Below are 111,024 nucleotides of genomic sequence, written 5' to 3'. Positions count from 1 at the left end.
GGCCGGCTGATCTGTTCCCCGGCCGGTGGCCTGTGCCGGCGGCCGGGGGTACCATGCTTCCCAAGAGTGTTGCCGGTCGATACCCGACCGGGCGCAAACCGGGAGGATCAGATGAGCAAAGACAGCTACGTACCACCACGGGTCTGGACCTGGGACAAGGACAACGGCGGCCAGTTTGCCAGCATCAACCGGCCCATTGCCGGGGCCACCCACGAGCGTGAGCTGCCGCGTGGCAAGCATCCGCTGCAGCTGTATTCGCTGGCCACGCCCAACGGGGTCAAGGTCACCATCATGCTCGAGGAGCTGCTGGAGGCCGGCTTCAGCGAGGCGGAATACGACGCCTGGCTGATCCGCATCAGCGAGGGCGATCAGTTCGGCAGCGGCTTCGTCGAGATCAACCCCAACTCCAAGATCCCGGCGATGCTCGACACCAGCATGGACCCGCCGCTGCGGTTGTTCGAGTCCGGCTCCATCCTGCTGTATCTGGCGGACAGGTTCGGCGCCTTCATTCCGCAGGACATCCGTGGTCGTACCGAGTGCCTCAACTGGCTGTTCTGGCAGATGGGCAGTGCGCCCTTCGTCGGCGGCGGCTTCGGTCACTTCTACGCCTACGCGCCGGAGAAGTACGAGTACCCGATCAACCGCTACACCATGGAAACCAAGCGTCAACTGGACGTGCTCGATCGGCAGCTGGCCAACAACCCCTATATCGCCGGGGACGAGTACAGCATCGCCGACATGGCCATCTGGCCCTGGTATGGCGGCATAGTGACCAACCAGGTGTACGGCGCCGCCGAATTCCTCGATGCCGAGAGCTATACCCACCTCATGCGCTGGGCCGAGAAGATCGCCGTACGGCCCGCAGTACAGCGCGGCCGCAAGGTCAACCGTACCTGGGGCGAGCTGGACGAACAGGTGCCCGAACGGCACTCCGCCGAGGACTTCGACTAGTTTGTTGTAGGAGCACCCGCCCCGGGTGCGAAGGGTGTAGGCTCGGTGGTTGGGGTTTGGCTCCGCTTTCGCACCGTGGGCGGTGCTCCTACATAAACCAGAGCCGGCGCAGGACCCCGGACGGTACCCGCCCCGGGTGCGAAGGGGGCGGGCTCGGTGGTTGGGGTTTGACTCCGCTTCGCACCGTGGGCGGTGCTCCTACAGGAAACCGGGGCTGGCGCAGGACTCGGGAGGGTAGGAGCACCCGCCCCGGGTGCGAAGGGGGCGGCGGGCTCGGTGGTTGTGGTTTGACTCCGCTTTCGCACCGAGGGCGGTGCTCCTACAGGAAACCGGGCTGGCGCAGGACCCCGGACGGTACCCGCCCCGGGTGCGAAGGGTGTAGGCTCGGTGGTTGGGGTTTGGCTCCGCTTTCGCACCGAGGGCGGTGCTCCTACAGGAAACCGGGGCTGGCGCAGGAGGCCGGACGGTAGGAGCACCCGCCCCGGGTGCGAATGCGGGCGTACGCGGGGGCTACCGGGTCTGGAATCGCACCGACTGCATTTCCCGCAGGCGGCTGAGGGTGCGCTGGAAGGGGAAGGTGAGGGCGCCCTGGGTGTACAGCTCGTCCAGGGGCACTTCCGCTTCGATGTACAACGGCACCCCACGGTCGTAGCACTCATCCACCAGACCGATCAGCCGGCGCACGCTGTCATCCTGCTTGGACAGCGGAGGCAGCACCCGGTCGCCGGCCTGCACCTGCTCCACGGCATCCTCCGTACCCCGGGCGATACGCACTTCCCGGGCAGGCGCGCTCAGGCGCGGGACCTTGCCCAGCAGCACTGCCGGAAAGCGATCGCACAGGTCGATGAAGTCCATCGCCGCCAGGGGCCTTTCGCACAGCTCGTCGAAATCGAACCACACAGCTCTGGCGCAGTGGTATCTGGGCCTGACCAGCTGGTGATTCAGCTCGATCGGCTCGTAGTTGCTGTCGATACCCTGGCTGAGCCGGCGGAAGGTCCTTTCCAGCGCCTCCGGGTCCTTTACCCAGTAACGCTGGACCTGCTCGGCCGGGTGCAGGCGGTGGTCCTGGCCCCCGTCCACATTGATAACCTGCATGTGCTTCTTGATGGCATCCAGCGCCGGCAGCAGACGTTCGCGGTTATGGCCGTGCTCGTACAGGCGCTCCGGAGGGATGTTGGAGGTCAGCACCAGCACCAGTCCCTCATCGAACAGGGTGATGAACAGCCGTCCGAGGATGCTGGCATCGCCGATGTCATTGATGAACAGCTCATCGAAGCACAGCACCTTCACCTCGGCGGCCAGTTCCCTGGCGATCACCTTCAACGGATCGACCGTGCCGGTCAGCTCGAACAGGCGCCTGTGCACCCACTGCATGAAGTGATGGAAGTGCTGGCGCCGACTGGGCACCTGCAGGCTGCGGTGGAAGATGTCCATCAGCCAGGTCTTGCCCCGGCCGACCGGGCCCCACAGATAGAGGCCACGGCCCTTCAGCCGCCCCTTGCCGTGGAGTTGCTGCTGCAGCTGGTCCAGGGCCAGCGCAGCCTGTTTCTGGGCCGGGTCTTCGACGAAGCCCTGTTCAATGGCGGCCTGCCAGCTCTGCAGCGGGCCGGGAATCTGGGTAAGTGCATTCATGGGGCGCTATGGTCGCCCAGGGCGGGAATAAAGCCAAGCGGATCCGGATTGCAGGTAACGCAGCCCGGCAGAGCCGACGGCCGCCCGCACCGGGCGGACAGCCGTGGCTGCAGGTTACTCCTCGGGCGCGAGGAAGTTGACCGCCATCATGGCCATCGCACGGGTGCCCACTACCAGTGGACTCTCATCGCCGAAGAACGCCGGATTATGGTTGGGCGCGTGCAATGCAGGTCCCTGGCGGTCCCGGATGAGATTTTGCAGTACCATTCCGTTGAAGGTTGACCAGTCTAACCAATAGAAGTCCCGAGGTTTTGTCGGGGGAGTAACTGAATGTGTGAATTGATGGGCATGAGCGCCAATGTACCCACGGATATCTGTTTCAGCTTTTCCGGGCTGATGCAGCGCGGTGGGCGTACCGGTCCGCATTGCGACGGCTGGGGAGTGGCCTTCTACGAGGGGAGCGGGGTGCGCTGCTTCCATGATCCGGCGCCCTGTCACAGCTCGGCCATTGCCCAGCTGATCGAGAGCTATCCCATCAAATCCGAAAACGTCATCTGCCACATCCGCCAGGCCAATGTCGGACGGGTCACTCTGGCCAACACCCATCCCTTCACCCGGGAGCTGTGGGGCCAGTACTGGACCTTCGCCCACAACGGGCAGATCAATGACTTCGCAGCGGGGGAGGGGCCCTTCCAGCCGGTAGGCAATACCGACAGCGAGGCCATCTTCTGCGATCTGCTCAACCGCCTGCGGGCGCGTTTCACGCAGCGCCCGAGCCAGCAGGAGATTCTCGACTGCCTGACCGGCGCTTGCGCCGATTACGCCCGGCGCGGTGTCTGCAACCTGCTGCTGAGCAACGGCGAATGGTTGTTCAGCCTGTGTACCACCAAGCTGTCCTGGATCACCCGCCGGGCGCCATTCGGCCCGGCGCAGCTGCGCGATGTGGAGATGGTGGTGGACTTCCAGGAACACACCACGCCCAATGACGTGGTGACGGTGATCGCCACCGAGCCGCTGACCAGTAACGAGCAGTGGAATACCTGCGAGTCAGGGGAGTGGCGCCTGTGGCAGGGTGGCGAAACCCTGCAACAGGGCAATGTCCTCAAGGGTTGATCAGTCGGTGCAGGGCCGGTTCTTCAGGCTGGCCTGGGACACGTTGCTGCCCGGCGGCAGACTGCGGGTAACCCAGACATTACCGCCGATGATGGAGCCGGCGCCTATGGTGATGCGCCCGAGAATGGTCGCCCCGGCATAGATCACCACGTCATCCTCGACGATAGGGTGGCGTGGCTGGCCCTTGAGCAGCTTGCCCTCGTCATCCGACTCGAAGCGCTTGGCACCCAGGGTCACCGCCTGATAGATGCGTACCCGCTCGCCGATGATGGCGGTTTCGCCGATCACCACACCGGTGCCGTGATCAATGAAGAAGCTCGATCCGATCCGGGCACCGGGGTGGATGTCGATGCCGGTTTCCGAATGAGCCAGTTCACTGATGATCCGCGCCAGCAGGGTCAGGCCCTCCCGGTACAGCAGGTGCGCGAAGCGATGATGGATGACCGCCAGCACGCCGGGATAGCACAGCAGCACCTCGTCCACCGACTGGGCCGCCGGATCGCCGCGGTAGGCGGCCATCACGTCGGTATCGAGGATACGCCGCAGGTGCGGCAGTTCGGCGGCGAAGCGGCGCACTATGTCCCGTGCCTGCTGCAGCAGATCATCGGGATCCAGCGGATTCTTGCGATGGGTGTGGCGCAGCTCCAGCATGGCCTGTTGCAGCAGCAGGTTGAGCGCCTGATCCAGGGTGTGCCCCACATAGAAGTCTTCGTTGGCCTTGCGCAGATCCGCCGGCCCCAGCCGCATGGGGAACAGGGCTCCGGCCAGGGATTCGACTATGCTCTTCATCGCCGTACGCGACGGCAGCTCACGGTCGCCCGGCTCGTGGGTTCGTCCCTGGGCGCTGCGCCATTCGGAACGGGCTTCGCGCAGCTGCTCGACGATGGTATCGAGCTGCCAGTTGTGGTCGTAGGTCATTTTCTCTCGTTTCTTCGTCGAAAACGTCCCATGGTAGTCACTCCGCAGCGCGGCGCAAAGGGGCGGCGGGTATCTGTTTCGCCCACGCGGGGTTGCGTCAGCGCGGGTCGATCTGGTTTTCCGGCCGGTTCAGCTCGTCGATCAGTTCGCGCAGCCGGCCCTGGGCCCGGGCGTTGAGGGCGAAGGTCAGATGCGCCAGGTGCTGCAGCTCCGGATCTTCCAGAGCCGGCTCGGCAAAGGGCTTCTGGGTAAAGCCGCCACTGGAGCAGATATCCGTGAAGCGGGTATTGAGCATGTCCAGCGCTTCGGGCGTGAGCGGGCGATTCAGGCGGATCAGGTACTGATCGTTGTGCCAGCGCGAGGAGTGGTAATTGCTGTAGAAGTGCCGGATGCGGTCCAACGCCTGCTCCGGCGAGTCCACCTGCTGCAGCAACTTCAGGTCGCTGGCCAGAATGTAGCCCTCGGCCAGCAACTGATGGTGAAAGAAGTCCAGCAGCGCTGACCAGTAGCCGCCGCCGGGGACGTCGAGCAGTATGATCGGCACCATGGGGCTCTTGCCGGTCTGCACCAGAGTCAGCACTTCCAGGGTTTCATCCAGGGTGCCGAAGCCGCCCGGGCAGAGGACGATGGCATCTGCCTCGCGTACCAGAAACAGCTTGCGCAGGAAGAAGAAGCGGAACGGCATGTCATGTGACGTGCCGGCCACCACGCGGTTGGGCTTCTGCTCGAAGGGCAGGGTGATATTGAAGCTCAGGCTGTTGTCCAGCTCGGCGCCCACATGCACGGCCTCCATGATGCCGCCTCCACCGCCGGTGATAGCCATGAAGTCGTCCTCGGCCAGCAGCCGGCCCATGTGCCGGGCTACGTTGTACAGCTCGCTGTCCACGGGCGTGCGCGCCGATCCGAATACGGTGACCTTGCGCCGCCGCTTGAACTGCTCAAGCCGCGCAAACGCCTCCTCCAATTCGCGGATGGTGTGGCGCATGATCTTGGCGTCCCAGCGGTTGCGGTCAGCCTGGGCCATGCGCACTATGCTCAGGAGCATGTCCTGATACAGCTGGCGGTTGTCGCTGCGGCCGTGGGCCAGATTCAGCAGCTCCTCAACCTTGCCCTGCAGGCCGGTACTCCCGGTCTGCCAGTGGCGGCCGAGATAGTCTGCCGCGTGGGTGTCCTCTGACATGCTTGTCCCTTGTGTACTGCTTTCGGATTTCATCTGAACAGGCTACATCGCCTGGCAGTGATCCGCCACGAAGCTCTGGGTCAGTATGGGCTGCTGGGTGTCGGTCAGCACGAAGTGATAGGTGAGGGTGGCGCCCATGTCCAGAAGCCGCCGAAAGCGCTGATCGGCACAGACGCTGGCCTGGAGCTGACTGCGCACCAGCAGGGGCTCGCTCTGCATACGGGTGGCGTAATCGGCATCGACACTCAGATGATTCACCAGCTCCCTGCCCTTGGCGCTGAAGCCTTCATCGGTGATGTGCTCGTTCACCTGGCGGGGCGTGTCCTTGCTGCTTTGCTGAGCCACGGTACGCAGCGTCTCCTCCAGTCGGGTATCACGCAGAGAAACGGAGTGGGCCGGCAGGGCAACGAGAACAGCGAGTACAGCTATCAGATAACGCATGGGGTCTCCCATCGGGGGCGGTTGCAGCTTGTGGATTACCACTGTGACCATGCAGGGGTGCACAGGTTCTGCATGGCAGCAGAGTTTTTTTCAGGCCTCCTGTGCCCGTCCCCGCTGAGCCTGTCTCTGCTGCCGGCGCTGCTGATAGATGGGCGCCAATTGGGCCACCAGCATGCCGCAGAGCATCAGACTGCAGCCGATGAGGCCGCGCAGACTCAGCATCTCGCCGAGAATCAGCCAGCCGGCCAATGCTGCAAACACGGCCTCAAGACTGAGAATGATCGCAGCATGGGAAGCGATGGCGTCCTTCTGGGCCACCACCTGCAGGGTGAACCCTATACCCACTGCGAGAATACCGCCGAAGGCAATCGCCGGGGCTGCCAGCAGTATTGCCGTGAGGTCTGTTTCCTCCAGGGCGGCTGCCAGCATCAGGCTCACCACAGCACATACCGCGAACTGGACGAAGGAGACACGGACCGGATCATAGCGTGATGCCAGCATCCCTACCAGCAACACGTGCACAGCCCAGCAGGCGGCGCTGGCCAGCTGCAGCACGTCACCCAGCGCCACGCGGTAGTCCGCGGTGACGCTCAATAGCAGCATGCCGGCCACTGCCAGCAGCGCGCCGCACCAGGTACCCAGACCGCTGCGCATGCCGATGACCAGACCGAACACCGGCACCAGGATCACATAGAAGCCGGTGATGAATCCCGAGTTGGTGACCGTGGTGAACAGCAGGCCGATCTGCTGCAGGTTGATGCCGATGGTCAGCACCGCGCCGAGCAGCATGCTGCCCAGCAGCATGGGGCGGCTGAAACGGCGGTGCGCCTGCTCGGCGCCGCTCGGGCGGGCCAGCAGTACCAGCGGCAGTATCACCAGACAGCCGAGGGCAAAGCGCAGTCCGGTATAAAGGAAGGGGCCGATATGCTCCATGCCCAGACTCTGGGCCACGAAGGTGGTGCCCCAGATCAGGGCGGTCAGCAGCATCAGGGCATCGGCCCGGAGGGTACGGCGTTTCATCGAGTTCTCAAGTCCGGCGAAAAGCCGGGATTATGCGCCCGGCGTGGCAGGAAAGACAGTGCCGCCAACCGGCCGGGCCCGCGGCTTGGTTGACGGTTGGGGCCACCGGTGTCAGGCTTGTAACCCTGACATGATGGCTCACCTCGATACAGTCTGATAAGCGGGCAGGAAGCAAGGCATGGGGACAACCTACGAGATTCTGATCGCCGATGATCACCCACTTTTCCGTAGCGCGTTGTTTCAGGCACTCAACACCGGTCTGAACGGGGATATTCGTCTCACCGAAGCCGGTTCCATCGCCGAACTCCAGTCACTGCTGGAGCAGCGCAGCGACTGGGATCTGGTGCTGCTGGATCTGAACATGCCCGGTGCCCATGGCTTTTCCGGACTGGTGCTGCTGCGCAGCCAGTTCCCCCAGATCCCGGTAATCGTGGTCTCCGCCCAGGAAGAGGCGGCGGTGGTGCGCCGCGCCCGTGACTTCGGGGCCAGCGGCTTCATCCCCAAATCCTCCAGTCTGGAGATCATACAGAGCTCGGTTCAGGATGTGCTGGACGGCGATACCTGCTGGCCGTCCCAGGTCGATGATCAGGTATCGCCGCTGAGCAGCGAACAGGAAGCCATCAGCAGTCAGCTGGCCAGCCTGACGCCCCAGCAGTTCCGGGTGCTGAGCATGGTCTGCGATGGCCTGCTGAACAAGCAGATCGCCTATGAATTGCAGGTATCCGAAGCGACCGTCAAGGCCCACGTGACTGCCATATTCCGCAAGCTCGGCGTGCGTACCCGTACCCAGGCGGCGCTGGCGCTGCAGCAGATGGAACTGTCGCGCTCATAGCAGCCCATCGCGGGGCGGTAAACACGACGGCAGGGCGGTGCGCTTCGACTTAGGTCTGGGGGGTAACGTATGGGAAAAATGATCGTCGCCTGCCAGACTATGCCGCCGTTACACGAGTTGAGATCCACCCCATGATGCTCTCCGGTGGGCTGGTTGCGTCCACGTTCCTCATTTACATAGCTTGCCTGTTCGCCATCGCCTTCTGGGGGGATCGGCAGACCGGGGAGTTCGGCCCGCGTCTGCGTGTGTGGGTCTACAGCCTGTCGATTGCCGTCTGGTGTACCAGCTGGACCTTTTTCGGCGCCGTCGGCATGGCCGCCGGTCAGATCTGGGACTTTCTGCCGATCTACATCGGGCCCATCATCCTGTGTTTCTTCGGCTGGCGTCTGATCGCCCGCATGCTCGCCATCAGCAAGCAGGAGAACATCACCTCCATTGCCGACTTCATCGCCTCGCGCTACGGCAAGTCGCAGGGTCTGGGCGTGATCATCACGCTGATCTGTCTGATCAGCGTGCTGCCCTACATCGCCCTCCAGCTCAAGAGCATAGTGCTGGGCTTCAACCTGCTCACCGGCACCGGCGTATCGCTCACCGGCGGCGACAGTCGCAGTCCCGAGGAAACCGCGCTGGTGGTGACCCTGCTGCTGGCGCTGTTCACCATCCTGTTCGGTACCCGCAGCCTGGATGTGACCGAGCACCACCGGGGAATGATGCTGGCAATTGCCTTCGAGTCGCTGGTCAAGCTGCTGGCCTTCATTGCGGTCGGTATCTTTGTCACCTTCATGCTGTTCGGCGGGGTCACGGATCTGTTCGACCGGGCACTGAACAGTCCCGAGCTGACGGACTACTGGCAGCGCGAAACGCTGCATCTGAACCTGGTGTTCCAGACCTTCATTGCGATACTGGCGTTTCTCTGTCTGCCTCGGCAGTTCCAGGTTGCGGTGGTGGAGAACATCCGCTCCGGGGACCTGCGCGTGGCGCGCTGGGTATTCCCTGCCTATCTGCTGCTGGCCGGCATCTTCGTGATACCGATCAGCCTGGCCGGGCAGCTGAACTTCGGCACCGGCATCACACCGGATTCCTATGTGATCAACCTGCCGCTGTTCGAAGGCAGACCGATCCTGGCGCTGGCGGCGTTTCTCGGCGGTGCCTCGGCGGCCACCGGCATGGTGATTGTGGCGGCCATTGCCCTGAGTACCATGGTGTCCAACGATGTGGTCATGCCGCTGCTGCTGCGCCATCGCAAGCAGCAGAAGCGCTCCTATGAGGAATTCCGCGGCTGGATGCTCAACCTGCGCCGCAGTGCCATCCTCATCATCCTGCTGCTGGCCTATGTGGTCTACCGGCTGATCGGTTCCGCCGGCAGTCTGGCCAATACCGGGCAGATCGCCTTTGCCGCCATCGCCCAGCTGGCCCCGGCCATGTTCGGTGCGCTGATCTGGAAACATGCCAACCGCACCGGCGTTTATGCCGGTCTGTTCGTCGGCATGAGCCTGTGGTTCCTGCTGCTGGTACTGCCGCTGCTGGGCATTGCCGCGGAGGGCGACTGGCCGGTGCTGAGTCGCCTCTACGAGGATGCCTTCGGCCTGCCGCTGGATGCCATCACCCTGGGCAGCATCATTGCCCTGAGTTGCAACTTCCTGATCTTCGTGGTGGTGTCCATGGTCACCCGTACCCGGGTGGTGGAGCACTGGCAGGCCAGCCGCTTCGTCAGCCTGGATGACGAGATGGACCGTGGCCCCAGCCGGGCCATGCTGCGGGTCACAGTGGAGGACCTGCTGATGCTCGCCGCCCGCTTCATCGGCGAGGAGCGTGCGCGGGCCGGCTTCGAGCGCTTTGCCGAGGCCCAGGAAGTGCCCTTCAACCCCGCCCAGGTGGCCGACAGCAACTGGATCACCCAGACCGAGCGTCTGCTTGCCGGGGTGCTGGGGGCTTCCTCGGCGCGGGTGGTGGTGAAGGCGGCGATCGAAGGCCGGGACATGCACTTCGAGGATGTGGTGCGCATCGTCGACGAGGCCTCCGAGGTGCTGCAGTTCAATCGTGGCCTGCTGCAGGGCGCGATCGAGAATATCACCCAGGGCATCAGCGTGGTGGACAAGGAGCTGCGTCTGGTGGCCTGGAACCAGCGCTATCTGGAAATGTTCCAGTATCCGGAGGGGCTGATCACCATAGGTCGGCCGATTGCCGATCTGATCCTGTGCAATGCCCGGCGCGGCCTCTGTGGTCCGGGCGACCCTTACATGCACATGGAAAAGCGCGTGAACTGGATGCGCCGCGGCACGGCCCACCGCTCCGAGCGTCTGTTTCCCTCCGGGCGGGTGATCGAGATCATCGGCAACCCCATGCCCGGCGGCGGCTTCGTCATGAGCTTCACCGACATCACCGCCTTCCGCAAGGCCGAGCAGGCGCTCAAGGAAGCCAACGAGAGCCTGGAGCAGCGGGTGGCCGAGCGTACCCGGGAACTGTCCGAACTGAACCAGGCGCTGACGGTGGCCAAGGCACAGACCGAGCAGGCCAGTCAGTCCAAGGGGCGCTTCCTGATGGCGGTCAGTCATGACCTGATGCAGCCGATGAACGCTGCGCGGCTGTTCTCCGCCTCGCTCATGCACCAGGCCAACCTGCCGCCGGAGGCCCAGCAGCTGGTGCGCCATCTGGATACCTCCCTGCGCTCGGCCGAGGACCTGATCTCCGACCTGCTGGACCTGTCCCGGCTGGAGTCCGGGCGAATCATCCCCGAGTGGAGCGACTTCGTGCTGACCGAGTTGATCGAGCCCCTGCGCATCGAGTTCGGTGCACTGGCTTCGGAGCAGGGCGTGGACCTGCGGGTGCACAGCAGCCGGTTGCGGGTGCGCAGTGATATCCGTCTGCTGCGCCGGGTATTGCAGAACTTCATGACCAACGCCTTCCGCTATGCAGGCAATTCCCGGGTGGTGCTGGGCATGCGTCGTCTGCCGGATGCGGTGCGCATCGAGGTCTGGGATCAGGGCCCGGGCATCCCGCGGGACAAGCTGCAGACCATCTTCGAGGAATTCCAGCGTCTGGATAACCACCGCACCCAGGCGGAGAAGGGGCTGGGCCTCGGGCTGGCCATCGCCGATGGTCTGTGTCGGGTGCTGGGTCACGAGCTGGCGGTACGTTCCTGGCCGGGCAAGGGCAGCGTGTTCAGCGTCACCGTGCCGGTGGCGCGCTACGACCGCAACCCGCGCAGCGCCCGCACGCCCAGCGTGCCCGTGCTCAGCGGCGCCCAGATACTGTGCATCGACAACGAGGCGACCATCCTTACCGGCATGCAGAGTCTGCTCAGCCGCTGGCAGTGCAATGTCGCCGTGGCCCGCGACGGCGCCGAGGTGCAGGCGGTGCTGGAACGCGGCTTCGTGCCGGAGCTGGTGCTGGCCGACTACCATCTGGATAATGGCGACACCGGCCTGGAGTTGATGGGCTGGCTGCGCGAGCAGATCAATCCGGAGTTGCCCGGTGTGGTCATCAGCGCGGATGGTCGTAACGAGCTGGTCACCCAGATCCGCCTGCACGGGCTGGACTACCTGCCCAAGCCGGTCAAGCCGGCGGCGCTGCGGGCCCTGATCAGTCGCTACGTCAGTCTGTAGAACCCTCTGAGATGTAACGGGAGCAGAATGTCATCTTCTCGGCAGTTCCTGCTGGGCATGCGGGACACCATCCCCATGCTGGTCGGCGCCGTCCCCTTCGGCATTGTCTACGGCACGCTGGCGGTCGCCTCGGGCCTCAGCGTGGCCGCCACCCTGGCCATGTCCCTGCTGGTGTTCGCCGGCTCGGCGCAGTTCGTCGCCGCCAGTCTGGTGGCCAGCGGCACCAGCCTGACGGTGATCCTGCTGACCACCCTGATCGTCAACCTGCGGCACCTGCTGTACAGCGCCAGCCTGCTGCCCTTCGTCCGCCATCTGCCGCAGCGCTGGCGGGCGCCGCTGGCCTTCTGGCTGACCGATGAGAGCTTTGCCGTGGTGCACCGGCACTACCTGCTGGATGACAGTCCGGTGGAGCGCAAGCACTGGTACTTCCTCGGCTCCTGCCTGGCCATGTACAGCCTCTGGTTCGCCTGCACCCTGATCGGCGTGTTGCTGGGTCAGGCGCTGCCCAGCCTGGGCGACTGGGGCCTGGATTTCGCCATGATCGCCACCTTCATCGGCATAGTGGTGCCGCTGCTGCGCAACCGGCCGATGATCGTTGCGGCGCTGGTGGCCAGCGCGGTGGCGGTCGCCGCCCACGGTCTGCCGTACAAGCTTGGACTGATGCTGGCGGCGCTGCTGGGTGTCTGTGCCGGTGTGATCAGCCAGCGCCTGGCCGAGCGCGGCAAGCCGGCGCAGGAGGAGGCGGCATGAGCAGCTTCGAGATCGGGCTTATCCTGGGTATGGCGATCATCACCTTTGCCATCCGCTATACCCTGTTTGCCGTGGGCCACCGGGTGCGCTTCAGCCCGCTGGTGGTGCAGGCGCTGACCTATGTGCCGGTCGCCGTGCTGTCAGCCATCGTCGTGCCGGTGATGCTGATGCCCGAGGGAGAAGGGCTGCAGCTGTCTTTGCACAACCACTATCTGGTCGGCGGAGTAGCCGCCATTCTCATCGCTGCACGCTGGCGCAATCTGCTGGCGACCATTGCCGGCGGCATCCTGTGCTTCTTCCTGTGGCGCTGGTTCTACGGCTGAACCCGCCGGCGGGTGCACATCAGCGCGACGGCGGCCAGTGAGATCAGCACGGTGAACCCCAGCATGCTGTTGACCATGCCCAGCCGGTCGCTGGCAAAACCCAGCCCCAGCACCACGGTGGCCATGGTCAGGTAGGCGGCGAGATAGAACGCCGAGGTCATGCCGCCGCGCTCGGCCGGCGGTGCCGAGCGGGCAATGGTGACGGTGGCGATCACACCTATGGTGCCGGCGCCGGTTGCGGTCATCACCGTGGCCAGGGTGAACAGCCAGACCGAGCCCAGCAGAACGGCGCCGGCCATGGCGGCCAGACCCATGATCAGCAGCAGCGGACCGGCAAGGATCAACCGGGTGAGCGGCTGGCGCTGGGCGGCAAACTGGGTGATGCCCGCCACCAGCTGCCAGCCGGCAGCAAACAGCCCGGCCAGCGCCAGATCACTGACACCCGCCAGTTCCCGCGCCATGCTCGGACCGAGCGAAGAATAGAGGCTGCCGGTGGACCAGGCCAGGCAGATGGCCGAGGCGGCGAAGACGAACACACCCAGCAGCGGACGCGGCACCTTGATCGGTGTCGGCCGCCATTTGCGCAGCCGGAAATCCGGGTGGCGCTGACCAAGCCCCGCCGGCCAGGGCGCTTTCAGCAGCAGTATCAGGCACAGCAGCACCAGAGCGATGACTACCAGAAAGGGCCAGACATGGGCATGGCTGGTCCAGCGCAGGGCCAGCGAGCTGGTGGTCGGCCCCAGGGACGCGCCCAGGGTAAAGGCCAGCGCCGCAAAGGTTGCGCCCCGGGCCCAGTTGCCATCGGTCATCATTTCCACCACGGCTGCGGTGGCGGCTCCGGTCACCAGGCCGGTGCCGATGCCGGTAATCAGTCGCGCCACGCCCAGATGGTTGATGTTGCCGGCGAACATGAACAGCGTCGAGCCCACCAGAATGAACAGCAGCCCGGGAATCACCATCTGCCGGCGCCCGATCTGGTCGGACAGCGAGCCCATGGTCAGCAGTGTCAGCACCACGCCCAGCACGTACACCGAAAACACCGCCGTCAGCGCAGTGGAGGAAAAGCCCCAGGCCTGCTGCCACACGGCATACAGCGGTGTCGGCAGGTGGCTGGCGAAGATGGTGGTGAAGATCGCCAGCAGGCAGGCGCCCATTGCGAGGCGTGGCGACTGCATCATCGGCAGGCAGCAGCCGGCAGAGGCTGCGGGGCAGGGAAGGGGCTGGGCATACCTGTACGGTCTCCTTGTGGCCTGCACCGGGCAGGGCAGGTTGTCCGGCATGGGCGAGGGCCTGCCATTATCGCAGATCCCGCAATAGCATGAACATCACAGCCAGTATCAGGATCGCTTATGCACAGGCGCGGCACTTGTGTATAAACAGCATGTAAAAGTCTTTGGATCACGGCCTGCAATGCGGCTGTTATGATGTGCAGGTTACGGCCCGGACCGGGTCAGCCACGGACAATGAAGGGAGCACATGAGCACACCCCCACCCCCATCGATAGTCCCGGCGCAATCAGCGGCGCGCTGGCTGCTGCTGCTGGTGATCGTCGCCGGCATCTACTTCTTCCATGGTTTCATCGTCCCGGTTCTGGCGGCACTGATCGTCGCCTTCGCCAGCTGGCCGCTGTACCAGCGCCTGCTGCGCCTGTGCGGCGGCAGTCGCTCGCTGGCGGCGGCCATCGCCATTCTGGTCATTCTGCTGGTACTGGTGGTGCCCCTGACCATGGCCCTGTCCTTCGCCCTCAGGGAGGCCCAGAGCTGGGTCGCCTGGTTGCTGGAGGCCAACCGCGATGGCGCGCCGGTACCCACCTGGATCGCCGCCTTGCCCTTTGCCGGCGAATGGCTGGCGATCCAGTGGAATGACTACCTGAACCACCCCCACGCCATCAGCGAGATCATCCAGATGGCCAGTGGTCAGCACCTGGGCAACATCTCCCGGGTGATCATGACCATGAGTGGCAAGGCCTTCTCCCTGGCGCTGGCGCTGCTGTTCATGCTCATTACCCTATTCTTCCTGTACCGCGACGGGCACCACCTGGTTGCCCAGCTGGATCGGGTCGGGGAGGGCGTACTGCCGGCGCGCTGGCAGCGCTTCTCGCGCATGGTGCCGGCCACGGTTACCGCCACCGTCATCGGCATGGGTCTGATCGCCATAGGCGAGGGCATAGTGCTGGGTATCGCCTACTGGATCGCCGGCGTACCCTCCCCGGTGGCCCTGGGGGTAATCACCGGGGTCATGGCGCTGATCCCGGGTGGCGCGCCACTGGCCTTTACCCTGGTGTCGCTCTACCTGGTGGGCAGCGGCAACGTCTTTGCCGGCGTGGCGCTGTTCATCTGGGGGGCGGTGGAACTGTTCATCGTCGACAAGACCATCCGCCCGTCGCTGGTCGGCGGCCCGATCAAGCTGCCCTTCCTGCTGACCTTCTTCGGTCTGATCGGCGGGGTCACCACCATGGGTATCGTGGGGCTGTTTGTCGGCCCGGTGCTGATGTCGCTGCTGCTGGCCATCTGGCGCGAGTGGGTGCACAACGGCGACCCCCAGGTGCTGGTCACCGCCCTGCAGGACAAGAGCTAGTCGGCAGACTCGCTCACCGGTGCCCTGGCCAGCGCACCGGCAAGCCGGCCGATGGCAATGGGACGATCCTGACTCAGCGCCCGATCTCGCAGGGCCAGCAGATCCGCCAGCGGCGGCCGGCCCATCGGCCATTGTTCGACCGAGCTGATCAGCTGCACGTCCCCTTGCTCATCCTGCTCGGCGAGGGCGAAGCGGAAAGGGTGATAACCGGGCATGCCCAGGCGCAGATCCGTCACTACCCACTGGCCATCAATCAGGTCATAGCGCAGCAGATCATTGGTAAACCAGCGCAGCCGCGCATGCTGTGGTGACTGCTCCAGCGCCTGCTGGCCCTCACTGGCCCGGCGGGGAAGCCGCTCCAGCTCCATCGGACGCTGATCAAACCAGCTGACCAGCCCCTCGTAATAATCGTCCCCATCCACCGCCATCACCCGCCAGAGCATCGTATTGAAGGGTGTCGCGGCAACAAAGGTAGACTCGGCCTCGATGCCCCGCGCCGCCAGTGCCTGCTCCAGACGTTGCCCGGCCATCTGCTGACCGATCAGGGTGCTCCCCAGATACAGACTGCTCAGCAGCAGGGCTACGGACTGGGCACGCAACCAGCCGGTCCGATGCAGGCCGAACAGCAGCCCGCCCAGCACCGCCAGCAGCAGCGGAATGGTGTACAGCGGATCGATGATGAATATGCTGGAGATTGCCACCGGCGGCGTGCTCAGCGGCCAGAACAGCTGGGTGCCGTAGGTGGTAAAGGCATCCAGCAGGATATGGGTGGTCAGCACCAGCCAGATACACAGCCACAGGCGCATCGCGCTGTAGCCGGGGTGCGGACGATAGCGGCGCACCAGCCAGGCCAGCAGCACGCTGGCCGCCGCCGTCACCAGCAGGGAATGGCTGAATCCGCGGTGATAGGTCATGTTGGCCACGGCATCGCCGTAGTCGATGACCACATCCAGATCCGGCAGGGTGCCCAGTGCGGCGCCGTACAGCAGCGCCTTGCGCCCCTGCCAGCGGCCCAGCAGCGCCCCCTGAACGGAGGCGCCGAGTACCGCCTGGGTTATGGAATCCATCAGAGGTTGTGGTGCTTGTCTTCGTCGATCGCCCAGTCCAGCAGCTCCAGCAGACCCTTGCGGGCCTTGAGCTTGGTCTTGCGGTGGGCTGTCATGTTCAGCTGGGTCAGCTGGCGGGCTATCGCCATTGCCTCGGCCTCCAGCTCCTCCGCCGGCACCGCACGGTCAAGGAAGCCCGCCTCCACAGCCTGCTCGGGGGAGAACATCTCGGCATTGATCACCGAGCGGTTGAAGGCACTGTTGGTCAGCCTGGCCCGGGCCAGCTCGATGCCGGCATGGTGCATGGTCATGCCGATGGCAACCTCGTTCAGACCGATCTTGAACGGACCCTGCACACCGATGCGGTAATCACAGGACAGCAGCAGGAAGGCGCCCTTGGCGATCGCGTGGCCGGTGCACACGGCAACCACGGGGTAGGGGTGGGCAAGCAGACGACGGGACAGGGAGGAACCGATGCTCACCAGGCCTTTCGCCGCCTCAGGGCTGGCGGTCATGACCTTCAGGTCATAGCCACCGGAAAAGATCCCCGGCTTGCCCGAGATGACCACCACCGCACGATCCTGCTCGGCACGATCCAGCGCCGCATTGAGCGCCTCGAACACTTCCGGCGACAGGGCATTGGCCTTGCCATTGTCCAGACCCAGACGGGCAATACCGTCGGAAAAACTGTAGGAAACCAGTTCACTCATCACAAAACCCTCGTCGTTGGAAGCTACAGGCGCATCCCGGCCCGGTCTGGCAGTGTACCAGCAAATAAATGACTGCCGAGTCTGCAAATAGGGTTTGCCAAACCGCTCTGGTTTGGGTACATTAGCGCGCCTCGGAACTGGCAACGTCCAGTGACGGGAATCCGGAGAGGTGTCCGAGTGGTTGAAGGAGCACGCCTGGAAAGTGTGTATACGTTAATAGCGTATCGAGGGTTCGAATCCCTCCCTCTCCGCCAGACAAACGAAAAAGCCCAGCTCATGCTGGGCTTTTTTGCTTTCCGGTGCAGGGCGGGTGAGAACCCTCGTGGTTCGACCGAATCGAATAATCCCGCCCTCGCCGCGCGGGCAGTTTCACGCTCAAACGACCTGCAAGCTTTTGCAGACTGCCATCCGCAGTTTCGCAGACACAAAAAAGCCCACGCGACGGTGGGCTTTCCAATAAAGGCTGAAGGTCAGGCTTTTCTGCTGGCGGCCTCAAGGATAGCGTACTGGCGCTGTGACGCGACCGCGATCACCTTGCTGTATACGCGCTTCTTGTCTCTCGACTTGGTGTTACGCAGAAAGTCAGAGAGCGGGGACGAGGAAGCCAGTGGTTCTTTGGCTCCAAACAGTTTCATGCTCAACACTCCGTTACGGTAGGCGAAGCTCCAGATCTTCGCGGGTGTAGCGTTCTGGGACGTGATGATCAATGCGATCCACGTTATCCCTGTAGAACTGTAAGCTATTGTCCAGATTCTTTACGATTACGTCTACGACAAGCTGTTGGCCGAATTCGTTTTTCAGACGATTAACCGCATCTCTGGCAGCAAAGTACTGATGTATGAAATGCGCCTTTGGAATACGCCGCCCTTCTGTCGCCTCGCGAGCCTGTACGAACCTCCATGCCAGCAGCGGATCCTGGTACACATAAAGAATGAGGATTTCGCGCCCTCTACCGAGACAGCGCTGGATGTTGCTTAATGCCTTCGCGTAATTGCTGAGCGTTCCGTCCAGGATAAAGCTCTGATTCTGCGTGAGTGCAAAATCAAATACTTTTTCCACTAGTACACTGACCGCACTCTGGAAAATCCACGCATTGGATCCATCATAGCCAGCGAAACGTTCCCTGTATTTATCAGGGTCGATCAGCAAGACCGGGGCACCTCCTCCACGGGCCAGTTCGTCTGCCAATGATTCTGCGACCTCCGTTTTACCTGCTCCGGGAGAGCCGGCCATGAATACGGTGACGGGATTTTCCTCTGGCGGGAATCTTTGCTTATCAGTTTCTGCTTGGGCAAAAAGCTTCTTGTTGCGCTGCGCCCAGTGCAGGGCGGATCTGCAAAGCTCGTCCTCATCTGTCATTGTGCTGTTTCTTGCCTCTTCAACATTGAAAGAACCATAGCTCCCACCTTGCTGTTCGGGGCGCGTTCAAGCGTCTCGCGATCATGGGTCGGCGCTCAGTATTACATCTCTCGCACCGCGTGAATGCGAAGGCAGTCCCACTGCTGGCATTAAGGCAGTAGTCCTTGGCGGGTCACCACTCCCCCGAGCCGGTTAAAATGACATCAGGCTTTATCCCCCAGCCCCATCGCCCTAAAATCCCCTGATCCCACCCATCCCAACCCGGAGCCTCCCCGATGTTCGACATAACCAGTCTCTGGCTCTTCATCGTTGCGGTCTTCCTGTTGTCCATCACCCCCGGCCCCGACCTGGCCTATGTGGTCGGGCAGAGTGTGGCGAACGGGCGGCGTGCCGGAGTGATTTCGGCGGCAGGGGTGGCGCTGGGCAGCTGTACCCACGCCCTGGCCAGTGTCGTCGGGCTTACGGCGCTGATTGCTGCCTCGCCCACGCTGTTCAATGTAGTGAAGCTGGCCGGTGCGCTCTATCTCATCTATCTGGGTAGCAGGTTCATCCTCGGCACCTTCGGCAAGGAGCAAGCCGACGACCCAGAGCAGCCCCGGATCAGGCCCGAAGCGAGCCTGAGGGGTCTGCTGACCAGAGGCTTCATCACCACCCTGACCAATCCCAAGGTGCTGCTGTTCTTCGTTTCCTTCTTTCCACAGTTCGTGGTGCCGGGCGGCGAGCATCAGGTGGAGTCCTTCCTGCTGCTGGGGGTGGCCTATACCCTGGTGGCCTTTCTCACCGATGCGACCTTTGCGCTGCTGGCAGGCAGTGCAATGGGCGTGGTTTCCGGGAACCGCAGGCTGCAGAAGCTGATGGACCGTATCGTGGGTACGGCCTTTATCGGGCTGGGTATACGGCTGTCGCTGACCCAGCGGTGATCACCGCTGGGCCTGAGCGGCTTCAATCCTTGAAATGACCCGCGTAGGCGGTGAGAAAGGCTGCTTCCTGAAACTGCTTCAGCCCGGTGTCGGCAAAATGCACCGGCAGCGGGTTCGCCGCGAGAATGGACTTGATCTGCGTGGCTGACAGCAGCTCCACCTCATAATCCGCGGGGATCAGCTGGATCGTGGCTTCCAGCTTGAAGCTGATCGCGCCACCGGCGAACTTGCCCTTCTGCAGCCGCTCCTTGATCACTACCCTCTGCACCTTGTAATCCCCCAGAAACTGCACCAGCTCCTTCTGGAACGCCAGCAGATCCTCGCGGGTGTGGCCCTTCTTCAGGGTCAGCTTGCGTGTGCGGCTGTCCGGCAGGTTGAACAACCCATCGTCCTTATCAAGCAGGCACACCACTGCATCATTACCGGTCAATTCAATGCCACAGATACGCATGCTCATTCTCCAATCCTGCGCTGTTGATGAAATTGTCTGTGCAACTCGTGAACCCTGGCGGCCAGCTCTTCGTCCGGCCCTGCGACAGGCGTATCCGAGATGACGTCGCCGATAGGCAGCGACCGCACCCGGGGAGCCGGTACGCCCAGCTCGGTCAGCCAACGGCCCAGCTGCGCGCTGGAGCTGGCATAGACGATGCGCCCCAGCCTGACCCAGCCATGAGCGGCCGCACACATGGGGCAATGCTCGCCCGAGGTATATACCGTGGCACCGGCTCGGTCCTCGGGGCTCATGTTCTGCGCCGCCCAGCGGGCAATGGCGAATTCCGGATGCTGAGTATGATCACCACTGGCAACCCGGTTGCGATCCTCGAACAGCACCTCTCCCTGAGCCGACACCAGCACCGAACCGAAGGGCTCATCGCCAGCGGCCAGTGCTTCCGCCGCCAGTTCAATGCACCGCTGCAGGTGCTTGCGATCCTGCTCATTGATCATGGTATTTCTCCATCAGACGTTGCCGGCCCATAAGGCAGACCGGTTTGGGATGAGGCTGCCACGTATTCAAAGCGGCAGCCTGCGGGGAAGGGCGCCCCTGGCAGATCAGGCTACGCCGAGTGCTCGCCAGGCCGCCTCGGCCAGTGTCTCACGGTAAACCCTTGGGCTGCTGGCAACTCTGCCTGAGAGCCAGGCCCTGCAGTAGCTTTCCGCCGGGCCAATGATCAGGGAAGGAACCAGCTCGTAGGGTAGGCTGGTCAGCTTGTCACCTGCACATGCTCGGGCGAACCACTCCTGCAACTGCTGGTTCCGGGCCCGGTTTCTTGCAACCAGTTCTTCCTTATGGGGACCGTTGGCAACCACAAAGCGGGCGTTGAACTGATAGCGTGCCCACTCGGGCTGGTCTGCAACCCAGTCAACGTAGCTCAGAACCAGGGCGCTTACTCCGTCTCGGGGCGTCTGCGCGGTTGCAAGATATTGCTGGCGAAGGGAGGCCTGATCCTCCATGGCGGCGAATAACAGAGCCGCGACCAGGCCCTCCTTGTTGCCAAAATGGTGGTAGATGGCCCCGACACTGGTGTCGCACCCGCTGCGAATCATCTCGATGGTTGTCGCTTCGATACCCTGCGCGTTAAAGCACTCAAGCCCTGCGCGCAGGATGGCTCTCTTGAGTTCCGCCCGCCTGCCGGGATAGCTACGCTCCAGAATATCCATCTACCGCATCCAAGTGATCAGAAGACGCCATGTTACCTCGCCGGACTCCGCGCGTGCAGCATTGACGCTGCCATGTGTACAGAATATAGTTCCGTAACAGAATAATATTCTGTATCTAATCAAGGAGAAGTTATGAACCAGGTACTCAAGATGTTTCAGTCCGCCGGCCCCGAGGCCTTCAGCAAGATGGCATGCCAGATGGCACCGTACTTCAGCACCATCAGCCCGCTCATATCCGAGTTGGACGTCAACAGCTGCATAGTTCAGCTGCCCTTCGCCAAGGATGTCACCAATCATCTGGGTACAGTGCATGCGATTGCCATGTGCAATGCGGCGGAGCTGGCCGCTGGCATGATGACCAACGTGTCTATACCCGTAGGCGCCCGCTGGATACCCAAGGGCATGACAGTAGAGTATCTGGCCAAGGCGAAAACTGATCTGACCGCTGTAGCCAGCGGCGAGGGCGTGGACTGGAGTAGCGAAGGCGACAAGGTGGTGCCGGTTGTCGTTACGGATACCGAGGGCAAGACGGTTTTTACCGCGCAGATCACCATGAATGTGAAGCTGGGTTGAACCTGCTGCTTCGGATTCCCGGGACGTCCTGAATGGAATCCGAAGCCCGCTGAAGCGTTACCCCCTTCGTCGACGGCGACACTTCCGCGATCTCCACGCCGTACCGGCAGCCCCAACGACGTACCCGGGCTCTCAATGATCTGACACAAACGGGCCTCGCTGGCTCAATGTGATTACCCTGTGATCAAGCGCACGACAAATGTCCCGCTAAAGCCATGCTTTACGCTTATGGATCGATATTCAACAGGGCTGATTGGCTCAACCATGTATGGTGGATCGGCTTCTAAGCGTTAAGGTAGGGCATACCGGTGACTCGGATGAACCTGAGTCACCGCAGCGGACGACTGCCCGCATCGACTTATAACAACACACTGGGAAGGCGAACTGTCCATGAGAACCAACCATGCCATAGAAGGGGGAGCCCAGGGCCACTTGACCGGCTTCGGCTCCAAGGCGTACCGCAACTATGTGCTCTTCGCGCTGACATTCATTTACATTCTCAACTTCGTCGATCGTGCCCTGCTGGCGGTCGTCGGTCCCGACCTGGTACCTGATCTGGGGCTGACGGACACCCAGTTCGGCCTTCTCACCGGATTCGGTTTCGCCTTGCTCTACACCACAGTGGGCATCCCGCTGGCGCGTTATGCCGATGTCGCCAACCGCGTCTGGATCATGACCGTCTGCGTGGCCCTGTGGTCCCTGATGACGGCGCTCTGCGGCCTTGCGACGGAAGTCACCATCGGTTCGATCACCATAGGTGCGTTCTGGATTCTGCTGATGTGTCGCGTCGGGGTGGGTATCGGCGAGGCTGGCTGCACGCCGCCGGCCAACTCCCTGATCGCGGACTACTTCATTCCGCGTGAGCGGTCCCAGGCACTGGGTTTCTACGCCATGGGCGTAACCCTCGGCACCATGGTCGCCAACATCGTCGGCGGCTGGGTTACCGACATGTTCGATTGGCGCACCGCCTTCTTCGTTGTCGGCCTGCCGGGACTGCTGGTCGCCCTGGTGTTCAAGCTTACAGTCAAGGAGCCACCGCGGGGTTACACCGATCCGCCGCAAGCCGTGCAGAAGGAGCGCGCCAGCCTTGGGGAAGCCATCCATGAGCTGCTGGGCAAGCCTGCTTTCTGGCTGATGACCGCCGGTGCCACCATCGCCGCATTCTGTGGTTACGGCATTTCCTCGTTCCAGTCGCTGTTTCTGGTGCGTACCTACGAAATTACCGCCGGCCAGGCGGCCATCTGGATCAACACGCCGGTCGCCCTGTCTGCTGCAGTCGGCACCTTCGCCACCGGCTGGCTGGCGACCAGAATCTACAAGAAGCACCCCGGCGCCATCGCCTGGGTACCTGCTGCAGGTCTGCTGCTGTCGGTTCCCTTCTATATCTTCGCCTTTACCACAAACAATCTGCTCTATGCGGCCATTGGCCTGATCATCGGCGGCTTCGTGAAGTATGGCTATCTGGCCGCTCAGTACACCATCGGCCAGGGCGTGGTGAGCATGCGCGTGCGGGCGATGGCCACCGCAGTCATGCTGCTGCTGGTCAACCTGATCGGTTACGGCTTCGGCCCGCTGTTCATCGGCCTGGTGTCCGACATCCTGTTCAATTCCGGTGCCGCCGAGTATGGCGTAGCAGCGGGCGATCTGGCTCGCAGCCAGTGCCATCCCGCCGTGATCGGTCAGCTGAGTGAAGATCTGCGCGAAGTCTGCGGTCAGGTCTACTCACAGAGCCTGCAGACCTCTATGGTCATCATGGCCTGCCTGTACGCGGCCAGCGCCCTGTGCTTCCTGCTGACCTGGACCCGCCTGGGCAAGGACATGGTGGACAGAGAGGGAAAGTAACGGCGAAGGCCTGAGCAACCATAAAGAGGGCGCATTGCGCCCTTTTTTTGCCCAGAGAAAACTGACGCCATGCCGCGAAATGTCAACGGTAAGGGGAGGGCGCGCTCCGGCTTTACCTGCTGCGACATAAAAAGGTATGGTCCGGATATGGCAGGATGCCGTCATTCATGGAGACCAACGGATGGCTCGTCGCAGACGTACCTCAGGTTTTGAGGACTTGGTAACAGTACTGGCCCGGCTGCCCTGGTGGGTTTGTCTGGCGATCGCACTTGTCGCGTGGCTTGTTCTGCATTCTATCGCTACTGCACCTGTCGACACCTCCCAGGTTCTCACAGCCAACGATATGGGTAGCGTTCTCAGAGGTCAGATGATTCGGGCCTTCGCCTTGGTCGGCCAGTACTTTGTCCCCATGACCTGCGTGATAGCTGCGATCGCTTCTGTCGCTTCGCGCAGACACCGCAAGAAACTCATCAATGACGTGCAGGCCGCCACCCAGCCTGGCAAAGCCATCGATGGCCTCGACTGGCGCCAGTTTGAACAGCTGGTCGGCGAAGCCTTCCGCCGCCAGGGTTACAGCATCACCGAAACCGGCGGTAACGGCCCCGATGGCGGCATAGATCTGATCCTGCGCAAGGACGGTGAAAAGTATCTGGTGCAATGCAAGCACTGGCGCTCGCTCAAGGTGGGCGTCGCGGTTATCCGCGAGTTCTTTGGTGCCATGGCAGTGGAGGGGGCGGCAGGCGGTTTTGTCGTCACTTCCGGCCGGTTCACCAAGGAAGCGCAGGACTTTGCATCTGGCCGTAATATCCAGTTGATCGAGGGGCCCATCCTCAAACAGTGGATAGCTCAGCACAAGAGTCAGCCAAGCAAAGCGCCTCCCGCACCGACCACCCTCGTGACCCCAGAGCAACCGCAGGTGCCCAGCTGCCCGCAGTGCAATGCCCCCATGATCAAGCGTACCGCCAAGCGCGGTGCTAATGCTGGCAATGTGTTCTGGGGATGCTCGGAATATCCCAGATGCCGGGGCATAGTGAGTATCTGAAAGGGAGCTGCCGAGGACGCGAGAATACGGTCAGCTCATCGCTGTCTCAACACCCCCGCCGCAATCAAAACCTGCCCCGAAAAATAAATCGTCACAATCACCGGCACTGCATACGCAAAGGGCATCGCAAACTTGTTCACGCCGATCAGGGAGTCGGCAATCACGAACAGCATTGCGCCGAGCCACAGCAGGCCGGGCTTGGCTTCTACGCGGCAGGCCATGATGGCCATGGCGTAGAGGCATAGCAGGTAGATGGCGACGGGGACCTGATAGGTGCCGGCGGCGGGTACCAGCCAGAGGGCGAGCAGCAGGCTGTAGAGGGTGACCGGGAGCATGCGCCAGCGCAGCCAGGGTTTGCCCCTGGCCATCAGGGCGAAGGCGGCGACCAGCGCGAGCTGGTTGATCAGGAAGGAGCACAGCGCCTGGATGAAAAGGCCGTCGCGGTCGCCATAGTCGAGGAAGAAGTCGCCGCCGGCGGCGCCGATAAAGGCCAGGCCCAGCAGTATGCCGGTGACTCCGCGCCAGGCGCGCCAGGCGAGCGCGGCGAATATGAGCATGGGGATGGGTTTGAGCAGCCAGCTCAGCGGGTAGGGCTTGAGGGGCAGCAGGGCGAGGTAGATCAGCCCGAGAACTACGGCCACGGCAAAACTGCGGCGCTCGAAGGCGGTCATGCGGTACTCCTGACATTGTTATTGTTTTGCCAGCATGCTCGCGTTTCGGGCGCGGGGCGTCAAGTCAGGGCGGGGCTTGTTTACCTGAGCACTTCGATGCGTACATTGATCAGGCCGTCCCGGGTGTTGCCAATGCTGGAAAAGGCCGAGCGGGACAGGTCGATGATGCGGCCGCGAACGAAAGGGCCTCGGTCGTTGATGCGCACTACCACGCTCTTGCCGTTCTTCACATTGGTCACCCTGACCTTGGTGCCGAAGGGCAGGGTGCGGTGTGCTGCGGTTTTCAGATTGGCCTTGTACAGCTCGCCGCTGGCGGTCTTGCGGTTCTGGAACTTGTCTGCGTAGTACGAGGCCTGGCCGCTTTCCTTGTGGCCTGCCCATTTGCCGGTGTTGCCGGACAGGGGCGCGCTGCTGCAGCCGGCGAGTATCGCCATGCACAGCAGGAGAAACAGGGTCTTGATGGATACTTGCATGCGTTGCCTTTGCGTTACTGATACTGCATTAACCGGCGTCCATGCCCGGGTGACCCTGACGGCCACCCTGTGAACTTGCCTATTTCGGCACTATGATCGGCGGCTGGCTTTCCAGATCGATATGGGCGTCGATATGGAAGGCGGTGCGCAGGTGGTCCTGGGTCAGTACCTCTGCCGGGGTACCTGCCGCCAGCACACGGCCCTGGTGCAGCAGGCACAGCCGGTCGCAATAACGAGCCGCCAGCGACAGATCGTGAATGGACAGTATCACGCCTCGGTTGTTCCTGGCGTAGCGGCGCAGCAGTGTAAGAATGTATTGCTGATGGTACAGGTCGAGGCTGGCGACGGGCTCGTCGGCGAGCAGCACCGTCGGTTTGCCGGCCAGTACCCGGGCCAGCCAGACGCGGGCCTGCTGGCCGCCGGACAGCTGATCGACCTGGCGCTGCATCCAATCGCTGACCTGGGTGTCGGCGGCGGCCTGGCGTACCGCTTCCTGGTCATTATCGCCCCAGGGCAGACGGCCGAGGGTGATGACGTCCTCCACGGTCAGCGCCCAGGCGCTCTGGCTGCTCTGGGGCAGAAAACCGATCTGGCGTGCCTGTTCCCGCCCGGGCATCTGCCTCAGCAGCCTGTCGTTCAGCAGGATCTCGCCCCGGTAGGGCAGTACCCCGCCGAGGCACTGCAGCAGGGTGGATTTGCCGGCGCCGTTGGCGCCGATCACCCCGAGCATTTCACCGGGGACGAGGTTCAGGTTGATGTCGGCGATGCGTCTGCTGACGCTGAGCTGCCGAATAGTGATCAGATCCACCGCTTGCGCTCCTTCCAGACCAGCCAGATGAACAGCGGTGCGCCGAGCAGGGAGGTGAGCACGCCGAGTTTGAGTTCGCGTCCGGGCGGCAGCAGACGCACCACCATATCCGCCGCGCAGACCAGAATGGCGCCGGCCAGTGTCGCCGGTATCAGCAGACGGTCGGGCCTGTGTTTCACCAGGGGGCGCAGGATATGCGGCACCAGCAGGCCGACAAAGCCGATGCTGCCGGCCACCGCCACGGAGGAGCCGACCAGCATGGAGGCGCCCAGTACCAGCATGATGCTGCCGTAACGGTAGTTGAGGCCCATGCTGCGGGCGACCTCATCACCCAGACTGAGGCCGCTGAGCAGACGCCGCTGGCTGAGGATCAGTCCGCTGCCGATCAGCAGGGCGGGCAGCAGCAGCCAAAGGTGTTCCAGTCCCCGTTCCGATACCGACCCGAGCAGCCAGAACACCAGTTCCTGCATGGCGTAGGGGTTGGGCGCGAAGTTGAGTACCGTGGCCAGGGCGGCGCCGCTGACAGTGGAGATGGCCAGCCCCGCCATGATGACCATATGCGAGCGCGCCGAGCCGGCCAGCATCAGCATGAGCATCAGTGCAACTGCCGCGCCGATCAGCCCGGCCACGCCCGGGGCTGCCGCGCCCAGCTGGGGGAACAGACCGAAGTAGAACACGCTGGCCGCGCCAAGGGCGGCGCCCTGGCTGGCGCCGGTAAGACTGGGCTCGGCCAGCGGGTTGCGCAGCAGCCCCTGCAGCGCAGCGCCGCTCAGACCCAGCGCGGCACCCACGGCAAGGGCGATCAGTGTGCGCGGCAGGCGGATCTCGCCGATGACGATGGCGTCCAGAGTGTCCTGCCCGCCGAGAAAGCCGCACAGCCCGGGCAGTACCTGAACCGAAGTCGAGCCTATGGTCAGCGACAGCACAAAGGTCGCCAGCAGCAGGACCAGCAGGGAGGAGGTGATCAGTCGAGCCATTGGTTGAGCTGCCTTATCAGATCCCAGGTCCAGGGGCCGGGGCATTGCCAGCGCCAGTTGTCGGTGCTGAGCCAGTGGTCTGCCGGGACGGCGCGGCGCAGTACCGGGTGTTCAGCGAAGCGGTTGGCCAGCGCCTGATGTTCTGGCGCGGCAAAGAGTATGGCATCCGGCGGGTCGCTGACGATCTGTTCCAGATCTAGCCGCACCAGTCCCGGCGTCTGCAGGTAATTGCGCCAGCCGGCCTGTTCCAGAATGCGGTGCTCGAAGGTCTCCCGGCCGGTACCTATGGCGTTGGCGTCGAGCAGCAGCAGGCGGGGTGCGCGTTCATCGAGGGTTGTGGGCGGCGGCGCGGTGGCAGCCAGGGCCGGGTCGCGGCCGATCAGGTCGAGCAGGCGGCGTTCATAGGCTTCCACCTGTTCCAGAGTGCTGGGCAGGGGCATGACCTCGACCCGGTAACCCAGGCTGCGCAGGCGTTCGCGCAACAGCAGGGCACTGTACTGTCCGGCCAGTACCAGATCAGGCTGCAACTCAACTACCTGCTCAAGAGTGCCGTCGTGGATTGGCCAGCCGTCCTCGATCCACTGGATCGGATAACGCTTGAGCATGGGCGACAGTGCCGCCACCTGCGCCGGATCGGCATGGTGAGCGAGGATCCAGTCCATGCACAGGTCGAGGGAGATGATGCGGCTGGGAGCTGACCAAACCAAGCCTGACAGGCCCGAAAGTATCACTGCGAGAAGCACGCTAGGTAGGCGAGTTAACATATGGATTAACTTGATCTGATGCTCCGGTCGGGAACCTGTGAAGATTCCATGACTTGAAGTTGTGTGCCGCAGCACTGCCAGAAGTAGGCAGTGCTGCGGTGCGAAGCATCAGAAACGATAACCGACACTGAGCTGATACTCTTCTTCGGGGGCCGGGTAGCGATTGGCAAAACTACCGAAGGCGTCGTATCTCTTGCCCGTCAGGTTATTGATCCGCAGCTTGGCATTGAACTGCCGGTAGTCGTAACTGAGAGCAGCATTGAACAGGGTATAGCTACCGGTCTTGCCGAGGATGTTGGCATCATCTCCCGTGTGATAACGGTTGCCAGTATAAATGGCCTCGACGTAGCTGCGTAGTCCAGGCAGGATTTCATAGCTGACGTGGGCGCTGGCGCTATGGCGAGAGACCCAGGGTACCTCCTTGCCCTTGAAAGCACCGTCGCGATATTCGGAGTCGGTGAAACTGTACTGGCCGCCAATGCTGAGCTCAGGGGTCAGCTGGCGCTCGGCTTCAAGCATCAGGCCCTGGCGTAAGGTCTTGTCCAAGTTGATGTTGGCACCATCAAAGCCCCAGGCGCTGTTCGGGCCTTCCGCCGTCGGATCGTACATCAGTTCGTTTTCCAGCTCGAGTCGGTAGACGCTGAGGCGGTATTGTTGCAGACCATCAACCCACTCCACGCCGGTTTCCCAGGATTCGCCGGTCTGTGGCTTCAGGCGGTTGATGGTGAGAGGGATAAAACCGTTCTCGTCGACATTGGCCCAGCGCAGCACATCTTCGCGGCGCAGGAACAGGCGAGTCTGGTCATTGGCCTGCCAGCTCAGGCCAACGCTGGTGCTGTTTTCACGATCGCGGTAGCTGTTGGCAAGGGCCGTGGTGTCATCGTCGACCTCGCTGGTGCGGAAACCGAGTACCAGATCAACCCCGCTGCCGAGATTCTGGCTGTACTGGGTGTACCAGTCGCGCAGCTTCTGCCTGGCCAGAGTGTCGCCCCAGGGCGCGAGATATTCATAATCACTGGTGATGTGGTCATGACCGAGCAGCCATTCGGCTGAGCCCAGTGGGGAGTCAAAACGGGCGGTCAGGCGCGGGCTGATGGTCTCGATACGGGTACCCTGGGCGAACTCGGAGCCAGGTCCGAAGCTGCCGACGCCATCCTGGTCACTGTGGCTGTAGTCCAGGTGGGTGCTCCAGATGTCGCCCAGACTCTGTTCCAAGGCAATGCGGTGTACCTGGCTCTTGCTGTCGTTCCAGGCCTGGGCACCGACGCTCTGCTTGCGGTCTTCTCGGCGTTGGGCCAGCGGCAGGGCATTAGGGAAGCGGAGTTCATCGTCCACTGTCTGATATTCGTACAACACGTGGCCGGTCTCATGCTGATAACGCAGACGGGCGAACGCGTTGTCATAGTTGGCTTCGTTGTGGTCGCGGTAGTTGTCATTGGTACGACTTTCACCGCTGGCATACAGGGAGAAGCCACCGCCGAGCTGCTGATGAATATGTCCGCGATAGGCTTTCAGATCATGACTGCCGTGGACGGCCTCGATATAGACTTCATTGCTCATTGGCGTGCGGGTGATGATGTTGACCACACCACCCACTGCCTGATCGCCATACAGAACCGTGCCCGCGCCGCGAATGATCTCGATCCGCTCGATATTGGCCAGCGGTACGCTGTTCAGATCGGGGCCGGACAGAGTGGGCTGGTTCAGCCGACGGCCATCCACCAACACCAAGGTGTTGTTCATGGCATTCTCACCGAAACCGCGCAAACTCAGGGAGGCGCGGTTGCCGTCACCCATGGTATCGCGGATCTGTACTCCTGCCTGGCTGCCCAGCAGGTCCAGCAGGTCGGTAGCGGCGCTACGCTCGATCTGCTCGCGATCAATAACCGCTACGCTCGCAGGTGTTGGAGCCTTGAGATTGGTCGCACGGGTGATCACGGTGGGTGGCAGCTGGGCCGCAGAGGTCTGTTCGGGTTGTTCAGCGGCCAACGCCAGGCTCGGGGCCAGCGCTACAGCCAGGGCAATACGGGACAGTTTCATTCTGGATCCTCAAAAGGTCGGGGTGACTTTCGAGGAGGGCAGGTAAGCAAGTGCGACGGGGCGGGTGGTGCGATACGGCCGGCGGCACTTGACGGTGATGCCCTCCGCAACACCAGTCACTTTGCACGCAGGCCGGCCTCCGGACTCCTGGCGCTCATCTGCTCACCTTCCCATGCTCAGGCACAGTGGTTCCGAACAGACGCCGATCGTAATCGGGGCCAGCTACCGTTGCGGGGGCAGTGCCGGGATTGTTCGTCGAACGCACCGGCTTTCCGTTTCACGCCTGAATCAGGCGCACCTGCATGAATAGCGGTGGGCATGGTATGTCTTGGGTTGCCGAAACACAAGTGCAGCACAGCGGCTGCGGCGCGTTGCCGCCTGTCTGTACGGCGGCGAAATTTACCGGTAATGTCAGTTGACTGTGAGTACGCGCAAGCGAGGCGATGAAAATACCGCTTTGCCTCAACAAGAAGATGAAACGGCAGACCCTTGCTGGCCAATTGCCCGGCAGATGAAAAGGAGCATCGAATGAAGACTGTGGCTCAGGTAATCCAGACCAAGCAGATCAAGCAGGTCCATACGGTGGATGCGGAGGACACTGTACTCAATGCACTGCGGCAGATGGCTGAGCACAACATCGGGGCGCTCCCGGTCACCGAGAACGGCAAGGTGATAGGTGTGATCAGCGAGCGTGACTATGCCCGCAAGTGCGTACTCAAGGGCCGCGCCTCGGTCGGTACCCTGGTGCGCGAGATCATGAGCAGTCCGGCCATTTCGGTGAACTCGAAGATGAGCGTGCAGGAATGTCTGTCGCTGATCACCGACCGCCATCTGCGTCACCTCCCGGTGCTGGAAGATGGCCAGCTGGTGGGCCTGGTATCCATCGGTGACCTGGTCAAGGAAACCATTGCCGAGCAGGAGGAGCTGATCCGTCAGCTCGAGCAGTACATCCGCGGCGAAGTCTGACGGATATCGAGGTGCAACCCATCCCCTCGGGTCGCACCTAGCTGCTTGTGATGCTGGTCAGTCGTCCTTGAGGCTGGCCATGTCGATGACAAAGCGGTATCGCACATCCCCCTTGAGCATGCGCTCGTAGGCTTCGTTGATTTCCTGGATCGGGATCATCTCGATATCGGAGACGATGTCGTGCTCGGCGCAGAAGTCGAGCATTTCCTGGGTTTCGGCAATGCCACCGATCAGCGAGCCGGCGAGCTTGCGCCGCTTGAAGATCAGCTGGAACACCTCGGGTGAAGGGTGTGGCTCGGCCGGCGCACCGACCAGGGTCATGGTGCCGTCGCGCTTGAGCAGGGACAGCAGGGCATTGAGGTCGTGCGGGGCGGCCACGGTATTGAGGATGAAATCCAGTGTGCCGGCAGCTGCGGCCATCTGATCCTCATCGCGGGAAACGATCACTTCCTGGGCGCCCAGGCGCAGGGCATCGTCGCGCTTGTCCGGCGAGGTGGTGATGAGCACCACATGCGCGCCCATGGCCCGGGCCAGCTTCACCCCCATGTGGCCGAGTCCGCCGAGGCCGACCACGCCGACCTTCTGGCCGGGGCCGACGCTCCAGTGGCGCAGCGGTGAGTAGGTGGTGATACCGGCGCAGAGCAGCGGCGCCACGGCGGCCAGGTTATCGGTATGGCGGATATGCAGGACGAACTCCTGACGCACTACTATGTTGTCCGAGTAGCCGCCGTAGGTGTTCTCGCTGCCGCCGAAGGCGTGGCCGTTGTAGGTGCCGACAAAGCCGTTGTCGCAGTATTGCTCCAGGCCTTCAGCGCAGGATGAGCACTGCTGGCAGCTGTCCACCATGCAACCGACGCCGACGATGTCGCCGACCTTGAGTCTGTCTACCTGATCGCCTACGGCGCTGACGCGGCCGACGATTTCATGGCCCGGTACCGAGGGGTAGAGGGTGTTGTTCCACTCGTTGCGCACCGTGTGCAGATCGGAGTGACAGACGCCGCAATAGAGAATGTCGATCTGCACATCCCCGGCTCCCGGTGCCCGGCGCTCGAAGTGGAAGGGTTGCAAGGGTTGGTCACCGCTGTGCGCGGCATAGCCCCTGGTCTTGATCATCGGTCTGCTCCTGTAATGAGACGGTTCCTGTCAGAGGCTCCAGCATAGTCCAGCTGAGGGGCCAGGTAAGCCGGAGCGTGATTGAGGTGGGAAATGCCCAAACTTCTCGGGCCATGAGCCGTCAGAATCTGTGAATGGATCGGGTGAGGAATACCATGTCTTTTCTGCGATTGCGTAATGCCGGTGTGTGGGAAGTCATCAAGCGTACGGCCAAGGGGTTCAGTGAGCATGATCTGTCCACCTATGCTGCCGCGCTGGCTTACCGCGCGCTGTTTTCGATATTTCCCTTCATTCTGTTTCTGCTGGCGCTGCTGGGCTTTCTGCACCTGCCGGATTTCTTCGACTGGCTGCGCTCCCAGGCAGACCTCCTGCTGCCACCGGTGGCCATGGAGCAGGTCGGTCCGGTGATCGATCAGCTGCAGGACAGTCAGGGCGGGCTGATGTCCTTCGGTATCCTCCTGGCGCTTTGGACCGCGTCCATTGGTGTTCGCTCCCTGATGAATGCCATGAACCGCGTGTATGCGGTCGAGGAGAGCCGCCCGAGCTGGAAGCTGGTGCTGCTGTCGGTTGCCTATACCGTCGGCCTGGCGGTGATGCTGCTGCTGGCGGCGGGCTTCATGACGCTGGGACCGCAGGTCATGAGCTGGCTGGCCTCGCAGATCGGCATGGAACAGATGCTGGTCACCCTGTGGACCTGGATCCGCTGGCCGCTGGCGATCCTGCTGATGATGCTGGCGGTAGCGCTGATCTACTACGCCACCCCGGATGTCGAGCAGGGCTTTCGCTTCATCACTCCCGGTTCGGTGGTGGCGGTGATCGTCTGGCTGGCGGCCTCGATCGGCTTCGGCATCTACGTGCAGAACTTCGGCAACTACAACGCCACCTACGGCAGCATCGGTGCCATCATCGTACTGCTGCTGTACTTCTACATATCCGCGGCGGTGCTGCTGCTCGGTGCGCAGCTCAACGCTACCATCGAACATGCCTCGGCGGAGGGCAAGGACGTGGGCGAGAAGCAGCTGGAGGACTGAGGTCGCCCGGCAAGGTCAACGGCAGTTGCCGGCCTTGCGGTAGCCCTGGGCGAGCGCGTCGGCTTCACTGTCGAACCACCTGACGTTGCTGTCGCTCATCTGGCTGTAACCGGGGCAGCCCTGGGGTAGGTGATAGACCTTGCTGCGCTGATTGCCCTTGATCCGCCCCGCACCGCTGGTACTCCGGGCAGCCTGGGCCGGCAGGCTGCTCTGCAGCCCGGCACGGCTGTTGCGGTGGTTGAGTGTCCACTGCCGCTCGCCGGTGACGAAGGGGTTGGCGTGGCCCATCAGGCGGCTGATGCGCCGGTCACGCTCCCGCTCCCAGGCGCTGGGTGGAAACTGCCGGTCCCAGGCCATCAGCAGGCGCTGCTGGGCGTTGGACATGCGCAGGTCGTAGTGGTCGTGCATGTAGAACCAGACCCGGGCAATCTTGCCCTTCACCTCGTCGCGGGGCTCCACGGTCCGCTCGCTGAATTCCACCTTGAAGTCGCACTGGCCATGGCGGTAGCCGGTACCCGGCAGCATGCCGAAGCGGAAGTTGCTGCGGTCGGCATTGATCTCGCCCACCGCCGGGGTGAGGTTGTGCAGGTTGGCTTCCATGGCATTGAACACCGGATCGGTATTCTTGCAGTTGCTGCGCCCGCCCTGTTGCCAGCACTGGCGCTGCTGACCGAACAGCGAGGCGGGCACTATGTGTTCCCATTCGATGCGGGCGGCACGATTGGCCTGGGCGCGGGTCTGGTAGCCGCAGCTCTGGTGGTCGACCAGCCCGCCGGAGCGGCCGGCCCATTCCCAGCGGCAGCCGCAGTAGAAGGTGCCCTGATCCGCGCGGTCGTGGTAGACCTGCTGACGGGCGAGGACCTTGGCGGCCTCGAAGCTGGTGGGCGCGGCCAGGGCCGCGGGAAGGGTGAAGACGACGGCAAGTACAGCCAGAACGGTACGACAGGATCTGAACATTGAACAACTTATAGCAATGGCACACCGGGGAATCCGATACTGCGGCGCCGGCCATTGTACGTGAAACCGGCGCGCTTGCCCGCCGTTGCATTCACGCTGTGAATAAGCTGCCTGAGCAGCCCCTGCGTTCTATTGAACAGGCGTTTTGCGTAAGGTATTGCCCACTCATTCAAGCAACAAAGAGGGCCTGTCATGGCTTCGTTCGAAGACATCAAGAAAGTAGGGGTTATCGGTGCCGGCACCATGGGGCGGGGCATTGTCATGAACTTTGCCAATGCCGGTTACCCGGTCGTATGGCTGGACGTGAACGCGGAGATGCTGGAGAAGGGCCTGGTCGAGATCGACAGCGTGTACAAGCGTTCGGTCGCCCAGCAGCGCTTTGATGAGGCCGAAGCCAAGGCCCGCCTCGGCCGCATCAGCACCACCCAGGACTATGCCGACCTGAAGGACGTGGACCTGGTTGTTGAAGCCGTGTACGAGAACATGGATCTGAAGAAGACCATCTTCGCCGAGCTGGACAAGGCGACCAAGCCGTCCGCCATTCTGGCCACCAACACCTCCTACCTGGATATCGACGAGATCGCCTCGGCGACCCAGCGTCCGGCCCAGGTGCTGGGTCTGCACTTCTTCAGCCCGGCCCACATCATGAAGCTGCTGGAAGTGGTGCGTGGCAAGGCCACTGCTCAGGACGTGCTGGACGCCTGTCTGGCGGTCGGCAAGAAGATCGGCAAGGAAGCGGTACTGGCGGGCAACTGCCACGGCTTCATTGGCAACCGCATGCTGTCCATGTACTCGCGCCAGTCCCGCGAAGTCGTACTGGAAGGCGCCACTCCGTGGCAGGTCGACCAGGCGCTGCAGGGCTTCGGCATGGCCATGGGTCCGTACCGTATGTACGACGTGGTGGGTGTGGATCTGGGCTGGCGCTCCCGTCAGCTGGCCGGTCTGGGCCGTGGTGAGCCGATCGTGTGGCTGGACAACCGTCTGTGCGAGATGGGCCGTTTCGGTCAGAAGAGCGGCCACGGTTTCTACCGCTACGAGCCGGGCAGCCGTCAGGCCATCCATGATCCGGAAACCGACATGATGGCCCGTGAAGTGGCCGAGGAAGCCGGTTACACCCAGCGCGAGGTGAGCAACGAGGAAATCGTTCAGCGTTGCATTCTGGCCCTGATCAACGAAGGTGCGCGGATTCTGGATGAGGGCTTTGCCGAAAGCGCCGAGGATATCGATCGCGTATACCGTTTCGGTTACGGCTTCCCGGCCGAGCGCGGTGGTCCGATGGCCTACGCCGACAGCCTGGGTCTGGATGTGGTGCTGGAGCAGATCCGCACGTTCGAAGCCGAGCGTGGCGAGTTCTGGAAGCCGGCTGAAGGGCTGGTGCGTCGGGCTGAAGCGGGTGAGAAGTTCATCGGCTGAGGCGGATCTCCGCCTCGGTGTTGCCGGTATTCGCACCCGGGGCGGGTGCTCCTACAACGGAGTTTGGAGGTAGCTGTGCCCGTAGGAGCACCGCCTTCGGTGCGAACGGCGCGCGCAGCACGCCCAATGCGGATTACCCCCAATCGCACCCGGGGCGGGTGCTCCTACACCGGAGTTTGGAGGTAGCTGTGCCTGTAGGAGCACCGCCTCCGGTGCGAACGGCGTGCACAGCACGCCCAATGCGGATTACCCCCAATCGCACCCGGGGCGGGTGCTCCTACAACGGAGTTTGCAGGTAGCTGTCGCTGTAGGAGCACCGCCTCGGTGCGAACGGCGCGCATGGCACGCCCGTGATCAGTTTCCGCCGATGGGATTGCCCGCGACGGGCTGACCGTTCACGGTCGCTTCCTTGAGTACGATCTGATAGTGCTGCCCATCGGTTTCCACCTGACTCAGACGCACCAGCAGGTAGTTCCAGTCCTTGGCGAACCACAGGGTGGTTTCCCGGCGGGCGTCGGGTTCGCGTACTCGCTGCACTTCCACCGCGTCAAACTGGCCGTTACGCGTGGTGACTCTGTCCTCGCCGGTCACGCGGAACTGGTACTGCTCTATCTCGTCGCCATCCAGCACCAGATAGCTCATCTCGGTCTTGCCGGCCATCAGATCGCGCTGCAGCGCCAGCTGGTAGGTGGTCTTGTCCAGCAGGCCCGGCTGGGTCGGCAGGGTGAACTCTTCCTTCTTGTGCACGCCCCGTACTTCGCCATTGGCCCAGTCAAACTGCTGGGTGGTTTCCCGGCTGCGGCCCAGGCCCTTGCGCTGGTAGCGGTAGGTGAGGGGGACGACCTCTTCGCCTTCGAGGCGCAGGGTGCTTTCCTCGGTCAGTCGGGCGACGAACATGCTGGCGTGAAAGTTCAGCGACCAGGTGCCATCGGTGTTCTGAGCCAGGCTGTGCACGGCTTCACCATTGACCGGGATGTTCTTCATGTCCGCCGCGTAGCTGGCGGTAAAGGGCTGGAAAGGTTGGGCCAGGGCCAGGCTGCTGCCCAGGCTCAGTACCGCAGCCATCAGCCAGCGGCCCGGTCTGCGGCACAGTGAGGAGAGCTTGTCAGTCATTGCGGTTACCTCGCATGTCCATTTCAAATTGGTCCAGCCGCAGGCCGCTGGCCGGCAGGGGCGAGCCGTCCAGCAGGGCCCGGCCATCCTCCAGGCGCAGACGTCCTTCGATGTACAGGCTGGCAGCCAGCGGGTAGAGACGGTGCTCGGTGTTGCGCACGCGCTCGGCCAGACTGTCGGCCGTGTCATCGGGCAGTACCGGTACGTGGGATTGCATGATTGCCGGCCCGCCGTCCAGTTCCTCGGTAACGAAGTGTACGGTGGCGCCGTGTTCGCTGTCACCGGCTTCCAGGGCACGCTGGTGGGTATGCAGCCCGGTGTACTTGGGCAGCAGGGAGGGGTGGATGTTCAGCAGGCGGCCCAGGTAGTGGCTGACGAACCCGGGGGTGAGGATGCGCATGAAACCGGCGAGTATCACCAGCTCCGGCTGGTAGCTGTCGATCAGCGCGGCCAGCGCCTGATCGTAGCTGGCGCGGTCCGGGTAGTCCCTGTGGCTGAGCACGGCATGGGGGATGCCGGCTCGGGCCGCCCGTTCCAGTCCATAGGCATCGGCGCGGTTGGAAATGACCGCGACGATGTCAGCCTGCTCGGGGTGCAGGGTATCGATGAATGCCTGCAGGTTGCTGCCTGATCCGGAGATCAGGATGACGGTGCGGCAACCCACGTATCAGTTGCCGCTGCGCAGTACGACGGCCTCGCCACTGGCGTCGGCCTGTTCGATGGCACCGATGACCCAGGGCGATTCCCCGGCGTCACGCAGCACCTGCAGGGCGCGCTCGGCCTGGTCTGCGGCGACGCAGATGACCATGCCCACGCCGCAGTTGAGCACGCGGTGCATTTCGGTCTCGTCGACGTTGCCCTGCTCCTGCAGCCAGTTGAACACTGCCGGGCGCTGCCAGCTGCTCAGGTCGATGCTGGCACTGGCGCCCTGGGGCAGTACGCGGGGAATGTTCTCCAGCAGGCCGCCACCGGTGATGTGGGCCATGGCCTTGACCGCACCGGTCTCACGGATCAGTTGCAGCAGTGCCTTGACGTAGATGCGGGTGGGGGCCATCAGCAGCTCGGTCAGGGGCTTGCCGTCGAGCTGGATGTTCTGGATGTCGGCACCGGCGACCTCGATGATCTTGCGGATCAGCGAGTAGCCATTGGAGTGCGGGCCGGAGGAGGGCAGGGCGAGCAGCACGTCGCCGGCCTGCACCTTGCTGCCGTCGATGATCTCGCTCTTCTCCACCACACCGACGCAGAAACCGGCCAGGTCGTAGTCATCACCTTCGTACATGCCGGGCATCTCGGCGGTCTCGCCACCGACCAGCGCACAGCCGGCCAGTTCGCAACCGGCACCGATACCGGTGACCACCTGGGCGGCGACGTCCACATTGAGTTTGCCGGTGGCGTAGTAGTCGAGGAAGAACAGCGGCTCGGCGCCACATACCACCAGGTCGTTCACGCACATGGCCACCAGATCGATACCAATCTGGTCATGCTTGCCCAGATCCATCGCCAGGCGCAGCTTGGTGCCCACACCGTCGGTACCCGATACCAGCACCGGCTGCTTGTAGCCGGCGGGAATCTCGCACAGCGCGCCGAAGCCGCCGAGGCCACCCATGACTTCCGGGCGTGCGGTGCGTTTGGCGACGTGCTTGATACGATCTACAAGCGCATTGCCTGCGTCGATATCGACACCGGCGTCCTTGTAACTGATGGAAGGCTTGGAGGGCGTTTGGCTGCTCATGCGTGGGTCTCGAGTCATCAAAGGGAGGAGGCGAACAGACCCGCAAGGGGGTGTCGCGATATAGCGCGCTAGTGTAGCAAATTCCAGCGCTGCCCGACCATGCCCGGACAACTTTGCGCGCTGCGGTTGCCGCCGCAGCGGTGCTTGTTTAATGTATGCGCTTTACGACCGCTGTAGCAGGCCGTTTTCGGCGCGGCAGCATCATCATATGGAATGACCATGGGTTTCAAGCAAGGCATCCGCGCGCTCCTGTCAGGCATGGCTCTTGTGGCCGCGCTCCACGCTCCGGCCGCTGTACTGGATAACCTCTACCAGGTTCAACTCACCCAGCAGGAAGACCAGAGCCGTGATCAGGCCCTGCGTGAGGCCACCGTGGTCATGTTGCAACGCCTGGCCGGCCAGAATGTTGATCTGAAGCACCAGGCTATCGCCAACGCCCTCAAATCTCCCCAGGAATTGATGAGCCGGATCGCCACCGCTGAAGGCGGGCAGCTGCGCATCCAGTTCGAGCCCGATGCCCTGGGTCGTGTACTCAAGCAGTCCGGTCAGCCGCTGCTGGGGCCCAACCGACCGGGCATACTGCTGTGGGCCGTAGAAGCCGGGGAACTGGGCGACAGACTGCTTAGCCCGGTGGCTCCCCGGGCATTGCTGCTGAAGCAGGCAGCACAGCATCGCGGGGTGGCCCTGAGCTTTCCCCTCGCTGATCTGCAGGACCTGAGCCTGGTCAGCGAGCAGGTCATTCGTCAGGCCAGCAGCGAAGAGCTGCTGGAAGCCAGCAAGCGCTATCCCGCTGATGGCACTCTGGCCTTGGTTGCCGGCGGCTCCGACGAGAACACCGAGTTGCAGTGGACCCTGTGGCTCAATGATCAGCACCAGTCCGGGACCATCAGCGGCTCTGCCACCCAGGCGGCCGACGAGCTGATGCAGGCCCTGGCCGCTCAGGTCTTTGCCCAGTACGCCATTCCTGCTGCTGCCACCGGCGAGCATGCCGAGTGGCGTCTGCATGTGCAGGGTGTCGACGGCGTGGGCGCCTACTCCGCTCTGCTGGGCATGCTGCGCCGGCTGGGTACCCAGCAGCAGCCGCGGCTGCTGAGCATCGAAGGGGATGAAGTGGTGCTGCAGGTCAGCTTCCCGGGCAGTGAGGAGCAGCTCGAACGCATGCTGGGGCTGGATATGCGCCTGCAGCGGATCGAGGAGCCGGTGCGTGAGCCGGAGCCCGAGCCGGAGTTCGAGTCGGTTCAAACGGAACAGACCGATCTGCCCCTTGTCGAGCTGGACCCCAACGCCCCCGAGTCGCCGGTAGCTGAGGCGGAGTCAGCCGAGATGGCAGATGAGGAAGACTCGGCCGCGCCGGACGTGGCCGCCACTCAGCAGCCGGTCGAACCGGCTGCCCCGGCGCTGCCCACACTCTATTTCCGTTGGCGCGGTTAAGGCGGCCCATGGGTAATGCGGTTACTGTCGTGACGGGGCGCGTCTGATGTCCGGTCAACCCATGCAGCTGCCCCTGGGCGTCAAGCTCCGGGACGAGGCAACCTTCGACAGCTTCTTCGGTGGCCCCAATGCCGGGGTGCTGGATGTGCTGCAGCGCCTGTCGGACCCGTTGCAGACCCCCGAAGAGCGCTGCGTCTACATCTGGGGTGCACCCGACAGCGGGCGCTCCCATCTGCTGCAGGCGGCCTGCCACCGCATGGCCGAAGCCGGTTCCCTGGCCATGTATCTGCCCCTGGACGAGGTGATCGACCACGGTCCCGGCCTGCTCGAGGGCATGGATGAAGTCGACCTGCTGTGTCTCGATGGCCTGGATGTGCTGGCCGGGCATAGTGACTGGGAAGAGAGTCTGTTCCATCTCTACAACCGCATTCAGCAGCGTCAGGGCCGCCTGCTCATGGCCGCCGGTGCGGCGCCCCGGGTGCTGGGGTTCCAACTGCCGGATCTGGTGTCACGCCTGGGCTGGGGGCTGGTGTTCCAGCTGCAGTCGCTGGACGACGAGGCCAAGCAGCAGATGCTGAAGATGCGTGCCGAGCGCCGCGGGCTGCAGCTGCCCGACGAGGTGGCGCGCTACATCCTCAGTCGCGGTGCCCGGGGCATGGGTGAGCTTTTCGCGGCGCTGGAGCAGCTGGATCAGGCCTCCCTGCAGGCCCAGCACAAGCTGACCATTCCCTTCGTCAAGCGGGTAATGGGCTGGTAGCGCCGGGCCTGTTATTGCGCGGCGCTGCGTAGCTCGTCGTTCATTTGGAATACCAAACTTCACTCCTCGCGCCTTGCTCCGCACAATAACAGACTCCGGCGAGCCGGGCGGCGGTGAGTTCAGCCTGGCTGGTGCTGCGCTGCAACCGCCGTGTTGCGCACCCGCTGTGCCTGATAACTCCAGCGCACATAGCCCAGCGCGGCGACGAAATACAGCACGCTGGTTGCCACCAGTATCCCCCCATACAGCTGCTTGCCCGGTACGAAGCAGGTCTGCACGCCGTAGATGAAATACAGGTTGATGGCAAAGCACAGCCAGGCATGGGCGCGCACATTGCCCAGCGCTATGCCCGGGAGGAAGATCAGCAGCGGCACGATCAGCACGCTGACAATGACCAGCGGGTTGGCGCCGTGCAGGTCGGCGATGAAGGCGTTGTAGATGAACAGGCAGGCCAGCAGCCCGGCATAGCCCAGCGCCGCCAGCAGGCGGCTCAGGCGGATGCGCGGTTGCAGGTAGCTCAGCGGCGGCAGCGGCTTGTCAGCTCTGGACATGGGCAGCTCCTGCCAGCAGCTGCCGGGTAACCGTGCCCACACGCTTGCCCAGCGCCCGGCACAGGGTGCTTTCATGCTGGTCGAGCGGGCGGGAGCCGTCCGCACCGGCATGGTGGCTGGCGCCATACGGCGTACCGCCGCCGCGGGTTTCGGTCAGTGCGCTCTCGCTGTAGGGCAGACCCACCAGCAGCATGCCGTGGTGCAGCAGCGGCAGCTGCATGGACAGCAGGGTGCTTTCCTGCCCGCCGTGCAGGCTGGCAGTGGTGGTGAAGACCGCGGCGGGCTTGCCGGCCAGACTGCCCGACAGCCACAGGCTGCTGGTGCCGTCGATGAAGTACTTGAGCGGCGCGGCCATGTTGCCGAAGCGGGTCGGGCTGCCGAGAATCAGCGCCGAGCAATGCTTCAGATCATCCTCGGTGCAGTACAGGGCGCCGGACTCGGGAATCTCCGGTGCGCTGGCGCGGGTTTCCGGGGACACCTTGGGCACGGTGCGCACCCGCGCTTCGATCCCGGCCTGCTCGACACCTTCGGCGATCAGGCGGGCCATGCGCGCGGTGGCGCCGTTATGGCTGTAGTAGAGAACCAGTACATAGGGTGCAGTCATGCGTAGAGCTCCAGGACTTTCTCCGGTGGGCGGGCAACGATGGCCTTGCCGTCACGGATGACGATGGGGCGCTCGATCAGGCGCGGGTAATCGACCATGGCCTGAACCAGCTCGGCCTCGCTCAGGTCCGGGTTGTCCAGCTTGAGTTCCTTGTAGATATCCTCTCCCCGACGCATCAGGTCCCGGGCGTTCATGCCCAGCTGCTGCAGCAGGGCGCTGAGGGTGGCGCTGTCCGGGGGTGTCTCAATGTACTCGACGATTTCCAGCTCGTCTCCCTGCTGCTCCAGCAGCGCCAGCGCCTGGCGGGACTTTGAACAACGGGGGTTGTGATAGATACAGACCTTGGACATGGCAGCTCTCCAATCAGATCCTGTGGGTGGTTTAAGCCGGGCTTGCCCGCTATTCTAAGCCTAAAGCGCTCTGGAAAAGCCATCCGGCGGTGTTACGGGACAAGTCCTTGCACCGGTTCCGTCCAGCGCAGGTACTTGCAACCATTGTCAGGGAACATGAATGACACGTCGACTCCAGCGGCTGATGCACTTCTGTCGCTACCTGCTGCGCCGCTTTGGCGAGGATAACTGTCCCAAGAATGCCGCTGCCCTGACCTACACCACGCTGTTTGCCGTGGTGCCGGTAATGACTGTGACCTACGCGATGCTGGCGGCGATCCCGGCCTTCAGTCAGGTCGGCAGCCAGATCGAGGGTTTCATCTTCGACAACTTCGTGCCCTCCACCGGGGCGGCGCTGCGCGAATACCTCAGCGAATTCTCCCAGCAGGCCCGGCAGCTCACCGGCATCGGTGTGGCGCTGCTGATGGTCACTGCCTTCCTGATGCTGGTGAATATCGAAAAATCCTTCAATGCCATCTGGCGTATCCGCCAGCCCCGACGCGGGCTGTCGAGCTTTCTGCTGTACTGGGCGGTGCTCAGTCTGGGACCCCTGTTGCTGGGAGCCGGTTTCGTGGTCAGTACCTATCTGGCTTCGCTGTCCTTTCTCACCGGCGACGCCATGCTGGCTTCGGCCTGGAAGGAGCTGCTCGCCTGGCTGCCGCTGATGCTGAGCATTGCCGCTTTTACCCTGATCTTCGCCGCCGTACCCAACACTCGGGTGCGTTTTCGCCATGCATTGGCCGGTGGTGTGCTGGTGGCGTTGCTGTTCGAGGGAGCCAAGGCGTGCTTTGCCCTGTATGTCGCGCTGTTTCCCAGCTTCCAGCTGATCTACGGCGCCTTTGCCACCTTCCCGCTGTTTCTGCTGTGGATCTATGTCAGCTGGTTGATCATCCTGTTCGGTGCCGAACTGGTGTGCAATCTGGGCAGCAGCGCCGCCTGGCAGCGTCCGGCCCAGCCCTGGTTGCTCAGCCTGCTGGCACTGCTGCGAGTGTTCATGCAGGCGCAGAAAAGCGGGCAGGTGGTCGATCTGCCCGGGGTCAACGCCTCGGGTTGGATCATGCCCGAAGACCAGTGGCTGGACCTGACCGAGTGGATGGAGCAGCAGCGACTGATCACCCGTGCCCAGCAGGGCGGCTATGTGCTGAGCCGCGACCCCGGGCAGATGACGCTGGCCGAACTGCTGGGCAGCCTGCCCGAACCCATGCCATCGGTGGCGCAATTGCCGGTTACACTGGGGCAGCATGAAGACTGGTATCCGCCGCTGCGCGAAGCGCTGCAGAGGCTGGAAGACTGTCGCCGGCTGGTGCTGGACGGCAGCCTGCGCAGCTGGCTGGCGGATGACGGCCAGGCGAACGCGGAGGGGGAGGGCGCATGAGAAAGTGGTTGTGGGTAACGCTGGTGATTGCAGCGTTCGGGCTGGCCGGCTGCGGCAGCGAGCAGTGGCGCGATCACCAGGGCGAAGCCGTGGCCAGGACCGAGCTGCAGGGCAACTGGGTGGTGGTCAACTACTGGGCAGAGTGGTGTGCTCCCTGTCTGCACGAGTTGCCTGAGTTCAACCGGCTGGCGGCGGCGCGGCCGGATATCCGCGTATTCGGCGTCAATTACGACGGTGTCAGCGGTGAGGAGCTGCGCGAACTGTCCGACCGCATGGGGATTGCCTTTCCGGTGATGGGGCAGGACTTCGAGAAGAGTCTGGAGCTGGAGCGCCCGCAGGTGCTGCCTACCACCTACATTTTCAATCCCGCCGGTGAGCTGGTGCACAGCCTGCCCGGGCCGCAGACCGAAGCATCCCTGCTGGCACTGCTGGATCAGGACCGGAACTGAGCGGACTCAGTCGCGGACGTACCAATAGCGGTACCAGTATTCCTGCACCTTGTCCGGGTACCTGTGACTGCCCAGGCTGCCGTTGTAGCGGGCCAGGGCGCGCCGCAGATCACCTTTTTCCAGATCCAGGTAGTACTTGAGAATGGTGCAGCCGTAACGCAGGTTGGTGGCCAGGTCTATCAGGTTGTCATCCGGCCGGCCCAGTTCGTTTTTCCAGAAGGGCATGACCTGCATGATGCCCTGGGCGCCAGCCCGGGACAGGGCGAAGCGGTCGAACAGGCTTTCCACATGAATGACCGCCAATACCAGGTCGGGCTTGAGCCCGGCGCGGGTAGCTTCGCGGTGCACCAGACGCAGAAAGCGCAGACGCTCGGCCTCGTCGGGGATATAGCGGCGCATTCGCGTGGACATGTCCAGCAGCCAGACCTGGGCATCGAAGGCGTCACTGAAGCTGTCAGCCTGGGACACCGCCTCCATCAGCAGCGCACGCAGCTCGGGGTCGACCGGCGGGCTCTGGCTCACTGCCCCGACTCCCGGGGCGGTGCAGAGCAGAAGACATAACACTATCCATGTGTTGCGCAGCATGTCAGGGCTGTCCGTTGTGGTCCTGTGCCTGTTGCCGGTCGAGGGCTTCGACGAACTCGAACTGCAGCTCCGGATCGCCGATCGTCAGCAGTATGAGCATGTTCTCCAGCTGGGTGGATTCCTCGCTCAGGCCCAGGGCTTCCAGCTGCCGGACGCGGCTCACCCACTGGTCGACATCCCCTTCCTCCAGGCTGTCGTAGATCAGCGGCACGGCCTGCTGCAGCAGACTGCGCAGCTCGCGGCTGACCAGCAGGTCGGCCTCGGCAACTACATTGCCGTTGGTTCTGGCAACCAGTTCAATGGCGCGAAGCTGGTTCAGGTCCAGATCCACGAACTGCTCCTCCAGCAGGTTCAGGCGTACCGCACCTTCATGGTCGGTCTGCAGCGCAAACTCCTGACCTTCGGCAATCAGGGTCAGCGTCTGGTTGGCCCAGGGCACCGTCTGGTAGCTCTCCCGGCTGCTCAGCTGTCGGCCCTCGGCATCCAGCTCGATGACTTCATGCAGCTTGTGCTCGGTTACCCGGATGATCCGCTGGGGGCGGGACAGTACCCGTGGTTCGCCTGCGTCAATGCTCAGGGTGTGGCTGACCAGATTGTGCTCGACACGGTTGGCAGCCGGGCTGGCCGGCTGCTGGGTGCTGCAACCGCTGAGCAGCAGGCCGGCGCACAGCCAGACTGCCCAGGGTGCCAGTGAATTATGCAGCGCTGTTTTCATGAACGTCCGATACGTTTGAGCAGGAAGTCGAACATCTGGTCCGCGGGCACGCTCTCGGCGTTCTCGGCGCGGCGGTACTTGTATTCCAGTTGACCTTCAGCCAGGCCGCGGTCACTGATGACCACCCGGTGCGGAATGCCGATCAGGTCCATGTCGGCAAATTTCACCCCGGGGCTGGTCTTCTTGTCGCGGTCGTCCAGCAGCACTTCCACGCCCGCCTGCTGCAGCGCGGAGTAGAGCTGTTCGGTGGCTTCGCGCACGGCGTCGGAGCTTTCCATCTTCATCGGCACCAGGGCGACCTGGAAGGGGGCCAGGGCGTCGGGCCAGAGGATGCCGCGGTCGTCATAGTTCTGCTCGATGGCGGCAGCCACCACGCGGGACACGCCGATGCCGTAGCAGCCCATCAGCAGGGTGCTGGTCTTGCCCTGTTCGTTGAGTACGCTGCAGCCCATGGCCTCGCTGTACTTTCGGCCCAGCTGGAAGATATGGCCGACCTCGATACCGCGCTTGATCACCAGCTTGCCGTCGCCATCAGGGCTGATATCCCCTTCGACCACGTTGCGCAGGTCGGCCACCTCGTCGTAACGGGCATCGCGATCCCAGTTGACGCCGGTCAGGTGCTTGCCGTCCTGATTGGCGCCGCAGACGAAGTCGGCCAGATGGGCCGCGCTGTGGTCGGCAATGACCTTGATGTTCATGCCGACCGGACCGATGGAGCCCGGCTTGCAGCCCAGCGCCTGCTGGATCTGCGCTTCGCTGGCGAAGGTCAGCGGAGCATGGACGGCCGGGTGGTTTTCGGCCTTGATCTCGTTCAGCTCATGGTCGCCACGCAGGATCAGCGCAACCAGCGGCTGGGGCTGATCCTTTTCGGCGGCACCGAGCACGATCAGCGACTTGACGGTCCGGGTTGCCGGCAGGTCGAGGAACTGGCACACCGCCTCGATGGTGGTCTGGTCGGGGGTGTCGACCAGCTGCATCTGCTGGCTCGGCGCCGGACGCTCGCCCTGGGGCAGCTGGGCGGTGGCCTTCTCGATGTTGGCCGCGTAACGGCCGGTGTCGGAGAACACGATGTCGTCCTCACCGGACTCGGCCAGCACGTGGAACTCGTGGGAACCTTCACCGCCGATGGAGCCGTTGTCCGCCACCACAGGGCGGAACTCCAGACCCAGACGGGTGAAGATGTTGCTGTAGGCCTGGTACATGCGGTCGTAGGTCTGCTGCAGGGAGGCCTGATCCATGTGGAAGGAGTAGGCGTCCTTCATGATGAATTCCCGGGCGCGCATCAGGCCGAAACGCGGACGGATCTCGTCGCGGAACTTGGTCTGGATCTGATACATGTTCAGCGGCAGCTGCTTGTAGCTGGTGATCTCGTTGCGGGCCAGCTCGGTGATGACTTCCTCGTGGGTCGGGCCGACACAGAACTCGCGGTCGTGGCGGTCCTTCAGGCGCAGCAGTTCGGGGCCATACTGTTCCCAGCGGCCGGATTCCTGCCACAGTTCGGCGGGCTGGATGGCGGGCATCAGCACCTCCAGGGCGCCGGCCTTGTTCATCTCGTCACGCACGATGTCTTCCACCTTGCGCAGCACCCGCAGGCCCATCGGCAGCCAGGTGTAGAGCCCCGAGGCGATCCGTCGGATCATGCCCGCGCGCAGCATCAGCTGGTGGCTGATGACGACGGCGTCGCTGGGAGTTTCCTTGAGGGTGGAGATCAGATATTGGCTGGTGCGCATGGCTGGGTGGTGTCCTGCTGAGAGAAGATCGGGAAATGGCGTCTATTGTACGTTCGCGCCCCATGGACGTATAGCCTGTCAGCGGGCCTCGGCGGCCTGTCGGTGCAGAAACGAAGAACCCGGCCGGAGCCGGGTTCTTCGGGGTTACAGCAGGGTGGTGCTCAGAGCAGGGTCCAGGTGTAGGAGGCGATCAGACGGTTCTCGTCGATATCGCCCCCATCCAGGCCTGCGTCCTGACGGACAGTTGCGTTACGCCAGGTCAGGTCCAGGCCCTGCAGCGCGCCGCGCTGGATGGTGTAGCGCAGGTCGGTGCTGCGTTCCCAGCGGGTGTCGCGATCAATGCCGACAAAGTCGGTGTCGATATTGCTGCCACGCACATAACGGGTCATGAAGCTCAGACCGGGAATACCCATGCCTTCGAAGTTGTAGTCGTAGCGGGCCTGCCAGGAGCGCTCGTCCTTGGCGTTGAAGTCGATGACCTGAACCGAGTTGGCCAGATAGATGGCGTTGTCGGCATATTCATAACCGGAGTCCCCGCCCATGCGCTGGTAGGCTACGGTGAAGTCATGGAAGCCGGCACCCAGGGTGAAGGCCAGCGAGGTGGCCTTGTTGCCGAATTCCTCACCCACCGGGCTGTCGTCGGAGGTATGGTAGTGGGCCAGATCGGTGGTCAGGTTCAGGCCATTGCCCAGCTCGGCGGTATGGGTGATACCGGCGAAGTGGCGCTTCCACAGGTCTTCGGCCTTGGAGGTATACAGCGAGGCGCTGAGGTTGTCGCTGAACTCGTAGGTACCGCCCAGGTAGGTCACCTTGTCATGATCGATATCGCCGCCGGAGAAACCATAGGGATCTTCATACTCGGCGGAGTCGTTCATTTCACCGCGGTCGGTCATACGACCGGCTTCCAGAAACAGACCATCGATCGAGGTGTTGGTGATGCTGTAACCGAAGTAGTGGTTGGGCAGCAGGCGGGAGTCTTCGTAGGCGATGACCGGGTTTTCCGGCAGGTGGTAGCCGTAGCGCAGTACGGTGTCACCACCGAAGTTGGCTTTCACTGCACCGCGAATCTCGGAGTATTCGTTCGGTACGGAACCGTCATTGTCCACCGGCAGCAGTCCGGTGCCGGCGCGGCCGCGGCCGCTGTCCAGTTTGATGCCTGCCAGAGCCAGCACATCGGCGCCCAGGCCTACCGGGCCTTCGGTGTAACCGGACTGGAAGTGCAGTGCGAAACCGGTGGCGGTTTCCTCGCGCTTGCTCTGCCCAACGTTGTCACGGAAATCACGGTTGAAATAGAAGGTGCGGTTGCTCAGGGTGGCGGAGGCCCCCTCAACAAAACCTTCTCCCTGAGCGACGGCCTGAGTGGCGATAAGTCCATTGCCCAGTGCAACTGCCAGAGCGATGGAACTCCATCTGATAGTGGTTCTCATGTTACCTGCTCCTTCCGGTGAATATGCTTTTGTATAAGTACTTCAAGCAGCTTCTTTGTCTGGTGTCGAGGATGAGTAAAGCACCAAACCCTCAAATACGAAAGAAATCTGCCTGCTGTTTTTCAAATAAGCAAGGCGCCCGCCAGTGCGGGCGGATATATTATTATTCGTCAGCCAGCATAACGTGTCGGAAATGTATTTCCTTGATTTACGTCATGATGTGCTTTTGCCAATGCACCCGTCATCCATAGGAATCCGGTATGTTCACTCTGCATCCGCAACTTGCCCAGGACAGTATCGTTATCGGCGAGTTCCAACTAAGCAAACTTCTTCTGGCAAACGATTCTCAATATCCGTGGTTTATTCTTGTTCCGCAGCGTGAGGATGTCAGTGAGATATTCCAGCTCGACCAAGTTGATCGGCAGCAATTGCTGAATGAATCCTGCTGGCTGGGCGAAGCCCTGAAGGATGCCTTCGGCGCCCACAAGATCAATGTCGCTGCGCTTGGCAATATGGTGCCCCAGTTGCATATTCACCATATCGTGCGTTATCGCCATGATCCTGCCTGGCCTGCGCCCGTGTGGGGGAAGCTGCCTGCAGTGCCCTATACCGAGGAACAGGTCGGTGAATGCATCAGACGGTTGCAGACGGTGCTGACTTCCAACATTCGTTATGGGGAGGGTTTTCGATGAGCAGCGATGATCTTGTACAGCGGATGAATGATCTCGAGACCCGGCTGGCCTTTCAGGACGACACCATTCAGGCGTTGAATGACGTGGTGAGCAAGCAGGAGCTGGAACTGGAGCGACTGCAGCGGGCGGTGGAACTGCTGGCTCGGCGCCAGGCCGATCTGGCAGCAGCGCTGCCCGGGGAAGCGGACGAGGATCAGCCGCCACCCCATTACTGAGCGATGGCCGCCGGCGGGTGTGCCCGGCCGGCGGCTGCGCTCCCGATTCTCAATCGAGGGGTTGTACGTCCTCGGCCTGCAGGCCCTTCTCCCGGCGTGCGACGACGAACTCGACGCGCTGGCCTTCTTCCAGTACCCGGTGGCCTTCGCCGCGGATGGCGCGGAAGTGGACGAAGACGTCGTCACCCTGGTCCCGGGAAATGAAGCCGAAGCCCTTGCTGGTGTTGAACCACTTGACGGTGCCGGCTTCCCGCGGGCCGTCTGCTCTGGCGCGGCTGCGGCCGCTGCCCAGCGACAGCATGGTGGTCAGGGTAAGTACGGTCAGCAGGCAGACTCCGGCAATGGCAGCAGCCACGGCCCAGGTCAGCAGCGGGCCGGCCGTGGGGGTGATCAGCAGTACGGTCAGAGGCAGCAGCACGCTGACCAGTAACAGGGCCGAGCCCAGCAGACTCAGGCCGTTGCGTACAGCCGACTGCTTGCGTGGCTGGACATTGAATTGCTGGAGGTTGGCCAGGCCCAGCAGTGTGGCAGCAATGGCGGTCAGATCGATGGCGCCCTGGCGGGAGAAGAACGGCAGGCTGAAATACAGGCCGCACAGCAGCGCTGCCAGACCTGCGATCAGGTGAAGGTAACGGAGATTATTCAAGGTGGTCCATCCTGTTGTAACTGTTCTATGAGTGAAAAACCGGCTGTACAAGCGTCATGGCCGGGTGCGCACTCTAACCTGAAATGTCGACGGTCACAAAGCGGATGGGGAGGGGAGAGAGGAGCAGGCGTTCGCCTGCTCCTACAGAGCTTACTTCTCCAGCAGGCTGCGCAGCATCCACGCGGTCTTTTCATGCTCCTGCATGCGCTGGGTCAGCAGGTCGGCACTGGGCTCATCGCTGGCCTTGTCGCAGGCCGGGAAAGCTTCGCGTGCAGTGCGTGCACAGGTCTCGTGACCCTCGACCAGCAAGCGGATCATGTCGGTTGCGGCCGGCACGCCGTCATCTTCCTTGATCGAGCTCAGTTCAGCGAAGGCCTTGTAGGTGCCCGGCGCCGGGAAGCCCAGGGTACGGATGCGCTCGGCGATCTCGTCCACCGCCAGTGCCAGCTCGTTGTACTGGGTTTCGAACATGGTGTGCAGCGTCTGGAACATCGGCCCCTTCACGTTCCAGTGGAAGTTGTGGGTCTTCAGGTACAGGGTATAGGTGTCTGCCAGCAGATGGGACAGCCCCTTGGCGATCGCTTCACGATCCTTCTGGCTGATACCGATATCAATCTTCATTATGATCTCCAGGCTTGCTACGAAAAGTCTGTTCAGTATATGCCGAAGCAGGCGCCGCTCAAGCTGAGTTTGCCAATTGTCGGTATTGGTTGTGCCTATGGCCTGGCCGTTGCGCCGGCAATGCTCGCCTGAGTCGGGTGGTTTCGGGTATATTATGGCGCTTTTATCTATCCGGGCTGCCGGGCCATCCGGCCGGGGCAGCCACTCTGTCGACAACAGGATTCCACACTCATGATGCGTACCCACTATTGCGGCCAGTTGAACGAAACGCTGGCAGACCAGGAAGTGACACTCTGCGGCTGGGTTCACCGTCGCCGCGACCATGGTGGCGTTATCTTCCTTGATATCCGCGATCGTGAAGGGCTGGCCCAGGTGGTCTTCGACCCGGATCGGGAAGAGACCTTCGCTCTGGCCGACCGCGTGCGCAGCGAGTATGTCGTCAAGGTGCGCGGCAAGGTCCGCCCGCGTCCGGCCGGCGCCGTGAACCCGAACATGGCCTCCGGCGCCATCGAGGTGCTGGGCTACGAGCTGGAAGTGCTCAACCAGGCCGAGACCCCGCCGTTCCCGCTGGACGAATATTCCGATGTGGGCGAAGAAACCCGCCTGCGTTACCGCTTCATCGACCTGCGTCGGCCGGAAATGGCCGCCAAACTGAAACTGCGTTCGCGCATCACCAGCAGCATTCGCCGCTATCTGGACGACAACGGCTTCCTGGATGTGGAAACCCCGATCCTGACCCGTGCTACTCCCGAGGGCGCACGCGACTACCTGGTACCCAGCCGTACCCATCCCGGCAGCTTCTTCGCCCTGCCGCAGTCGCCCCAGCTGTTCAAGCAGCTGCTGATGGTGGCGGGCTTCGACCGCTACTACCAGATCGCCAAGTGCTTCCGCGACGAGGACCTGCGTGCCGACCGTCAGCCGGAATTCACCCAGATCGACATCGAGACCAGCTTCCTCGAAGAGTCGGACATCATGGGCCTGACCGAGGGCATGATCCGCGGCCTGTTCAAGGAAGTGCTGGACGTGGATCTGGCCGACTTCCCGCACATGCCCTATGACGAAGCCATGCGCCGCTACGGTTCGGACAAGCCCGACCTGCGGATTCCGCTGGAGCTGGTGGACGTGGCTGACCAGCTGACCGATGTGGACTTCAAGGTATTCAGTGGCCCGGCCAGCGATCCCAAGGGCCGTGTCGCTGCCCTGCGCGTACCCGGCGGCGCCTCCATGGCACGCAAGCAGATCGATGACTACACCAGGTTCGTCGGCATCTACGGCGCCAAGGGCCTGGCCTACATCAAGGTCAACGAACGGGCCAAGGGCGTCGAAGGTCTGCAGTCGCCGATCGTCAAGTTCATCCCCGAGGACAACCTGAACGTGATCCTGGATCGCGTTGGCGCCGTGGATGGCGACATCGTGTTCTTCGGTGCCGACAAGGCCAGGATCGTTTCCGAGGCGCTGGGTGCCCTGCGCATCAAGCTGGGTCATGACCTGGACCTGCTCACCTGCGAGTGGGCACCGCTGTGGGTGGTCGACTTCCCGATGTTCGAGGAGAACGACGACGGCAGCCTGAGTGCGCTGCACCACCCTTTCACCGCGCCCAAGTGCACCCCCGAGGAGCTGCAGGCCAACCCGCAGGCGGCGCTGTCGCGTGCCTACGACATGGTGCTCAACGGGACCGAGCTGGGCGGCGGTTCCATTCGTATCCACCGCAAGGAAATGCAGCAGGCGGTGTTCGACATCCTCGGTATCAGTGCCGAGGAGCAGCAGGAGAAGTTCGGCTTCCTGCTCGACGCCCTCAAGTACGGCGCGCCGCCGCATGGTGGTCTGGCCTTCGGTCTGGACCGTCTGGTGATGCTGATGACCGGCGCCAGCTCGATCCGCGAAGTGATTGCCTTCCCGAAAACCCAGAGCGCTGCCTGTGTCATGACCCAGGCTCCGGGTGCGGTGGATGCCAAGGCACTGCGCGAGCTGAACATCCGTCTGCGCGAGCAGCCCAAGGTCGAATAAGGCCGCAAGCCCTTCGCCCCGGGCACCGCTCCTCCCTGTAGGAGCACCGTCCCGGTGCGAACGGCGTGCAACGCACGCCCGAAATCCCGCTCCGCCGCGGGGTCACGGCTCCCACAGGGCGCAAGTGCGACACTTCTTTCTTGCAGGACCACCGCCCTGGTGCGAAGGGTGTCTTTTGGGTAGAAGCACCGCCCCGGTGCGAACGGCGTGCAACGCATGCCGGATGTAACAAGTACGGAGGTTTTCATGGCTGGTCATTCCAAATGGGCCAACATCAAACACCGCAAGGCGGCGCAGGACGCCAAGCGGGGCAAGATCTTCACCAAGCTCATCCGAGAGCTGACCGTGGCAGCCAAGCTGGGTGGGCCGGAACCGGCTGACAACCCGCGGCTGCGCTCGGCGGTGGACAAGGCTCTGACCGCCAACATGACCCGTGACACCATCGACCGGGCCATCGCCCGGGGTGCCGGCAGCAACGACGCGGACAACGTCGAGGAGCTGGTGTACGAGGGTTACGGCGCCGGTGGTGTGGCCATCCTGGTCGAGGCCATGACCGACAACCGTAACCGTACCGTCGCCGAGGTCCGTCATGCCTTCAACAAGTGCGGTGGCAACCTGGGTACCGAGGGCTCGGTAGCTTACCTGTTCACCCGCCGAGGCCAGATCAGCTATGCCCCGGGCGTGGATGAGGACGCCCTGATGGAGGCGGCGCTGGAAGCGGGCGCCGAGGACGTGGTGACCAATGACGATGGCTCCATCGACGTGCTTACCGCGTTCGAGGATTTCGGCGCGGTTAAGGATGCGCTGGATGCCGCCGGTTTCACCAGCGAGGCGGCGGAAGTGAGCATGATCCCGTCCACCACCACCGAGCTGGATCTGGATACTGCGCAGAAGGTCATCCGCCTGGTCGACATGCTGGAGGATCTGGACGACGTGCAGAACGTCTACAGCAACGCCGACATTCCGGACGATGTTCTGGCGCAGATGGAGTGAGTGGTATAGTCAGGGCATTCGCTGAAAGGGAGGCGCTGCCTCCCTTTCGTCTATCCGGCACAGGATGGCTGCTTGCATGGCGCTGATTCTCGGTATCGACCCCGGCTCGCGCATCACCGGTTTCGGCATCATCCGTGACGGGCGCAACGGCTGCGAGTACGTCACCTCCGGCTGCATCCGGCTGGGCAGCGGGCCGTTCCCCGAACGTCTGAAACACATCTTCGACGGCTTGAGCGAACTGATCGCGCAGTACCGGCCCGAGGTGCTCAGCATCGAGCAGGTTTTCCTGGCGCGCAATCCGGATTCCGCGCTCAAGCTCGGGCAGGCAAGGGGGGCAGCCATAGTGGCGGCGGTATCCGCCGGGCTGCAGGTGCATGAGTATACGGCGCGGCAGGTCAAGCAGGCGGTGGTCGGAACCGGAGCGGCGGAGAAGATCCAGGTGCAGCACATGGTGACCCAGCTGCTGGGCCTTTCCGGCACCCCCCAGGCGGATGCGGCGGATGCGCTGGCAATCGCCCTGTGCCATGCCCACTCCATAGGGCTCAAGCAGCAGGTCGGAGGCGGCTTGATCGGCCTGCGGGCCGGTCGCATGCGGCGGCGTTGAGGCGCTCGGCAGGCGTGGGCAATATTATGAATCGGGCAGACGCATAAGGGATGCACAATGATTGGTAGGCTTACAGGCATACTGCTGGAGAAGCAACCACCGCAGATTCTGCTGGATGTGGGTGGTGTGGGTTACGAGGTGGAGGCGCCGATGAGCACCTTCTACCGATTGCCGGCGCTGGGCGAAAAGACCACCCTGCATACCCATCTGGTCGTGCGCGAGGATGCGCAGCTGCTGTATGCATTCGCCGACAAGCGTGATCGTCAGCTGTTCCGTGAACTGATCCGGCTCAACGGTGTGGGGCCCAAGCTGGCGCTGGCGCTCATGTCCGGGCTCGAGGTGGACGAGCTGATCGGCGCCGTCCAGGCCCAGGATACCAGCGCCCTGACCCGGGTGCCGGGGGTGGGCAAGAAGACTGCCGAACGTCTGCTGGTCGAGCTCAAGGGCAAGTTCACGGCCTGGGAAAGCCTGCCCGGCACGGCCCCGCTGGCAACCGGTCCCGCTGCGCAGGCAACCTCGGGCACCGCGGATGCGGTCAGTGCCCTCATTGCTCTGGGCTACAAGCCTCAGGAGGCCAGCCGGGCGGTAAATGCGATCAAGGAAGAAGGACTCAGCAGCGAAGAATTGATCCGCCGTGCCTTGAAGGGCATGGCCTGATAGGCTCTGACTTCGGTCACCTGAAACTGTTTACCCGGGACACCCCATGCTGGAAGAAGACCGCTTGATCGCCGCCGGACCACGGCAGCAGGAAGAGATGATTGATCGGGCCATCCGGCCTTATCGCCTGGCCGACTACATAGGTCAGCCGACGGTGCGCGAGCAGATGGAGCTGTTCATGGCCGCTGCCCGCGGACGCGGCGAGGCCCTGGATCATCTGCTCATCTTCGGTCCACCCGGCCTGGGCAAGACCACGCTGGCCAATATCGTCGCCCAGGAAATGGGGGTGAAGATCAAGAGTACCTCGGGCCCGGTGCTGGAGCGCGCCGGGGACCTGGCGGCCATGCTCACCAGTCTCGAAGAGGGCGATGTGCTCTTTGTCGACGAGATTCATCGCCTGTCGCCGGTAGTCGAAGAGATTCTGTACCCGGCGATGGAGGACTACCAGCTCGACATCATGATCGGCGAGGGCCCGGCGGCGCGCTCGATCAAGCTCGACCTGCCCCCCTTTACTCTGATCGGCGCCACTACCCGCGCAGGCATGCTCACCAACCCGCTGCGTGACCGCTTCGGTATTGTCCAGCGTCTGGAGTTCTACAGTAACGAGGATCTGGCCACCATCGTCTCCCGTTCGGCGGGCATCCTGGGGCTGAAGATTCACCCCGAGGGGGCCTTCGAGATCGCTCGTCGCTCACGGGGTACGCCGCGGATCGCCAACCGGCTGCTGCGTCGGGTTCGTGACTATGCCGAAGTGCGCGGCTCCGGCAGCATTACCCGGGAGATCGCCGACCGGGCGCTGGACCTGCTGGATGTGGATGCCCAGGGCTTCGATCACATGGACCGGCGCCTGCTGCTGACCATGATCGACAAGTTCGATGGCGGCCCGGTGGGCATTGACAGCCTGGCCGCGGCGATCAGTGAGGAACGCCATACCATCGAGGATGTGCTGGAGCCCTATCTGATCCAGCAGGGCTTCATCATGCGTACGCCGCGGGGCAGGGTGGTGACCCGCCACGCCTATCTGCACTTCGGTATGGACCTGCCGGCCAGTAAGGGACCGCAGGCGGGGGATCTGTTTGATCAATAAGTGATGCCCCGGTGCCGTCCTGATAAAAAAATACTATCCCGTTTGGAGGTTGCACCCGCTATGCAAGAACACAATCTGGCACTACATTATGTCGGCTGAAATCAGCGGGCGGCCATTCGAGCTCAGAGCCCGTGTCTACTTTGAGGATACCGACGCCGGCGGTATTGTTTACTACGTCAATTACCTGAAATTCATGGAGCGCGCCCGCACCGAGCTCGTGCGTGCCCTTGGTTTTGATCAGAGCGTACTGCAGCGCGAAAACACCATCTTTGTCGTCCACTCCGTCAGCGCCCGATACCATGCTCCGGCGCAGCTGGACGATGAACTTGTGGTGACAGCCGATGTCTTGGAACTCAAGCGTGCCAGCGTCCGCTTCGCTCAGCAGGTAAGACGAGCCGACGGCAGGTTGTTGTGTGAGGGAGAGGTGCTGGTGGCCTGTGTCAGTGCCGATCAGTACAAACCCAGGATGATACCTCTGGCCCTGAACGAGGCTTTCAAGACCGTCCAGGCGAACCAGTCAATGCAGGATCGAGGAGAAGCAGAGAGTGCAAGCTGATCAAATGTCTATGTGGCACCTGATAAGTGGCGCCAGTGTTCTGGTGCAACTGGTCATGCTGGCCCTGGTCCTGGCATCCATTGCCTCCTGGGTTCTGATCTTCCAGCGCAGCGCGGTGACCCGTGCTGCTAAGCACAGCCTGGACGAATTCGAAGACCGTTTCTGGTCCGGGATCGACCTGGCCAAGCTGTACCGTCAGGTAACCGGCAATCCGAACCCCGATTCAGGGCTGGAGCAGGTGTTCCGTGCCGGCTTCAAGGAATTCTCCCGCATGCGTCAGCAGCCGGGTGTCGAGCCCGAGGCGGTGATGGATGCCGTGCAGCGCGCCATGCGCGTGGCCATCTCCCGGGAAGAGGAAAAGCTCGAGCAGCATCTGCCGTTCCTGGCGACCGTCGGTTCCACCAGCCCCTATATCGGTCTGTTCGGTACCGTGTGGGGGATCATGAATTCATTCCGTGGTCTGGCCACCGTGCAGCAGGCAACACTGGCCACGGTAGCCCCGGGTATTGCCGAAGCCCTGATCGCCACGGCCATCGGTCTGTTCGCCGCGATTCCGGCGGTAGTGGCCTATAACCGCTTCTCGGCCCGTGCCGAGATCCTGATCAGCCGCTACTACACCTTCGCCGAAGAGTTCTCCAGCATCCTGCATCGCCGCGTGCATACCAGCGAAGGGGAGTGAGCATGTACACCCAACAGGGGAGACGCCAGAAACGCAAACCTGTCGCCGAGATGAACGTCGTTCCCTATATCGACGTCATGCTGGTGTTGCTGGTGATCTTCATGGTGACCGCCCCGATGCTCAACCAGGGCGTCAAGGTGGACCTGCCGCAGGTGGCCAGCGAGGTATTGCCCTCGGACTCCAATCAGCAGGTGCTGACCCTGTCGGTACTGGCTGATGGCACCTACTACTGGAACCTGGGCGAAACGGTGGATACCGAAAATCGAACAGAAACTGCCATTTCCCTGGAGGAGATGACCGAGGGGGTGGCCAAGATCATGCGTGCCCGCCCCGACACTCTGGTGTATATCCGCGGTGACCGTGAAGTGAACTACGGTGTAGTCGTGGCGGCAATGGCCGCCCTGCAGCAATCCGGCGTGCCCAATGTGGGCCTGATCACCGAGGCTCCGTGAGCGACAGATCTATGGTGGAGTCGAACAAAGAGCGCCTCGGCGCTCCCCTGATCAAGGCGCTGGGCATTCACCTGCTGGTCGCCATGCTGCTGTTCGTCTCCTTCAGCAAGGCGCCCGAATTCGAGCCGGCCAAGCCCATAGTTCAGGCGACGCTGGTACAGCTCAATTCCAAGAGCCCGGCGACCACCCAGACCGAGCAGCGCATTGCCGGTGAGGCCGAACGCACCGCAGCCCAGCGGCATGAAGCCGAGGAGCTGGCCAAGGAGCAGCAGAAGCGCCAGCAGGAACAGGAGGCCGCGCGCGCCGCTGAACAGCAGCGTCAGGCCGAGCAGCGCGAGGCGGCCGCCGCGGCGGAGCGCGCTGCCCAGGAACAGAAGGCCGCCGAGGAACGACGGCAGGCTGAGCAGGTCGAAAGGCAGAAGGCGGAAGAGGCAAGGCGTGCCGAGGCGGCCAGACGACTGGCCGAGGAAGAGGCCAAAAAGAAGGCCGCCGAGGAAGAAGCCCAACGCAAGGCCGCCGAGGAGGCGCGCAAGCGTGAGGAAGAGGCCCGGCGCCGCGCCGCTGAGGAAGCCAAGCGCAAGCAGGAGGCTGAAGCCAAGGCGGAAGCCGAACGCGTCGCCAGACTGCAGCGCGAGCAGGAGGAAGCCCGCGCCCGTGCTCTGGCGGATCTGCTGGCCGAGGAAACCCAGTACCAGCGGGCCCAGGCCGACCAGATCGGTGATCAGGTGGCGGCCAGTTATGATGATGTGATCCGCCGTTACGTCAGCGAGCAGTGGCGCAGGCCGCCGACCGCACGCAACGGCATGGTGGTGGAAGTGCGGATCAGCATGCTGCCCACGGGTGATATCACCGATGTGGTGGTGCTGCGCTCCAGTGGCGATGTGGGATTTGACCAGTCGGCCGTGCAGGCCGTGCGTAATGTCGGTCGTATCCCGGAAATGCAGCAGTTGTCGCGGGAGAATCCCGCCGCATTTGACCGTATGTACAGACAGCGTACCTTGCGCTTCAAACCAGAGGACTTGGACTTTTGATGAATTCATTGAAGTACTGGCTGGCCTGCGCTGCCATGCTGTTGATGGCACAGGTCGCACTGGCTCAGGAAGCCATCGAGATTACCCGGGGCAGCGACCGGGCTACACCGATTGCCGTGGTGCCCTTCGGTTGGCAGGGGGCGTCTCCGCTGGCCGAGGACATGGCGCAGATCACCGCCAACAACCTGCGTAACAGCGGCATGTTCGCCCCCTTCGCCCGCGAGAACATGCTCAGCTATCCCACCCGTGCCGAGGAAATCTTTCCCCGTGACTGGAAGATGCTGGGTGTCGAATATGTGCTGGCAGGCCAGGTAACGGCCACGGGCTCGGGCTATCAGCTGCAATATCATCTGTACAGCGTGCCGCGGGAACAGGTGATACTGTCACGCACAGTAAGTGGTGGTCAGAACCAGCTGCGGGATATCGCGCACAAATTGAGTGACGAGGTATTCGAACATATAACCGGCATCAAGGGTGCGTTCAGCACCAAGTTGTTATATGTGGCGGCGGAGCGTTTCTCCGCCGATAATATCCGCTATACTTTGCAGCATTCGGATTATGACGGTGCTCGAGCGGTTACTCTTCTGCAATCGCGGGAGCCGATATTGTCTCCGTCCTATGCACCGGACGGGCAGCGGATTGCCTATGTATCCTTCGAGTCGCGGCGTCCGGAAATATATGTTCACTATGTTCAGACCGGTCGCCGGGAACGGATAACCAGTTTTGAAGGACTTAATGGTGCGCCGGCCTGGTCGCCTGATGGCAAGCGACTGGCCTTTGTATTGTCCCGTGACGGAAATCCCGAAATCTACGTCATGGATCTGGACAGCAAGCAGATGCGTCGGGTGACCAACCATTACGGGATCGACACCGAGCCCACATGGATGGACAACAATACCCTGATCTTTACATCTGACCGGGGCGGGCGTCCCCAGATTTATAAACAGAACCTGAATAGTGGCTCCACAGAACGTCTGACTTTTGTGGGCAACTATAATGCCAATGCCAAACTCTCAGTGGATGGTCGGACTATGGTCATGGTCCATCGCCAGGATGGCTACAGGAATTTCCACATCGCTACACAGGATCTGGAAAGAGGCAATCTGAAAGTATTAACAGAAACGTCGTTGGATGAGTCTCCTACTGTCGCACCCAACGGCACTATGTTAATTTACGCTACCCGTCAACAGGGGCGGGGTGTACTTATGCTGGTTTCGACCAATGGTCGTGCACGGTCGGAGATTCCGACGAAGTTCACAGACCTGCGCGTACCATCATGGTCCCCATACCTGCCATAGGGTATACCAACACTAAACCACTTGGGGTTTATCAGGAGTCTATGATGGAAGTTATCAAGTTCGGCAAATTGGCAGCTCTGGTTGTCGCTTTCGGCGTTGTGGTTGGTTGTTCCTCCAAGGGTGGTGACGCTGCCGGTACCGGCGCGGTAGACCCGAACGCCGGTTACGGCGCTGGCGCTACCACCGGTGCTGACAGTGGCCTGAGCAGCGAAGAAGCCGCTCTGCGCGCCATCACCACCTTCTACTTCGAGTTCGACAGCTCCGACCTGAAGCCGGAAGCCATGCGCGCTCTGGACGTTCACGCCAAGGACCTGAAAGCTCAGGGCAACCGCGTTGTTCTGGAAGGTCACACCGACGAGCGTGGCACCCGTGAGTACAACATGGCTCTGGGCGAGCGTCGTGCCGCTGCCGTTCAGCGCTACCTGGTTCTGCAGGGCGTGTCCCCGGCCCAGCTCGAGCTGGTCTCCTACGGTGAAGAGAAGCCGGCTGTTGTTGGCTCCACCGAAGAAGCATGGGCTCAGAACCGTCGCGTTGAATTGCGCAAGTAAGCAGTAAGAGGTCACATGAAAGGGTATCAGGGATTCACGCTGGGTTGTCTGCTGTTGCCGGTCGCGGCTCTGGCTCAAGTACCGGTGATGGAAGGGTCGGGTAACACCGGCTACTATCCGCAGCAACAGGCTCCGCGTCTGCCTGATACCCGTTCTGCCTCGGCTGGCCTCTCGGCAGAGGGCCAGCTTCTGCTTCAGCTGGATCAGATGCAGCAGGAAGTATCCATGCTGCGTGGCCTGCTCGAAGAGCAGGAGTATCGCCTCAAGAAGTTGGAACAGGATCAGCTTGATCGCTATCAGGATATTGATCGCCGACTTTCTGCACTTTCCGCGGGATCACCGGCGCCTTCCGGCGACAGTGGTTCTGCATCCCCGGGCCTGGCCCCGGTAACGCCTTCCACCCAGAATCAGACCAGCAACACGCCGCCGGCAGAAGCCGATCCGGAGCGCGAGAAGTTGCTCTACGAAGCCGCGTTCGAGCAGGTGCGGCTGCGTGATTTCGAAAAGGCCGAGATGGCATTCAATGCCTTCCTGCGTCGTTACCCGCAGAGCGATTATGCGGGCAATGCCCAATACTGGCTGGGTGAGGTCTATCTGGCGCAGAACGATCTGGACAACGCCGGCAAGGCCTTCGCCTTGGTAATCAGCCAGTACCCCGGCCACCGCAAGGAGGCCGACGCTCTCTACAAGCTTGCCGATGTTGAACGTCGTCTGGGCAATCGAGACAAGGCTGCACAGCTGTACCAGGAAGTACTCAGCAAGCACGGCAATTCCTCAGCCGCACAGCTCGCCCGGCGGGACCTCAACGCACTCTGAGCAGGCGTCAGCGGGGCGTACCAGTGCAGATGGGTGCCGGCCACCGCGTGAGCGGCCAGCGATTGAAAAAATTGAAAAAACTTCTTGAATTTTCCATCTGAATCAGTAAGATATCGCGCATTCAACGGGTCGTTAGCTCAGTTGGTAGAGCAGTTGGCTTTTAACCAATTGGTCGCAGGTTCGAATCCTGCACGACCCACCATTTTCCCCCACGTTATCCTCTGCTTTACTCCCTTTCGATGATCAGGCAGCTCTCTTCATCAGCTTGAGTTTTTTCTGCTTCATCTGTTCGCCAAGTTCCTCGAGCTGCTCCGCACTCAGCAACTCCTGCGCATCCTTGAACATTTCCTCTTCCTCCTCCTCGATGTGGTGCTCCACCAGCTCCTTGAGCACCTTGATTCTGCCGGCGAATTCCAGGGAACCCGGATCGGTATTCAGAAGATCAGGCAGTACCAGGGAGTCCACAGCGCGGTGTTCTTGCTTGGCCTCGTGGTACATCTGTTGGACGGCTCGCCTCACGGGGCGTTCAGATTATCTGCCGGTCGAGGTGCTGCGTTAAAACTGGTTGAACCACTACCCAAACGGCCCGGTCATTTGTTGTACCACTCACTTGCTGAATGAGCAGGAGCAACTTCATGACCTTAGATACCAAAGAAGTGATTTCCACCCTCAATGATCTGATCGAAACCTGCAAGGATGGTGAAAAGGGCTTTCGTGTCTGCGCCGAGGACATTACCCGTCCCGAGCTGAAAACGCTGTTCAACCAGCGTGCCGGCGAATGCGCCCAGGCCGCTCAGGAACTACAGGCCATTGTCATCCGTCTGGGTGGCAACCCCGAGGACAGCACCAGCATGGCTGGCGACCTGCATCGCCGCTGGGTAGATCTCAAGTCGGCCATCACCGGCAAGGACGATGAGGCCATTCTGAACGAGTGCGAGCGCGGCGAAGATGTCGCCAAGCGCAGCTACCACAAGGCCCTGGAAAAGGCTCTGCCGGAAGACATCCGCCAGGTGGTGCAGCGTCAGTACGACGGCGTACTGCGCAACCATGACCAGGTGAAGATGCTGCGCGACGCCGAACGCGCCCGCAGCTGATGCACTGACCCATGAAGCCGGCGTCAGTTGTCGAGCCCGCTCCCGGTTGTCCGCCGGCTTTACATTACGTCAGTGACGACTCGCCGGGTTATTCCCGGCGGATCCTCAACGACAAACCCGCCTATTTCGACCAGCAGGGCAAACGCATACGCGACCCGGAAACCATCCGGCGCATCAATGCCCTGGCCATTCCCCCGGCTTATCGTGACGTCTGGATCTGCCCCCCGGCAGCACGCTGGCTCTGGCAGCCCTGCGGCAATGCCTGGCCGAGGGCTGCGAGCCCAGCCGGCAGGCAGTGGTGGATACGGTGAAGGATGTGGCAAAGCGCCTGGGCAACACGCCCTCGGTCTGTCGCAAATGCTATATCCATCCCGCGATTCTGGATGCCTTCCTGGAGGCGGGGCTGGATCGGGTGAGATGGAGCACCGGTCGGGCCAGACGCCGCTGGCTCAAGCCCGAAGAGGTGGACCTGTTGAGCTTTCTGCAGCACTACAGCCTGGACGGCAAACTCAGGGAATAAGGCCGGGGTCCAGTTGGCGCTCCTCGATATCCTGGTATTCGCCCGGCGGCGAGACCGCTCTCCAGCTTTCCATGTAGAACACCCCGACGCTGACCATGGCCAGCATGCCTGCGCCTATGATGCAGGCGCCGTAGAAATAGGCCTTGTCCTGCGCCAGGCGCATGAAATGGGGCAGGCCGAAGTACAGCTGCACTATAGAGAAGAAACCCACCAGGCCGAAGACCGGCAGCAGCAGCCAGCGTTCGGGATACAGAGCGGCCAGGCCACCGAGCATGAAGGGCATCGACAGGAAGGTAGCGAAGGCGATGCCATGGGAAGCGGGCGGGCGATGGGGCGTACGGAACAGTACCCAGCGCACTATATAACCCATGATGACGGCGTTGGTGACAAAAGCCAGCCAGACCGCTACGCCCAGTAGTGCACCACTCTGGCTGGTGAGAAAGCGGCGATCCTCGGAGCCGAACAGTTCCCAGCCGACGTTGGTGCCCCCATACCAGGTGCTCAGGGCGGGAATCAGGGATCCGATCAGCAGCAGCGGGAGAAAGGCCCAGGGCCGACGCTCTATATCGTCATGGATATGGGTCCAGGTTCTGCGGGGGGCGTAGAATAGACCTGGTACATGTCTGAACATGGTATATGCCTTTTTCCGGTGACCTTGTACTTCTTGACTGGAGCCCCTGGGGATAGTTCCGGTTGGCTTGCCGGCGGGATCGGTAGAACCTGTGGCTCGTGGTATGATGTCGGTCTGTGTTCCCGGAGGGGTTGTTAGATGTCTCAGATTTCCGAAAGGCTGCTGGTGCAGGCCCATCTGGCGGCCAAAGAGCCGGCTCCGCTGACCGATCAGGAAAAGGCGGATTACAAGGCTCGCATCGCGGCTGCGCTCAAGGCGCACGATGCCGTGCTGGTTGCGCACTATTACACTGATCCGCTGCTGCAGGAGCTGGCAGAGGAAACCGGTGGCTGCGTGTCCGATTCTCTGGAAATGGCCCGGTTCGGCAAGAACCACCCGGCCAGCACCCTGGTTGTGGCCGGCGTGCGCTTCATGGGCGAGACGGCGAAGATCCTCAGCCCCGAAAAGCGCGTGCTGATGCCGACGCTCGACGCCACCTGCTCACTGGATCTGGGTTGCCCGGCCGATGAGTTCTCCGCGTTCTGCGATCAGCACCCGGATCGTACCGTGGTGGTCTACGCCAATACCTCGGCAGCGGTGAAAGCCCGTGCCGACTGGGTGGTGACCTCCAGCTGCGCACTGCCGATCGTCGAGAGCCTGATGGACAAGGGCGAGAAGATCCTCTGGGCACCGGACAAGCACCTGGGTGACTACATCCAGCGCCAGACCGGCGCCGACATGCTGCTGTGGGACGGTGCCTGCATCGTCCACGAGGAATTCAAGGCCAAGGCCCTGCTGGACCTGAAGGCAGTCTATCCGGAGGCCGCGGTACTGGTGCACCCGGAATCGCCGGCGTCGGTGGTGGAACTGGCCGATGTGGTCGGCTCCACCAGCCAGCTGATCAGGGCTACCCAGGAACTGCCCAACCCGACCTTCATCGTGGCCACCGACAAGGGCATCTTCTACAAGATGCAGCAGGCCGCTCCGGATCGTCGACTCATCGATGCACCCACCGCCGGCGACGGCGCCACCTGCCGCAGCTGCGCCAATTGTCCGTGGATGGCGATGAACACCCTGCCGCGTCTGCTGCAGAGCCTGGAGCAGGGCACCAACGAGATCCTGGTGCCCGAGGAGCTGATCCCGGCGGCGGTACGTCCGCTGCAGCGCATGCTGGACTTCACCGCCAACCTCAACCGCTGATGGGTGGCATCTGGCCGGGACCAGGGTCCCGGTCAGACTCGCCATGCAGACTCAGAAACTCTTGATGATTTCCCGGCGACGGGCGACTTCGTCCTTGCGGGCATTGATCCGCGAGGTGACGACGAAGTTGTCGCCTGCGCGCTTGAGCGCCTGATCCAGCTGCTCGTCGGCCTGATCCAGATCCCCGGCAAGCATGAAGTATTCCGCCCGGGCCTGGTGCACGCCGAGAATGTTGCCGGCCAGCCCGCGGGCTTCCGACACCAGATACCAGACGTCCGGGTCGTCACTGCGCAGGCGTGCCAGGCGGTCGGTAACCTGCTCGGCGCCGCGGTAATCCTGCTTGCGCAGCAGCATGTTGGCCTTGGCCTCCAGCAGCGGATAGTTGTCCGGTTGCATTGCCAGCAGCTGATCAAGGCGGGTCAGGGCCTGGTCCAGGCGGTTGCGACTGCCGTCCAGCTCGACCTGGGCCAGCTGCACGGCAATGTTGTCGGGGTGCTCGGCCAGCAGCGTCTGCAGCTCGGTTTCCGCCTCGGCCTGCTGGCCGCTGCGGATCAGGGCCAGGGCCAGACCATAGCGGGCGGCAGAGTGCTCGCCTTCATGCTGGTCCAGCAGGGCACGGAAGCGTTGGGCAGCCAGCCCGGGGCTTTCTTCATAGAACAGCTGCACCCGGGCACGCATCATCTGGTAGTAGAGACTGTCACGGCGGCCATCGCCGCTGAGCTGGCCTGCGCGGTTGCGCGAGTCGGCGATCCGCGACTGGTTGACCGGGTGGGTCAGCAGGAATTCCGGCGGGGTACGGCTGAAGCGGCTGAGTCTGGCCAGACGCTCGAACATGTCCGGCATGGCATTGGGATCATAGCCTGCGCCTTTGAGGTTCAGCAGGCCGATGCGGTCGGCCTCCTGTTCGTTCTGCCTCGAGAACCGGCGCTGTTCCTGAATGGCGGCGGCCTGGGTCGAGGCCAGGGCAGCGAAGCCGGCATCGCCGCCACCACTGGCAGCGAGGATGATGCTGGCCAGCATGGCGGTCATCAGCGGTATGCGGTTCTGCTGCTGGTGCTGCAGACCGCGGGCGAAATGACGCTGGGACAGGTGAGCCAGTTCGTGGGCCATGACCGAAGCGAACTCGGCTTCGCTATGGGCATGCAGGAACAGCCCGCCGTTGACCCCGATGATGCCGCCCGGTGCGGCAAAGGCGTTGAGCTGGGGGCTGTCCAGGGTAACGAAGGTCAGGCGCCGGTCCTCCAGCTGACTGGTTTCGGCCAGCCCCATGACATGGCGTTCGACGTAGTCCTTGAGCAGCGGATCCTCAAGAGTACGTACCGAGCCGCGCAGCATGGACAGCCAGGCCCGGCCGAGCTGGTATTCCTGCTCGCGGGACATGATTGAGGAACTGGTGTCGCCGAGGGAGGGCAGATTGAACTCGTTGGCGGTCAGGGGCATGGCTACCGCTGTCATCAGGGAGAACAGCAGGATTCGGGCGGGGGCTCTGACGGCGTTGATCAATCGCATGGACTCACTCGTGGTTCAGGATGTGCCGCAGCGGGTGGCGCGTCGCAGGGTTATACTCGCGGCTTGATCTGGAGTGTACGCATGTTTGATGAAAAAAGTGAATTGCAGCCTGACCAGTGTCTGGACGCCCGGGGGCTGGCCTGTCCGCTGCCGTTGTTGCGGGCCAAGGTGGCACTCAATGGCATGCAGAGCGGGCAGTTGCTGTATCTGGTGGCTACCGATGCCGGTTCGCAGCGGGACATCGCCCGCTTTGCCGAGCTGGCCGGACACGAGTTGTTACAGGCTGAGGAAAGGGAAGGGGAGTTCCATTACTGGTTGCGCAAGGCCTGAGTGATGGAGGCAGATGGTGCTCGCACCGCTGCAGGGTGCGGGCACCACCCCGTCCGGCATGCTGCCGGGAAGCTGGTTCAGTCCAGCGCCTGGGCGGCGGCCAGCACCTCGGCAACATGGCCGGGGACCTTGACCTTGCGCCATTCGCGGCGCAGTACGCCTTCGCGGTCGATCAGGAAGGTGCTGCGTTCGATACCTTCGTACTGCTTGCCATACAGCTGCTTCTGGCGGATCACATCGAACAGGCGGCACAGGGTTTCATCAGCATCGCTGATCAGCTCGAAGGGGAAGCCCTGCTTGGCGCGGAAGTTCTCATGGGTGCGCAGGCTGTCCCGGGAGATGCCGAACACCAGGGTATCGGCGGCCTGGAACTGCTCGTACATGTCGCGGAAGTCCTGACCCTCGGTAGTGCAGCCGGGGGTATGGTCCTTGGGGTAGAAGTAGAGCACGACCTTCTTGCCGGCCAGTTCCGACAGGGTAACTGTGACGCCGCTGGTGGCGGGTGCAGTGAAGTCCGGCAGTGGGGTGTCCACCTTGATACTCATGAAAACAGCCTCGCTAGGGTTCAGTGAAGGGGACGCCAGGGTTCTATCACGGCGTCCAGGTTGAGTTCGTCGCAGAAGTCCAGAAACTGCTCGCGCAGCCAGCTGAGCTGGGTCTTGACCGGAATGGCGATGGTCAGCGTCAGGTTGAGCATCGGGGTACCGGTGTGCTGAGCCATATAGGTGAAGCTGAGCATTTCCTCGATGTCGATTTCCAGATGCTGGAAGAAGGTGCACAGCTCGGCAATCAGTTCCGGACGCTGAGCGGCAGTGACAAAGACGTTGTAGGGCAGTGCCGAGGGGCGTTCTTCGAGGGCATTGCTGCGGCGCAGGGACAGTGTCCAGTGTTCCCTGCGGGCCATAGGGGGCAACAGGGTCTCGAGGCGGGCCAGGGCGTCCCAGTTGCCGCTGACCTGCAGCAGCAGGGCAGTGCAGGTGCCGTGGCGGGTCATGCGGCTGCTGACGATCAGACAGCGCTGTTCCATGCACAGGCGGGTCAGCGTACTCGCCATGGCAGTGGTCTGCTGGCCCATGGCATTGATCACCAGAAACTGCTCCCGCGGGCTGGGCGCTGTGGACATGGATACTCCTCGAGGTAATGAACTTGGCCAGCGGCCATCAGGCTGCCTATTGTCCCCGTCTGCCGCCGGGCGTTCAACCACCAGTTTTATTGCCGCCCGCCAGCTTTGCTGGGCCGCGTCCCTTGTGCTGATCCCATGGCCTAAGTACCATTGCTGATCATCTCGTATCTTGTTGGAGCCCCTTGCATGATTTCAGGCAGCCTTGTGGCGCTGGTAACCCCCATGGACTCGCGTGGCAACCTGGATTGGCAGGCGCTTGACCGCTTGATCGAATTCCATCTGAACGAGGGCACCGACGGCATTGTTGCGGTCGGTACCACCGGGGAGTCCGCCACCCTGGACATGGAAGAGCACAAGGAAGTCATCCGCCGTGTGGTCGACAAGGTCGCCGGGCGCATTCCGGTGATTGCCGGCACCGGGGCCAACTCCACCAGCGAAGCCGTCGAGCTGACCCAGGACGCGCGCAGCGTCGGCGCCGATGCCTGCCTGCTGGTGACCCCCTATTACAACAAGCCGACCCAGGAAGGCCTGTATCAGCACTTCCGGTTCATCGCCGAGGCGGTGGACATTCCCCAGATTCTCTACAACGTGCCCGGGCGTACCGCCTGCGACATGCTGCCCGACACCGTGGTGCGTCTGGCGGATATCGACAACATCATCGGCATCAAGGAAGCCACCGGCGACCTGCAGCGTGCCCGTGAACTGATCGACCGCGTGGGTGATCGCATGGCAATCTATTCCGGCGACGACCCCACGGCCGTGGAACTCATCCTGATGGGCGGCAAGGGCAATATTTCCGTTACCGCCAACGTGGCACCGCGGCTGATGCACCAGCTGTGCGAGGCGGCGCTGAACGGCGATGCGGAAACCGCCCGCCGTCTGAACGAACAACTGATGCCGCTGCACAAGAAGCTGTTCATCGAATCCAACCCGATTCCGGTGAAATGGGCGCTGCATGAAATGGGGCTGATCGGCGATGGCCTGCGCCTGCCGATGACGCGACTGAGTGACGACTGCCAGCCTGTGGTGCGTGAAGCACTCAAGCAATGCGGTCTGCTGTGAATCCCGGGAACCTGATAATCAAGGAAATGCGAATGAAGCCTGTGCTCAATGCACTGACTCTGATGATGGTTGGCGTAGGACTGAGCGGCTGCGGCTATCTGTTCGGTGAAGATGGTTACTTCCGTGATCGGGGGTCGGACTACCAGACCGCCACCATCGAACCGCGCATGACAGTACCGCCGGAGCTGCAGAGCAAGCCCATCGGCGATCTGCTGCCGGTACCCGGCGAAGTCCGCGCCGGCGGCACAGGCAAGTACAAGGTGCCGCGCCCGCAGGGGCTGGCAACAGGTACCGAGTACAGCGAATACTCGATGCAGCAGAACGGCGGTGAACGCTGGCTGCTGGCCCAGCATGGCACCTCTGCCATGTGGCCGCGGGTGCGTCAGTTCCTCAACGACTACCGTGTGCCGGTCGCCCGGGAGTCCGCTACCCTCGGTGAGCTGGAGACCGGCTGGCTGGGCTTCGACGTGGACGCGGACAACCCGCTGGTACGGCGCCTGGCGCCGGCGGTCGGTCAGAACCGCCGCACGGACGGTCAGGAACTGCGCCTGCGGATCCGTGTTGAACCCGGTGTCCAGTCCGGCACCAGCGAAATCAAGGTGCTGCAGGCACAGCGCAGCCAGGGCAGCACCCAGGACAGCTGGCCCGAGACGTCCAGCAACAGCAACCTCGAGCGGGCCGTTCTGGCCGAGCTGGAAAGCTACCTGAACCAGAGTGGCGGTGCCGACTCGGTGGCCCTGTCCAGTGCCGGTGACGCGCCTGCCGCGCGGCGCAGCTCGCTGGATCAGGACGGTGCTGGCAACCCGGTGCTGAACATGAACACAGACTTCAACCGCGCCTGGGCGGCCGTGGGTCAGGCACTGGCCAGCGCCGACATCCATGTCGATGACCTGGATCGCAGCGCCGGTGTGTATTACGTCAATCCGCAGCAGAGCGCCAGACAGGACAAGCCGGGCTTCTTCGGTCGCCTGTTCGGCCGCGGCAAGGCGGAGGCCGACGCGCAGCAGCGTACCCAGGTACGGCTGACACCGGTAGGCAATCGGGTGCAGGTCACTGTGGAAGACAGCATCACCACCAGCTCTGATTCCAGCGAGGCAAGAGCGCTGCTCAGCCGGATCCTCGAGAATCTCAACTGAGGCGGCATTTGCGCTATTGCTCACTGGGAAGCGGCAGTCGGGGAAATGCCACGCTGATTGAGTACGGCACAACCCGACTGTTGGTGGACTGCGGCTTCAGCCTGCGCGCAACCGAGCAGCGACTGGCGCGGGCAGGGCTCAGCGCGCATCAACTCACGGCCATTCTGGTCACCCACGAACACTCCGATCACATCAGCGGCGTCGAGCGTCTGGCGCAGCGCTACTCCCTGCCAGTCTACATGACCGCAGGTACCCGCCACGGCATGGGGTCGACCGATCTGCCGGTGCGCCTGATCCGCTTCGGCGAGGACATCGACATCGGCGAGATCCGGGTCACCCCGGTGCCGGTACCCCACGATGCCCGGGAGCCCAGCCAGTTCATCTTCGACAGCGGCTATCACCGCCTCGGCGTACTCACCGACACCGGCAGCATCACCCCGCTGATAACAGAAATGTACAGTGAACTGGATGCGCTTTTGCTGGAAGCAAATTATGATCCGCACATGCTCGCCAGCGGACCCTATCCACGCTTTCTTCAGGCCCGAGTGGGCGGCGCGTTGGGCCATCTGAGCAACCAGCAGGCCGCCGGCCTGCTCGCCTCCCTGGATACCCGTCGGCTGCAGCAGATCGTCATTGCCCATATCAGTGAAAAGAACAACCGGCCGGAACTGGCCCGGCAAGCCGTTTCCAGTGCGCTGGATGGCTGGTCGGGACAGTTGCAGCTCGCGGCACAGAACCAGGGCCTGCCCTGGCAAGAGATAACCGAGACCACACAACCAACTATCGCCTGCATCGGGAGCCGATAATGGAAAAACGCACTGAACTCTATCGCGGCAAGGCCAAATCGGTTTACACCACCGATGATCCGGATCGCCTCGTCCTGCTGTTCCGCAACGACACCTCCGCCTTCGACGGCAAGAAGATAGAGCAGCTCGAGCGCAAGGGCATGGTCAACAACCGCTTCAACGCCTTCATCATGCAGAAGCTGCAGGAAGCCGGCATCCCGACCCAGTTCGACAAGCTGCTGTCCGACACCGAGTGTCTGGTCAAGAAGCTGGACATGATCCCGGTCGAGTGCGTGATCCGTAACTATGCTGCCGGCAGCCTGGTCCGCCGGCTGGGTGTGGAAGAGGGTACCAAACTGACCCCGCCGACCTTCGAGCTGTTTCTCAAGGACGACGCCAAGGGTGACCCCTTCATCAACGAATCCCACGTGGTCACCTTCGGCTGGGCCACCGCCGAGCAGCTGCAGCGCATGCGCGAGCTGACCTTCCAGGTCAACGACATCCTCAAGAAACTGTTCGACGACGCCGGCCTGCAGCTGGTCGACTTCAAACTGGAGTTCGGCCTGTTCAAGGGCGAAATCACCCTCGGCGACGAATTCAGCCCCGACGGCAGCCGCCTGTGGGACAAGGAAACCGGCAAGAAGATGGACAAGGACCGCTTCCGCCAGGGTCTGGGCAACGTCATCGAAGCCTACGAAGAAGTCGCCCAGCGCCTGGGCGTCCCCCTGTCTTAACGCTTTATCGGCCGCAGCGAAGCTGCTATCATGCGCGCCGACTTGGAGAGTTGCCGGAGTGGTCGAACGGGACGGATTCGAAATCCGTTGTACCCGCAAGGGTACCCAGGGTTCGAATCCCTGGCTCTCCGCCAGATGAACGAAAACCCAGCCTCGGCTGGGTTTTTTCGTTTCAGGTGAGAGGGCGGAAAGAGCCTCGTTTGTTTACGATTTTCGTAACCATGCGCTCGTGATCCAATGCACCATCCTGCCTGCTCCTCTGCCTACCATGCACAGCCTCAAGCTGTATGCAGTTGCGGTTGCGTTTGTATTGGCATGTATGCCGACGCTGGTTGCTGCCGAGTGCCGCTCCTTTACCAGTAGGAGCACCCTCCGGGTGCGAAAATGTGCTCGCCCCGTTCGCACCGAGGGCGGTGCTCCTACGGGAGCCAGGCCAGTGTAGTGAGTTGCGCCAGGCCATTATCCAGAAGACCATCCGGGTGGGGATGAAGGCGGCGGACGTGAAGCGCAGTTGGGGCGAGCCGACGCGGGTGCGTCGCGCGCATCCTGGTGATGATGAATGGGAGTACTGGAATCCTGCGGGTGACCAGATTGTGAGCATCGGGCCGGATGGCTGTGTGACAGGGTGGCGGACTGCGCGTGACTGAGTCCGGCTGGGTGCCCGTTTTTGGTGCTGTTGCTTGATACCGTATATTCCCTATCTCACTGGAACATGAACGGCTTGGCAGGCCGGGCATCGATTTCTTGCAGCACTGGAGCGTTCTCGTATCCTTGCTCCTTCCCTCTGATCTGGTGAGACTCCTATGTTGAAAAAGATCGTACTGGCCCTGACCGTGGCCCTGGCGACCGCTTCCGTACATGGCAAACACGCCGACAGCAAAACCACCTCTATCTTTTACGGGCGATTCGAACTGAAGGTGCCCACGCATCAACTGGCTGGGGCAAAGATACTGAGTGTGGATGGCCCGGTCATAAAGTTTTCCGATTCGGTCATATTGGCTGGGACGATTGCGACCCACGAAACGCTGGGGCTGCCAGAGGATTTCGAACTGGCGCGCTATCCTCGCTATATATTCGGGCTCGAGACAACTGACTCCCTCTCCGGAGAACTGAAGCAGGTCCTTGAGGGAGCGCTTGGCTCCTTCGGTATTGGGCCGGGTGCGGAGACCGCCGCAATCGAGCACGAACGGGGCGTCGTCTACAGCGCCTGCTTATTCCCCTCATGCCTGATATTCGCTACTCGCGCTGCTGAGCCGGAGCAATTGCTCATGCTGTTTCCGGAGGGCTTCTCTCGCGATGAGATTCTCGGGTTTATGGGGGTGAGCGATGCTGAGTGAGTTGCAGAAAAACGAACTGCACGGTTTGATCGTGCTGTTTATCGGGAATGATGTATCAGTCTCCAGAAGCAGGCCCCATTTCAATAGCGCGACGGTGGAAGTAGTGGAACGCATGATCGAAGCGAACATCGACTGCAACCAGACGATGAAGGAACTGGTATCTGAGCTGATATCAGGGGGCAGGGTGCGCTCAAGAGGTTGGCTCAAGCACGCTCTTGGCGGAGCCAGGGCAATGATAGAGCGAGCAGAGTTGAGGGGGTATGGTTGCCAAGTGAGTGCAAAGGCTAAATGGAAAACGGCGATCATAGCCAGTACTTATTGACGTAAGGCCGCCGCGCCAATTCCACTACCGGAGACGCAATTTCGCTTTTCCGTACAACCTGAAATACATGCGTGCCTTTGCCCGCGCCAGGATGCCGAGATTGTCCAACAGACTGTTGAACAATTGCCCGGACGCCATAATGACCTTCGGTCCGTGTAATAATCACTCAGGGCTGCTACGTGCCCTGTGTGTAGTGCTGTTGGCTGGCCAGAAGGGCGGACCGCAAGGAGTAGGGATATGGACATGAAACAGCGGGCCAGGGAGCTGCTTCGGCGGCTGGAGGCGGCTATTGCGGCCAACCAGCTGGTACTGCCTTCGCTGCCGGAGGTGGTGATCCGGGTGCGGGCGCTGACCGAGTCCGGCAACTGTTCGGTGGAGGAGCTGGAGCGGGAGATTTCGCGGGATCCGGCCATCGCTGCGCGTCTGGTGAAGGTTGCCAACAGTTCGATCATGCGCCGAGGTGTTCCGGTGTCTTCGGTGCGTCAGGCCATCGTGCTGCTGGGTTTCAGATTGGTGCGCTCGATGGTGACGCAGCTGGCGCTGTTGCAGACCATGGGTCGGGCTGGCGGGGACCCCGGGCGCCTGCGCGGTTTTGTCGAGGGCGGCTGCATATCAGTGCCCTGTGCCGCGATCTGGCCGAGTCCTTCCCCTATCTGGATGCGGAGCTGGCCGCCCTCGGCGGGCTGCTGCATGACATCGGCAAACTGCCACTGCGCGAGTTTCTGCGTCAGCAGCCCGAGCTGAGCGGGATAGAGCGGCTCAGATTCGAGCTGATGCTGCATCCTCTGGTCGGGGCCATGCTGCTGCGGCACTGGGATATGCCGGAGGATCTGATACAGATGGCCCGCTGGCACGAGACCGTCCTGCGGGACAACGGCCGCCCGCTGCCTGATTATGTCGACGTGGTAATCGCCGCCAATCTGATGCATTACGGTACGCAGGAGGGGCGTTACGCCCGGTATGCCGGTGTGTCCGTGCCGGCACTGGAGAAATGCCTGGCCGGACGCAATCAGGACGAGCCGAACCTGCAGGGGCGCAAGGAGCTGGTCCAACTGATGACGAGTGAGTAAAGCGCTCGGGTAACCCGGGTATCCGCGGATGCCGCCGGGCTGCCCCGACGCGTATCATGTCTGCCTGGCAAGCCCGGGTTCGACACCCATCGAACCGGAGCGCTGCCTGCGACTCGAATGAGCAGGACGCAACCTCACAACGCCGGAATTCGACTTCAACGGGATGAACCGCATGTTCCTCAAGCCAATATCTGCCCTTCTTGCCCTGTTCTGGATTCTGCTTGTTGTGCCGCTGGTCCAGGCGCAGTCTTCGGTCATTGAGGAAGTAACGCCCGAGCAGGCCCGGGAAGTGCTTGATGCCCTGCAGGACGACGAGAGCCGGGAGGAGGTGCTGCGCGCATTGGAGGAGAGGGCGGCCGAGGAGTCTGCAGAGGAGTCTGAGGTGGCGGTGGAGGAAGAGACGCCGCTGAGTGCAATCGTGCCGCTGGAGGCCGATGGACTTATTGCCCGCACCCTGGATCAGGTAGGGGACTGGGCAGCGGGGCTGCGGGTCCAGCTGATGCGCGTGACCCAGGCGCTGGGCGAGCTGCCGAACTGGTTCCAGACCACCTTTTTCAATGAGCAGGGGCGCCTGTTGCTGCTGCAGGCGCTGGCCGATATGGCGCTGGTGCTGGGTGTGGGGCTGTGTCTGGAGTGGTTGCTGCGTAGGCTGCTGCGCCGTTCCATGCAGAGCCTGCTGCACAATGCCCGGCAGGCGGATGTTCAGGCGCCGCCAGTCGTGGCGCCGACCCAGGTTGCCGATCCGGTGGTGAAGGCAGCACTGGACCCGATGGATGAGAGTACTGCCCTGGTGCAGACCCAGCGCGATGGTCTGGAGCAGGTCGAGGCGGTCCCGATAGAGCCACCGTCGGTCCTGATCAACCCGCAGGAGGCGGTGCCGGAGGACACCCATTCCGGCGTTGCCGCCCCTGTGGAGTCCGAGGTCAAGGCCCTGCGCCGGCTGCCTTTTGCTCTGACAGCCATGGTGCTGGATCTGCTGCCGCTGGGGCTGTTCTTCGGTATCGCGGCGCTGGTGCTGCAACTGCTTCCCGGTCTGGATATCCGTACCCATCTGGTGACCCGCGAGTTCGTCTATGCCTATGTCATCACCCGGGTGGTGATGGCGGTAGTGCGCCTGCTGCTGGCGCCGGGCGATGCCAGTTTGCGTATCGTCCAGTTGAATGATCTGGCCGCACAGCAGGTACACCGCTGGGCCCGTCGCCTGGTGGTGCTGGCGACCTTCGGTGTGGCCTTCGGCAACGCCCTGGCCATCCTGGGTTCGGGTACCGAGGCGCAACTGGTCGTGATCAAGGCGACATCGCTGCTGGTACACCTGAATCTCATCTATCTGGTGTTCCGCTTCCGCCACCCCGTGGCGCAGTGGATTGCCGGTACGCCGGAAAGGGAAGGGGTGGTGCATGCACTGCGCCAGTGGCTGGCCGGCGTCTGGCCCCTGCTGGCGGCGGTGCTGATCATGGGGACCTGGGTGGTCTGGGCCATGGGTATCGAGGATGGCTTCACCCGGCTGCTGGAGTTCATCGGGCTGTCGGCGGCCATTCTGGTGCTGGGACGCCTGGTGGCGGTGCTGGTGCTCGGCATGCTTGGCCGTCTCGCCGGAGTGGATGCGGATTCCCGCCAGCCCCGGAGCCTGCGCGGCCGGCTGCTGGCCCAGTACTACCCGTTGCTGCGCTGGCTGGTGTCGCTGGTGATAACCGCGGTAACCCTGGTGGCGCTGCTCCAGGCCTGGGGGCTGGATGCGCTGGCCTGGTTCGCACCGGGCACCATCGGCCGCATGCTGGCCTCCGCCATGGCGACCATCGCCGTGGCCGTGGTCATCGCACTCATGGTCTGGCAGGCCAGCAACCGCGCGCTGGAAAGGCGCATTGCCCGCTGGCGTTCGGAAGGGGACCTGCTGCGTGCGGCGCGTCTCAATACCCTGCTGCCGATGCTGCGCTCGGCGCTGTTTCTGGTGATTGCCCTGATCGTCGGGCTGACCACCCTCAACCAGATCGGCATCAGTACCGCGCCGCTGATTGCCGGCGCCAGCATCATCGGCGTCGCGGTGGGCTTCGGCTCGCAGAAGCTGGTGCAGGACTTCATCACCGGCATCTTCCTGCTGATGGAGAATGCCATGCAGGTAGGGGATTCGGTGACCGTGGCCGGGGTGTCCGGCACGGTAGAGAACCTGTCGATCCGCACCGTGCGCCTGCGCTCCTCGGACGGGGTGCTGCATATCATTCCCTTCAGTTCCGTGAGCACGGTGAGCAACGCCCACCGCGGCATCGGCAATGCGGCGGTGCGGGTCGGAGTCAGTTACGACACCGACATCGACCTGGCGATCAGCGAGCTCAAGGCCATAGGGGCAGAGCTGCGGCAGGACCCGGTGTTCGGTCCCAATACCCTGGCGGACATGGAGGTGTGGGGTGTGGATGCGGTCGACGGCTCCATGGTCACCCTGGCCGGACAGATGCGCTGCGTGGACAAGGCCAGATCCGGCATGCAGCGGGAAATCAACCGCCGTATCCTGGAGCGTTTCCGCCGGGCAGGCATCACCATCGCCGACCCGCGCGAGCGCCCGCTGATGACCGCAGGGCGGAACGGCGGCGCCGAGCCGGTCTGATCGGGCATGCACCAAAGCGGGCGCCATGGGCGCCCGCCTGCACTGTCCTGGATCAGTGATGCGCACCGTTATCCAGCGCTGCGTTTGGCCCCGGAGTTCAGCTGAACCTCTCTGGATCGGGGCTTCTCCGCCTGTCTTCACTGCCAGCCGAGCTTCTGGCACAGCCCTTGCTCTTTCCCCTGTACAGCAACGCGTAACGAGGGGAGACACATGGCGGCACACAGCGGACCGAAGCAACAACTGGTCATCGTCGGCAATGGCATGGTTGGCCACCACTGTCTGGAGCAACTGGTCGAGCAGGGGGCTCTGGACGCCTTCGAGATCCACGTGTTCGGTGCCGAGCGCCAGCGGGCGTATGACCGGGTCCACCTGTCCGAGTACTTCGGTGGCCGTGATGCCGAATCCCTCGCCCTGGGGCAGGCTGAGCTGTATGCCCGGGAAGGCGTACAGCTGCATCTGGACTGCCCCGTGCTGGAGCTGGATCCACAGGCGCGGGAAGTGGTCACGGCGCAGGGGCGTTTCCGTTATGACCAGCTGGTGCTGGCCACCGGTTCATGGCCCTTCGTGCCGCCGATCAGCGGCGCCACCGGCACTGCACAGCTGGTGTACCGCACCCTGGACGATCTGGATGCCATCCGCGCTGCGGCCACGACGGCCCGTCGCGGTGTGGTGGTAGGCGGTGGTCTGCTCGGTCTGGAGGCGGCCAACGCGCTCAAGTCGCTGGGTCTGGAAGCCCATGTGGTGGAATTCGCGCCCCGGCTGATGCCGGTGCAGCTGGATGCCGAGGGCGGCGCTGCCCTGCGCGCGCGTATCGAAGCGCTGGGAGTCACAGTCCACCTGTCCCGGGCAACCAGCGAGATCGTCAGTGGTGAGGAATACCGCTGGCGCATGAACTTTTCCGACGGCGAGTACCTGGAGACGGATCTGGTGGTGTTCTCCGCCGGTATCCGCCCCCAGGATGCGCTGGCCCGGGCTGCCGGACTGCCCATCGCCGAGCGCGGGGGTGTGGTGGTGGACAACTGGTGCCGCACCGGTGACCCGGCCATTTTCGCCATTGGCGAATGTGCCAGCTGGAACGGACAGATTTTTGGTCTGGTAGCCCCCGGCTACCAGATGGCGCGGCTGGTGGCGGCACAATTGCTAGGCAAGGACGCCCAGCCTTTTACCGGTGCCGACATGTCCACCAAGCTGAAGCTGCTGGGTGTGGATGTAGGCTCGATCGGCGACGCCCACGGCGCAACACCGGGCTCGCGCAGTTACCGCTTCATCGACGAGGCCACCGATACCTACCGGCGCATGGTGGTCTCCGCCGACGGCAAGCACCTGTTGGGCGCTGTGCTGGTCGGTGACAACAGCTACTACGACAGTCTGCTGCAGTATGCCCAGAACGGCATCCGCCTGCCGGCTGACCCGGCCAGCCTGATCCTGCCGCAGTCGGCTGGCGCACCAGCGCTGGGTGTGGATGCCCTGCCGGAATCGGCCACCATCTGCTCCTGCCACAACGTCAGCAAGGGGGCGGTGTGCTGCCAGGTGGATGCCGGCGTAACCGACCTGGGCGAACTCAAGGCGGCGACTAGGGCTGGTACCGGCTGCGGCGGTTGCAGCGCGTTGCTCAAGCAGGTGTTCGAACACGAGCTCAGCGCCCGGGGTGTGGCGGTGGATCACAGTCTGTGCGAGCACTTCTCCCACACCCGTCAGGAGTTGTACGGCATCATCCGCGTGGAGGGTATCAAGCGCTTCGAGGACGTGCTGGCCCGCCATGGCAAGGGCAGCATCGGATGCGATATCTGCAAGCCCGCCATCGGCTCCATCCTCGCTTCCTGCTGGAACGAGCCGGTAATGGACCCGGCGCTGGTGCCCCTGCAGGACACCAATGACACCTTCATGGCGAACATGCAGAAGAACGGCACCTACTCTGTGGTGCCGCGCATTGCCGGCGGCGAGATCACCCCGGACAAGCTCATTGTGCTGGGCGAAGTGGCCCGCAAGTACGACCTCTACACCAAGATCACCGGTGGCCAGCGTATCGACCTGTTCGGCGCCCAGCTGCACCAGCTGCCGGATATCTGGGCCGAGCTGATTGCGGCCGGTTTCGAGACCGGGCACGCCTACGGCAAGTCCCTGCGTACGGTGAAGTCCTGCGTCGGCAGTACCTGGTGCCGCTACGGCGTGCAGGACAGCGTCGGCATGGCGCTGAAACTGGAGAACCGCTACAAGGGCCTGCGCGCACCGCACAAGATCAAGTTCGGCGTCTCCGGCTGCACCCGTGAGTGTGCCGAGGCGCAGAGCAAGGACATCGGCGTCATCGCCACCGAGCGCGGCTGGAACCTCTATGTCGCCGGTAACGGCGGCATGCGTCCGCGCCATGCCGAACTCTTCGCCACGGATCTGGATGAAGAGACGCTGATCCGCACCATCGACCGTTTTCTCATGTTCTACATCCGCACAGCCGACCGGCTGCAGCGCACCTCCACCTGGCGCGAGAGCCTGGACGGCGGCCTGGATTATCTGAAGAAGGTGATCCTCGAGGACAGCCTGGGACTGGGTGCGGAGCTGGAAGAACAGATGCAGCAGGTCATCGATCGCTACGAATGCGAATGGGCCAATGCCCTGAAGGATCCGGAGAAGCTCAAGCGCTTCCGCACCTTCGTCAATGACCAGCGCGCCGATCCCGATATCCGCTTTGTCAGAGAGCGCGGCCAGCCGAGGCCGGCACCCGGCAATCACCTGAAACTCATCCCCATCGAAGAGGAGGCACTCTGATGAGCACAGCACAATCGCTGACTACCCCCGCCTGGAGCCAGGACAGCCAGGGACGCAGCACCCAATGGCAACCGCTGTGCAGTCGCCGGGATCTGGTGGCCCATTCCGGTGTAGTGGCCTGGTTCGCCGGTGCCCAGGTGGCGCTGTTCTACCTGCCCGACATGCCCGAGGGCGAGCAGTTGTACGCCATCCACAACCGGGACCCGCAGTCCGGCGCCAACGTGATAGGGCGCGGCATGATCGGCCACCTGCATGGCTCGCTGGTGGTTGCCTCGCCCCTGTATAAGCAGCACTTCCGTCTGCAGGACGGGCAGTGCCTGGAACAGCCCGAGCTGTCGCTCACCGTCTGGCCGGTCCGCCTGAATGGCGATCAGGTGGAGATTCTCGCCCCTGACAGTGCCAGCGCCAGCAACTGACTTTTCAAGGAATCCTTCCCATGTCCTATCTCGTTCCCAGTGAGTTCGTCACCAAGATGGTGGACGCCGGCGAGTCCAAGCTGTTCATGTCCACCCGCGATACCCTGATCCGCGCCTACATGGCCGGCGCCATTCTGGCCCTGGCGGCGGTGTTCGCCATTACCATCACCATTCAGACCGGCTCGCCGCTGGTCGGCGCGGCCTTCTTCCCGGTGGGTTTCATCATGCTCTATCTGATGGGCTTCGACCTGCTGACCGGGGTGTTCATGCTGACCCCGCTGGCGCTGCTGGATCGACGCCCCGGGGTGACCGTAGCGGGCATCCTGCACAACTGGGGCTGGGTGTTTCTCGGCAACTTTGCCGGTGCGCTGACCGTGGCGGTAATGATGGCCTTCGTCTTCACCTACGGCTTCTCCATCGAGGCCGGTGAGGTGGGCGAGCGCATCTCCCATATCGGTGAGAACCGCACCCTGGGTTATGCCCAGTATGGCGCTGCCGGCTGGGCCACCATCTTTCTGCGCGGCATGCTGTGCAACTGGATGGTGTCGCTGGGCGTGGTCGGCGCCATGATCTCCACCACCGTCGGCGGCAAGGCCATCGCCATGTGGATGCCGATCATGCTGTTCTTCTTCATGGGCTTCGAGCACTCGGTAGTGAACATGTTCCTGTTCCCCTTCGGCATGATCATGGGCGGCGACTTCTCGGTGATGGATTACATGATCTGGAACGAGATTCCCACAGCCCTGGGTAACCTGGTCGGCGGTCTGGCCTTCACCGGTCTGACCCTGTACACCACCCACGTGCGCACCGTGCCCAAGCGTACCCAGCTGCATCAGCCGGCATGAGCAGCATGCAACAACTCTGCCCCCCGCCCGCCAGCGGCGCAGCGGGGCAGGGACTGCGGATCGCCCTCGGTCAGGCAACTGACCGGGGGCGCAAACCATCCAATCAGGATTTTCATGCCGCCAGCCACCCGGGCCAGCCCCAGGGCAGTCTCAAGGGCATGGTGGTGGCGCTGGCCGATGGCATCAGCAACAGTACCGTCAGTCACATAGCCGCGCAGACGGCGGTCACCGGCTTCATTGCCGACTACTACTCCACTCCCGACGCCTGGTCGGTACGCAAGTCGGCACAACGGGTGCTGGCCGCGACCAATGCCTGGCTGTATTCCCAGACCCGCCGCAGCGAATACCGCTACGACAGTGACCGGGGGTATGTGTGTACCTTCAGCGCGCTGATTCTCAAGGCGGCTACCGCCCATCTGCTGCATGTGGGCGACTCGCGCATCTACCGGCTGCGCCAGGGCGTCCTCGAGCAGATGACCCGGGACCACAGGGTCTGGGTGGGCAGCCACGAGCATTTTCTCGAGCGTGCGCTGGGTGTCAGCCAGTATCTGCAGATCGATTACCAGTCCCTGGGCCTGCAACGGGGCGATCTGTTCATCCTGGCCACCGATGGGGTGTACGGGTTCATCCAGCCGGCCAGACTGTGCGAGCTGATCCGGGAACATGGGGATGATCTGGATCGCGCTGCCGGCGCCATCGTCGAGCACGCGCTGGGGCATGGCAGCGACGACAATCTCACCATTCAGCTGGTGCGGGTGGATGATCTGCCCCCCGCCAGCGCGCTGGAATTCAGCAGTCAGGCCAGCGAGCTTGCGCCGGCACCACTGTTGGCCAGCCGCGAACAGTTCGACGGGTTCACGGTGCAGCGTGAGCTGCATGCCAGCAGCCGCAGTCATGTGTATCTCGCCACCGACAATGACACCGGCGAGACCCTGGTGCTGAAGGTGCCCTCACTGGACCTGCGGGATGATCTGGCCTACCTGGAGCGGCTGATGCTGGAGGAGTGGGTAGCCCGTCGCATCAACCATCCGAATGTGCTCAAGGCACCGCCCCAGCACCGCCCACGGCATTATCTCTACACCGTCAGCGAATATGTGCAGGGCCAGACACTGCAGCAGTGGATGCGCGATCATCCGCGCCCGGACCTGCAGACCGTGCGCGATATCATCGGGCAGATTGCCCGTGGCCTGCAGGCCCTGCACCGCCTCGACATGCTGCATCAGGATCTGCGTCCGCAGAACATCCTCATCGATGCGCTGGGCAATGTGACCCTGATCGATTTCGGTTCGGTGGCCGTGGCCGGTCTGGCCGAGCTGAAGCCGGCAACCGGCGTTGACCCCATACTGGGCACCTGCCAGTACACCGCACCGGAGTATTTTGCCGGCCGCTCCGGCACCCAGGCTTCGGACATCTTCTCGCTGGCGGTGATCACCTACCAGATGCTCACCGGCCAGTTGCCTTACGGCACCGAGGTGGCCAAGGCGACCAGCCGGGCGGCGCAACTGAAACTCAGGTACCGTGGGCTCGGACACTACCGGCAGGACCTTCCGCCCTGGCTGGATGAGGTGCTGCGTCGGGCGCTTCAGCCGGACCCGGCCAGGCGCTGCCAGGAGCTGTCGGAATTTACCCATGATCTGAGTCAGCCAGGCCTTGCCCGGGAAGGCATGCACCGACCGGCCCTGCTGGAGCGCAATCCGGTGCTGGTCTGGCAGGGCATTTCCCTGTTGCTTGGCGTTCTGCTGGTGTTGAGCTGGTGGCGCAATCCGGGTTGATCCTCGCCGCTGCAGCTTAATATTTCCGTAGCCAAAGCTTAATCCGATTGTCGTCCGCTCTTAACCTTCGCTGGCCATCCTCTACTGCATCTCAACCAGCAGCCTGTAGAGGGAAGCACGGATGTCGCAAGAAGTTCGCAATCAGATAACCATCGTTGACAACGGTAACGGTGACGAGCCGCAGATCAGTTACACGGATAACAGGCCCTTCGCCAGCGTGCTGGAGGCGCGGCTGGCTCGCCGTTCACTGCTCAAGGGCAGTGCCGGTGCCGCCGCCCTGGGGTTCATGAGCCTGGGCCTGGCGGGTTGCCTGAGCAGCTCTGACAGCAGCGACGATGAGGTCGGCGGGGGCGATGGTGACAATGGTGGCGAGGCCGGTCCGCTGATCGGCTTTACCGCCGTTGCGCCGAGCGAGTCGGACGAGATTGTCGTCCCGCCGGGTTACAGCTATCAGGTCATATTGCCCTGGGGTACGCCCATCACTGGTACCATGCCGGCCTTCGATATCACCAATACCGGTGAAGAGCAGGGCATGCAGATGGGCTCGCACCATGACGGCATGCACTTCTTCCCGATCGAGGGCGAGGAGCCGTTCGAAGGCAGCTCCGACGAGGGGCTGCTGGTGATGAACCACGAGTACGTGGAGCCCCGCTTCATGCATGCCGACCATATCGGTGTGGCACTGGGCAGCGGTGCCATCGTCATGAAGGGCGATGTGCGTGACCGCGATCAGGCGCTCAAGGAGATCAATGCCCATGGCGTGTCCGTGGTGCACGTCAGAAAGCGCGCCGACAACCGCTGGGAGCTGGTGCAGAGCGAATACAACCGCCGCATCACCGGCCTGACACCCATGGAGCTGCATGGCCCGGTGCGCGGCAGCGATCTGGTCAGAACCAAGTACAGCCCGCAAGGCCTGGCCACCCGGGGTACCCTGAACAACTGTGCCATGGGTGTCACACCCTGGAACACCTACATGGCCGCCGAGGAGAACTGGGCCGGTTATTTCGGCAATCGTGACGAGACCATTCCCCGGGAGCACGCCCATTACGGCATCCGCGCCAACGACAGCCGCTACCGCTGGGCATTGGCCGAAGGCGGTGGCGATGAATTCATCCGCTTCGACGCCACCAGCACCGGCGCCGATGCGACCCAGGACTACCGCAACGAACCCAACTGCTTCGGCTGGATGGTCGAGATCGATCCCTTTGACCCGAACAGCGTGCCGAAGAAGCGCACCAGTCTGGGCCGCTTCGGTCATGAGGGCGTGGTATTCGGCCCGGCCATCGAAGGCAAGCCGGTGGTGTGCTACTCCGGGGACGACTCCACCAACCAGTTCATCTACAAGTTCGTCAGCGAGCAGCCCTTCCAGAAGGGCGTGACCGACGGCTCCATTCTCGATACCGGCGTGCTCTACGTGGCCCGCTTCAACGATGACGGCACCGGCGAATGGCTGCCGCTGGTGTACGGTCAGAACGGCCTGGATGCGAGCAACGGCTTCCGTGACCAGGCGGATGTGCTGGTCAACACCCGCCTGGCTGCCGGCCTGGTCGGTGCCACGCCCATGGACCGCCCTGAATGGGGTGCGGTGGACCCGAACAACGGTGATGTCTATTTCACCCTGACCAACAACAGCGGCCGCAGTACCGCCAACGGTGCCAACCCGCGGACGCAGAACCGCCATGGTCACATCATCCGCTGGGCGGAAGCCGATGGCGAGCATGCCTCCACTACATTCGAGTGGGACATCTTCCTGTTTGGTGGAGATGCAGGGCAGAGCGGTCAGCCCAACCTGGCCGGCAAGGACCCCAATGGCGATGCCCTGACCGTGGACAACCTGCTCAGCTCGCCCGACGGTCTGTGGATCGACAAGGACAGCCGCGTGTGGATCCAGACCGATATCGGGGAAGGCAGCCAGAACTCGGGTGTGTACGAGGTATTCGGCAACAATGCCATGCTCTGCGCCGACCCGAAGACCGGCGAGATGCGCCGCTTCCTGACCGGGCCCATCGGCCAGGAGATCACCGGTGTCATCACCACGCCGGACCAGCGCACCATGTTCATCAACGTGCAGCACCCCGGGGCCACTACCACCCCCACCGAGTGGGAGCTGGGTCCGCGTTACGTGCGCAGTACCTGGCCGGACCGTAACCCGGCGCGTCTGCCGCCGCGTTCGGCCACGGTAGTGATCTGGAAGGATGATGGGGGAGTCATAGGTAGCTGATTATCCTCCTTCCTTCAGGGGTGGTTGTCGCTGTGGCGGCAGCCACCCCTTTTTCTTTGACCTGTCTCACCGCCGCAGCGTGCAGGGCTCTGGAGCCGCTTTCGCCAGTGATATCAATGAGATATTCCGCGCTTTCGTTTCACCCAAACAGGTTATTGAGGCCGGTCTCACGCGACCGGTAGCGTGCTATGCCGCTGTTATTTGAGATTGAGGGGTTGCTGGCGTATGGCAAAATCGTGACAATCGAATCACTGAAAATATGTTTCAGGGATATAACAATAAAACTGCAAAGAAAGATCGGTAGCCTCCTGCGACTGATCCTGCAGCCCGAGGGCTGCGCGCTTTGCCTGGAGTATGCATGCCCGTGATAGCCCGTCTCAGCTTGGACTCGGTGGTGAAACTGGCCACCTTTTTGTTGGTTGCTATCACCTCTGTACTGCTGGCCCGCCTGACCTGGACCCTGATAGAACCGACCAGTGTGCTGCCCCCGGCCGCCTCCGTTCCCCTCGCCGAACTCCAGGCCGATTCGGCCACCGGTGCCCGGGGCGGTTTTCGCGAACTTGCCGCCCTGTCCGTATTCGGTACCCCCGCCCGGGAAAACCGGGTCGTCAACGCCCCCGAAACCTCGCTCAGCTGGACACTCAAGGGCGTGTTCACCAACCCCGATCCCAGCCGCAGTGCGGCCATTCTCGCCCCCCAGGGCCAGCCGGAAAAACTGTATCGCGTGGGCGCGTCCCTGCCGGGCAGCGTGACCCTGCAGGAAGTCTTTGCCGATCGCGTCATTCTTGATCGCGGCGGCCGCCTGGAAACCCTGCGCCTCAAACGCCACGATGCCCCGGCCAGTGCCGGGCGGCGCAGCGCTCCGGCCCTGCCGGCTGCCGCGCAGGCCGAGCCCCGAGTTGACCGGGATGCCTGGGTAAACGATCCCCAGCGCTTTCTCGATGTGATCAGTGCCAACCCGGTCATGGAGGACGGCGTCCTCTATGGGCTGGAAGTCTCACCTGCACGCAATGCACGGGAGTTCGAGGCCGCTGGTCTGGTCTCCGGTGACGTGATCACCGAGGTGAACGGCCGGCCGGTAGCGGAAATCAGTGACTACCGTGACCTGCTTGCCGAGCTGGCCGATGCCAGTTCGGTGTCTGTTTCTCTGGAGCGTAACGGAGAACCGATGAACATTACGATCAATATGGATTAAGCCCGAATGCCTATGTTGTTGCCCAAGTGTCGTTACGCCCTGCCGGTGGCCCTGGCCCTGAGCATGCTGAGCGGGAGCCTTGCTGCGCAGAACGCAGCGGTGCAGGCCGAGAATGATGAGCTGGTCCTGAACCTGCGCGATGCCGATATCAATGGTCTGATCGAGATCGTCAGCCAGGAGACCGGCATCAACTTCATCGTTGATCCGCGGGTGCGCGGTCAGGTCAACGTGGTATCCGGCCAGCCGATCAAGCGCGACGAGTTGTACGACCTTTTCCTCGGGGTGCTCAGATCCTACGGCTTTGCCGCGGTGACCGGTGCTGACGGCACTGTGCGTATCGTGCCTGAGGTGCAGGCCAAGGAAAACGAGGTGGGCAGCCTGGAGCAGAACAGCCGGGGCGACGAGTTCATCACCCACGTGATCAGCGTCCGCCATCTGGATGCCAGCCAGCTGGTACGGATCCTGCGACCGCTGGTGCCCAAGGGCGGGCATCTGGCGGCAGCGGCGGAATCCAACTCCCTGGTGATTGCCGATACTGCAGCCAATGTGCGGCGTATCGAGGCGCTGATCAAGCGTATCGACCAGGAGTCCATGGAGGACTTCGAAGTGGTGCCGCTGGAGCATGCGTCGGCCCTGGAGCTGGTGCGCATCATCGAGGGGCTGAACATTGCCAGGCCCGAGGAGAGTGGTGGCACCAAGCGGGTGCGGGTAATAGCCGATGAGCGCACCAATGCACTGATCCTTCTGGGCGACCCCCAGCGCCGTTCTTCCTATCGCGCGATGATCCGCCAGCTGGATGTGGTCGGCGACGAGGGCAATACCCAGGTGCATTATCTGCGCTACGCCAAGGCCGAAGACGTGGCCGAGGTGCTGCGCGGCATTGCCGAAGGTCGGGACGTGGACAATGGCACCAGCTCCAGCAGCGGTGGCAGCAGCACCAGCGGCAGTGGCAGCTCCTACGGTTATGGCAACCGGGATTCCCGGGTGCGCATCCAGGCCCACGAAAGCACCAACTCGGTGGTAGTGCACGGCCCGGCGGAGCTGAGCCGCGAGATGGCGCAGATCATCCGCCAGCTCGATATCCGTCGTGCCCAGGTGCTGGTCGAGGCAGTGATCGCCGAGGTGTCCTATGATCGTGCCAAGGAGCTGGGGGTGCAGTGGGGCTTCGGTAACGAGAACGCCGGCGTCGGCGTGATCAACTTCGCCCGCGGCGGCGGCGGCATAGTCAACCTGGCCGCCGGTATCGACGCCTTCCTCGATGGTGAAGTGACCTCCCCGCCGTCCCTGTCCGATGGCGCCACCCTGGGCGGGGTAGGGACCATCGGCAGCACCCAGATCGGCCTGCTGGTCAATGCCCTTCAGGGCGACAGTTCGAGCAATATCCTGTCCACTCCGAGTCTGCTGACCCTGGATAACGAGGAAGCCGAGATCGTGGTCGGTCAGAACGTGCCCTTCATTGTCGGCCGCTCGGTGGAGAACTCCGGTCAGGCCTTCGATACCATCCAGCGCGAGGATGTGGGTATCAAGCTGCGCATCCGCCCGCAGATCAACGAAGGCAACGCGGTGCGCCTGGAAATTGCCCAGGAGGTATCCCAGATCGCCCCCGGTGCCAGCGCCGCCGCGGACCTGATCACCAACAAGCGCAGCCTCAACACCCACGTGATGGTCGACGACAACCAGTTGATCGTGCTCGGCGGTCTGATCGACGACCAGATGGTCGAGACCCAGGACAAGGTGCCCCTGCTCGGCGACGTGCCCGGCCTGGGTCGGCTGTTCCGCTACGACACGGCCAACGTGCAGAAACGCAATCTGATGATATTCCTGCGTCCGGTCATCGTCCGCGACACCGCCGTGGCTGAAAGTCTGACCCACGCCAAGTACAGTTACATGCGGGACCAGCAGCTGAAGGAGCAGGGCCGCCGCGCCAATCTGTTGCCGCGTCAGGACATGCCGATCCTGCCGGACTGGAACTACCTGCTGACCCTGCCGCCGCCCTTCGAGAATGCCAGCCAGCCCGATGTGGCGGTGAGCACGCCGATTCCCGCGCCGCCGAGGGCACGATGACCACAGTGAACGAGGCAGATATGAGCACAGTACTGCCGGAAACCGGGGCCCAGCCACTGCCGGAGGCAGGTCTGCAGGCCGAGACCGGCTACCGTTTCGCCCGGCGCTTCGGGGTCCTGCCGGACCAGCTGCGCGACGGCCGGCTGGATGTGTTCGTGCGTGCCGACTGTGATCCCCAGGCGCTGCTGGAGCTGCGGCGGCTGGCGGGTCATCCGCTGCATCCGGTGATGCTGGATGATGATGCCTTCGCCGCCCGCCTGCGTGACCGCTACGAGCGGTCAGCCAACGATGCCATGCAGTTCGTCGAAGGGTTGGGCGAGGACGCCGATCTGATGTCGGTGGCCCAGTCCCTGGCCGAGCCGGAAGACCTGCTGGAGTCCCAGGATGAGGCGCCCATCATCCGTCTGATCAACGCCCTGCTGTCCGAGGCGGTCAAGGAGAACGCCTCGGACATCCATATCGAACCCTTCGAGAATCGCCTGTCAATCCGTCTGCGGGTCGATGGTGTGCTGCGCGAGGTGCTGGAACCACCGCGGGCGCTGGCGCCGGTGATAGTGTCGCGGATCAAGGTCATGGCCAAGCTGGACATTGCCGAGAAACGCCTGCCCCAGGACGGCCGCATCGGCCTGCGATTGGTGGGCCGGGCAGTGGACGTACGGGTCTCGACCCTGCCGTCCGGGCATGGTGAGCGGGTGGTGCTGCGTCTGCTGGACAAGCAGGCCGGTCGTCTCGAGTTGCGTCAGCTGGGCATGTGCGACGGACACTACGAGGCCATGGAGCGCATCATCAATCGTCCCCACGGCATCGTGCTGGTCACCGGCCCGACCGGTTCGGGCAAGACCACCACCCTGTACTCGGCGCTGATGCGGCTCAACGACCGCAGCCGCAACATCCTCACGGTCGAAGACCCCATCGAATACTATCTGGACGGGATCGGCCAGACGCAGATCAACACCAAGGTCGACATGACCTTTGCCCGCGGGCTCCGCGCGATCCTGCGTCAGGACCCGGATGTGGTCATGGTCGGGGAGATCCGCGACCTGGAGACGGTACAGATCGCCATTCAGGCCAGTCTCACCGGCCACCTGGTGTTCTCCACCCTGCACACCAATACCGCCATCGGTGCCATTACCCGTCTGCGCGACATGGGAGTAGAGCCCTTCCTGCTGTCCTCGACGCTCAACGGTGTGCTGGCCCAGCGTCTGGTGCGGACCCTGTGCCCGGACTGCCGCCGTCCGCATACCGCCACCGTCCGGGAATGCAAGCTGCTGGAAGTGGACCCGGCACAGGCACCGACCCTGTACAGCCCGGTGGGTTGCCCGGAATGCAATGGCAGCGGTTACCGCGGGCGTACCGGCATCTATGAGCTGATCGAGATCGACGACACCCTGCGCGGTCTGATCCATGACGGTGCCAGTGAGCAGGCGATGGTCCGGCATGCCCGGCTGTCGCAGATCGGCATCCGTCAGGACGGTCTGCGCCGGGTGCTGGCCGGGGACACCACGCTGGAAGAAGTCCTGCGCGTGACCCGGGAGGACTGAGATGCCGGCCTTCGAGTACGTTGCCCTGGACCAGACCGGTCGCACCCGCAAGGGCGTGGAGGAGGGCGATTCCTCCCGTCAGGTCCGCAGCCGCCTGCGGGAGAAGGGCCTGATGCCCATGGCCGTCACCGAGGTGGCGGAAAAACCTTCGCTGCTGCGCATGCCCATGTTCCAGCGGCGCATCAAGCCGCTGGAGCTGTCGCTGGCGACCCGGCAGATGGCCACCCTGGCCAGGGCCGGCATGCCCATCGAGGAAGTCCTGGGTACCGTGGCCCGCCAGAGCGAATCGCCACGGGTCAAGGCGACCCTGGCGGCGGTGCGCACCCGGGTAATGGAAGGCCTGCCCCTGGCTCACGCCATGGGCGAGTTTCCTTCGGTGTTCCCGATGATCTACCGCACCACCATTGCCGCCGGGGAACAGGCCGGGCGCATGGAGCTGGTGCTCGAGCGGCTGGCGGACAACGTCGAAGCGCAGAATGCCATGCGCCAGAAGATCACCCTGGCGATGTTCTACCCGGCCATCCTGACCCTGGTGGCCATGCTGGTGGTGGTGGCCCTGCTGACCTATGTGGTGCCCGAAGTGGTACAGGTATTCGCCGGCATGAATCAGCAGCTGCCCTGGCTGACCAGGGCGCTGATCGCCACCAGCGATACGGTAAGGGAGTGGGGCTGGCTGATGCTGCTGGGTCTGATCGCCCTGATCACCGGCGTGCGGCAGATCCTCAAACGCCCGGCGGCAAGGCTCCGCTGGGATGGCATGCTGCTGAAGCTGCCGTTGATCGGGCGCCTGGTACGGGGCCTGAACACCGCCCGTTTTGCCCGCACCCTTAACATCCTCGCCGGCAGCGGTGTCCCCCTGCTGGATGCGCTGAACATGAGCGCCTCGGTCATCAGCAATACCCCCATGCGCGAGGCCGTGGCCGAGGCTGCCCGCCGAGTGCGCGAAGGGTCCGGCGTCGGTCATGCGCTGGAGCGCAGTGGCTACTTCCCCCCCATGACCCTGAGCCTGATCAAGAGCGGGGAGAGCAGCGGCACCCTGGACAAGATGCTCGAACGGGCCGCGGAAACCCAGGAACGGGAACTGGAGGCACGGATTGCCATGGTCATGGGGGTCTTCGAGCCGCTGCTGATTCTGGCAATGGGGGGCGTGGTACTCATCATCGTACTGGCCATCCTGCTGCCCATCTTTGAACTCAACCAACTGGTCAACTGATATGCAAAGCGTAAAGACAGTCTCCTCAGCCCAACGTGGTTTCACCCTGATCGAGGTCATGGTGGTGGTGGTCATCCTCGGCATCCTCGCCGCCGTGGTGGTGCCCCGGGTCATGGACAGACCCGACCAGGCCCGGACCACCAAGGTGCAGAACGATATCCGCGCCATGGAGAGTGCGCTGAACCTGTATCGACTGGACAACTTCAACTACCCCACCACCGAGCAGGGCCTGCGGGCACTGGTCGAGCGACCCAGCGGCGATGCTGCGCGCAACTGGCGGGCCGGTGGTTATATCGACCGCCTGCAGCGTGACCCCTGGGGCAACGAATACCAGTATCTGCGCCCGGGTCGTGATGGTCGGGACTTCGACCTCTACAGTCTGGGCGCCGACGGCCGTCCGGGCGGCACCGGTGCCAATGCCGATATCGGCAACTGGAACCTGGAAAACGCGGACGACGAAAACAACAGGTGAACACAGTGGCCGCAGCGCAGTTCCGCCATCCCGGTTGCCGGCCGGCCCAGCAGGGTTTCACCCTGATGGAGCTGCTGGTGGTCATGGTGTTGATCGGCGTTGTGGCTGGTCTGGCGTCACTGTCGATCGGCGATGGCGCAGAACGACAGTTGCGCAGCGAAACCGAACGCCTGGCCATGACCCTGCGACTGGCGCGGGACGAGTTGCTGATCACCGGCGAATCGGACCGGGCGCTGGGGCTGCGCCGCGATGGCTACAGTTTCCTCGAGCTCATGGTGCTGGATGACAATACCCGCGAGTGGCATGCACTGGAGGACCCGCAGCTGGGGCCGCGCCGTTTCCCACAGGATCTGATCGAGGTCCAGCTGGAGCTGGATGGCCAGTACACTGCCTTGCCCCAGACCCGTGGCTGGGAACCGCATATCCGTCTGGGCAATACCGGTGAGATGACGCCGGCGGTCATTACCCTGCGGGTGGCGGGGAGCGAATTGCGCCGCGAGATAGAGGTGACCCTGGAGGGGCGCGTGGAGGTGCGGGATGCGACGCCGCAGGGCTGACCGGCAGCGGGGGTTTACCCTGCTCGAAGTGCTGGTGGCGCTGACCGTGCTGGCCGTGGCCCTGGCGGCGCTGGTCAAGACCGGCGCCGACCATGCGCGCAACTCCGCCTATCTGCAGGAGCGTACCCTGGCCCACTGGGCCGGCCAGAACCTGCTGACCGAATTCCAGACCGGCATGCGCGTCGTTGCCGAAGGCGGCCGTACCGGGGACATCAGCATGGGGCCCTACAGGTTCGGCTTCCGCGTTCAGATGAGCGATTACACCGCCACCACGCCTTTTCCTCTGCCAGCGGTCAAACGTGTGGACATCCGCCTGTGGCTGGCCGAAGAGGGCGAGCAGGCGCAGCGGGCCAATGTATCCGGGTTTCTGCTGCCATGATCCGATCCGAGCGGAAGCGGCAGGGCGGGTTCACCCTGCTGGAGATGCTGATTGCCATGGCCGTGTTCGCGGTCATGAGCATGGTGGCCTACCAGGGATTGCGGGCCGTGCTGGATGCCGATCACATCACCCGGGAGCAGGCCCAGCGGCTGGCCGATCTGCAGGTGACCCTGAGTGTGCTCGAGCGGGATCTGGCCCAGGTGGTGGATGTGCGGGTGCGTGACGAGTTCGGTGATCCGCTGCCGCCGCTCAGATTGCGCGCCGGCGGTGAACATCAGTTATTGGAGCTGGTGAGGGCCGGTGCCGGGGGCGATCAGCGCCTGCGACGCACCGCCTGGCAGATTACCGAGCGCGGGCTGGAACGCCGCCTGTGGCCGGGTGTGGATATTGTCGATCCCGAGAGCATGCGGGTTCGCCCCTTTGCCGACCTGGTGGCCGAGGACCAGCGGCTGGGAATGGACAGTGCCTTCCATTTCATTGTGCGGACCCAGGCCGGTCTGGACCGGGTGGATGCCTGGCCGCCGGCGGATGCCGATCCCGAGGCGGGCGGCTTGCCGATGGCAGTCGAGCTGGTGCTGGACATCCCCGGTCTGGGGGAAATCCGGCGGCTGATGGCGGTAGGTTTATGAGGCGGTGCGGACCACAGCGGCAGCGCGGCGTGGCGCTGATCACAGCTCTGCTGGTCATGGCCCTGGCGGTGGTGGCTGCGGTCGCCATGGCGGTGCGCGGGCAGGCGGATATTCGCCGGACCAGCGCAGTATTCGAGCGGGACTTTTCCCGTCAGGTCGCGCGCGGGGCGGAGAACATGGTGCTGCAGATGCTGGAGCGGGCCGATGGGCCGGAGGATCTGGTGTGGGATACCTGCCGCTCGCCGGTGCTGCCCTTCGAGGTTGACGGGGTGCGGCTTGAGGCTTTTCTGGATGACATGCGCTGTCGTTACAACCTCAACGCCCTGGGCGGAGGACAGGAAGCGGAGCTTGCCGATTTTGCCCGGCTGGTCGACCGGGTATCCCAGGAAAGTGGCGTGCGCATGCCCCCGGGCGCCCAGCTGGCGCTGGCGGTGGCGGACTGGATGGATGCGGAAAGCGATGATCCCGTATATCGGCTGGAGAACCCGGCCCGGGTATCGGGTAACCGGCCCATGGTTACCGCTTCGGAAATCAACAGCGTGGCCGGCATGACCGCGGAAGCCTGGCAGGCTCTGGCGCCCTACGTGACAGCCTACCCGGGCAGTGCCAGTCCGATCGATCTGGAGCGCAGCCCCAAGCTGATACAGGAAGTATTCTCCGACCGCCAGCTGGGTGGTGACGCAGCCTGGTACATGCGCCTGCAGGTGGTCGCGCACTTTGCCAATCGACGCTTCTACCAGTGCACATTATTGGACGCACCCAATGGAAAGGTGGTGCTCAGAGAACAGACGGCCTGCGAGCCATGAACAGACGGATCACACCATGCTGATAGTGCTATTACCGGAGCCGCTCCTCGCTGCAGGACTGGAGTCACCCCCGCTGTACTGGTGGCGCCTCGGGCGGGAGGGGGGCCTGCTGGAGTCAGGGCAGGATGACTTGCCGGCCCTGCGCAGACGCTACCCGGCGGAGCGACTGCGGCTGCTGGCCCCGGCCACCGCCACCAGTCTGTATCGGGTTTCCATCCCGGTACGCCGGGCATCGGCAGCCCGTGCGGCGCTGCCCTTTGCGCTGGAGGATCAGCTCGGCCAGGAGCTGGAGGAATTGCATCTGGTAGCCGGTCCCCGCCGGGCCGATGGTCGCTATGTGGCAGCGGTAACCGAGCACCGCTGCATGCAGGAATGGATGCAGCTGGTCGAGGCGGCCGGCTGGCGCGCCGACGCCATGTTGCCCCAGGGCAGTCTGCATCAGGATCAGACGCCGGAGCGGGGGCTGCGCATCCAGCCCTCGCCATGGCCGAACGGGCAATCCACGGTGCTGGTCACCAGCGTCGATCAGGAGCCGGTACTCATCGAACAGGAACTGCTCGGCTTCTGGCTGAAACAGCGCCTGGGTCAGCTGGACGAGGACCAGCGACGGGTGCAGCTGATCGGCCTGACGCCGGAGCAGCTGGGGATTGACGCCGACTGCGAGGTGGACACCGCCGTCCCGGCCAGCCTGGAAGCGGCGCTGCTTGCCAGTCTGCAACCGGCCAGATCGCTCAATCTGCTGACTGGCGGCTACAGCAGCGGCATGGCCGCACCGCCCTGGCGCAAGCTGCGCCCGGCGCTGGTGGCTGCCGGGGTACTGCTCGCAGTATTGATCGCCCAGCAGGGCATACAGACCGTGACGCTGAACAAGGAACGGGACCGGCTGCAGGCACAGATCGACCAGTTGTTCGACGAGACCCTGCCCAGAAGCCGGCGGGTGGACCCGGTCACCCAGTTCCGTCAGGTGTTGGAGGGGGCCAGTGGCCAGGCTGCAGCGGACGGCATGGGCGTGCTGTTGCATGATGCGCTGGCCGCGGTGGCGGCCGAAGGATCGGCGAAGATTCTGCAGTTCCGCGCCACCCCTGCGGAGTTGGAGCTGGAGCTGAGTCTGCCGTCCTTTGCCGAGTTGGAAAAACTGCGCAGCCAGTTGGCGGCCAGCGCCGGGCTGAGCGAATCCCTGCAGGGCGCTGACTCCGATGGGGAAGGGGTAACCGCACGACTGCGCATACAGAGGAATCCGTCATGAATGCCTGGTGGGCGGGACTGGCCCCGCGTGAACGTATCATTCTTGCCTGTGGTGGCGTGGTGTTGCTGCTGGTGGTCCTTTACCTGGCGATCTGGGAGCCACTGGCCCGGCAGCGTGCCGAGGTTCGCGCCGATATCGGTGCCCTGTCCGCGGATCTGGCCTGGATGCAGCAGGTCGCCGGTCAGGTCAAGCGCCGCGGCGCGCAGCAGAGCAGTCAGCCAGCGGCTGCCAGCGGCGGCTCGGTACTGACCCTGGTGGAGGTGTCGGCGCGCAGTGCCGGGCTGCATCAGGCTCTGGAGCGCGTGCAGCCCGAAGGCCAGGGCGCACGGCTGTGGCTTACCGAAACCGGGTTCGACAAACTGATGGCCTGGCTGGGGGATCTGGAGCAGCGCCATGGTCTGCAGGTCAGTCAGCTGGCAGTGGACGCGGGCAATGCCCCCGGTACCGTGACCGCCCGAATCAAGGTGGAGCCGCGCTGATGAGGATTCGCTGGAACCTGAAGAAAACCCTGATCTGTGGTCTGCTGCTGTATCTGCTGACGCTCATCTGGACACTGCCCGCCGCAGTGGTCTGGAAACAGTTGCAGCCCCGTCTGCCAGTGCCGGTGACCATCCATGGCCTGACCGGCACGCTCTGGTCCGGCCAGGCCGGTCAGCTGGTGGTGGATGGCATCAATCAGGGCCGTCTGGACTGGCGCTGGCGTCCCGGAATGCTGCTGAGCGGCGCCATAGGTCTGGAGCTGCAGTGGCAGCCGCGCAACGGCCAGGTGCTGGCGCAGCTGCGCGTCAGCCCCGGTGCTCTGAGCCTGCACAACATCAGCGGTGAACTGGATGCGTCCAGCATGGCGATCATCCACAATGCGCCCTTCGCCCTCGGCGGAAAATGGCTGCTGGATGTGCCTGAGCTGGCGCTGGAGAATCTGGAGCACGTATCCGGTGCCCAAGGCCGGCTGGTCTGGCAGGAGGCGGCCGGTGGCCTGCCCCGGGCCATGCCCTTCGGCCATCTGACGGCCGAGTTGGATCAGGCCGATGGCTGGCTGCTGCTGCGCCTGCAGGATCAGGGGGGACCGCTGGGACTGCGCGGGGACGCGCGCTGGCGCCCAGGACAGCCTATGAAGATCAACGCGCAACTGCAGGCCCGGGCGGATGCCGAACCGGCCCTGGCCAGCGGGCTGGGCCTGCTGGGCCGGGCAGATAATCAGGGCTGGATCCGCTGGCGGGCACAGCTGCAATGACAATTTGGAGATATTCGATGCGTTTGATGGTGATGATGGTCGTGCTTGCTGGCCTGGCCGGTTGCGCCGGCATGGCCTCCCAGCCGGGTAATGACAGCGAGCTGGCGGATGTGCGGGCCAAGATTGCCCTCGGGCGCTGTGACGAGGGGCTGGTAACAGGGTTGCGGAACCAGAACATGCCGGAGCTGGACCAGGAGGCTGCCTATGTCTGCCTGCAGCGGGGCGAGCTGGAGGCGGTCGAGCAGTTGCTCGCTGACTACAGCAAGCGCCACCGCGATCCGCCGCACCCGGATTATTCGGCCTATCTGCTGGCTTTGACCCAGCAGTTGCGCTTCGAGCTGACCGAGGACGATACCGCGCGTCTGCGCGAAGGTCGTGCAGCCCATGCCCGCTACGCCGAATTCGCCCGCACCTATCCTGATTCCGAATACCGCACCGAAGTGGGGCCACGGCTCAATACCCTGCTCGATGAAATGGCCAGTGCCGAATTGCGCCTGGCGCAGGCGGCGGCCAATGCCGGTGACCGCAGCACGGCGCAGGCGCGCATGCAATACATAATGCGTCACTACCCCCTCAGCGGGGCCGCGCGCCAGGCCGGCAACTGGCTGGAAGCGCGTACTGGAGATGAAGACGAGAACGTGCCCCCGGGCACCGCCTGGTAGCATCCACGTGCCCCATCAGGGTGCATGTGGCAAGGGCTTTTTTTGCCCTTTGTGAGATATTTGCCCTTGACATTGTGCACAAGCGGAGCAAGTCGCCGCTCGCCGTTCCGCTGAACCCGCTGCAAACCCGCGTCAAATCAGTGTTTTATCGCAACCTACTGATTTATAAGGACTTTTTGCAAGGTTAAAATTTGATCATTTTAACCTGCGGCCATGAATTATCAGCCCCAGAGGCACTTTTAAGCAGGCTATCCACAATGTTATCCACAGCTTCTGTGGATAGCCTGCAGGTCGATTGACGACTCGCTGGTCACACCCCCTGGGGGATGTCTTCACCGCCCAGCGCGGTGGTCAGAGCGGGCAGCAATTCGGACAGCGTACGGGACATGATGATGAAGCTGGCGTCCAGCTGACCGGCCATATCGTCACCGCCCTGGTCGTCCGCCTCATCGCGCAGCAACTCTTCAAAACGCAGCCGCTTGACGCTCAGCTTGTCATCCAGAGTGAAGGACACCTTGTCCTGCCAGTGCAGGGCCAGTTGACTGACCTGCTTGCCAACGGCCAGATGCTGCTGGATCTCGTCGCTGGACAGATCCTGACGTTTGCAGCGAATCACGCCGCCGTCTTCGCCGGTATCCCGCAGCTCGCACTCATCGGAAATGATCAGCCCTTCAGGCGCCTGGCCGGCCTTGACCCAGTCGGTCATGCAGGCAGCGGGGGCGATCTTGACGTTCATCGGGCGCACCGGCAGGCTGCCAGTGCCTTCACGCAGCAGGCTGAGCAGATCTTCCGCTCGCTTGGCGCTGGAGGTATCCACGGCGATCCAGCCTTCCTGGGGTGCAATCAGCGCCAGGGTGGTCTGGCTGCGGGTGAAGGCACGGGGCAGCAGACTCATGACGATCTCGTCCTTGAGCGTGTCGCGCTCCTTCTTGTACACCTTGCGCGCATCCCGGGCTTCGATTTCCTCGATCTTCTCGGCCAGGGCGTCCTTGACCACGCTGCCCGGCAGAATCCGCTCTTCCTTGCGCATTGCCACCAGCCAGTACCCTTCGGCTACCTGCAGCAGGTTTTCCGAATGACGGCCGAACGGCGTGGTCCAGCCCAGGGTATGGGTTTCCTGGCTGGCACAGGGGCGGGCAGGACGCTGCTCCAGGGCGGTGAGCAGTTCGGCTTCGGTAAAGGGAACGGGCTGGCTGAAACGGTAGAGCAATAGATTACGAAACCACATGAGTGATCCTTGTGATGCGTGGATGGAGATGAAAAAGCGGGCGGGCATTATTGCGCGCAGCGCGGATTTCAGCCAGTCCCCGGCGATGAGTGCATAACATATTGAAAAAGAGTGAGATTTTTTTCACAAAAGGTCTTGCCAGACAACGGAAACCTGCCTAGAATGCGCCCACTTCGAGAGTAAAGGGGTGGTTAGCTCAGCTGGGAGAGCATCTGCCTTACAAGCAGAGGGTCGGCGGTTCGATCCCGTCACCACCCACCACTCGAGGTAACGCGCAGCGGTAGTTCAGTTGGTTAGAATACCGGCCTGTCACGCCGGGGGTCGCGGGTTCGAGTCCCGTCCGCTGCGCCATATCGAAAGCCCTTGAGTTAACGCTCAAGGGCTTTTTTCGTTTCCGGGCGACGTGATCGCAGTCTGTGCGGCTCTGTTGTGCACGTCACTCGGTCTGGCGACACCCCAGCCGACCGGCTGACGATTGGGGGCCAGGTGTCGAGGACGGTATTGCGGAACATCCACACCCGGCTTGCCAGAATCGGAAAAGCCCATTAGAATGCGCGCTCACTTCGAGAGAGGGTGGTTAGCTCAGCTGGGAGAGCATCTGCCTTACAAGCAGAGGGTCGGCGGTTCGATCCCGTCACCACCCACCACTCGAGGTAACGCGCAGCGGTAGTTCAGTTGGTTAGAATACCGGCCTGTCACGCCGGGGGTCGCGGGTTCGAGTCCCGTCCGCTGCGCCATATTAGAAAGCCCTTAGCTTGTTGAAAGCCAAGGGCTTTTTTCGTTTTTCAGGCTTGGTTTCATGATGTTGGCCTGCGAGTGATTTTCACTCTGTGACCAAGACGTGACTGCTCCCCTCTATTGCCTCGCCGGCTGCAACCCCTGGGTCAGCTCTGCCAGTTCGGTTTCATCCAGTGTCTCCACCTCCAGCAGACGCTGGGCGGCTTTTTCCAGAATCGCGCGGTTGTGCTGGAGTATCTCCAGCGCCCGGGCCGACACCTGTTGCAGCAACTCACGCACGGCCGCGTCCATCGCCTCGGCGGTGGCTTCACTGTAGCTGCGCTCGATGTAACTGGGCGTTCTGCCACCGAGGAAGCTGTTCTTCTCGTATTCGTAACTGACCCCGCCCAGACGCGTATCCATGCCGTAACGTGCAACCATGGAACGGGCAATATCGGTGGCCCGCGCCAGGTCGTCCGCCGCGCCCGTGGAAAGATGGTCAAACACCAGTTTCTCGGCGGCACGCCCGGCCAGCAGCACGGCTATCTTGTTGCGCAGCTCCGCTTCGGTCATCAGGAAGCGGTCCTCGGTAGGACGCTGAATGGTGTAGCCCAGCGCACCCACGCCACGCGGAATGATCGAGACCTTGTGCACCTGATCCAGCCCCGGCAACGCCATGCTTACCAGCGCATGTCTCATCTCATGGTAGGCGACGATTTCCCGCTCGCGGGGGTTGATCAGACGATTGCGTTTTTCCAGGCCGGCGACGATGCGTTCGATCGCACTGGTAAAATCTTCCATGCCCACCACCTTGGCACGCCGGCGGGTGGCAAGCAGGGCGGCTTCGTTCACCAGATTGGCCAGGTCGGCGCCGGAAAAGCCGGTGGTCAGCGCGGCAATATCGTCCAGTGCTATGTTGTCGGCCAGTAGCACCTTCTTCATGTGAACCTTGAGAATCTGCACCCGCCCGGCACGGTCAGGCCGGTCCACCAGTACCTGGCGGTCGAAGCGCCCAGCACGCAACAGGGCCGGGTCGAGTATTTCCGGACGGTTGGTCGCCGATAGCAGCACCACGCCCTCACCCGGATCGAATCCATCCAGCTCGGACAGCAACTGGTTCAGGGTCTGCTCGCGCTCTTCGTTGCCGCCCTGCACATTGGCCGCACCGCGGGCCCGGCCCAGCGCATCCAGCTCGTCAATGAAGATGATGGCCGGGGCTGCCTTGCGGGCCTGCTCGAACAGGTCCCTGACCCGCGCCGCGCCTACGCCGACAAACATCTCGACGAACTCCGAGCCGGAAATAGAGAAGAAGGGCACCTGCGCCTCACCTGCGACCGCACGCGCCAGCAGGGTCTTGCCCGTCCCCGGCGGCCCGACCAGCAGAATCCCCTTGGGCATACGCGCACCGAGGCTGCCGTATTCCTTGGGGTTACGCAGGAAATCGATCACTTCCTGAAGTTCGGCCTTGGCTTCATCGACGCCCGCCACATCATCAAATGTCACCTTGATGTCGGTCTCGACATACACTCTGGCTTTGCTCTTGCCGATCGACATCATCCCGCCCATGCCTGACTTCGCACTCATGCGCCGGATCAGGAACAGCCAGATAGCGATAAAGAACAGGGCCGGCAGCACCCAGGACAGCAGCGCGGTAAACCAGGTGTTTTCCACCTTGCCGGCATAGGTTACGCCGGTTTCACTCAGGCGCTCGGCCAGGTCGGGCGCGACCGGCGTGGTGATAAATCCGGTCTTGCCGTCCTGGGCAACCTTGAAGGTACCCCTGATGCTGGTGCTGCCGATCTCGACCTTCTCGATCACATCACGCTCGAGGTAACTCTCAAACTGGCTATAGGGGATCGACTCCACCGTTTGTGTCTGCACCCATATGTCACGCAACAGGACCACGCCCATTACCGCAAACAGGACATACCAAAGGTTGATCTGATTACCACGATTCATGATTGCGCTCCGGGCGATTTGGGAATGCGGAATCCGGGGAATGCCCCCGCGACACTGATATAGATAGGACTGCCATGATTGTGCCAGAGATAGCCGCATAAAAAACGCCCCGCTGCACCTTCCGATGCCAGCGGGGCGTAATTACCCGACAGTAGCGTCCGGACAGCCCTTACGGCTGTTTGGTGGTACGCAGGTAAGGCAGCTTGATGTCGATCTCGCCGAATTTGGCTTTGGCCTCGTCGTCGTTCAGGGACAGGGCAACGATCACATCCTGACCTGCTTCCCAGTTGGCCGGCGTGGCCAGCGGCACCTTGTAGGTAGCCTGCAGCGCGTCCAGCGCACGCAGCACTTCAGCGAAGTTGCGGCCTACCGACATCGGGTAGGTCATGGACAGTTGCAGCTTCTTGTCCGGGCTGAAGATAAATACCACCCGCACGCTGGCAGAGTCCGCTGCGGTGCGGCCGTCCGGCAGGTAGGCATCAGCCGGCAGCATGTCCAGCGCCTTGGCAACACTCATGTCATCGTCGGCGATGATGGGGAAGGTGGCCGGCGCACAGCAATATTTCTCAATGTCGGCTTTCCATTCCACGTGCTCATCGACGCCGTCTACCGACAGGCCGATAACCTTGGTGTTACGCTTTTCCCATTCTGCAGCCAACTGCGCAACCGCACCGAACTCGGTGGTGCACACCGGCGTGAAATCTTTCGGGTGACTGAACAGAATGGTCCAGTTGTCGCCAATGAAGTCATGCAGGGTAAAGTTCCCAAGGTCGGTCTTCAGATCCAGGTTGGGTACTGTGTCATTGATACGAAGTGCCATTTCTCTTTCTCCCATTACTGCGCACATGCGAGTTGAAACGTATATAAGAGTAATCTAAATTAGACAACATTGAACTATGACTTTATCCATATCCAGCGGGGATGCAAGATGATTTTTCGACAACTGTTCGACACCACCTCATCCACCTACACCTATCTGCTCGCCGATGAACAGCATGGCGAGGCACTTTTGATCGATCCGGTTTTCAGTCAGGCGGGACGCGATCTGGCGCTGATCCGCGAGCTGGGACTGAAACTGGCGCTGGTGGTCGATACCCACGCCCACGCCGACCATGTCACGGCGGCCTGGCTGCTGAAGCAGAAAACCGGCTGCCGGATTGCCTCGGCCAAAGCCATCGGCGCCGAGCATGTGGATCTGCCGCTGGAGAATGGCCAGACCTTTGGCGTTGCCGGCATCGTCCTGCGTGCCATTGCCACCCCCGGGCACACCAATGGCTGCATGAGCTACGTGCTGGACGATAAATCCATGGTGTTCACCGGTGATACGCTGCTTATCCGCGGCTGTGGCCGCAGCGACTTTCAGCAGGGCAGCGCCGAGAAGCTGTACCAGTCCCTCACCGGCAAGCTGTTCACGCTGCCGGACGCCTGTCTGGTGTACCCCGGCCATGATTACCACGGCCGCACCGTCAGCAGCATAGGTGAAGAAAAAGCCTTCAACGTGCGGGTTGGCGCCGGGGCCAGCGAAACGGATTTCATCGAGTTCATGCGCGCCATGCGCCTGCCCCATCCGAAGCTGATTGACGAAGCGGTGCCGGCCAATATGCGCAGTGGCTGCCCGGAAGACGGCAAACTGCCTGCCGTGCCCGACTGGGCGGATATCCGCCTGACCTACGGCGGCGTGCCCGAGGTGGATGCCGACTGGCTGCAGAACCACCTGGACCGGGTTACCGTGCTGGATGTGCGCCTGCCCGAAGAAGCGACCGATTGCAGCACCTCCAGCAAGCTGGTGGACATCCATATCCCCCTCGACCAGCTACGCGAACGCACGGCGGATGTGCCCGGCGACAAGCCGGTGGTGACCCTTTGCCGCTCCGGCCGCCGTTCGGCAATGGCGGTGACCATTCTGCAGGAAGCCGGTTTTGAGCGGGTGGCCAGCCTGAGTCATGGCCTCATGGGAATGACCAAGGCTTGAGGGGGCCGATGACAGCTGAGCACCTGTCCCGCTGGCTACCCTGCGCCCGCTGGCTGCGACGTTACAACCGCAGCCTCGCGAGCCAGGATGCACTGGCGGCGGTTATTGTCACCCTGATGCTGATACCCCAGAGCCTGGCCTATGCCATGCTCGCCGGGTTGCCGCCGATCACCGGGCTCTATGCCAGTATGCTGCCGCTGCTGCTGTATACCCTGTTCGGCACCAGTAACACCCTGGCCGTGGGGCCGGTGGCGGTGGTCTCGCTGATGACCGCCGCGGCGCTGCAGCCGCTGTTCCCCGCGGGCAGTGCCGACTATGTCGCCGCCGCCATGCTGCTGGCGCTGATGTCCGGCGCCATCCTGCTGGGCATGGCCGCGCTGAAGCTGGGTTTCATTGCCAATTTTCTCAGTCATCCGGTGATCTCGGGCTTTATCTCAGCCTCGGGGATCCTTATCGCCCTTGGCCAGCTGCGCCATCTGCTGGGGCTCTCCGTGTCCGGCGACAATGCACTGAACATGCTGGTGAACCTGTGGCAGGCCTTGCCTGACACGCATCTGCCGACGCTGCTGATAGGCGCGGGCAGTCTGGCCCTGCTGTATCTGGCGCGTTTCCACTTCAAATCCGCACTGCAGCGTCTGGGCTGCGCCGAGGCCATGGCCGGCCACCTGGCTCGGACCGGCCCGGTGCTCACCCTGCTGCTGGCCATACTGGTGGTCAGCCTGCTTGGCCTGGCGGACGCCGGGGTCAGCGTGGTGGGGACTATCCCCGCTGGTCTGCCCGGCCTGGCGTTGCCTGCCCTGGATGCCGGCCTGGCCGTGCAGCTGCTACCGGCAGCCTTACTGATCAGCCTGGTCGGTTTTGTCGAGTCGGTGTCGGTCGGCCAGACCCTGGCTGCCAGGCGCAGGGAGCGTGTCGAGCCGAATCAGGAGCTGGTCGGGCTGGGCGCGGCCAACGTCGCCGCGGCGGTGAGCGGTGGTTTTCCGGTAACCGGCGGTTTTGCCCGTTCAGTGGTCAATCATGATGCCGGCGCGCGGACACCGATGGCCGGTGCCTTCAGTGCCGTCGGGATTGCCCTGACCGTGCTGTTTTTCACCCCGCTGCTGGATAACCTGCCCCACGCGGTGCTGGCGGCGACCATCATCATGGCGGTGCTCAGCCTGGTCGATCTCGGCGCACTGCGTCGCACCTGGGCTTATTCCCGCCCTGACGCGCTGGCCATGGCCGTGACCATGCTGGGAGTGCTGCTGGCAGGGGTTGAAATCGGTATTCTGCTCGGCGTCGGCCTGTCGTTGCTGCTGTTTCTCAAGCGCACCAGCGAGCCGCACATTGCAGTGGTCGGCCAGCTGCCGGGCACCGAGCACTTTCGCAATGTGCAGCGCCATCAGGTGATTCAGAGCCCCAGCGTGCTGTCCATCCGGGTGGATGAAAGCCTGTACTTTCCCAACGCACGCTATCTGGAAGACCAGGTAGCCAGACAGGTCAGCGAACACCCCGGCGTGCGCCACCTGGTGCTGATGTGCTCGGCCGTCAACCTGATTGATGCCAGTGCGCTGGCCAGCCTGCAGACCATTGGCGAGCGGCTGCGGGAGGCGGGTATCCAGTTGCACCTGTCAGAAGTGAAAGGGCCGGTGATGGATCAGCTGCGCCGCTCGCAGTTCCTCGACAGCTTTGGCGGGCAGGTTTTCCTGAGCCAGTATGAAGCGCTGCGGACGCTGGACCCGCAAACCACCAGGTTGGCAAGGGGCACAGCACCCTCGCACGAGTGCTCGGCTTTGCCTGGCTGGGACTGACGTTGGCCTTGGCCCTGGTCGACACTCCGGACAGTGTAAACAGTGGCTCTGACGGGGTGCGCCAGGAAGCACAGACACAGCGCAGCGCAACCCGCGAAGTGGAGGTGCTGGAGGCAAGCGCTGCACAGCTGGCCTCGGCCTATGATCGCAACACCGTAGCGGCCGACCAGAAATACAAGGGTAAACGCCTCAAGGTCACGGGAGTTGTCGATTCGATCAATACAGACCTTTTCGGCAATCCCTACATCACCATGCGCGGTGGGGTGAATCAGTTCATGGAGCCGCAGTTCAAGCTGAGCAGACAGTACAGCGACTACGCAGCGCGTCTGGCACCAGGGATGCGGGTTACGCTGATCTGTACCGGGCGTGGCGATGTTATCAAAACGCCTATGTCGGACAATTGCGTGCCGGCGGACTGAATGTGGCTGGCCTGCACCTCAGGTTGTCAGGTAGGGCGGCATGGGTTCTTCCCTTTGCCGCCAATCTGAAGCATCATCCTGCCATTAATGAAGAGCCAAAACCGAAGACAGGGACCGTTGGTGCAGCGCTTATCGAGCGGTTTCGTGTTGGTGCAGCAGTAAAAGGACACCCCATGCAAGCCCTCTACGCCCCCGGCCGCCCGTGTTGTCATCCGCGATTGCGAAAGGTGAATCGTAATAGGCTTGCTGATGAACTATAAAAACCTAAACCCCGACAAGGCGTTGATCTGGCGGATCACCCATCGACGCAATATGCCGTGGATTTTGGCCAATGGGCTGCATGCAGTGAATAGCCAGGCTCGATCGTCGGACTGGGTGACGATAGGCAACCAGGAGCTGATCGACCGTCGAGGCTCGCGCGTGGTACCGTTGCCACCAGGTGGGATGCTTAACGATTTTGTCCCTTTCTACTTCACACCTTTTTCACCTATGCTTCTCAATATTCTGACCGGGCGGGGAGGAGTGGCTCAGGTACCCAGTACCGATATCGTTATTCTGGTCTCCAGTCTGCATCGGCTCTCAGAGCTGGGTTTGCCGTTTGTCTTCACGGATCGTCATGCGTACACCCAGACGGCGAATTACTATAATGACCTCGCAGACTTAAGATTCATCGACTGGCCTCTGCTGCAACAGCGCAATTTCAAGCGGGACCCGAACGACCCTGAGAAGGTTGAGCGTTACCAGGCAAAGGCGCTGATCTATCGGCAGGCTCCACTCCAGGCGCTGTTGGGTGTGGTTTGCAACACGTCACAGGTGAAGAGCGAGTTGGAGGAGCAGGTGGCGAGGTCGGGTGTCCAATTGGGTGTCCACTGCAGGCCTCAGTGGTATTTTTGAGGCGCGATTCTGGAGAACAGCATGATTAGTTACACCACCGGTAATCTGCTGGATGCGGACGTTGATGCGCTGGTGAACACAGTCAATACCGTAGGCGTGATGGGCAAGGGTATCGCACTGATGTTCAAGGATCGCTTCCCCGACAACATGGCTGCTTATGCCAAAGCCTGCAAAGCGGATGAGGTACAGGTCGGGCGTATGTTCGTCACCGAAACTGGCGAGCTCATGGGGCCGCGCTGGATCATCAACTTCCCGACCAAGAAGCATTGGCGGGCAAAGTCACAGATGCAGTGGATCATCGATGGTTTGGCAGACCTGCGCCGGTTTATCGAAGAGCATGAGGTTGGCTCCATTGCTATCCCGCCTTTGGGGGCTGGGAATGGTGGCCTGAATTGGCATGAAGTGAAACCGCATATCGAGCAGGCCCTGGGTGACTTGGAGGGTGTGGAAATCATCATTTATGAGCCCACTGCTCGTTACCAGAATGTTGCCAAAGCCAAGGGCGTTGAAAAGCTGACACCTGCCCGTGCCCTGATCGCTGAGCTTGTTCGCCGCTATTGGGTGATGGGTATGGAGTGCAGTCTGTTGGAAATACAGAAGCTTGCGTGGTTCCTGGAGCGAGCTATCGAGGCCGAGGGACTGGAACCGCTGAATCTGCGCTTTGTCGCCAAAAACTATGGCCCTTACGCTGACCGTCTGCGCCATTTGCTGGATGCGCTGGATGGGAGTTACTTGAAAAGCGATAAACGCATCAGTGATTCTGATCCACTGGACCCCATCTGGTTCAACGATTCCAAGCGCGAAATTTTGGAGCTGTACCTTAAGACAGAGGCCAGTGCTTACTTACCGGCCTTGGAGAGGACATCCAAGCTGATTGATGGGTTTGAATCACCATTCGGGCTTGAGCTGCTGTCTACTGTGGACTGGTTGCTGGTGGAAGAGCAGGTAGCACCTGAGCCGCAGGCGTTGCAAGAGGGTGTGAGTCAGTGGCCAGCCGGTGAGAGCTGGGCGCAACGTAAGCTGAAGCTGTTTGATCTGGCTACCCTAGAGCTGGCGCTTAATCGCCTGCAGCAGACACCGTTGCATACCGCTGTCTGAACATGATCCCAGCGGTTGCCACGGCGGCTCATGCTTTGCATCATCCGATAGCGCCAGGAGCCTCAGACCACTACACACCCTGCAAATTCCGCTGGGTCATTACAGGAGCGTGTGCCTGTTGCTGATGAAATCAACAACTCACACCAGACTCAGAAAGAACAGCATGAAGAAGGGCGCCGCCAGGGTCAGGACCAGGCCGCTGATGATGGCGGTGGGCACGTGCTGGTAGTGGCAGGCCTGGCGGACGAAGGGCAGGGTGGTGTCCATGGCGGTGGCGCCGCAGACGCCGATGCTGCTGTTGGCAAAGTTGCGGCCCAACAGGAACACCACTGTCAGTCCGATCAACTCGCGCATCAGGTCGGTGAGCAGGGCGACGCTGCCGTAGGCGTCACCCAGGTGCTGTCCGGCCAGGGCGCCGGAGAGGCTGAACCAGCCGAAGCCGGTGCTCAGCGCCAGCGCCACGGGCAGGCGTTCGCCGGTCATCCAGCTCAGCAGTACGCCGCCGAGCATGGAGGCGAGCATCACCATCAGCGGGATCTTCAGCACCCGCAGGGCCAGCCAGGAGCGGTTGATGGCGACCTGGGCCAGATCAATCCCGATCAGAAACAGCAGCGCATAGAGCCACCAGGCAATGTCGAGCAGCAGGCTGCCGACCGGATGTTCCAGCCATTGCAATCGCCAGGCGAAGGCGCCGAGCAGTACCAGGCCGAAGGCGATCAGGCATTGCTTGAGCGGATGCCAGAGTCCATGCCAGCCGCCCAGGCGCTCTGTTTGCGCGGTTCCGCTTCGGTTCAGCGGCAGCAGGCAGACGAATACCACGGCGCTGAGGGTGAAGGCGTAGATTGCCGACTGCTTGAGCACCTGCATGCCTGACGCCAGCGTACTGAAGGCCGCCCCCGACTCCATGCCGATGATAAACAGGATGACCCAGACCACTGGGGTAATGGCACCCACCAGGGGCGTGACCACGGGCTTGGGCAGTCGTTTGCCGGTCAGGTAGCCGATCAGCAGCGACAGGAGAATGGGCAGTACGGTGGCGAAGATGTTGGATAGATGGGCAGACACGGAGCAGTTCGATCAGAAATGAAGCTGGAAAGCAGCGGGCTGGCATCGCGTTTCGATGCAGCGGGGCACTATAGCGCACAACGGCAGCGGGTGGGTAATGGGCGCAGGGTAGCCGGGGAGTGCTGTCTGGGACGGGAAAAGCAAAAGGGCTCGCATGGCGAGCCCTTTCTGGTTACCGCAGGCGTTGACGGATCAGGTATCCGGCGTGGCCTCGACCAGTTTGCGTGCTTCTTCCAGGTGCTCCTTCAGCTTGGGCAGGGTTTCCCGGGCGAAGGCGGCGATCTCGGCGTCTTCGGAGCGGGAAGCCCGCTCGAACAGTTCGATGGTCTGCTCGTGGGCGTTGACCTGATTGTTGGCGTAGGCGGCGTCGAAGGACTCGCCGTCACGGGCCTGCAGGATCAGGGTCTTGGCCTTGTCCATCAGGGTGGCTTCGTCAGACACTTCCAGCCCCTTGTCCGCTGCCAGCTTGGCCAGCTTCTCGTTGGCGGCGGCGTGGTCCTTGATCATGCGTTCGGCGAAGGCGCGAACCTGATCATTCTGGGACTGTTCCAGCGCCTTCTGGGCTGATTCGATCTCGGCCACGCCCTTGGCGGAGGCTTCGTCGATGAAGTCTTCAGCGTCGATGCTGTCGCGATTGGCGTCGGTGCCTGCCATGCCGCCATCGACCTGATCGCCGTTGCGGATCGCACCAGTGGTATCGGCGCTGCCGCCATCACCGGTGGTAGCCGGCGTGCCGGTCGGGCCCGAGGTCTGGGGGGTACCACTGCCACCCGGATCCTGAGCGAAGGCCGGTTGTGCAACATAGCCCAGGGCAACCGTCATGATGGCGGTAGCGAGCAGTTTCAGATGCGTCGGTTTAGAACTCTGCATGTCTCACCTCTGCTTTCTTATGAACGTACTTGAATAGAGGCGCTGGGTTTTTCAAGGTTCAAACAGAATTGCACCAGCGCGTCAATTCAGATGGCCGATGCGGTCGCCGATGACCATTTCGCTTACCCAGCTGGTCAGGATATCGGTGTAGGCCTGCTGGCAACGCTCGCTAGACAGGCTGTGGTCGGCGCCGTCGATGATGCGGTGCGTCATGGAATGGGAGCGCTGGAAGGCAGCGCGGTAGCTCATGATGGTGGCATGGGGTACATGCTCATCATGCTCGGATTCGACTATCAGCACGTCACCGCTGAAGGCGGCGCAGGCGCTCAGGGCCCGATTGGTCTCAGGTGCCACACGGCTGTTGCGGTACTCCATCAGACGCGCCCGCTCCAGCTGTTGCTTGGGGGTGTCCCACTGTTCGTCCCAGTACAGGGCCGGCACGCGCATGGCCAGCCAGCGCACCGGGCGCAGGGCTGTCAGGATGGCCGCCAGATAACCGCCGTAGCTGGTTCCGATGACCGCGATGCGCTCCGGGTCGGTGGCCGGGTGCTGGATCAGGCGGTTGTAGGCGGCCAGTATGTCCTGCAGGTTCTGCTCCCGCGTGACCGACTGGCGGTACTGCAGGGTTTTCTCATGGCCGCGCATGTCGAAGGTCAGGCACACACAGCCGAGCCCGGCGATGTGCCACCCGCGCTGCATGTCCCGCGCCTGGCTGCCGCCCCAGCCATGCACGAAGAGAATGCCGGGCATGCGCTGCTGAGGGGCCAGCAGGGTGCCGGCCAGGGTCTCGTTGTCGACCTCGAGGTCTATGGGGTGACTGGTGGCTGCCATGGTCTGATGCTGACTCCTTTGGTAATGGGTCCGACCTCGGGGTCGTTACCCTGGTAGAGGATGCGCCCCTGCGGTGGTACAACGGGATTCTTGCCGTAGAGCTCCCAGCTGCTGGCGCAGAGATGCTGCAGGTCGGGGTCGGCGGCAAAGGCCAGCAGGGCCTGGATCTCCGCGCTGCTGGCGCCGCCGATGCGCCAGGACTGTTCCAGCACTCCCATCACCTGCTGTCCCGTGGGTGCCAGCCCAATGGCTACATCACAGTTGCGCCGCGAGGCGATGAAGGGCTTGAAGCTGACCTCGGCCGCCTCCTCGTAGCAGCGGGTCTTGGCGATTGCCAGGCGAATCAGTGGCGATTGGAAATGGTCCCCCAGGCAGCTGTAGCCGCCGCGCACCAGCCACAGGTCCGACCCTCCGTAGACGGTCGCGCCGTCGTTGGCGGTGGTCAGGCGCTGCTGCCCGAAGTAGCTCAGACACCAGGGCCCGACCCGCAGCTGACCGACGCTGTAGGTGCTGACCTGTGTGAGATTCTGCTCGAGTACCACCCCCTGCTCGCGGAGCAGATCATCGGGCAGCTCATCCAGCCAGGCCTGCAGTTGCCGTTCATCGTGCAGTACGCACTGCCCCCGACCGGCCCGACCCTCCACCAGTTTGGCCCGCAGCGGCCCGGCTGGCAGAAGCAGTCGGCCGGCGCGCAGGGCGTCACGCCGGTCGAAGGCACTGTAGCCGGGCAATACTGCCCCCGCGGCACGTGCAATGAACTCGCTGCTCCAGCCCTGCGGAGCGGTGGCGTTGCTGTCCACCAGGGGATGGGAAATCGCCTTGCCAGCGACGAAGGGATGGCTGACCACTGCGCCATACAGATCCAGCTCGGTGGCTATCCCGGGTTGCGGCGCGATCAGGGTGGCGTCCGGGATGAGATAGCAGCTGGTGCTGTTCGGCAGCATGCTGGCCGCGCCGAGAAAGGGCAGGCGCAGCACCTGAGCCAGGGATTGCGCCAGTTGATGCTGCACCACGCGCTCGTGCTCGGCACAGGCCGCCCCCGTGCGCAGCAAGAGTACGCCGCGCACGGGGGCGGCAGGCGGGTCGGCCATGTCGCAGGCGCCGCTTCAGCGGCGACCTGTGGTTGCCGGCGGGCGGGGCAGGGAAGCCAGACGCTGCTGGCGCGCCTCCTGCAGTTTCTGCTTGGCCGGGCAATAGCCACGCACACCGCGGAACACGGTGACGGCGCCTACGGCCAGATGCGCCCAGCCCAGTGGTCCCGGACGGCGC

The 111,024-nt window shown here is 62.9% G+C and carries 112 protein-coding genes, 7 tRNA genes, 3 pseudogenes and 1 riboswitch (2 of these 123 cut by a window edge); of the genes and pseudogenes, 76 read left to right on the top strand and 46 right to left on the bottom strand.

Features of this window, described 5'->3' with window-relative positions:
• Together BM046_RS06695 and yghU are read left to right on the top strand one after the other, a co-directional pair.
• On the top strand, nt 1-10 hold the end of the coding sequence (locus tag BM046_RS06695; protein ID WP_090538245.1) for a sulfate/molybdate ABC transporter ATP-binding protein. Its footprint begins 1,067 nt before the window's first position; only the last 10 of its 1,077 coding nucleotides appear in the window; its start codon lies off the left edge, out of view; the stop codon is at nt 8-10.
• Nucleotides 11-111: 101 nt separating this feature from the next.
• A complete protein-coding gene (gene yghU / locus BM046_RS06690; RefSeq protein ID WP_090538243.1) occupies nt 112-951 on the top strand; it encodes a glutathione-dependent disulfide-bond oxidoreductase in 840 nt (279 codons plus the stop codon).
• A gap of 510 nt (nt 952-1,461) precedes the next feature.
• Here yghU and zapE read toward each other — a convergent pair.
• Nucleotides 1,462-2,583: a cell division protein ZapE gene (gene zapE / locus BM046_RS06685; protein WP_090538241.1), complete on the bottom strand. Its 1,122-nt coding sequence runs from the start codon at nt 2,581-2,583 to the stop codon at nt 1,462-1,464.
• A 330-nt stretch (nt 2,584-2,913) separates the two neighbouring features.
• On the opposite strand from zapE, the gene BM046_RS06680 reads away from it, so the two are divergent.
• Nucleotides 2,914-3,696: a class II glutamine amidotransferase gene (locus BM046_RS06680; RefSeq protein WP_090538239.1), complete on the top strand. Its 783-nt coding sequence runs from the start codon at nt 2,914-2,916 to the stop codon at nt 3,694-3,696.
• On the opposite strand, the gene epsC is transcribed toward BM046_RS06680, so the two are convergent.
• The 4 genes from epsC to BM046_RS06660 form a co-directional block, all read right to left on the bottom strand.
• Nucleotides 3,697-4,614 (bottom strand): serine O-acetyltransferase EpsC, encoded by a 918-nt coding sequence (epsC, locus tag BM046_RS06675; protein ID WP_090538237.1) that lies wholly within the window; start codon nt 4,612-4,614, stop codon nt 3,697-3,699.
• 97 nt (nt 4,615-4,711) lie between these two features.
• Entirely contained in the window at nt 4,712-5,794 is a 1,083-nt protein-coding gene (locus tag BM046_RS06670) for an LOG family protein (protein ID WP_090538235.1), read from the bottom strand.
• A gap of 42 nt (nt 5,795-5,836) precedes the next feature.
• On the bottom strand, nt 5,837-6,235 hold the full coding sequence (locus tag BM046_RS06665) for a PA3611 family quorum-sensing-regulated virulence factor (protein ID WP_090538233.1): 399 nt from the start codon (nt 6,233-6,235) through the stop codon (nt 5,837-5,839).
• Nucleotides 6,236-6,325: 90 nt separating this feature from the next.
• Nucleotides 6,326-7,255 (bottom strand): DMT family transporter, encoded by a 930-nt coding sequence (locus BM046_RS06660; protein WP_090538231.1) that lies wholly within the window; start codon nt 7,253-7,255, stop codon nt 6,326-6,328.
• A gap of 178 nt (nt 7,256-7,433) precedes the next feature.
• Between BM046_RS06660 and BM046_RS06655 the strand changes: the two genes are divergently transcribed.
• The 4 genes from BM046_RS06655 (at nt 7,434) to BM046_RS06640 (ending at nt 12,765) form a co-directional block, all read left to right on the top strand.
• Complete coding sequence (locus BM046_RS06655; RefSeq protein ID WP_090538229.1) at nt 7,434-8,087, top strand: response regulator transcription factor; 654 nt, start codon at nt 7,434-7,436, stop codon at nt 8,085-8,087.
• Nucleotides 8,088-8,218: 131 nt separating this feature from the next.
• Nucleotides 8,219-11,692, top strand: coding sequence for a hybrid sensor histidine kinase/response regulator (locus BM046_RS06650; RefSeq protein WP_090538227.1), 3,474 nt, complete (start codon nt 8,219-8,221; stop codon nt 11,690-11,692).
• Nucleotides 11,693-11,719: 27 nt separating this feature from the next.
• A complete protein-coding gene (locus BM046_RS06645; protein ID WP_090538225.1) occupies nt 11,720-12,442 on the top strand; it encodes an AzlC family ABC transporter permease in 723 nt (240 codons plus the stop codon).
• Nucleotides 12,439-12,765, top strand: a complete 327-nt coding sequence (locus BM046_RS06640; protein WP_090538223.1) for an AzlD domain-containing protein — start codon at nt 12,439-12,441, stop codon at nt 12,763-12,765. Before BM046_RS06645 ends, BM046_RS06640 begins: the two co-directional genes overlap by 4 nt.
• Here the strand turns inward: BM046_RS06640 and BM046_RS06635 are convergent.
• A complete protein-coding gene (locus BM046_RS06635) occupies nt 12,756-13,943 on the bottom strand; it encodes an MFS transporter (RefSeq protein ID WP_177197812.1) in 1,188 nt (395 codons plus the stop codon). The genes BM046_RS06640 and BM046_RS06635 overlap by 10 nt on opposite strands.
• A 298-nt stretch (nt 13,944-14,241) precedes the next feature.
• Between BM046_RS06635 and BM046_RS06630 the strand changes: the two genes are divergently transcribed.
• On the top strand, nt 14,242-15,342 hold the full coding sequence (locus BM046_RS06630; RefSeq protein ID WP_090538219.1) for an AI-2E family transporter: 1,101 nt from the start codon (nt 14,242-14,244) through the stop codon (nt 15,340-15,342).
• On the opposite strand, the gene BM046_RS06625 is transcribed toward BM046_RS06630, so the two are convergent.
• Together BM046_RS06625 and BM046_RS06620 are read right to left on the bottom strand one after the other, a co-directional pair.
• The gene (locus BM046_RS06625; RefSeq protein WP_090538217.1) at nt 15,339-16,409 is read right to left on the bottom strand and encodes a metal-dependent hydrolase; all 1,071 of its coding nucleotides are present in this window, start codon (nt 16,407-16,409) and stop codon (nt 15,339-15,341) included. The genes BM046_RS06630 and BM046_RS06625 overlap by 4 nt on opposite strands.
• Nucleotides 16,409-17,098, bottom strand: a complete 690-nt coding sequence (locus tag BM046_RS06620; protein WP_090538215.1) for a crotonase/enoyl-CoA hydratase family protein — start codon at nt 17,096-17,098, stop codon at nt 16,409-16,411. The genes BM046_RS06625 and BM046_RS06620 overlap by 1 nt, the downstream gene beginning before the upstream one ends.
• A gap of 163 nt (nt 17,099-17,261) precedes the next feature.
• Between BM046_RS06620 and BM046_RS06615 the strand changes: the two genes are divergently transcribed.
• Nucleotides 17,262-17,352 (top strand) — tRNA-Ser (locus BM046_RS06615).
• A 216-nt stretch (nt 17,353-17,568) separates the two neighbouring features.
• On the opposite strand, the gene BM046_RS16225 is transcribed toward BM046_RS06615, so the two are convergent.
• Both BM046_RS16225 and BM046_RS06610 read right to left on the bottom strand, forming a co-directional pair.
• Entirely contained in the window at nt 17,569-17,733 is a 165-nt protein-coding gene (locus BM046_RS16225) for a hypothetical protein (protein ID WP_177197811.1), read from the bottom strand.
• Nucleotides 17,734-17,746: 13 nt separating this feature from the next.
• Entirely contained in the window at nt 17,747-18,457 is a 711-nt protein-coding gene (locus tag BM046_RS06610) for a zeta toxin family protein (protein ID WP_090538213.1), read from the bottom strand.
• Nucleotides 18,458-18,732: 275 nt separating this feature from the next.
• Here BM046_RS06610 and BM046_RS06605 point away from each other — a divergent pair, with 275 nt between their 5' ends.
• Nucleotides 18,733-19,377 carry a LysE family translocator gene (locus BM046_RS06605; RefSeq protein ID WP_090538211.1) on the top strand — a complete coding sequence of 215 codons (645 nt, stop codon included), beginning with the start codon at nt 18,733-18,735 and terminating at the stop codon, nt 19,375-19,377.
• A gap of 22 nt (nt 19,378-19,399) precedes the next feature.
• On the opposite strand, the gene BM046_RS06600 is transcribed toward BM046_RS06605, so the two are convergent.
• From BM046_RS06600 to BM046_RS06590, 3 genes are all read right to left on the bottom strand, one after another.
• A complete protein-coding gene (locus BM046_RS06600) occupies nt 19,400-19,828 on the bottom strand; it encodes a DUF3010 family protein (RefSeq protein WP_090538425.1) in 429 nt (142 codons plus the stop codon).
• A gap of 2 nt (nt 19,829-19,830) precedes the next feature.
• Entirely contained in the window at nt 19,831-20,322 is a 492-nt protein-coding gene (locus BM046_RS06595) for a nucleoside deaminase (RefSeq protein WP_090538209.1), read from the bottom strand.
• 105 nt (nt 20,323-20,427) lie between these two features.
• Nucleotides 20,428-21,036 (bottom strand): TetR/AcrR family transcriptional regulator, encoded by a 609-nt coding sequence (locus tag BM046_RS06590; RefSeq protein WP_235818582.1) that lies wholly within the window; start codon nt 21,034-21,036, stop codon nt 20,428-20,430.
• A gap of 132 nt (nt 21,037-21,168) precedes the next feature.
• Here BM046_RS06590 and BM046_RS06585 point away from each other — a divergent pair, with 132 nt between their 5' ends.
• From BM046_RS06585 to BM046_RS06575, 3 genes are all read left to right on the top strand, one after another.
• Nucleotides 21,169-21,609, top strand: a complete 441-nt coding sequence (locus tag BM046_RS06585) for a hotdog fold domain-containing protein (protein WP_090538207.1) — start codon at nt 21,169-21,171, stop codon at nt 21,607-21,609.
• A 390-nt stretch (nt 21,610-21,999) separates the two neighbouring features.
• Nucleotides 22,000-23,451: a spinster family MFS transporter gene (locus BM046_RS06580; RefSeq protein WP_090538206.1), complete on the top strand. Its 1,452-nt coding sequence runs from the start codon at nt 22,000-22,002 to the stop codon at nt 23,449-23,451.
• Between the two features lie 181 nt (nt 23,452-23,632).
• Complete coding sequence (locus tag BM046_RS06575; RefSeq protein ID WP_090538204.1) at nt 23,633-24,493, top strand: restriction endonuclease; 861 nt, start codon at nt 23,633-23,635, stop codon at nt 24,491-24,493.
• Nucleotides 24,494-24,528: 35 nt separating this feature from the next.
• On the opposite strand, the gene BM046_RS06570 is transcribed toward BM046_RS06575, so the two are convergent.
• From BM046_RS06570 to BM046_RS06545, 6 genes are all read right to left on the bottom strand, one after another.
• A complete protein-coding gene (locus BM046_RS06570; RefSeq protein ID WP_090538202.1) occupies nt 24,529-25,164 on the bottom strand; it encodes a lysoplasmalogenase in 636 nt (211 codons plus the stop codon).
• A gap of 80 nt (nt 25,165-25,244) precedes the next feature.
• Nucleotides 25,245-25,637: a septal ring lytic transglycosylase RlpA family protein gene (locus BM046_RS06565; protein ID WP_090538200.1), complete on the bottom strand. Its 393-nt coding sequence runs from the start codon at nt 25,635-25,637 to the stop codon at nt 25,245-25,247.
• A 79-nt stretch (nt 25,638-25,716) separates the two neighbouring features.
• A complete protein-coding gene (locus BM046_RS06560; protein ID WP_090538198.1) occupies nt 25,717-26,445 on the bottom strand; it encodes an ABC transporter ATP-binding protein in 729 nt (242 codons plus the stop codon).
• Nucleotides 26,436-27,422, bottom strand: coding sequence for a FecCD family ABC transporter permease (locus BM046_RS06555; RefSeq protein ID WP_090538196.1), 987 nt, complete (start codon nt 27,420-27,422; stop codon nt 26,436-26,438). The genes BM046_RS06560 and BM046_RS06555 overlap by 10 nt, the downstream gene beginning before the upstream one ends.
• Nucleotides 27,410-28,129 carry a substrate-binding domain-containing protein gene (locus tag BM046_RS06550; RefSeq protein WP_235818581.1) on the bottom strand — a complete coding sequence of 240 codons (720 nt, stop codon included), beginning with the start codon at nt 28,127-28,129 and terminating at the stop codon, nt 27,410-27,412. Before BM046_RS06550 ends, BM046_RS06555 begins: the two co-directional genes overlap by 13 nt.
• Nucleotides 28,130-28,294: 165 nt before the next feature.
• Nucleotides 28,295-30,226, bottom strand: coding sequence for a TonB-dependent receptor (locus BM046_RS06545; RefSeq protein WP_090538192.1), 1,932 nt, complete (start codon nt 30,224-30,226; stop codon nt 28,295-28,297).
• Between the two features lie 113 nt (nt 30,227-30,339).
• Nucleotides 30,340-30,543: riboswitch (cobalamin riboswitch) on the bottom strand.
• 211 nt (nt 30,544-30,754) lie between these two features.
• Here BM046_RS06545 and BM046_RS06540 point away from each other — a divergent pair.
• The gene (locus BM046_RS06540; protein WP_090538190.1) at nt 30,755-31,192 is read left to right on the top strand and encodes a CBS domain-containing protein; all 438 of its coding nucleotides are present in this window, start codon (nt 30,755-30,757) and stop codon (nt 31,190-31,192) included.
• Nucleotides 31,193-31,249: 57 nt separating this feature from the next.
• On the opposite strand, the gene BM046_RS06535 is transcribed toward BM046_RS06540, so the two are convergent.
• Entirely contained in the window at nt 31,250-32,305 is a 1,056-nt protein-coding gene (locus BM046_RS06535; protein ID WP_090538188.1) for an NAD(P)-dependent alcohol dehydrogenase, read from the bottom strand.
• A 155-nt stretch (nt 32,306-32,460) separates the two neighbouring features.
• Here BM046_RS06535 and BM046_RS06530 point away from each other — a divergent pair, with 155 nt between their 5' ends.
• Complete coding sequence (locus BM046_RS06530; protein WP_090538186.1) at nt 32,461-33,336, top strand: YihY/virulence factor BrkB family protein; 876 nt, start codon at nt 32,461-32,463, stop codon at nt 33,334-33,336.
• 15 nt (nt 33,337-33,351) lie between these two features.
• On the opposite strand, the gene BM046_RS06525 is transcribed toward BM046_RS06530, so the two are convergent.
• Nucleotides 33,352-34,293, bottom strand: coding sequence for an endonuclease (locus BM046_RS06525; protein ID WP_090538184.1), 942 nt, complete (start codon nt 34,291-34,293; stop codon nt 33,352-33,354).
• A gap of 192 nt (nt 34,294-34,485) precedes the next feature.
• Here BM046_RS06525 and BM046_RS06520 point away from each other — a divergent pair, with 192 nt between their 5' ends.
• Nucleotides 34,486-35,706, top strand: a complete 1,221-nt coding sequence (locus BM046_RS06520; RefSeq protein ID WP_090538182.1) for a 3-hydroxyacyl-CoA dehydrogenase — start codon at nt 34,486-34,488, stop codon at nt 35,704-35,706.
• Nucleotides 35,707-36,060: 354 nt separating this feature from the next.
• On the opposite strand, the gene BM046_RS06515 is transcribed toward BM046_RS06520, so the two are convergent.
• Genes BM046_RS06515 through purM form a run of 3 tightly spaced genes read right to left on the bottom strand, consistent with a single transcriptional unit; the run spans nt 36,061 to nt 38,551 of the window.
• Entirely contained in the window at nt 36,061-36,774 is a 714-nt protein-coding gene (locus tag BM046_RS06515; RefSeq protein ID WP_407920438.1) for a DUF3108 domain-containing protein, read from the bottom strand.
• A gap of 37 nt (nt 36,775-36,811) precedes the next feature.
• Nucleotides 36,812-37,483, bottom strand: coding sequence for a phosphoribosylglycinamide formyltransferase (gene purN, locus BM046_RS06510; protein WP_090538178.1), 672 nt, complete (start codon nt 37,481-37,483; stop codon nt 36,812-36,814).
• A 3-nt stretch (nt 37,484-37,486) separates the two neighbouring features.
• A complete protein-coding gene (purM, locus tag BM046_RS06505; RefSeq protein WP_090538176.1) occupies nt 37,487-38,551 on the bottom strand; it encodes a phosphoribosylformylglycinamidine cyclo-ligase in 1,065 nt (354 codons plus the stop codon).
• A gap of 219 nt (nt 38,552-38,770) precedes the next feature.
• On the opposite strand from purM, the gene BM046_RS06500 reads away from it, so the two are divergent.
• Both BM046_RS06500 and hda read left to right on the top strand, forming a co-directional pair.
• Nucleotides 38,771-39,982 carry a DUF2066 domain-containing protein gene (locus BM046_RS06500; RefSeq protein WP_177197810.1) on the top strand — a complete coding sequence of 404 codons (1,212 nt, stop codon included), beginning with the start codon at nt 38,771-38,773 and terminating at the stop codon, nt 39,980-39,982.
• A 46-nt stretch (nt 39,983-40,028) separates the two neighbouring features.
• On the top strand, nt 40,029-40,739 hold the full coding sequence (gene hda, locus BM046_RS06495; RefSeq protein ID WP_090538170.1) for a DnaA regulatory inactivator Hda: 711 nt from the start codon (nt 40,029-40,031) through the stop codon (nt 40,737-40,739).
• A 119-nt stretch (nt 40,740-40,858) separates the two neighbouring features.
• Here hda and BM046_RS06490 read toward each other — a convergent pair whose 3' ends face one another.
• Genes BM046_RS06490 through arsC form a run of 3 tightly spaced genes read right to left on the bottom strand, consistent with a single transcriptional unit; the run spans nt 40,859 to nt 42,244 of the window.
• The gene (locus BM046_RS06490; protein WP_090538168.1) at nt 40,859-41,290 is read right to left on the bottom strand and encodes a DUF2069 domain-containing protein; all 432 of its coding nucleotides are present in this window, start codon (nt 41,288-41,290) and stop codon (nt 40,859-40,861) included.
• Nucleotides 41,277-41,894 (bottom strand): NAD(P)H:quinone oxidoreductase, encoded by a 618-nt coding sequence (gene wrbA / locus BM046_RS06485; protein ID WP_090538165.1) that lies wholly within the window; start codon nt 41,892-41,894, stop codon nt 41,277-41,279. The genes BM046_RS06490 and wrbA overlap by 14 nt, the downstream gene beginning before the upstream one ends.
• Nucleotides 41,891-42,244 carry an arsenate reductase (glutaredoxin) gene (arsC, locus tag BM046_RS06480; protein ID WP_090538163.1) on the bottom strand — a complete coding sequence of 118 codons (354 nt, stop codon included), beginning with the start codon at nt 42,242-42,244 and terminating at the stop codon, nt 41,891-41,893. The genes wrbA and arsC overlap by 4 nt, the downstream gene beginning before the upstream one ends.
• Nucleotides 42,245-42,404: 160 nt before the next feature.
• On the opposite strand from arsC, the gene BM046_RS06475 reads away from it, so the two are divergent.
• Together BM046_RS06475 and BM046_RS06470 are read left to right on the top strand one after the other, a co-directional pair.
• Entirely contained in the window at nt 42,405-43,658 is a 1,254-nt protein-coding gene (locus BM046_RS06475) for a YihY family inner membrane protein (protein WP_090538160.1), read from the top strand.
• Nucleotides 43,655-44,107, top strand: a complete 453-nt coding sequence (locus BM046_RS06470) for a TlpA family protein disulfide reductase (protein WP_090538158.1) — start codon at nt 43,655-43,657, stop codon at nt 44,105-44,107. The genes BM046_RS06475 and BM046_RS06470 overlap by 4 nt, the downstream gene beginning before the upstream one ends.
• Before the next feature lie 6 nt (nt 44,108-44,113).
• Here BM046_RS06470 and BM046_RS06465 read toward each other — a convergent pair whose 3' ends face one another.
• The 4 genes from BM046_RS06465 to BM046_RS06450 all read right to left on the bottom strand — a co-directional run bounded on the left by BM046_RS06465 (nt 44,114) and on the right by BM046_RS06450 (nt 48,564).
• The gene (locus tag BM046_RS06465) at nt 44,114-44,692 is read right to left on the bottom strand and encodes a lytic transglycosylase domain-containing protein (RefSeq protein ID WP_090538156.1); all 579 of its coding nucleotides are present in this window, start codon (nt 44,690-44,692) and stop codon (nt 44,114-44,116) included.
• A gap of 1 nt (nt 44,693) precedes the next feature.
• The gene (locus BM046_RS06460) at nt 44,694-45,407 is read right to left on the bottom strand and encodes a hypothetical protein (protein ID WP_090538154.1); all 714 of its coding nucleotides are present in this window, start codon (nt 45,405-45,407) and stop codon (nt 44,694-44,696) included.
• Nucleotides 45,404-47,137, bottom strand: a complete 1,734-nt coding sequence (locus BM046_RS06455) for a proline--tRNA ligase (RefSeq protein WP_090538152.1) — start codon at nt 47,135-47,137, stop codon at nt 45,404-45,406. Before BM046_RS06455 ends, BM046_RS06460 begins: the two co-directional genes overlap by 4 nt.
• Before the next feature lie 161 nt (nt 47,138-47,298).
• The gene (locus BM046_RS06450; protein ID WP_090538150.1) at nt 47,299-48,564 is read right to left on the bottom strand and encodes an OprD family porin; all 1,266 of its coding nucleotides are present in this window, start codon (nt 48,562-48,564) and stop codon (nt 47,299-47,301) included.
• 260 nt (nt 48,565-48,824) lie between these two features.
• On the opposite strand from BM046_RS06450, the gene BM046_RS06445 reads away from it, so the two are divergent.
• A complete protein-coding gene (locus tag BM046_RS06445) occupies nt 48,825-49,256 on the top strand; it encodes an HIT domain-containing protein (protein ID WP_090538148.1) in 432 nt (143 codons plus the stop codon).
• Nucleotides 49,253-49,471 (top strand): SlyX family protein, encoded by a 219-nt coding sequence (locus tag BM046_RS06440; protein ID WP_090538146.1) that lies wholly within the window; start codon nt 49,253-49,255, stop codon nt 49,469-49,471. The genes BM046_RS06445 and BM046_RS06440 overlap by 4 nt, the downstream gene beginning before the upstream one ends.
• Nucleotides 49,472-49,520: 49 nt before the next feature.
• Here the strand turns inward: BM046_RS06440 and BM046_RS16545 are convergent, their stop codons facing one another.
• Both BM046_RS16545 and BM046_RS06430 read right to left on the bottom strand, forming a co-directional pair.
• Nucleotides 49,521-50,117, bottom strand: a complete 597-nt coding sequence (locus BM046_RS16545) for a cold-shock protein (protein ID WP_090538144.1) — start codon at nt 50,115-50,117, stop codon at nt 49,521-49,523.
• A gap of 150 nt (nt 50,118-50,267) precedes the next feature.
• Nucleotides 50,268-50,738 (bottom strand): Dps family protein, encoded by a 471-nt coding sequence (locus tag BM046_RS06430; protein WP_090538142.1) that lies wholly within the window; start codon nt 50,736-50,738, stop codon nt 50,268-50,270.
• Between the two features lie 231 nt (nt 50,739-50,969).
• On the opposite strand from BM046_RS06430, the gene aspS reads away from it, so the two are divergent.
• The 13 genes from aspS to BM046_RS06365 all read left to right on the top strand — a co-directional run bounded on the left by aspS (nt 50,970) and on the right by BM046_RS06365 (nt 61,668).
• Nucleotides 50,970-52,745, top strand: a complete 1,776-nt coding sequence (gene aspS, locus BM046_RS06425) for an aspartate--tRNA ligase (protein WP_090538139.1) — start codon at nt 50,970-50,972, stop codon at nt 52,743-52,745.
• A 246-nt stretch (nt 52,746-52,991) separates the two neighbouring features.
• The gene (locus BM046_RS06420; protein ID WP_090538137.1) at nt 52,992-53,738 is read left to right on the top strand and encodes a YebC/PmpR family DNA-binding transcriptional regulator; all 747 of its coding nucleotides are present in this window, start codon (nt 52,992-52,994) and stop codon (nt 53,736-53,738) included.
• 76 nt (nt 53,739-53,814) lie between these two features.
• Nucleotides 53,815-54,342, top strand: a complete 528-nt coding sequence (ruvC, locus tag BM046_RS06415; RefSeq protein ID WP_090538135.1) for a crossover junction endodeoxyribonuclease RuvC — start codon at nt 53,815-53,817, stop codon at nt 54,340-54,342.
• Between the two features lie 57 nt (nt 54,343-54,399).
• Complete coding sequence (ruvA, locus tag BM046_RS06410; RefSeq protein ID WP_090538134.1) at nt 54,400-54,999, top strand: Holliday junction branch migration protein RuvA; 600 nt, start codon at nt 54,400-54,402, stop codon at nt 54,997-54,999.
• Nucleotides 55,000-55,045: 46 nt separating this feature from the next.
• Nucleotides 55,046-56,086 (top strand): Holliday junction branch migration DNA helicase RuvB, encoded by a 1,041-nt coding sequence (gene ruvB, locus BM046_RS06405; protein ID WP_090538132.1) that lies wholly within the window; start codon nt 55,046-55,048, stop codon nt 56,084-56,086.
• Nucleotides 56,087-56,174: 88 nt separating this feature from the next.
• The gene (ybgC, locus tag BM046_RS06400; RefSeq protein ID WP_090538131.1) at nt 56,175-56,642 is read left to right on the top strand and encodes a tol-pal system-associated acyl-CoA thioesterase; all 468 of its coding nucleotides are present in this window, start codon (nt 56,175-56,177) and stop codon (nt 56,640-56,642) included.
• 4 nt (nt 56,643-56,646) lie between these two features.
• Nucleotides 56,647-57,321 (top strand): protein TolQ, encoded by a 675-nt coding sequence (gene tolQ, locus BM046_RS06395; protein WP_090538130.1) that lies wholly within the window; start codon nt 56,647-56,649, stop codon nt 57,319-57,321.
• A gap of 2 nt (nt 57,322-57,323) precedes the next feature.
• Complete coding sequence (gene tolR / locus BM046_RS06390) at nt 57,324-57,773, top strand: protein TolR (protein WP_090538128.1); 450 nt, start codon at nt 57,324-57,326, stop codon at nt 57,771-57,773.
• 11 nt (nt 57,774-57,784) lie between these two features.
• Nucleotides 57,785-58,804: a cell envelope integrity protein TolA gene (tolA, locus tag BM046_RS06385; protein WP_090538126.1), complete on the top strand. Its 1,020-nt coding sequence runs from the start codon at nt 57,785-57,787 to the stop codon at nt 58,802-58,804.
• Nucleotides 58,804-60,102: a Tol-Pal system beta propeller repeat protein TolB gene (tolB, locus tag BM046_RS06380; protein WP_090538124.1), complete on the top strand. Its 1,299-nt coding sequence runs from the start codon at nt 58,804-58,806 to the stop codon at nt 60,100-60,102. Before tolA ends, tolB begins: the two co-directional genes overlap by 1 nt.
• Before the next feature lie 44 nt (nt 60,103-60,146).
• On the top strand, nt 60,147-60,650 hold the full coding sequence (gene pal, locus BM046_RS06375) for a peptidoglycan-associated lipoprotein Pal (RefSeq protein WP_090538122.1): 504 nt from the start codon (nt 60,147-60,149) through the stop codon (nt 60,648-60,650).
• A 15-nt stretch (nt 60,651-60,665) separates the two neighbouring features.
• Nucleotides 60,666-61,466 (top strand): tol-pal system protein YbgF, encoded by an 801-nt coding sequence (gene ybgF, locus BM046_RS06370; protein WP_090538120.1) that lies wholly within the window; start codon nt 60,666-60,668, stop codon nt 61,464-61,466.
• A gap of 126 nt (nt 61,467-61,592) precedes the next feature.
• Nucleotides 61,593-61,668: transfer RNA gene (locus BM046_RS06365), tRNA-Lys, on the top strand.
• 41 nt (nt 61,669-61,709) lie between these two features.
• On the opposite strand, the pseudogene BM046_RS06360 reads toward BM046_RS06365, so the two are convergent.
• A pseudogene (locus BM046_RS06360) lies at nt 61,710-61,967 on the bottom strand (hemerythrin domain-containing protein); the annotation flags it as partial.
• 134 nt (nt 61,968-62,101) lie between these two features.
• On the opposite strand from BM046_RS06360, the gene BM046_RS06355 reads away from it, so the two are divergent.
• From BM046_RS06355 to BM046_RS16595, 3 genes and pseudogenes are all read left to right on the top strand, one after another.
• Nucleotides 62,102-62,560 carry a ferritin-like domain-containing protein gene (locus BM046_RS06355; protein ID WP_090538118.1) on the top strand — a complete coding sequence of 153 codons (459 nt, stop codon included), beginning with the start codon at nt 62,102-62,104 and terminating at the stop codon, nt 62,558-62,560.
• Between the two features lie 11 nt (nt 62,561-62,571).
• Nucleotides 62,572-62,781 (top strand): annotated as a pseudogene (locus BM046_RS16600) (hypothetical protein); the annotation flags it as partial.
• A gap of 86 nt (nt 62,782-62,867) precedes the next feature.
• The gene (locus tag BM046_RS16595) at nt 62,868-63,080 is read left to right on the top strand and encodes a hypothetical protein (RefSeq protein ID WP_407920435.1); all 213 of its coding nucleotides are present in this window, start codon (nt 62,868-62,870) and stop codon (nt 63,078-63,080) included.
• On the opposite strand, the gene BM046_RS06345 is transcribed toward BM046_RS16595, so the two are convergent.
• Nucleotides 63,070-63,711, bottom strand: a complete 642-nt coding sequence (locus BM046_RS06345) for a Yip1 family protein (RefSeq protein WP_177197809.1) — start codon at nt 63,709-63,711, stop codon at nt 63,070-63,072. The genes BM046_RS16595 and BM046_RS06345 overlap by 11 nt on opposite strands.
• Before the next feature lie 138 nt (nt 63,712-63,849).
• Between BM046_RS06345 and nadA the strand changes: the two genes are divergently transcribed.
• Nucleotides 63,850-64,890 carry a quinolinate synthase NadA gene (gene nadA, locus BM046_RS06340; protein ID WP_090538113.1) on the top strand — a complete coding sequence of 347 codons (1,041 nt, stop codon included), beginning with the start codon at nt 63,850-63,852 and terminating at the stop codon, nt 64,888-64,890.
• A gap of 51 nt (nt 64,891-64,941) precedes the next feature.
• Here nadA and BM046_RS06335 read toward each other — a convergent pair whose 3' ends face one another.
• Complete coding sequence (locus tag BM046_RS06335) at nt 64,942-66,345, bottom strand: M48 family metalloprotease (protein ID WP_090538424.1); 1,404 nt, start codon at nt 66,343-66,345, stop codon at nt 64,942-64,944.
• 135 nt (nt 66,346-66,480) lie between these two features.
• Between BM046_RS06335 and BM046_RS06330 the strand changes: the two genes are divergently transcribed.
• Nucleotides 66,481-66,729: a sulfurtransferase TusA family protein gene (locus BM046_RS06330; protein WP_090538111.1), complete on the top strand. Its 249-nt coding sequence runs from the start codon at nt 66,481-66,483 to the stop codon at nt 66,727-66,729.
• Between the two features lie 77 nt (nt 66,730-66,806).
• Here the strand turns inward: BM046_RS06330 and BM046_RS06325 are convergent, their stop codons facing one another.
• Together BM046_RS06325 and BM046_RS06320 are read right to left on the bottom strand one after the other, a co-directional pair.
• On the bottom strand, nt 66,807-67,274 hold the full coding sequence (locus tag BM046_RS06325; RefSeq protein ID WP_090538109.1) for a peroxiredoxin: 468 nt from the start codon (nt 67,272-67,274) through the stop codon (nt 66,807-66,809).
• A gap of 20 nt (nt 67,275-67,294) precedes the next feature.
• Nucleotides 67,295-67,852: a glycine cleavage system transcriptional repressor gene (locus BM046_RS06320; RefSeq protein ID WP_090538108.1), complete on the bottom strand. Its 558-nt coding sequence runs from the start codon at nt 67,850-67,852 to the stop codon at nt 67,295-67,297.
• A 186-nt stretch (nt 67,853-68,038) separates the two neighbouring features.
• Between BM046_RS06320 and dapA the strand changes: the two genes are divergently transcribed.
• From dapA to bamD, 27 genes and pseudogenes are all read left to right on the top strand, one after another.
• Nucleotides 68,039-68,914: a 4-hydroxy-tetrahydrodipicolinate synthase gene (gene dapA, locus BM046_RS06315; protein WP_090538106.1), complete on the top strand. Its 876-nt coding sequence runs from the start codon at nt 68,039-68,041 to the stop codon at nt 68,912-68,914.
• A gap of 32 nt (nt 68,915-68,946) precedes the next feature.
• Nucleotides 68,947-70,050, top strand: coding sequence for an outer membrane protein assembly factor BamC (gene bamC, locus BM046_RS06310; protein WP_177197808.1), 1,104 nt, complete (start codon nt 68,947-68,949; stop codon nt 70,048-70,050).
• 8 nt (nt 70,051-70,058) lie between these two features.
• Complete coding sequence (locus tag BM046_RS06305; protein WP_090538102.1) at nt 70,059-70,856, top strand: MBL fold metallo-hydrolase; 798 nt, start codon at nt 70,059-70,061, stop codon at nt 70,854-70,856.
• Entirely contained in the window at nt 70,856-71,569 is a 714-nt protein-coding gene (gene purC / locus BM046_RS06300) for a phosphoribosylaminoimidazolesuccinocarboxamide synthase (protein WP_090538100.1), read from the top strand. The genes BM046_RS06305 and purC overlap by 1 nt, the downstream gene beginning before the upstream one ends.
• Nucleotides 71,570-71,613: 44 nt before the next feature.
• Nucleotides 71,614-71,703, top strand: a tRNA-Ser gene (locus tag BM046_RS06295).
• Between the two features lie 669 nt (nt 71,704-72,372).
• Nucleotides 72,373-72,906, top strand: a complete 534-nt coding sequence (locus BM046_RS06290; RefSeq protein ID WP_090538098.1) for a hypothetical protein — start codon at nt 72,373-72,375, stop codon at nt 72,904-72,906.
• Nucleotides 72,896-73,228 carry a hypothetical protein gene (locus tag BM046_RS06285; RefSeq protein WP_090538096.1) on the top strand — a complete coding sequence of 111 codons (333 nt, stop codon included), beginning with the start codon at nt 72,896-72,898 and terminating at the stop codon, nt 73,226-73,228. Before BM046_RS06290 ends, BM046_RS06285 begins: the two co-directional genes overlap by 11 nt.
• A gap of 237 nt (nt 73,229-73,465) precedes the next feature.
• Nucleotides 73,466-74,298: pseudogene (locus BM046_RS16590) on the top strand (HDOD domain-containing protein).
• Between the two features lie 172 nt (nt 74,299-74,470).
• Nucleotides 74,471-76,897 carry a mechanosensitive ion channel domain-containing protein gene (locus BM046_RS06275; protein ID WP_090538423.1) on the top strand — a complete coding sequence of 809 codons (2,427 nt, stop codon included), beginning with the start codon at nt 74,471-74,473 and terminating at the stop codon, nt 76,895-76,897.
• Between the two features lie 210 nt (nt 76,898-77,107).
• On the top strand, nt 77,108-79,660 hold the full coding sequence (gene nirB / locus BM046_RS06270) for a nitrite reductase large subunit NirB (RefSeq protein ID WP_090538092.1): 2,553 nt from the start codon (nt 77,108-77,110) through the stop codon (nt 79,658-79,660).
• Complete coding sequence (gene nirD / locus BM046_RS06265) at nt 79,660-80,076, top strand: nitrite reductase small subunit NirD (RefSeq protein ID WP_090538090.1); 417 nt, start codon at nt 79,660-79,662, stop codon at nt 80,074-80,076. Before nirB ends, nirD begins: the two co-directional genes overlap by 1 nt.
• Before the next feature lie 20 nt (nt 80,077-80,096).
• Entirely contained in the window at nt 80,097-80,921 is an 825-nt protein-coding gene (locus BM046_RS06260; protein ID WP_090538088.1) for a formate/nitrite transporter family protein, read from the top strand.
• Nucleotides 80,922-80,926: 5 nt separating this feature from the next.
• On the top strand, nt 80,927-82,693 hold the full coding sequence (locus BM046_RS06255) for a bifunctional protein-serine/threonine kinase/phosphatase (RefSeq protein WP_090538422.1): 1,767 nt from the start codon (nt 80,927-80,929) through the stop codon (nt 82,691-82,693).
• Nucleotides 82,694-82,814: 121 nt separating this feature from the next.
• A complete protein-coding gene (locus tag BM046_RS06250; RefSeq protein ID WP_090538087.1) occupies nt 82,815-84,914 on the top strand; it encodes a PhoX family protein in 2,100 nt (699 codons plus the stop codon).
• 358 nt (nt 84,915-85,272) lie between these two features.
• The gene (gspC, locus tag BM046_RS06240; protein WP_090538083.1) at nt 85,273-86,109 is read left to right on the top strand and encodes a type II secretion system protein GspC; all 837 of its coding nucleotides are present in this window, start codon (nt 85,273-85,275) and stop codon (nt 86,107-86,109) included.
• 6 nt (nt 86,110-86,115) lie between these two features.
• Nucleotides 86,116-88,173 (top strand): type II secretion system secretin GspD, encoded by a 2,058-nt coding sequence (gene gspD, locus BM046_RS06235; protein ID WP_218150005.1) that lies wholly within the window; start codon nt 86,116-86,118, stop codon nt 88,171-88,173.
• 20 nt (nt 88,174-88,193) lie between these two features.
• Complete coding sequence (gspE, locus tag BM046_RS06230) at nt 88,194-89,714, top strand: type II secretion system ATPase GspE (RefSeq protein WP_177197807.1); 1,521 nt, start codon at nt 88,194-88,196, stop codon at nt 89,712-89,714.
• A 1-nt stretch (nt 89,715) separates the two neighbouring features.
• Entirely contained in the window at nt 89,716-90,927 is a 1,212-nt protein-coding gene (gspF, locus tag BM046_RS06225; protein WP_090538079.1) for a type II secretion system inner membrane protein GspF, read from the top strand.
• 1 nt (nt 90,928) lies between these two features.
• Nucleotides 90,929-91,399 (top strand): type II secretion system major pseudopilin GspG, encoded by a 471-nt coding sequence (gene gspG / locus BM046_RS06220; RefSeq protein ID WP_090538077.1) that lies wholly within the window; start codon nt 90,929-90,931, stop codon nt 91,397-91,399.
• Between the two features lie 5 nt (nt 91,400-91,404).
• Nucleotides 91,405-91,956 carry a type II secretion system minor pseudopilin GspH gene (gene gspH, locus BM046_RS06215; RefSeq protein ID WP_143084161.1) on the top strand — a complete coding sequence of 184 codons (552 nt, stop codon included), beginning with the start codon at nt 91,405-91,407 and terminating at the stop codon, nt 91,954-91,956.
• Nucleotides 91,937-92,335, top strand: coding sequence for a type II secretion system minor pseudopilin GspI (gene gspI, locus BM046_RS06210; protein ID WP_090538073.1), 399 nt, complete (start codon nt 91,937-91,939; stop codon nt 92,333-92,335). Before gspH ends, gspI begins: the two co-directional genes overlap by 20 nt.
• Entirely contained in the window at nt 92,332-92,964 is a 633-nt protein-coding gene (gene gspJ / locus BM046_RS06205) for a type II secretion system minor pseudopilin GspJ (protein ID WP_090538071.1), read from the top strand. The genes gspI and gspJ overlap by 4 nt, the downstream gene beginning before the upstream one ends.
• Before the next feature lie 29 nt (nt 92,965-92,993).
• Entirely contained in the window at nt 92,994-93,770 is a 777-nt protein-coding gene (locus BM046_RS06200; protein WP_177197806.1) for a type II secretion system protein GspK, read from the top strand.
• Nucleotides 93,771-93,786: 16 nt separating this feature from the next.
• Entirely contained in the window at nt 93,787-95,016 is a 1,230-nt protein-coding gene (gene gspL / locus BM046_RS06195) for a type II secretion system protein GspL (RefSeq protein ID WP_177197805.1), read from the top strand.
• On the top strand, nt 95,013-95,495 hold the full coding sequence (gene gspM / locus BM046_RS06190; RefSeq protein WP_090538064.1) for a type II secretion system protein GspM: 483 nt from the start codon (nt 95,013-95,015) through the stop codon (nt 95,493-95,495). The genes gspL and gspM overlap by 4 nt, the downstream gene beginning before the upstream one ends.
• Nucleotides 95,495-96,250, top strand: a complete 756-nt coding sequence (locus tag BM046_RS06185; protein WP_090538062.1) for a type II secretion system protein N — start codon at nt 95,495-95,497, stop codon at nt 96,248-96,250. The genes gspM and BM046_RS06185 overlap by 1 nt, the downstream gene beginning before the upstream one ends.
• A 17-nt stretch (nt 96,251-96,267) precedes the next feature.
• Nucleotides 96,268-96,912 (top strand): outer membrane protein assembly factor BamD, encoded by a 645-nt coding sequence (gene bamD / locus BM046_RS06180; protein ID WP_177197804.1) that lies wholly within the window; start codon nt 96,268-96,270, stop codon nt 96,910-96,912.
• A gap of 310 nt (nt 96,913-97,222) precedes the next feature.
• On the opposite strand, the gene rdgC is transcribed toward bamD, so the two are convergent.
• Nucleotides 97,223-98,140 (bottom strand): recombination-associated protein RdgC, encoded by a 918-nt coding sequence (gene rdgC, locus BM046_RS06175; RefSeq protein WP_090538058.1) that lies wholly within the window; start codon nt 98,138-98,140, stop codon nt 97,223-97,225.
• Nucleotides 98,141-98,325: 185 nt separating this feature from the next.
• Here rdgC and BM046_RS06170 point away from each other — a divergent pair.
• From BM046_RS06170 to BM046_RS06155, 4 genes are all read left to right on the top strand, one after another.
• Nucleotides 98,326-98,401 (top strand) — tRNA-Val (locus tag BM046_RS06170).
• Between the two features lie 13 nt (nt 98,402-98,414).
• A tRNA-Asp gene (locus BM046_RS06165) sits at nt 98,415-98,491 on the top strand.
• Between the two features lie 220 nt (nt 98,492-98,711).
• Nucleotides 98,712-98,787, top strand: a tRNA-Val gene (locus tag BM046_RS06160).
• A gap of 13 nt (nt 98,788-98,800) precedes the next feature.
• Nucleotides 98,801-98,877: transfer RNA gene (locus BM046_RS06155), tRNA-Asp, on the top strand.
• Between the two features lie 118 nt (nt 98,878-98,995).
• Here the strand turns inward: BM046_RS06155 and ftsH are convergent.
• Both ftsH and BM046_RS06145 read right to left on the bottom strand, forming a co-directional pair.
• Nucleotides 98,996-100,816, bottom strand: coding sequence for an ATP-dependent zinc metalloprotease FtsH (gene ftsH / locus BM046_RS06150; RefSeq protein WP_090538056.1), 1,821 nt, complete (start codon nt 100,814-100,816; stop codon nt 98,996-98,998).
• A 169-nt stretch (nt 100,817-100,985) separates the two neighbouring features.
• Complete coding sequence (locus BM046_RS06145; protein WP_090538054.1) at nt 100,986-101,636, bottom strand: peroxiredoxin; 651 nt, start codon at nt 101,634-101,636, stop codon at nt 100,986-100,988.
• A 108-nt stretch (nt 101,637-101,744) separates the two neighbouring features.
• Here BM046_RS06145 and BM046_RS06140 point away from each other — a divergent pair, with 108 nt between their 5' ends.
• From BM046_RS06140 to darG, 5 genes are all read left to right on the top strand, one after another.
• Nucleotides 101,745-102,788 (top strand): MBL fold metallo-hydrolase, encoded by a 1,044-nt coding sequence (locus BM046_RS06140; protein WP_090538052.1) that lies wholly within the window; start codon nt 101,745-101,747, stop codon nt 102,786-102,788.
• An 8-nt stretch (nt 102,789-102,796) separates the two neighbouring features.
• Complete coding sequence (locus tag BM046_RS06135) at nt 102,797-104,578, top strand: SulP family inorganic anion transporter (RefSeq protein WP_090538049.1); 1,782 nt, start codon at nt 102,797-102,799, stop codon at nt 104,576-104,578.
• 8 nt (nt 104,579-104,586) lie between these two features.
• Nucleotides 104,587-104,997: an OB-fold protein gene (locus BM046_RS06130; RefSeq protein ID WP_177197803.1), complete on the top strand. Its 411-nt coding sequence runs from the start codon at nt 104,587-104,589 to the stop codon at nt 104,995-104,997.
• A gap of 249 nt (nt 104,998-105,246) precedes the next feature.
• Nucleotides 105,247-105,891, top strand: coding sequence for a type II toxin-antitoxin system toxin DNA ADP-ribosyl transferase DarT (darT, locus tag BM046_RS06125; protein ID WP_218150004.1), 645 nt, complete (start codon nt 105,247-105,249; stop codon nt 105,889-105,891).
• Between the two features lie 21 nt (nt 105,892-105,912).
• Entirely contained in the window at nt 105,913-106,989 is a 1,077-nt protein-coding gene (gene darG / locus BM046_RS06120; protein ID WP_090538043.1) for a type II toxin-antitoxin system antitoxin DNA ADP-ribosyl glycohydrolase DarG, read from the top strand.
• A gap of 138 nt (nt 106,990-107,127) precedes the next feature.
• Here darG and BM046_RS06115 read toward each other — a convergent pair whose 3' ends face one another.
• From BM046_RS06115 to BM046_RS06095, 5 genes are all read right to left on the bottom strand, one after another.
• Entirely contained in the window at nt 107,128-108,054 is a 927-nt protein-coding gene (locus BM046_RS06115) for a LysO family transporter (protein ID WP_090538041.1), read from the bottom strand.
• A gap of 192 nt (nt 108,055-108,246) precedes the next feature.
• Entirely contained in the window at nt 108,247-108,924 is a 678-nt protein-coding gene (locus tag BM046_RS06110; protein ID WP_235818579.1) for a DUF4142 domain-containing protein, read from the bottom strand.
• Nucleotides 108,925-109,005: 81 nt separating this feature from the next.
• Nucleotides 109,006-109,755 carry an alpha/beta hydrolase family protein gene (locus tag BM046_RS06105; RefSeq protein ID WP_090538038.1) on the bottom strand — a complete coding sequence of 250 codons (750 nt, stop codon included), beginning with the start codon at nt 109,753-109,755 and terminating at the stop codon, nt 109,006-109,008.
• Nucleotides 109,731-110,846, bottom strand: a complete 1,116-nt coding sequence (locus BM046_RS06100; protein WP_090538036.1) for a DUF3182 family protein — start codon at nt 110,844-110,846, stop codon at nt 109,731-109,733. The genes BM046_RS06105 and BM046_RS06100 overlap by 25 nt, the downstream gene beginning before the upstream one ends.
• Nucleotides 110,847-110,861: 15 nt before the next feature.
• A protein-coding gene (locus BM046_RS06095; RefSeq protein WP_090538034.1) for a YgaP-like transmembrane domain crosses the window boundary here: on the bottom strand, nt 110,862-111,024 show its 3' portion. It continues 107 nt past the right edge of the window; 163 of the gene's 270 nt are visible here — the last part of the coding sequence; the start codon falls outside the window, past its right edge; the stop codon is at nt 110,862-110,864.

Origin of the sequence: Halopseudomonas formosensis (assembly GCF_900115905.1) — a bacterium.
GTDB classification, from domain to species: Bacteria; Pseudomonadota; Gammaproteobacteria; order Pseudomonadales; family Pseudomonadaceae; genus Halopseudomonas; species Halopseudomonas formosensis.
This window is presented reverse-complemented; position numbering and strand designations above follow the sequence as displayed.

Coding starts and splice junctions, on each gene's coding strand:
- yghU (WP_090538243.1), top strand. CDS start 112: ATGAGCAAAGACAGCTACGTACCACCACGGGTCTGGACCTGGGACAAG.
- zapE (WP_090538241.1), bottom strand. CDS start 2,583: ATGAATGCACTTACCCAGATTCCCGGCCCGCTGCAGAGCTGGCAGGCC.
- BM046_RS06680 (WP_090538239.1), top strand. CDS start 2,914: ATGTGTGAATTGATGGGCATGAGCGCCAATGTACCCACGGATATCTGT.
- epsC (WP_090538237.1), bottom strand. CDS start 4,614: ATGACCTACGACCACAACTGGCAGCTCGATACCATCGTCGAGCAGCTG.
- BM046_RS06670 (WP_090538235.1), bottom strand. CDS start 5,794: ATGTCAGAGGACACCCACGCGGCAGACTATCTCGGCCGCCACTGGCAG.
- BM046_RS06665 (WP_090538233.1), bottom strand. CDS start 6,235: ATGCGTTATCTGATAGCTGTACTCGCTGTTCTCGTTGCCCTGCCGGCC.
- BM046_RS06660 (WP_090538231.1), bottom strand. CDS start 7,255: ATGAAACGCCGTACCCTCCGGGCCGATGCCCTGATGCTGCTGACCGCC.
- BM046_RS06655 (WP_090538229.1), top strand. CDS start 7,434: ATGGGGACAACCTACGAGATTCTGATCGCCGATGATCACCCACTTTTC.
- BM046_RS06650 (WP_090538227.1), top strand. CDS start 8,219: ATGATGCTCTCCGGTGGGCTGGTTGCGTCCACGTTCCTCATTTACATA.
- BM046_RS06645 (WP_090538225.1), top strand. CDS start 11,720: ATGTCATCTTCTCGGCAGTTCCTGCTGGGCATGCGGGACACCATCCCC.
- BM046_RS06640 (WP_090538223.1), top strand. CDS start 12,439: ATGAGCAGCTTCGAGATCGGGCTTATCCTGGGTATGGCGATCATCACC.
- BM046_RS06635 (WP_177197812.1), bottom strand. CDS start 13,943: ATGATGCAGTCGCCACGCCTCGCAATGGGCGCCTGCCTGCTGGCGATC.
- BM046_RS06630 (WP_090538219.1), top strand. CDS start 14,242: ATGAGCACACCCCCACCCCCATCGATAGTCCCGGCGCAATCAGCGGCG.
- BM046_RS06625 (WP_090538217.1), bottom strand. CDS start 16,409: ATGGATTCCATAACCCAGGCGGTACTCGGCGCCTCCGTTCAGGGGGCG.
- BM046_RS06620 (WP_090538215.1), bottom strand. CDS start 17,098: ATGAGTGAACTGGTTTCCTACAGTTTTTCCGACGGTATTGCCCGTCTG.
- BM046_RS16225 (WP_177197811.1), bottom strand. CDS start 17,733: ATGAAACTGTTTGGAGCCAAAGAACCACTGGCTTCCTCGTCCCCGCTC.
- BM046_RS06610 (WP_090538213.1), bottom strand. CDS start 18,457: ATGACAGATGAGGACGAGCTTTGCAGATCCGCCCTGCACTGGGCGCAG.
- BM046_RS06605 (WP_090538211.1), top strand. CDS start 18,733: ATGTTCGACATAACCAGTCTCTGGCTCTTCATCGTTGCGGTCTTCCTG.
- BM046_RS06600 (WP_090538425.1), bottom strand. CDS start 19,828: ATGCGTATCTGTGGCATTGAATTGACCGGTAATGATGCAGTGGTGTGC.
- BM046_RS06595 (WP_090538209.1), bottom strand. CDS start 20,322: ATGATCAATGAGCAGGATCGCAAGCACCTGCAGCGGTGCATTGAACTG.
- BM046_RS06590 (WP_235818582.1), bottom strand. CDS start 21,036: ATGGATATTCTGGAGCGTAGCTATCCCGGCAGGCGGGCGGAACTCAAG.
- BM046_RS06585 (WP_090538207.1), top strand. CDS start 21,169: ATGAACCAGGTACTCAAGATGTTTCAGTCCGCCGGCCCCGAGGCCTTC.
- BM046_RS06580 (WP_090538206.1), top strand. CDS start 22,000: ATGAGAACCAACCATGCCATAGAAGGGGGAGCCCAGGGCCACTTGACC.
- BM046_RS06575 (WP_090538204.1), top strand. CDS start 23,633: ATGGCTCGTCGCAGACGTACCTCAGGTTTTGAGGACTTGGTAACAGTA.
- BM046_RS06570 (WP_090538202.1), bottom strand. CDS start 25,164: ATGACCGCCTTCGAGCGCCGCAGTTTTGCCGTGGCCGTAGTTCTCGGG.
- BM046_RS06565 (WP_090538200.1), bottom strand. CDS start 25,637: ATGCAAGTATCCATCAAGACCCTGTTTCTCCTGCTGTGCATGGCGATA.
- BM046_RS06555 (WP_090538196.1), bottom strand. CDS start 27,422: ATGGCTCGACTGATCACCTCCTCCCTGCTGGTCCTGCTGCTGGCGACC.
- BM046_RS06545 (WP_090538192.1), bottom strand. CDS start 30,226: ATGAAACTGTCCCGTATTGCCCTGGCTGTAGCGCTGGCCCCGAGCCTG.
- BM046_RS06540 (WP_090538190.1), top strand. CDS start 30,755: ATGAAGACTGTGGCTCAGGTAATCCAGACCAAGCAGATCAAGCAGGTC.
- BM046_RS06535 (WP_090538188.1), bottom strand. CDS start 32,305: ATGATCAAGACCAGGGGCTATGCCGCGCACAGCGGTGACCAACCCTTG.
- BM046_RS06530 (WP_090538186.1), top strand. CDS start 32,461: ATGTCTTTTCTGCGATTGCGTAATGCCGGTGTGTGGGAAGTCATCAAG.
- BM046_RS06525 (WP_090538184.1), bottom strand. CDS start 34,293: ATGTTCAGATCCTGTCGTACCGTTCTGGCTGTACTTGCCGTCGTCTTC.
- BM046_RS06520 (WP_090538182.1), top strand. CDS start 34,486: ATGGCTTCGTTCGAAGACATCAAGAAAGTAGGGGTTATCGGTGCCGGC.
- purM (WP_090538176.1), bottom strand. CDS start 38,551: ATGAGCAGCCAAACGCCCTCCAAGCCTTCCATCAGTTACAAGGACGCC.
- BM046_RS06500 (WP_177197810.1), top strand. CDS start 38,771: ATGGGTTTCAAGCAAGGCATCCGCGCGCTCCTGTCAGGCATGGCTCTT.
- hda (WP_090538170.1), top strand. CDS start 40,029: ATGTCCGGTCAACCCATGCAGCTGCCCCTGGGCGTCAAGCTCCGGGAC.
- BM046_RS06490 (WP_090538168.1), bottom strand. CDS start 41,290: ATGTCCAGAGCTGACAAGCCGCTGCCGCCGCTGAGCTACCTGCAACCG.
- wrbA (WP_090538165.1), bottom strand. CDS start 41,894: ATGACTGCACCCTATGTACTGGTTCTCTACTACAGCCATAACGGCGCC.
- arsC (WP_090538163.1), bottom strand. CDS start 42,244: ATGTCCAAGGTCTGTATCTATCACAACCCCCGTTGTTCAAAGTCCCGC.
- BM046_RS06475 (WP_090538160.1), top strand. CDS start 42,405: ATGACACGTCGACTCCAGCGGCTGATGCACTTCTGTCGCTACCTGCTG.
- BM046_RS06470 (WP_090538158.1), top strand. CDS start 43,655: ATGAGAAAGTGGTTGTGGGTAACGCTGGTGATTGCAGCGTTCGGGCTG.
- BM046_RS06465 (WP_090538156.1), bottom strand. CDS start 44,692: ATGCTGCGCAACACATGGATAGTGTTATGTCTTCTGCTCTGCACCGCC.
- BM046_RS06460 (WP_090538154.1), bottom strand. CDS start 45,407: ATGAAAACAGCGCTGCATAATTCACTGGCACCCTGGGCAGTCTGGCTG.
- BM046_RS06455 (WP_090538152.1), bottom strand. CDS start 47,137: ATGCGCACCAGCCAATATCTGATCTCCACCCTCAAGGAAACTCCCAGC.
- BM046_RS06450 (WP_090538150.1), bottom strand. CDS start 48,564: ATGAGAACCACTATCAGATGGAGTTCCATCGCTCTGGCAGTTGCACTG.
- BM046_RS06445 (WP_090538148.1), top strand. CDS start 48,825: ATGTTCACTCTGCATCCGCAACTTGCCCAGGACAGTATCGTTATCGGC.
- BM046_RS06440 (WP_090538146.1), top strand. CDS start 49,253: ATGAGCAGCGATGATCTTGTACAGCGGATGAATGATCTCGAGACCCGG.
- BM046_RS06430 (WP_090538142.1), bottom strand. CDS start 50,738: ATGAAGATTGATATCGGTATCAGCCAGAAGGATCGTGAAGCGATCGCC.
- aspS (WP_090538139.1), top strand. CDS start 50,970: ATGATGCGTACCCACTATTGCGGCCAGTTGAACGAAACGCTGGCAGAC.
- BM046_RS06420 (WP_090538137.1), top strand. CDS start 52,992: ATGGCTGGTCATTCCAAATGGGCCAACATCAAACACCGCAAGGCGGCG.
- ruvC (WP_090538135.1), top strand. CDS start 53,815: ATGGCGCTGATTCTCGGTATCGACCCCGGCTCGCGCATCACCGGTTTC.
- ruvA (WP_090538134.1), top strand. CDS start 54,400: ATGATTGGTAGGCTTACAGGCATACTGCTGGAGAAGCAACCACCGCAG.
- ruvB (WP_090538132.1), top strand. CDS start 55,046: ATGCTGGAAGAAGACCGCTTGATCGCCGCCGGACCACGGCAGCAGGAA.
- ybgC (WP_090538131.1), top strand. CDS start 56,175: ATGTCGGCTGAAATCAGCGGGCGGCCATTCGAGCTCAGAGCCCGTGTC.
- tolQ (WP_090538130.1), top strand. CDS start 56,647: ATGTCTATGTGGCACCTGATAAGTGGCGCCAGTGTTCTGGTGCAACTG.
- tolR (WP_090538128.1), top strand. CDS start 57,324: ATGTACACCCAACAGGGGAGACGCCAGAAACGCAAACCTGTCGCCGAG.
- tolA (WP_090538126.1), top strand. CDS start 57,785: ATGGTGGAGTCGAACAAAGAGCGCCTCGGCGCTCCCCTGATCAAGGCG.
- tolB (WP_090538124.1), top strand. CDS start 58,804: ATGAATTCATTGAAGTACTGGCTGGCCTGCGCTGCCATGCTGTTGATG.
- pal (WP_090538122.1), top strand. CDS start 60,147: ATGGAAGTTATCAAGTTCGGCAAATTGGCAGCTCTGGTTGTCGCTTTC.
- ybgF (WP_090538120.1), top strand. CDS start 60,666: ATGAAAGGGTATCAGGGATTCACGCTGGGTTGTCTGCTGTTGCCGGTC.
- BM046_RS06355 (WP_090538118.1), top strand. CDS start 62,102: ATGACCTTAGATACCAAAGAAGTGATTTCCACCCTCAATGATCTGATC.
- BM046_RS06345 (WP_177197809.1), bottom strand. CDS start 63,711: ATGTTCAGACATGTACCAGGTCTATTCTACGCCCCCCGCAGAACCTGG.
- nadA (WP_090538113.1), top strand. CDS start 63,850: ATGTCTCAGATTTCCGAAAGGCTGCTGGTGCAGGCCCATCTGGCGGCC.
- BM046_RS06335 (WP_090538424.1), bottom strand. CDS start 66,345: ATGACAGCGGTAGCCATGCCCCTGACCGCCAACGAGTTCAATCTGCCC.
- BM046_RS06330 (WP_090538111.1), top strand. CDS start 66,481: ATGTTTGATGAAAAAAGTGAATTGCAGCCTGACCAGTGTCTGGACGCC.
- BM046_RS06325 (WP_090538109.1), bottom strand. CDS start 67,274: ATGAGTATCAAGGTGGACACCCCACTGCCGGACTTCACTGCACCCGCC.
- BM046_RS06320 (WP_090538108.1), bottom strand. CDS start 67,852: ATGTCCACAGCGCCCAGCCCGCGGGAGCAGTTTCTGGTGATCAATGCC.
- dapA (WP_090538106.1), top strand. CDS start 68,039: ATGATTTCAGGCAGCCTTGTGGCGCTGGTAACCCCCATGGACTCGCGT.
- bamC (WP_177197808.1), top strand. CDS start 68,947: ATGAAGCCTGTGCTCAATGCACTGACTCTGATGATGGTTGGCGTAGGA.
- purC (WP_090538100.1), top strand. CDS start 70,856: ATGGAAAAACGCACTGAACTCTATCGCGGCAAGGCCAAATCGGTTTAC.
- BM046_RS06290 (WP_090538098.1), top strand. CDS start 72,373: ATGTTGAAAAAGATCGTACTGGCCCTGACCGTGGCCCTGGCGACCGCT.
- BM046_RS06285 (WP_090538096.1), top strand. CDS start 72,896: ATGCTGAGTGAGTTGCAGAAAAACGAACTGCACGGTTTGATCGTGCTG.
- BM046_RS06275 (WP_090538423.1), top strand. CDS start 74,471: ATGTTCCTCAAGCCAATATCTGCCCTTCTTGCCCTGTTCTGGATTCTG.
- nirB (WP_090538092.1), top strand. CDS start 77,108: ATGGCGGCACACAGCGGACCGAAGCAACAACTGGTCATCGTCGGCAAT.
- nirD (WP_090538090.1), top strand. CDS start 79,660: ATGAGCACAGCACAATCGCTGACTACCCCCGCCTGGAGCCAGGACAGC.
- BM046_RS06260 (WP_090538088.1), top strand. CDS start 80,097: ATGTCCTATCTCGTTCCCAGTGAGTTCGTCACCAAGATGGTGGACGCC.
- BM046_RS06255 (WP_090538422.1), top strand. CDS start 80,927: ATGCAACAACTCTGCCCCCCGCCCGCCAGCGGCGCAGCGGGGCAGGGA.
- BM046_RS06250 (WP_090538087.1), top strand. CDS start 82,815: ATGTCGCAAGAAGTTCGCAATCAGATAACCATCGTTGACAACGGTAAC.
- gspC (WP_090538083.1), top strand. CDS start 85,273: ATGCCCGTGATAGCCCGTCTCAGCTTGGACTCGGTGGTGAAACTGGCC.
- gspD (WP_218150005.1), top strand. CDS start 86,116: ATGCCTATGTTGTTGCCCAAGTGTCGTTACGCCCTGCCGGTGGCCCTG.
- gspE (WP_177197807.1), top strand. CDS start 88,194: ATGAGCACAGTACTGCCGGAAACCGGGGCCCAGCCACTGCCGGAGGCA.
- gspF (WP_090538079.1), top strand. CDS start 89,716: ATGCCGGCCTTCGAGTACGTTGCCCTGGACCAGACCGGTCGCACCCGC.
- gspG (WP_090538077.1), top strand. CDS start 90,929: ATGCAAAGCGTAAAGACAGTCTCCTCAGCCCAACGTGGTTTCACCCTG.
- gspI (WP_090538073.1), top strand. CDS start 91,937: ATGCGACGCCGCAGGGCTGACCGGCAGCGGGGGTTTACCCTGCTCGAA.
- gspJ (WP_090538071.1), top strand. CDS start 92,332: ATGATCCGATCCGAGCGGAAGCGGCAGGGCGGGTTCACCCTGCTGGAG.
- gspL (WP_177197805.1), top strand. CDS start 93,787: ATGCTGATAGTGCTATTACCGGAGCCGCTCCTCGCTGCAGGACTGGAG.
- gspM (WP_090538064.1), top strand. CDS start 95,013: ATGAATGCCTGGTGGGCGGGACTGGCCCCGCGTGAACGTATCATTCTT.
- BM046_RS06185 (WP_090538062.1), top strand. CDS start 95,495: ATGAGGATTCGCTGGAACCTGAAGAAAACCCTGATCTGTGGTCTGCTG.
- bamD (WP_177197804.1), top strand. CDS start 96,268: ATGCGTTTGATGGTGATGATGGTCGTGCTTGCTGGCCTGGCCGGTTGC.
- rdgC (WP_090538058.1), bottom strand. CDS start 98,140: ATGTGGTTTCGTAATCTATTGCTCTACCGTTTCAGCCAGCCCGTTCCC.
- ftsH (WP_090538056.1), bottom strand. CDS start 100,816: ATGAATCGTGGTAATCAGATCAACCTTTGGTATGTCCTGTTTGCGGTA.
- BM046_RS06145 (WP_090538054.1), bottom strand. CDS start 101,636: ATGGCACTTCGTATCAATGACACAGTACCCAACCTGGATCTGAAGACC.
- BM046_RS06140 (WP_090538052.1), top strand. CDS start 101,745: ATGATTTTTCGACAACTGTTCGACACCACCTCATCCACCTACACCTAT.
- BM046_RS06135 (WP_090538049.1), top strand. CDS start 102,797: ATGACAGCTGAGCACCTGTCCCGCTGGCTACCCTGCGCCCGCTGGCTG.
- darT (WP_218150004.1), top strand. CDS start 105,247: ATGAACTATAAAAACCTAAACCCCGACAAGGCGTTGATCTGGCGGATC.
- darG (WP_090538043.1), top strand. CDS start 105,913: ATGATTAGTTACACCACCGGTAATCTGCTGGATGCGGACGTTGATGCG.
- BM046_RS06110 (WP_235818579.1), bottom strand. CDS start 108,924: ATGCAGAGTTCTAAACCGACGCATCTGAAACTGCTCGCTACCGCCATC.
- BM046_RS06105 (WP_090538038.1), bottom strand. CDS start 109,755: ATGGCAGCCACCAGTCACCCCATAGACCTCGAGGTCGACAACGAGACC.
- BM046_RS06100 (WP_090538036.1), bottom strand. CDS start 110,846: ATGGCCGACCCGCCTGCCGCCCCCGTGCGCGGCGTACTCTTGCTGCGC.